This is a genomic window from Streptomyces sp. ACA25 (assembly GCF_028200735.1).
Classification (GTDB): Bacteria; Actinomycetota; Actinomycetes; order Streptomycetales; family Streptomycetaceae; genus Streptomyces.
The window spans coordinates 459,664-574,403 of the sequence record NZ_JAQKPV010000002.1 but is presented as its reverse complement, the minus strand read 5'-3'; the positions used below and the strand labels follow the sequence as shown (position 1 = coordinate 574,403).

Sequence of the window (114,740 nt, the reverse complement as noted above, 5' to 3'; positions counted from 1 at the left end):
AGCCGGACGGGCAGCCGTCCGGACCCGCGGATGTGCCACGCTATGGCGTCATGGGTAACGCACCGTCCGACTCGTTCATCCTCACCCTCTCCTGCCCGGACCGGCTGGGCATCGTGCACGCCGTCTCCAGCTACCTGGTCACGACGGGCTGCAACATCGAGGAGAGCAAGCAGTTCAGCGACCACGACACCGGGCTGTTCTTCATGCGGGTGCGGTTCACCTCGAGAACCCCGGCCGACGTCAAACGGCTGCGGGACGGCTTCGCGGCGGTCGGCGACTCCTTCCGGATGGACTGGCAGCTGCACCCGGCGGACGAGCGGATGCGCATCGTCCTGCTGGTCAGCAAGTTCGGTCACTGCCTCAACGACCTGCTGTTCCGGGCCCGGAGCGGCGCGCTGCCGGTCGACATCGCCGCCGTGGTCTCCAACCACACCGACTTCGCCGAGCTCGCCGCCTCCTTCGGGATCCCCTTCCACCACGTACCGGTGACGCCGGACACCAAGGCGGCGGCCGAGGCCGAGCTGCTGCGGATCGTCCGGCAGGAGAGCGTCGAGCTGGTGGTCCTGGCCCGCTACATGCAGGTGATCTCCGACGACCTGTGCAAGCAGCTGTCCGGGCAGATCATCAACATCCACCACTCGTTCCTGCCGAGCTTCAAGGGTGCCAAGCCCTACCACCAGGCGCACGCCCGTGGCGTGAAGCTGATCGGTGCCACCGCGCACTACGTCACGGCCGAGCTCGACGAAGGGCCGATCATTGAGCAGGAGATCGAGCGGGTCGGTCACGAGCTCTCCCCGCAGCAGCTGGTCGCCGTCGGCCGGGACGTCGAATGCCAGGCACTGGCCCGCGCGGTGAAGTGGCACAGCGAGCGCCGGGTGCTGCTGAACGGGCACCGCACCGTGGTCTTCTCCTGACGGCAGCCGGCCTGCCCGCTGACGGAGCGGGCAGCCGGCGGCACCCCGGGCCCGGCTACAGGCGGGACAGGGCGGCGGTCGCCCGCAGGACGTCCCGGACGACCCGGTGATCACCCTCCTGGCCGGCCGCGGCGTCCTCCGGGGATATCCGGCCGGCGGCGAGCCGGCAGAAATCGGTGTCCTCCAGCGCCACGCGGGCCACCGCGTTCCGGGCCGCGGTGCGGGTGACGGCCGCGGCCGGGGAGTCCAGCGGGATGTACCAGTCGCCGCCGCCCCGGCCCTCCACCTCCACATGCACGGTGCGGCCGCAGTCCCCGGCGGGGATCAGCCGCCCCGGGGAATCCGCCCGGCCGGCCCGGCGCTGCTCGGCCAGCGCACCGGACAGCCGTCGCGCGGTGAGGTCGACGAACAGCCGCAGATGGCGGCCGGCCGGCGGTTCGTAGGGGTAGTCCACCGCCTCCGCGATGTCGCCGGCATGCACCCAGCAGGCGAGCGCCCGGCCGACGAACGCGTCGGACAACGGGCAGGGCTGCCCGTCGTACGGCACCGTGAGCCGGGTCCGGCCACCGGCCTCGGCAGCCGCCCGCACCAGGCTCCAGGACTGGGCCCGCCAGATCCGCCGGGACTCCCGCGGCCCGCCGTCCGTGCCGGCCCCGCTGCTCCGGGCAATGTCCGGCCGGGCGGCGGCCCAGCGGGCCTCGGTGCGGGCCACCGCCGCACGCGGCGCGCCGGCCCCGAGCGGATCCGGCAGCTCCAGCGCCCGGGCCGGCAGGCCGTCCACCGCGAGCAGGTGGTCCAGCACCCCCTCGACGGTGGTCCACCGCTCCGTCGCGGTGTCCGCGATGTACCAGCGCAACCGCACCGGTGCCCGCCACTCCGCCTCCGCCATGTCGTCCAGCAACGCGTCCAGGCGGGCGGTCTCCGCGTCGTAGGGCTCGGCCCAGAAGGGCACCGGCACCCGGGCGGACCGGCGTGACAGGCAGCTCCGCAGCACCCGTGACCGCAGCCCCGGGGCGATGTCGAGGCTGCGGCGCGGCTCCAGCAGATCGGCGGCCTCCCGCAGCCGGCGGCCTTCCGCCGCGCACGGCGGGCAGCCGGCCAGGTGCCGGTCAACGGCGCCCGCCTCCTCCCTGGTGCACGCGGCCAGCGCCCAGGCACCCAGCAGTGCCCGCAGCTCCGGTGGGCATGGTGCGTCCCCGGCGGGCGGCCCTTCGCCGCTCCCCTGCTCGGGGGCGACCCCGTGCGCTGTCACGGCTCGCCCTCCGCTGCGGGGCCGGCCGGGTAGTCCCCTGCGGTCGAGAGCAGCTGCAGACCGAGCCGCAGCCGCGACCTGGCCTCCGCCGCGGTGATGCCGAGCTCCTCGGCCACCTGGTGGCAGTCCCGCTGCTGGAACCGGGCCAGCTCCAGAGCGTCGCGGAGCGGTGCGGGCATCGAGGTCACGATGTAGTCGGCCCGGGCGGCGGTGGAGGCGGCGCGCAACTGCCGGGCCAGCCGCTCCGGTGCACCCCTCGCCCCGTCCCTCCCGCGCAGACACTCCAGCGCCCTCCGGTGGGCCTCGGTGGCCACCCACGACCGCAGCGGCCCCTCGGCCGGGTCGTAGCGTTCCGGGGACTCCCACAGGGAGCAGAAGAGCTCCTGGACGGTGTGCTCGGTGAGGGTCTCGTCCTCCAGAATCCGCTGCGCGATGCTGTGGGCGAGGGTGCTGAACCGGTCGTAGAGCTCGGCGAGCGCCGCGGCCTCGCCGGCCCGCAGCCGCTCCCGCAGGGTGCGGTCCCAGTGGCGCGGCGTCTCGTGCGCCATGGCGGCTCTCGCCTTTTCCGTGCTCCCCGGCATGAGCCAAATGTAGTGCGCCGCGGGGTCCCGGAGGGGCGTTCCCGGGGTGCTTCCCGGCCTTCGCGCAGCTCCCGGTCCGCGTGCCACAGGGTGCACGGGACGGCCGGGGCAGGCGTGCCGGGCCGGAAAGTGGGCAGGCCGGGAGGAGGGCCGGAAGGAGGGCCCGGCATAGAGTGGAGTCGGTGGGCCGTGCCGGTCCGGTATGACCGAGAGGGTAAGGGGCTGCGCTTACGTGTCGTTGAAAGTTCTGGCGGAGCACCGGGGTGAATGGGCGGTGCTGCGGGTCAGCGGAGAGCTCGACCTGGTCACCTCGCCATCGGTGCGCCAGCGCGTCCACGCCGCGGTGGCCGACGGGGACCGGAACCTGGTCCTCGACCTTTCGGACGTGATGTTCTGCGACTCCAGCGGGGTCGGGGTGCTGATCGCGGCGCGGCGGCTGATGCGCTCCTGCGCCGGGCAGCTGCGTCTCATCCTCCCCGCGCAGGGAGCCGAGGACGGCTCGCACGTCAACCGGGTGCTGGCCGCGCTCGGGGTGCGCCGGCTCTTCGACTGCTTCCCCGACGTGGAGGCCGCGGTGGACACCGCGGCCCAGCCGCTGCCTGCTTGACCGCCGTCCGGCCCGCCCGGGATGCCGGGTGTTCGACTGAGCGTGCCGGCTCTCGTACAGCGGCAGCACGCGTACTCCTTTGCGCCGGAATATGCCTGAAGTGCTTGTTGCCCGGCTTCCGGGTCGTCCATGCTGGCCGCACCGCGGGACAGCGGTGTCGTACCCGGGCGAGCCCTGGTGAGAGGCGAAGTTTCCGCCGGTTCGGATGGTGTGAACGGTGCAGTTGCTGCACACACAGTTGGAGGTCGGGCCGGAGCCCATCGAGGTCGGCAGGGCCCGGAAGTGGGTGAGGGCGCAGCTCGACGCGGTGTTTCCCGTGCCGGACGGACGCCGGGCCGAGACCCTGGTGCTGCTCGTCTCCGAGCTGGTGACCAACGCGGTGGTGCACACCGGGCGCCCGGCCGTGCTGCGCCTGGGGCTGGGGCTGCCCGAGCCGGGAGCCGCCGGGACGATGCGGCTGGAGGTGGTCGACGGCAGCAGCCGGCCGCCGCAACGACGCTCCGCGGGCGGTGACGACACGGGCGGACGCGGGCTCGAGCTCGTGGAGCTGCTCGCCGACCGCTGGGGCTGGCACCGGGAAGGGTCCGGCAAACGGGTGTGGTGCGAGATCGACTGGCCGGCGGGCGGTGGCCGGCGGAGCCGGCATCCGTCCCCGGCCGTTTTCTGATCACCGGAGCCCGCGGGAGTCCCCGCCCGCCCGGCGGCGCGGTGTCACGCGACCGGGAGGTCCTTGCCGGGCTGCGCGCCGCCGTCGGCCTCCCCGGACGCCGTGGTGGCGGGGCCGTGGCCGGCCGTCCGGCGGATCTCCTCGGCGATCCTCGCGGCGTCCCGGCCGAGTTCGCGCAGCATCCCGCTGAGGGGGTTGGTGTAGCCGGTGAAGTGCAGCGCGGGGGCGGCCGGATGGGTGTCCCCGCCGTGCACCAGCGGCAGACCCCGGCCGTCCAGCACTCCCAGGTGCCCGACCAGCGGCTCCAGTCCGCGCCGGTAGCCCGTGGCGGCGATCACCACCTCGGGGCTGAGGGTCTCCCCACCGGCGAGGAGTACCTTGTCGCCGTCGAAGGCCTCCACCGCGTGCACCGGTTCGACGAGCCCGCGCCGCACGGCCCGTACCAGGCCGGTGTCCTGCACCGGGATGGCGCCCTCCCGTGCCCGCGAGTAGAGGCCGGTGTCCGGCCGGGGAAGCCCGCGGTCCGTCAGGTCGGGGAGCAGGCGGGCCAGTGGGCGGGCTGCCCGGTCCACCACCCGGACGGGCAGCCGTCGGCAGAGAATCCCGGTGGCCTGCGCGGGCCAGCCGAGCGTGGAGCGGCGCACGATGTGCGGCGGTGTGCGGACCGCCAGCCGCACCCGGCCCGCGCCCTCGGCGGCCAGCTCGGCGGCGATCTCGGCACCGGTGTTGCCGGCGCCGACGACGAGCACGTCCTTCCCGGCGAAAGGGCCGGCGTTGCGGTAGTCCCGGGCGTGCAGCAGCTCGCCGGTCCAGGTCTCCCGGCCGGGCCAGTCCGGCAGGTGCGGGGTGTGGCTGTAGCCGGTGGCCACCACCACGGCCGAGGCCCGCAGCTCCCGGCCTCCGTTCGCCCGCAGCAGCCAGCGGCCCGTCCCCCCGGCAGCTTCGATGCGGGACACCTCCACTCCGGTGGCCAGCTCGATCCGGTAGTACCTGGCGTAGCTCCGCAGGTAGTGGACGTAGTCGTCCCGGCTCACCCAGCGGCCCGCGGAGCGGGGGATGGGCAGCCCGGGCAGTGCCGACCATCGGCGGGTGGTGTGCAGGCGGAGCCGGTCGTAGCGGTCGCGCCAGGCGGCGCCGGCCCCGCTGCCCTTCTCCACGACGATCGTGCGGACACCCCGCTCGGTCAGGGCGGCCGCGGTGGCGAGCCCACCGGGCCCTGCTCCGATGACGTGGACGGGGGCGGGCGTGTCGGAAATGGGCATGCTCATGAGCATACGCATGGGCCCGCTCCCCGGTGGGGGAGCGGGCCCATGCGGAGCTGCGGCGACGATCGCACCGTTCGGTCCGGGTGCGGTGAGGGGCCCAGGAAGCCGGCTGTACCGGGGCCGGGCTGCGGGCCCCGGCGCCGGGGCGCCGGCCGGGCGAGGTCAGCGGAACGGACAGGTGGGGCACCGGGCGGGCCGCACTCCGGTGACAGGAGCCGGGTGGCGGCCGCCCGGCCCGTCACTTCGCGGGCTTCCTGCCGGTGACGCCGAGGTGGACGAACAGCGCCAGGGTGGTCTTGAGGTCGGTTTGCTTGGCGCCGAGCATCTGCAGGGTCTTGGGCTGCGCGGCCACCCCGGAGAGCATGGCGGTCACGGTGCCGGCCACCGCCGCCGGGCTGGTGTCCTTGTCCACCCGCCCCCGGTTCCGCAGGTCGTCCACCGACTCCGTCAGCGGTTTGGCCACGGCGCCCTGGATTTTCGACCGCAGTTTGACGAACCGCCGGTCCCCCTCCGCCGCGCCGAGGTCGATGACCCGCAGGATCGCGTCGTGCTTGCGCCAGAAGCTGAGGAAGCCGTCGACGAGCTCCTCCGCGGTCTGCCGCCCTGCCCGCCCGGCCCAGGAGCGTCCGGCGACCAGCTCGGAGAGCTCGGCGCTCTCCGTGACGGCATCCTCCGCGATCTCCAGAACAGCGGCTTCCACGTCGGGGAAGTACTGGTAGAAGGTCGCCGGTGAGGTGCCCGCCTTGCGGGCGATGTCGATGACCTTGACCTCGCGGTAGGGGGACGAGCCGAGCATTTTCCCTAGGCAGTCGAGCAGCTTCTGCCGCGTTGCCTGACCTCGACGGCCGGCCACCCGGCCGTCGACAGTCGTCACATGTCCTGTCATGCCGTCAGCTTATCGACCGATGATCACCGCGCGATTTGTCCGCATCCGAACGGGGGTGACCCCCGCTCCGACGGCCCCGGGACACGTCCGTAAGGCGGTGGCACCCGGCGTCGGCGAGGTGAACACCCGGCGCCCGCCGCCGTCCGGGTGAGGATGCCCGCGCGGGCGCGCGTCTGCTGCGACACGCCGCTTCCGGTGCCCCTGGATTCGCAACTGTCGCCCCTGCCAGGAAGAATCGGCCCTCGAGGACCGCAGGGGCCCGTCGGCAATGAGATGCTGCACGGGGGTGGCATGCGGAGCACCCTGACGGGGAGGTGGCAGAACACGTGGTGGAGCAGCTGACGCAGCACGATCCGCGACGGATCGGGCCGTTCGAGGTGCTCGGCCGGCTCGGCTCCGGAGGCATGGGGCTGGTCTACCTGGCCCGTTCGGCCTCCGGCCGCCGCGTGGCGATCAAGACCGTGCGCACCGAGCTGGCCGAGGATCAGCTGTTCCGGGTCCGGTTCACCCGTGAGGTGGAGGCCGCGCGGGCGGTCAGCGGCTTCTACACCGCCGCGGTCGTCGACGCCGACCCGCGCGCCGCCGTGCCGTGGCTCGCGACCGCCTATGTGCCCGCCCCCTCCCTGGAGGAGATCGTCAGCGAGTGCGGCCCGGTGCCGCCGCAGGCCGTGCGCTGGCTGGCGGCCGGCATCGCGGAAGCCCTGCAGTCCATTCACGGTGCCGGTCTGGTGCACCGCGACCTGAAGCCGTCGAACGTGCTGGTGGTCGAGGACGGCCCGCGCGTCATCGACTTCGGTATCGCCTCCGGGGTGTCCAACACCCGGCTCACCATGACCAACGTCGCCGTGGGAACCCCGGCCTACATGTCGCCCGAGCAGGCCAGGGACTCCCGCGGGGTCACCGGGGCCAGCGACATCTTCTCGCTCGCCTCCACGCTGGTCTACGCCGCCACCGGGCACGCGCCCTTCCACGGGGCGAATCCGGTGGAGACCGTTTTCATGCTGCTGCGCGACGGCCCGGACCTGGAGGGCCTGCCTGACGAGCTGCGTTCGCTCATCGACGCCTGCATGCGGCCGTCACCGGAGGACCGGCCGTCACCGGCCGATCTGCAGGCCCTGCTCGCTCCGCACCTGTTCGCCTCGGGGGACGACAGCGGGACGGCCTCCGCCTGGCTGCCGCCAGGGGCCGTCGCCCTGATCGAGCGCCGCCGGGGAGGCCGGTCGAGGTATCCCGCCCCGCCCGCCCCGGATTCCGCGTCCCCGCCGCCTCCCCCGCCCGCCTCGCCGGTGCAGCACCCGGAGCGCGCGGCGCTGACCGGTGTCCGTTCCGCGCCGGGTGCGCCGCTGACCGCGCCTCCGCCGGACGATCGGGACGGCACGGTGCGGCTGATCGGTGCCGGGGAGCCGGCCGGTCCCGTCCTGTCCCGCGGCGAGTCGCCGGACCCTCCCGCGACGCCGAGCTGGTCGCGCCCGCCCGGCGGTGCCGTCGTCCCGTGCGTGGCGACGCCCGCCGCTCCGTCCCGCTGGCGGCCGTGGCGGTTCCGGATGGCGAACGACCTGTGGGGCACCCCGGTGGTCCGTGACGGTCTGCTGTACGTCACCTCGTTCGAAGTACACGTCCTCGACGTGGTCAGCGGGCGGCGGCAGTTCAAGACGCGGGAGGTTGCCTGGTCGATGGCGGTGAGCGGTGGGCGGGTGCTCGCCTCCGACGGCCCGAGCCTCTACGCGCTGGACTCCACCGACGGATCGGACCGCTGGCGGCTGGCCACCGACTCCTGGATCTACTCGCTGCGGGCGGAGCGCGGCACCGTCGTCACCGGAAGCCGGGGAGGCGGGGTGCAGGCGTGGGAGGCAGGCAACGGCGAGCAGCTGTGGGAGCTGTCCGGCGCCCAGACCGACTTCGAGGCGCCCGACACCGGCCCCGTCATCCACGACGGCACCGTCTACACCTGGGGGGACGGCGAGCTGTACGCCCTGGAGGCGCGCACCGGTGCCGAGCAGTGGCGCCATACGGTGGGTGACGCCGCGACGACCGGCGGGGTGCCCGTGCGCGTGCTGCCCGCGCAGAACGGCGTGGTGTACGTGAGTGCCGGTTCCCGGGTGCTCGCCCTGGACCTGCGCACCGGCGCGGAGCGCTGGCGCTTCGACGCCCCGGCGGCCGTGCTCTGCCCGCCGACCTACGCCGTGGGGCGCGCAGGCGGCCCCGCGGGCCTCTTCTTCGCCGACTATCTCGGCACCGTCTACGCCCTCGACCCGGGCACCGGGGACCACCGGTGGCGGATCGCCACCGAGGCCCGGCAGTCCGCCGAGCCGGTCGTGGTGGCCGACGGTCTGGTGCATCTGGGGAGCGGCAGCGCCATGTACACGCTGGACGCGGTCAGCGGCACCCCGCGGTGGCGGTTCGGTGCGCAGGACACCATCGTGGGCTCCCCGGTCGTCACCGGAGGCCGGGTGCACTTCGGCTCCGAGGACCACTGCCTCTACACGGTGGGCGCCGTCGGCGGCCGGCTCAGCTGGAAGCTGGAGACAGGCGGAGCGATCACCGGAACCCCGGCTGCCGCCGACGGCATGATCTTCGCCAGCAGCAAGGACCGCTGCGTCTACGCACTCGACGCCGCCCGGGGCACCCGCCAGTAGCGGCGCGCCACCGGGCGAACCGGCCCGGCCGTCCCGTCGCCGTCGACCACCGGGCCGGCTGCGCCGAGGGCGCGGGCAGGCTCAGCGGCCTAAGTGCCGGCTCAGCCGTCTTCCCGGACGACCAGGTCACGGAACCAGGCGATCGGCGGAAGGTTCAGGTCCGCGAGACGGACCCGGTGGCCGTCCTGCCGGGCGTCCGTCTGGGCGAGCACCAGGTCGGTGTGCAGCGCCGCCACCTGCTCCTGGCTCAGCTGCCCCTTGTCGGAGTACCAGTAGGCGACCCCCGTGCACATCGCGAGCAGCGCGAGCCGGGTGACCCGGACATCGGGCACCGACATGGTGTCCGAGGCCGCCCCCTCCACGAGCTGGCGGCCCCACATCTCCTCGTACTCGTCCCGGAGCGACACCACCGACTCCCGGTTCTCCGGACCGAGAGAGCGCAATTCCCGGTCCACGACGACGGTTTCGGTCCGGCGCAGGCCGTGCGCGAGCACATGCATGAGGGTCAGCGCGGCCAGCCTCTCGACCGGCGTGTGGACCTGGGCGAGGACGGTGCGGGCGTCGGCGTTCAGCCGCTCCAGCGACTCCCGCATGAGCCGGACCAGCAGATCTTCCTTGCGGTCCATGTAGTGGTAGATGGTGGCCAGGGAGACCCCCGCCCCGGCGGCGAGATCCCGGATGCCGGTCGCCTGGAAGCCGCGGGTGGCGAACAGCTCCAGGGCGCTGGACCGAAGACGCGCGTACGAGGACATGAGCCCACCCTAAGTCAGTATGCCGAGGTCATGAACGGCGCGGCCGCCCACCACGGTCGCCAGGACGGTGAGGTGCGGAAGGTCGTCGAGGGGTACCCGCGTGGGGTCCCGTTCGAGCACGGTGAAGTCCGCCAGATATCCCTCGCCGAGCATCCCCCGGGACCGTTCCGCGTGCGCGGCGCGGGCCGATCCGTAGGTGTAGCCGCGCAGGGCCGTCTCCACATCGACGCGTTCCTCCGGGGCCAGCACCCGGCCGCCGAGGGTGCGCCGGGTCACCAGGGTGTGCACGTTCGCCAGCGGGGCGCCGGTGACCACCGGACGGTCGGAGCTGCCGGGGACCTCCACACCGCGGTCGGTGAAGCTGCGCACCCGGTAGCACCAGCCGGTGCGCTCCGGCCCGAGGGCGTCGGCCATGCCGTCCCCGGCCTCCCGCACCAGCGAACCCTGCGGCACCGGGATCACCCCGAGCCGGACGATGCGCTCGACCTGCTCCGGAGAGGTGACCGCGCAGTGCTCGATCCGGTGCCGCGGGTCGGACCGGGGGTGCCGCCGCTGCGCTTCGGCGTATGCGGCCAGCACCACGTCCACGGCCCGGTCGCCGATGGCGTGCGTGGCCACCTGCCAGCCTGCCCGGTGCGCGGCGATGATCGTCTCGGTGAGCCGGTCCTCGTCGTCCTGCAGGAAGCCGCGGTTGCCGGGGTCGTCGGCGAAGTCGCAGCACATCGCGGACGTGCGGCCGAGGAGGGAGCCGTCGGAGAACACCTTGACCGCGCCGAGCCGGAGCCGGTCGTCGCCGAAGCCGGTGCGGATGCCCAGGTCGATGCCGGACCGGTACGGATCGTCACGGTGCGCGTCGAGCGGGTGCAGCACATCGGAGGCCACCATGAGGGTGACCCGCTGGAGCAGCAGGTCCTCGTCCCCGGCCTGCTGGTACGCGGCGACTTCGACGCCGCTGTGCCCGATCCAGCCGCCGCCGATGCCTGCCTCCTGCACCGAGGTGATCCCCTCGGCGGCGTAGTCCCGGGCGGCGGCACCGAGAGCGCGGACCAGTTGGCCGGCAGCGAACGGGAAGAGCAGGCCGCGCACCAGCTCCTGGGCGCGTTCCTGGAGCAGACCGGTGGGTGCGCCGGAGGCGTCGCGCACGATGCGTCCCCCGGCCGGGTCCGGGGCGGCGGTGGCCCCGGAGAGGTCGAGAACCCGGGAGTTGACCACGCACATGTGCCCGCTGGTGTGCTTGAGCCACACCGGGTGGTGCGGCGCCGCACGGTCCAGCCGGGCCGCGGTGGGATGCCCGCCGGCCATCCGGTTCTGGTCGTACCCGGCACCGATGATCCACTCGCCGGGCCGCCGCCGGGCCGCCTCCCGGGCCACTTGCGCGTAGACGTCGCCGACATCGCGCACCCGGCCCGGGCCGAGATCGAGCTCGGTCCGGTTCATGCCGTACCAGGCCATGTGGTTGTGGGCGTCGTGGAAGCCGGGCAGCACGCACCGGCCGCCGAGGTCGACTGTGCGGGCCGCGGCCAGACCGGCGACCTCGTCCCCGCCGACCGCCACCAGCCGGTCGCCCAGGGTCGCGAACGCGGTGGCACGGGGGCGTCCGGGATCCATGGTCAGCACGACGGCGTTGCGGTAGACGACGTCGGCCCTCACCGGGCGGCCTCTCCGGCGGACCCGGCTGGGTCCGTTCCGGCCGGGAGTGCGGCGAGCCCGGCGCGCAGCCGCTCGCGGAACTCCGTACTCCAGGGCCGGGGACGGCGCGTCGCCCGGTCGATGTGCACCACGGTGCGGACCCCTTCGGCGAGCACCTGCCCGCCCGCGCCGCCGGTGACGGTGAACCTCAGGGTCAGGCTCGTCCGTCCCAGGCTCTCCACCTGCTGTTCGATCGTCAGCGGACCGGGCCGGTCCAGCGGGCGGCTGAAGGTGACCCGCACGCCGGCCACCACGTGGTGGCGCTCCGGGCGGATCCCGGGATCGGGGTCGTAGCCGTATCCCAGGGAGTCCAGCAGCGCGCTGAAGGCACGCTCGGCGTGCACGAGAAACCGGGAGTGGTGCAGCACGCCGAGCGCGTCGAGCTCGTCCCAGGCGACACCGGTGGTGGTCCGGAAGCAGCCGGGCAGGCTCTCCGGGCGGTCGGTGCGGCGGTCGTCGGGGGTCACCGCTGTCCTCCTTCCCCGGGCGTCGTGGCCCCGGGCGTCGTGGTCCCGGAGGACGTCGTGGTGCCGGTCGTCGCGTCCCAGCACGGGCCGCGGTCGGCCCGCAACTCGCCCTTGGCCACCCGTTCGGACGGGGTGGTGGGCAGTCCGTCCCGCACACACCAGTAGCGGGGAACCTTGAACGGAGCCAGCCGGGCCCGGCAGAAGTCCAGCAGGGCGGTGGGCTCCGGGGGCCCGGAGCCCGCGGGCACGAGGAAGACCTTCACCTCCTCGCCGCGGACCGGGTCCGGTTCGGGCACCACCGCGGCGAGGCGCACCCCCGGGTGGGTTTCGAGGACGGCCTCGACCTCCCGCGCGGACACGTTCTCCCCGGACCGGCGCACCATGTCCTTGGCCCGGCCGAGGTAGAAGATCCGGCCGGAGGCGTCCGCCCGCACCCGGTCCCCGCTGTGCAGACGTCCGGAACGCAGGACCTGCGCGGTGGCCTCGGGCTGCCGCCAGTAACCGTGCATCAGCCCGGTCCCGGAGATCACCAGTTCACCCGGCTCGCCCGGGGGCACGGGCCGGCCGGTGGAGTCCAGGACCTCGGCCCGCTTGCCGGGCTGCGGCCGTCCGATGCATCCGGTGCCGACGGTGTCGTCGTGGTCCTGCGGGGTGACGATGAGATCGGCGCCGGTCTCGGTCATGCCGAACGCCTCGTACCAGGGCACCCCCCAGCGTTCCTCCAGCGCCCGGTGCCGGTCGGTGGGGATGCCGGAGGCCAGCACCGCCCGCACCCGGTGGTCCCGGTCCCGGGCGTCTGCGGGCCGGGCCAGCAGGGCGGCGGGCATCATGCCCAGGCAGTAGAAGACCGTCACCTCGTGTGCGCGGAGGTCGGACCACATCCGGCTTGCGCTGAACCGGTCGGCCACGACCAGCCGGGCGCCCGCGTGCAGCGCGGCGGCGACGTTCCACTGCGGGTCCAGGTAGCTGAACGGCTGGGCGGTGTAGAGCACATCCGTGGCGTCCAGGCGGGGAAAGTTGACCCGCAGGGCGTGCGCGAGGGTGAGCCAGTACCGGTGGCTCAGCATGCACCCCTTGGGCAGCCCGGTCGTGCCGGAGGTGTACTGCAGGTTCACCAGGTCGTCCGGCGCCGCAACGTCGTGCTCGGCCGGTTCGGGCGGGGCCGCGCCGGCCGCACCGTCCTCCGCGGGCGCGCCGGCCGTCAGGTCGTCGGCGAGCAGGATGGTGAGCGGGACGGCCGCCTCGGTGGCGGCGGCCCCGAGCAGGTCCGCGTGCGCGGCGGTGGTGACGGCCAGCCGCGGTTCCGCGTCCCTCAGCAGGTGGGCGGCGTCGGCGCTCCTGGTCTGGGTGTTGACCGGGACGACGACCCGCCCCGACCGGGCCGCGGCCAGCCACACCAGCGGCCACTCGGGCACGTTGGGCAGCATGACCGCCACCCGGTCACCCGGGGAGGTGAGGCCGCGGAGCCGGGCGGCGACCCGGTCGACCGCCGCGTCGATCGCGGTGAACGTCCAGGTCTGCCGGGCGGCGTGCGGGAACACCCAGGCCACCCGGTCGCCGTGGTCCCGGGCCGCCCGGGAGAGCAGGGCGCCGAGGGTCGGCGGGGCGGCGGGCACCGGCGGGCCGCCCGTCACGTGGTCCTCCGTCCGTGACGCGGCACCGCACCGGGGCCGGGGGTGCCGGTCCCGACGACCCGCATGGACAGATCCACCTCCATGGCGAGTGCCTCCTCCAGCCCGGCGCCCAGACCGCGGTCGAGGGACTCCTTGGCGAGGGCGAGGGACACCGGAGGCTTCTCCAGCAGTTTCCCGGCCAGCGCGAGCGCCCGTTGCCGCTGTTCCCCGGCCGGTACGACCTCGTTCACCAGCCCCCATTCGCGGGCCTCCTCGGCGGTGAAGACGGTGCCGGTCATCAGCAGGTACTTGGCGCGCTGCGGTCCGAGGACCGCGGCGAGCAGCTGGGACACCCCGTTGGTGACGGTGAGCCCGACCTCCACCTCGGGGAAGGAGAACCGGGTGTACTCGGCAGCCACGACCAGGTCGCAGGCCAGGGTCCATTCGCAGCCCGCGCCGACGGCCCAGCCGTGGACCGCCGCGATCACCGGCACCGGGCTGCGCTTGATCGTCCGGGTGACGTCCTGCAGGCGTTCCAGCCGCTCCCGGGCGGCCAGCGGGCCCTCCGTCGCGGTGGGTTCCTTGAGGTCGTGGCCGCTGCAGAACGCCCGGCCCGCCCCGGTGAGCACGATGACCCGCGCATCCTCCTCCACGGCCCGTCGCAGAGCCGCGACCAGCTGACGGTTCACCGCGTCGGTGACCGCGTTGAGACGGTCCGGGCGGTGCAGTTCGATCACCGCCACCGGGCCGAGCGTCTCGTACCGCACCAGGTCCTGGCCGGTGTGCCCCGTCTCCGTCACTGTCACCATGCTGTCCGCATCCGTTTCCTCGTCCTGCCTCTGCTTTCGCCCGCCCGTGTGCCCGGTGACCCGCTCAGGCTTCCTCCACCTGGTGGAGGAACGCCCTGCCCCGTTCGCTGGACGGGTGGTCCAGCACCGCGGCCGGCGGTCCTTCCTCGGCGATCCCCCCGTCCGCCATGAGCACCACCCGGTCGGCGACACTGCGGGCGAACCGCATCTCGTGCGTCACCACCATCATGGTCATCCCGGTAGCCGCCAGGTCCCGCATCACCGCGAGCACCTCGCCGACGAGTTCGGGGTCCAGCGCGCTCGTCGGTTCGTCGAAGAGCATCACCTTGGGCCGCATGGCGAGTGCCCGGGCGATGGCCACCCGCTGCCGCTGCCCGCCGGAGAGACTCATCGGGTAGCGGTCGGCGAACTGCGCGAGCCCCACTTGCTCCAGCAGGTCCAGTGCGGAGGCCCTGGCCTCGTCCTTGCTCCGGCGGCTCACCCGGACGGGGGCGGTCCGCACGTTGTCCAGGACCGACATGTGCGGCCAGAGATTGAAGTGCTGGAAGACCATGCCGACCTGCTGGCGCATCCGGTTGAGCGCCTTCTCCTCGTAGTGCAGCGTGCGGCCGTCGACGACGATCTCACCGCTGTCGATGCGTTCGAGCCCGTTGACGCAACGCAGGAGGGTGCTCTTCCCGGCGCCGGAAGGCCCGATCAGGACGACGACCTCGCCGGTGTGCACGGTCAGGTCCACTCCGTGGAGCACGACGTGGTCGCCGAACGTCTTCCGGATCCGCCGCATGCTGACCAGCGGCGCGGGGGCCGGGGCCGGACGGGGATGTGACATGGGGGGACGCCTCTCAGATCGCGTAACGGGTGTGCCGGCGTTCCAGCCGTCGCAGCAGGGCCGTCAGGAGCAGCACCAGGATCAGGTAGTAGACGGCGGAGATCAGGTAGTACGTCAGAGGTGCGTAAGTCGACGCCGCGAGTTTCTGCGCCTGCATGAAGAGGTCGGGGACCGTGATGAAGGAGGCGACGGCGGTGTCCTTCAGCGCGATGATGAACTGGTTGCCCAGTGCGGGCAGAATCGCCCGGAACGCCTGCGGGGCGACCACGATCCGCAGGGCCTGGAAGCGGCTCATGCCGACGGAGCGCGCCGACTCGGTCTGGCCCTTGGGCACCGATTCCACCCCGGACCGGAAGATTTCCGCCATGTAGGCCGCGTTGTGCACGGTGAGCCCGATCACCGCCGACCAGAAGGCGGAGATGTTGACGATGGTGACGAGGCCGTAGTAGATGACGAACAGCTGCGTCACCATCGGGGTCCCGCGGATGACGGCGAGGTAGCTCTGCGCCAGCCACCGCAGGACCCGGAATCGGCTCATCCTCATCCAGGCCACCACCAGCCCGACCGCCAGGGCGAACACCACTGCCAGCACTGCCAGCTGGAGGGTGATGAGCAGCCCTTCGAGCATGAGCGGGGCGGAACTTCTGAAGCTCTCCAGAAAGGACATGGGGGCGGGGTCTCCTCAACAGCCGGGTCGGTGGCCTGGGGTTCCGGTCAGGACGCGTCGTTCGCGCTGATGTCCACGCCGAACCACTTCTCGCTGAGCTCCGTGTAGGTGCCGTCGCTCCTGAGGGCGGCCAGGATCTCGTTCACCTCGGCGGTGAGTGCGGTGTTCTTCTGCTGGCTCGCGATCGCGGCGGGGTCCGGGAACAGCACCTCGCCCACCGGCTTGATGGTGAGCCCGGTCTCCTTGATCTGGTAGAGCCCCAGGAGGTTGGTGGTGATGGCCGCGTCGGTCCGGCCGTTGGCCAGGTCCCGCAGCGCCTCGTTGTCGCTGGTGTAGGTGGTGACGTCCGAGATTCCGGCCTGTTCGTCGGCGAACTCCTCGAAGGTGGTGCCGAGGACCACGCCGACCGAGGCGTTCTCGAGTTCGTCCACCGAGGTGACGGACGAGTCGTCCGAGACGAACAGCTGCGCACCGGCGACGTAGTACTCGTCGGTGAAGTCGACTTCCTTCTTCCGTTCCTCGGTCGGTGACATCGAGCCGATGATCAGGTCGTACCGCTCGGACTTGAGTCCGGCGACGAGGGAGTTGAAGGGGCCGGTGACCGGGTTGGGCTCGAGCCCGAGCCGCTCGGCGATTTCCGCGCCGAGGTCCACGTCGAAGCCGGCGATTTCGCCGGACTCGTCGAAGTAGTTGAACGGCCGGTACTGGCCGCTCATCGCGAAGGTCAGCTTCCCGTCCTCGACCAGCGGGTAGCCCGCCGCGTCGTCGTCCGCGGCTTCCGCCGCCTCCGGTGAGCCGCCGCACGCGGTGGCGGCGAGAGCCGCTGTCAGGCAGCCCGCCAGTGCTGTCACCGCGCGTCGTGTCATGGGTCTCCGCATGGTCGAGTCCTCCTCGCTCCGTCACCAATCAATCGATCGATTGATTGGTTTCGCGGAAACGTACTGAGGGCGGAAACACCTGTCAACCCCTGTCCGAGGAGAAAGAAGCGGGCGCCACAGCAGGCGCCCGGGGGCCGATGGGACGGTGCCGCCCGGGGCGGCACCGCGCGCCGCGGCGGGGGAGCGCGGTGGGGCGCGGCTCAGGCCGCGTCCCGGCGGAACCCCGGGGGCGAGCCCTCCCCGACCGGCCCGGCGGCCGGCCACCGCCCCTCGATCACCGAGCCGCCCGCGGCCTCCGGGGTGGGGGTGCTCGACGGCTCCGCCGCCCGCCGCCCCGTCATCAGCCACGCCCCGCACCACAACAGCAGCCCGCCGCCCACCGCGCTCAGTGCCCCGGCCTCCAGGCCGCCGCGGCCGACCACCAGCTGGTCCGCGAGCTGGTACTGCCGGGCCATCCACAGCCCGCTCACTCCGAGCACCACGCACCCGGCCAGGGCCGCGAGCAGCCGGGAGCGGGACAGTACGGCCAGCAGTGCCAGAATCCCGGCTCCCAGCGTGATCAGGAACAGTCCCCCGAACAGATCAGCCTCCGTGCCGGTGAGGCCGTCGTCGGAGAGCAGCTCCCGGAACGCGATCTCGCGGCCCGGGCGGCCGTCGTACCAGGGCCGGAACGGGCTGAGCACGGCGGTCACGGCCCCGGCGAGGGCTGCCAGGGAGCCGAGCAGGTTGCGTATCATCAGGGGCTCCTCCGCGAGGGGTCCTGCTGCCGACGCTACGTCCGGCGGACCGGAGCCGCATGTCGGACATGGGGCGCATGTGCCCTTATCGGGGTGTCGAGTCGGGTGCTGTACCGCACGCCCGCGCGGGTTCCCGGTGCCGACCGCTGGCCCGCCGCCGCCCGGCGGTACTAGCCTCAGCGCCCATGCCCTTCACCCCGCGGCTCAGCCTGCTCACCGCGCTCACCACCCTGGTCACCCTGGAGTTGCTGCGGCTCTCCGGTCCGGTGCTGGACGCCGTCGCCGTCCGGCAGGGGGTGCCGATGGCGGCCCTGACCGCCGTGCTGGCCTACGGGGCCGCAGCGATGGCCGGGCCGCTCGTCCACCGGTTCGGCATGGGGCAGGCCGTACCCGCGGCCGTGGCCGCCCTCGCGCTGCTCCGGCTGATTGTTCAGCTTCCCGCCGGCCGCGCGGTGCTGACGGTCGGCCTGGCCGCCGCGGTGGCACTGACCGCGCTGCTGCTGGTGGTCCGTCGGACCGTCGCGGCCACCGGGGACGGTCCGGTGCGCGCCGCGCGGGCCGTCGCCCTGGGGGTCGGCGCCGATGTGGCTCTGCGCCTGCCTCTTGACCTGTGGGACCCGGTCTGGCGCGGGGGACCGGTGGGCTGGACCGTGGCCACGGTCCTGGCCGTACTCCTCGGATTCCTGGCCTGGGTGACGTACCGTCAGAACAGCGGCGCCGGCCCGGTGGCCGCGGCACCCGGACGCCGGCTGGCCGTCCTCGGCCCGGCGCTGGCCCTGCTCACGGTGTTCCTCGCCTCGCCGGCGTTCCTCGCCTCGCAGAGCGGGCTGTCCACCGCCGCGGCCGGGCTGTGGATCGCGTCCGGTGTCGTCCTGGGCCTCGCCCTGCCGGTGCTGCCCTCCCCGCCGGGAGCACACCGGGCCGCGGCCGGCGTGCTGGTGGTCGCGCTCGCCCTGATCCTTGCGGTGCCCGGCGTCTCGGCCCCCGCGACGCTCCTCGCGCTGGCAGCACTGCCGGCCGTGCTGGCGGCGGCGCTGGCACCGCGGGCCGCCGGCGAGCGGTCCGGTGCCGGGCGCGGTCCGCTGACGGCCCTGAGCGCGGCGGGGGCGGGCTGCGGCCTCGGATACGTCCTGGTCGTGCTGCCGTACCAGGCGCACTACGAGATGCCGATGCCGGTCCCCAATGTCTACTTCCCGCTGGCCGGTGCGGCCCTGCTGGCCTGGGCCGCCTGGCCGGCCCGGCAGCCGTCCCGCCCGGCCCGGCCGCTGCTCCCGGTGCTTGCGGCGGCCGTCCTGCTCGCCGTGCCGCCGCTCACCGACGCCCTCCGCGGCACCCCGGCCCCGCTGCCCACGGCCACCCCGGGGGACACCTTCCAGCTGCTCTCCTGGAACGTGCACTACGGCGTCGATCACCGCGCCGAGGTGGTTCCTGACGACATCCTGGCCGTCATCAAAGCCTCCGGGGCACATGTCGTCGTCCTCCAGGAGGTGCCGCGGGGCTGGCCGATCAGCGGTGGCACCGACCTGAAGACGTGGCTGGAACAGCGGCTCGATGTCGAGGCGGTCTGGGCCCCGGCCGCCGACCGGCAGTTCGGCAACCTGATCCTCAGCAGTCTGCCGCTCACGGACCCCGAGTCCGTCGTCCTTCCGCAGGCGGGCGGCACGATGAAACGCTCCTACGCCGCGGCGACGGTGGAGCTGGAGAGCGGCCGGACCACCCGGGTCGCCACCACCCACCTGCAGCACGCCGATGCCGAGGCCACCCGTCTGCAGCAGATCGAGGCCCTGCTGCGCGGCGACCGCCGAACCCCGTTCGACGTGCTCACCGGTGACTTCAACGCGGAACCCGGTGATCCGGAGATCGACACCCTGCTGGACGCCGGCTTCCGCAGCGCCCAGGACGAGGCCGGTGACCCGGAGGAGCCCTCCGCGTTCCAGCCCGACCCGGGCGTGCGCATCGACTGGATTTTCGGCGCCGAGGAGGTGGATTTCCAGCGGTTCCGGTTCCTGGACTCCGACGCCTCGGACCACCGCCCGCTGACCGTGACCGTCCAGGTCGGCTGAGGACGCCCCCGTCGGCAGCGGCGCTGTCGCTCGCGGCGGTGCCTCCCGCACCGGAAGAGCGAAGCCGGCCCGGTGGCGCCCCCTCCACGCCACCCGGCCGGGGCCTGCTCGGCGACTCCCCCACGGCCGCCGAACAGGCCTTCCCCCGAGCAAGCCGCCCATCCCCCGCCGGGGCGGCCCGTCCCCCGAGGCCGCTCCGTCCCCCGAAGGAGCGGCCTCGGAAAGACAATGACAGAGCGCCGTAAACGTTCAATAAACGGTGGGACAACCCGGTCGGCTCCGGCGGAGCCGCGCCTCGGCCGGCGCAGCCGCCCGCGCAGCAGCGGAGGGCGGACCCCGGCGGGCCCGCCCTCCGCTTCCGTCGGCCGCTACCGAACGCCGGTGCCGGTGGCGTGGTGGTCCTGCGGCTCGGACGTGGCGTGGTGATCCTGGGGACCGCCCGTGGCGTGGTGGTCCTGCGGCTTGCCCGTGGCGTGGTGGTCCTGGGGACCGCCCGTGGCGTGGTGGTCCGCCACCGCGGCGGCGGAGCCGAGACCGGTCACGGCCACGAGGAAGGTGCCGACGATGAGGATGCGGGTGGTGTGCGCCATGCAGACTCCTTGGTGTCAGACGAACGAGTGTCAGTGGGGAAGGACGCCCGCTGTCGCATCCGGTGGGACTCCGGGGTAGGAGTGGCCGGATAGCGCGGAAGCTTGGCCTGCTTCCGTCAGCCTGCCCCGGCCCGGACAGCGAGAACCGGCCGCGAAGCGCTGCAAGGAGCGTCCGCGGCCGGTACCGGCCGTTTCCGTGGAGCGAGCGACCCGTTCCCGGTCCGCTATTCCGCGCCGCCGCCCGTGGCGTGGTGCTCGTCCGGGTCGGACGGGGCCCCCGTGCCGTCCTTGTCCTTCAGCGGCGTGACCGGAGCAACGGGCTCGCTGGGCGGGACGGGAACTCCGGTGGACTCCTGCGGCTTGATGTCAGTCATCTTCGACTCCTGGTTCAGCAGGGACAGGTGACGGCGGAGCGGACCGGACGGGGAGGCACCCCTCGTGTCCGCGCCGGCACAACCCCCGGCCTCCCGGCCGGTCGGTCATGCGGGAGCAGCCTGACAGAGGTTGATGAATGACCGATAAACGCCGTACGGAATCAGACGCTGGCCGATTCCAGCAGGGCGCGCAGCTCCGCCGCCTCCGGGCTTCCCAGCTCCTCGAAGGTGGTGAGCGCCTGCTGCCAGCACGCCTGGGCCCGGACCTGCTGCGAGGTGCGGTTCAGGGCATGACCGAGGACCGTGAGCACATTGGCCCGGCGCCAGGCACCGCCGATGTCGCGCAACTGACCGAGAGCCTGTTCGGCAAGGACGGCGGCCTCCGGGGCACGCCCCATGGCCAGGTGTGCCTCGGCCAGCCTGAACAGGGTCATGCCCTCCCACAGCCGCTGGCGGTTCTCCCGGAAGATGGCCAGGGCCTCGCCCAGCCGCTGGAGGGCGGCGGTGTGCCGGCCCGCCTCGGTCAGCGCCAGCCCCAGCGCGTACTTGGCGTTCGCCAGACGCAGCGTGATGCCCATCCGCTCGTAGCTGGCGTGGGCCTGGAGCGCCAGCTCGACCGCGGACGCGGTGCGTCCCGTACTGAGGTGCACCCGCGACAGGTTGCAGAGCGAGCTGGCCTCGGCGGGCTGGTTGCCGTCCGCCCGGAACACCGCGATCGCCCGCTCCAGATACGCCTCCGCCTCGCTGTACCGCTTCTGGTACAGCGCGATGATGGCCCGGTCGTTCGGGGCGTAACCGCAGGCGATCGGGTCCTCGGTGACGGCTCCCAGCAGCATGGCCTGCCGGGCTTCCTCATCCGCCTCCACGAAGCGTCCGGAGACACTGTGACCGTGCGTCAGCATGACACGTGCCCGGCCCTCGGCACGGGCATCGCCGGCCTGCTGAGCGGCGGCCAGCACCACCAGTGCGGTCTGCTCGTACTGCCGGGAGAACGCTCCGGACTCGGCCAGGTCCTTGCCCGCGATGAGGATGTCGGCCGCGAGCGGCAGCGTGTCCCCACGGGCCGTCTGCCGCACGCAGGCGAGCAGACACTCGGCTTCCGAGTACAGCCAGTCCAGAGCCGCCTCGCGGCCGGCCGGGTCCAGTCCGGTCCGACGGGTGCGGGCGAGGTGGGCGAGCGTGCGGTCACCGGGGCGTTCCCGGGCGTACACGCCCGCGGTGGTGGCCAGGTAGAAGTCCAGCAGGCGGGAGAGCGCGGCATCGCACTCCTCCGGGGGCTGTTCGTCCCGCTCGGCACAGGCCCGGGCGAACAGCCGGACCAGGTCGTGGAGGCGGTAGCGTCCCGGCGCGGCGGACTCCAGCAGGCTGGTGTCGACCAGCGACTCCAGGATGTCCTCGGCCGTCTCCGGATCCCGGTCGAGCAGCGCGGCGGCGGCGTGCAGGGAGATGTCCGGCCCTTCGGCCAGGCCCAGCAGCCGGAAGGCACGGGCCTGGCCGGCCTCCAACTGCCCGTACCCCAGCTCGAAGGTGGCCTTGACCGCCTGGTCACCCGCCTGGAGCTCGTCCAGCCGGCGACGCTCGTCGCTGAGCTTGCGGGCCAGAACGGAGACCGTCCAGGTGCGCCGGGCGGCCAGGCGGGCCGCGGCGATGCGGATGGCCAGAGGCAGGAAGCCGCAGGCGGCGACCACGTCCATGGCCGCTTTCCGCTCGGAGTTGACCCGCTCGGCCCCGACGATCCGGGTGAAGAGCGTGAGGGCCTCCTCCGGGCTCATCACATCGAGGTCCACCAGGTGCGCACCGGCCAGGTCGACCATCCTGGTGCGGCTGGTGACCAGCGCGGCACAGCCGGGGTTGCCCGGGAGCAGGGGGCGGATCTGTGCGGCGTCCCGGGCGTTGTCCAGCAGAGCGAGTAACCGGCGGCCGTCCAGCAGCGAGCGGTAGAGGCCGGAGCGCTCCGTGAGGCTCTCCGGTATCGCGGAGTCCGGGGTGCCCAGGGCCCGGAGAAAGGTGCCGAGGACGGCGGTCGGCTCGGCCGGGTCCGCCCCCGCGCCCTGGAGATCGACGTACAGCTGGCCGTCCGGGAAGTGCTCGCGGGCGGCGTGCGCGACCTGGACGGCCAGCGTCGTCTTGCCCACGCCACCGATGCCGGCCACCGCGGAAACGGCCATCACCGAACCGCCCGCCTGCGCGAGCTGCCCGCTCAGCTCCGCCACAAATGCCTTCCGGCCGGTGAAGTCGGAAACCGCCGCGGGAAGTTGCGCGGGACGTATCCGGGGGGCGGGCGCGGTGCCGGCCGCCTGCTCCCCGGTGACGGCCAGCGACTCGTCGGCGTTCAGGATCCGCTGGTGCAGACCGGAGAGTTCGGCCCGCGGCTCGACTCCCAGCTCCTCGTCCAGGCGCTGCCGGGTGTCCATGTAGACGGCGAGCGCCTCCGCCTGCCGCCCGCTGCGGTAAAGCGCGAGCATCAGCAGCTCCGGCAGTCGCTCCCGCAGCGGGTGAGTGGTCGTCAGCGAGGTCAGCTCCGAGACCGACTCGGCGTGCAGGCCGATCTTCAGCCCCACCTCCAGACGCTGTTCCCGCAGGTGCAGGCGCTCCTCGGCCAGCCGGGTGCGGTGCTGTTCGGCGGCGGGGCCGGGCACGCCGGCGAGCGCCTCCCCGTCCCAGAGCTCCAGCGCGGCGCTGTACAGCTCGTGGGCCCGGGAGAACTCGCCGGCCGCCGCGCTCTGCTCCGCGCCGGCCGTCAGCTCCGCCAGGCGGTTCAGGTCCAGCGCGTCGCCGGGCCCGAGCCGCAGCGCGTACCCGCCGGATTCGCTGGCCAGCACCTCGGCGCGCGGCCCCAGCGCCTTGCGCAGCCGGAAGGCGTACGTGCGCAGGGTCGGCACCGCCTGCTGCGGGGGCTCCTCCCCCCACAGCGCGTCGACCAGTTCCTGCGCGGTGACCGTCCTGCCGTTCCGCAGAAGCAGCTCCGCCAGCAGCGCTCTCTGCTGCGGGGAACCGCCCGGCAGCAGCTCACCGTCGCACCAGGCCCGCACCGGACCCAGCACCGTGAACCGCAGGGCGGATGTGCGCGGGCTCTCTCCTCGTTCCGAGGACCCCTCACCAACGGCCATGAACTCCCCTGCTTCTGCGCCGCACTCCTGGTTCCACGCACTCGCGCTCCGGACAGTGTGCCTCCTGTACACCTCAAGTGGGAGAGGACCTCCGGTACCGGCCTGCCCAATGTCTCATGTCCGGCGCCGGGACGGTTCCCCGTCCACGGCACTACCCTCTTCCGGCCTCCGGCCGGGTTCCGGCCGGGACCTCGCTCCTATGCTCGACCCATGACGACGAGCAAGCAGGGACCGACGGCCAACGCGATGCGGCGTGCACTGCGCCGGGCCCGCGACGGAGTGGCGCTGGACGCGGCCGAGGCGGAGGTGCTGCTGCGCGCCCGGGGCGCGGATCTCGAGCAGCTGACCGCGGCCGCCTCCCGGGTCCGTGACGCCGGGCTCGAAGCGGCGGGACGCCCGGGGGTCATCACCTACTCCAAGAAAGTGTTCATCCCGCTGACCCGGCTGTGCCGGGACAAGTGCCACTACTGCACGTTCGTCACCGTCCCCGGCAAGCTGCGACGGGACGGTCACGGGATGTACCTGTCCCCCGACGAGGTTCTGGACATCGCCCGGCAGGGCGCGGCCCTGGGGTGCAAGGAAGCGCTGTTCACCCTGGGGGACCGGCCCGAGGAGCGGTGGCCCGAGGCCCGCGAGTGGCTGGACGCGCACGGCTACGACGACACCCTCGCCTATGTGCGCGCGATGTCCGTGCGGGTGCTGGAGGAGACCGGTCTGCTCCCGCACCTGAACCCGGGCGTGCTGTCCTGGACGGACTTCCAGCGGCTCAAGCCGGTCGCCCCGTCGATGGGCATGATGCTGGAGACCACCGCCACCCGGCTCTGGTCCGAGCCCGGCGGCCCGCACCACGGCTCCCCGGACAAGGAGCCCGCGGTGCGGCTGCGGGTGCTGGAGGACGCCGGCCGGTCCAACGTTCCCTTCACCACCGGCGTCCTCATCGGTATCGGCGAGAACACGGCGGAGCGGGCGGACGCTCTCTTCGCACTGCGCCGGATCGCCCGGTCCTACCACGGAATCCAGGAAGTGATCGTGCAGAACTTCCGGGCCAAGCCGGACACCGCGATGCGCGGTATGCCGGACGCGGAACTCGCGGAGCTCGCCGCCACCGTGGCGGTCGCCCGTCTGCTGCTCGGTCCGGCCGCCCGCATCCAGGCCCCGCCGAACCTGGTGGACAGTGAGTACGCGCTGCTGATCCGGGCCGGCATCGACGACTGGGGCGGGGTGTCGCCGCTCACTCCGGACCACGTCAACCCGGAGCGCCCCTGGCCGGAGATCGGGCGGCTCGCGGAACGCACCGCGGAGGCGGGGTTCGCCCTGCGGGAGCGGCTGACCGTGTACCCGGAGTTCATCCGCCGCGGCGAGCCCTGGCTGGACCCCCGGGTGCTGCCGCACGTGCGGGCACTGGCCGACCCCGACACCGGCCTGGCCCGGGAGGACGCGCGCCCGCAGGGCCTGCCGTGGCAGGAGCCCGACGAGCCGCTCACCGCGACGGGGCGCACCGACCTGCACCGGTCCATCGACACCGTCGGCCGGACCTCCGACCGGCGGGACGACTTCGACGAGGTGTACGGCGACTGGGCCGCGCTGCGCGAACAGGCCGCCGCCGGAATGGCGCCGGAACGCATCGACGCGGACGTCCGCGCGGCGCTCTCGGTCGCGGCCTCCGACCCGACCCGGCTCACCGACGCACAGGCCCTCGCGCTGCTGCACGCCGACGGTCCGGCGCTGGACGCCCTGTGCGCGACCGCCGACGCGCTGCGGAAGGAGGTGGCCGGGGACGAGGTCACCGGCATCGTCACCCGCAACATCAACTTCACCAACGTCTGCTACACCGGCTGCCGGTTCTGTGCGTTCGCCCAGCGCCGCACCGACGCCGATGCCTACACCCTCTCGCTGGACCAGGTGGCCGACCGCGCCGCCCAGGCGTGGGACGTCGGGGCCGTCGAGGTGTGCATGCAGGGCGGCATCCACCCGGACCTGCCCGGCACGGCCTACTTCGACATCGCCCGTGCGGTCACCGAGCGCGTCCCCGGCATGCATGTGCACGCGTTCTCCCCCATGGAGGTCGTGAACGGTGCCTCCCGGACCGGGCTGTCCCTCCGGGAGTGGCTGGCCACCGCGAAGGAGGCGGGTCTCGACTCGATCCCCGGTACGGCGGCGGAGATCCTGGACGACGAGGTGCGCTGGGTGCTGACCAAGGGCAAGCTGCCCGCCGCCACCTGGATCGAGGTCGTCACGACCGCGCACGAGCTGGGCCTGCGGTCCTCCTCCACCATGATGTACGGGCATGTGGACCAGCCCCGGCACTGGCTCGGGCACCTGCGGACGCTCGCCCGGATCCAGCAGGGCAATGCGGAGCGCGGCGTCCCGGGCTTCACCGAGTTCGTCACCCTGCCGTTCATCCACACCAACGCCCCCGTCTACCTCGCCGGCATCGCCCGTCCCGGCCCCACCGCCCGGGACAACCGGGCGGTGACGGCGATGGCACGGTTGCTTCTCCACCCGCACATCACCAACATCCAGACCAGCTGGGTCAAGCTGGGCGCCGAAGGGGCCGCGGAGATGCTGCGCTCGGGCGCCAATGACCTGGGCGGCACCCTGATGGAGGAGACGATCTCCCGGATGGCCGGCTCCTCCTACGGTTCCCACCGTTCGGTGGCGGAGCTGCGCGCCATCGCCGAGGCGGCGGGCCGGCCGTTCCGGCTGCGGACCACCACCTACGGTCAGGTGCCCGCCGAGCGCCGGGACACCGCCCTGGCGGCGGACGGGCAGCTGCCCCGGCTGCTGCCCGTGGTGGGAGCGGACGCGCCCGGCTGACCGGGCCGTCCGGATCCGGCCGCGGACCGGGCGTTCTCCGGGTCCGGTCACGGTCCCGGAGCGCGGGCGTCCATTACAGTGCCCTCAGGCCGATGGGTGGGAGTGCGGGCCGTCCGGCACCCCGCCCCCGACTCGATGATCGGAGGGGTGCGGTGACCGCGCCGACCGGTTCCGGAGCCGTCTGGGGGCGGGTGGAGCAGCAGGATTTCCGCAGCCGGGTGCGCGGTTGCCTGCTCGGTGGGGCGATCGGGGACGCCCTCGGCGCGGGCATCGAGTTCGACTCGCTGGCCGCCATACGCGAGCGTCACGGCCCCAAGGGCGTAACGGACTACGTGCCGGCCTACGGGCGGCTGGGGGCGGTCACCGACGACACCCAGATGACCCTGTTCACCGTGGACGGGCTGATCCGGGCCCACGTCCGGCGGGACATCGGCGCCTGGCATCCACCGTCCGACGTGCACGCCGCCTACCGTCGTTGGTACCGCACACAGAAGGAGTGGGGGCCGGACGAGCGCCGCCCGGAGAACGGCTGGCTGGGGGCGCAGGAATGGCTGTACGCCCAGCGGGCTCCCGGCCGGGCCTGCCTCACCGGGCTCGCCGACGCGGTGCTGGGCACGGTGGAGAAGCCGAAGAATCCCGATTCCAAGGGCTGCGGCACGGTCATGCGGTCGGCGCCCTTCGGGCTGCTGGTCGGCTGGGACCCGCAGCTCGTGGTGCAGCTCAGTGTCGAATGCGCGGCACAGACGCACGGGCACCGCACCGGCCAGCTGGCCGCCGGCGCCTTCGCGGCGATCGTGCACGCGCTGGTCCGCGGGGACGGCCTGGACGCCGCGGTGCAGAAGGCCCTGGTGCAGATCGCGAACCTGCCCGGCCATGACGAGACCACCGAGGCGCTGCGGCGAGCGCTGGGCATGGTCCGGCAGGGCCTGCCGAGCGCGGAACTGGTGGAATCGCTCGGGGCCGGCTGGACGGCGGACGAGGCGCTGGCGATCGGCGTGTACTGCGCGCTGGTCGCCGAGGACATGCGGCACGGGCTGTTGCTGGCGGTGAACCACGGTGGCGACTCGGACTCCACCGGCTCCGTCTGCGGCAACCTGCTGGGCGCCCTGCACGGGGAGACCGCGCTTCCCCCGGACTGGCTGGCCGGCCTGGAGGGCCGGGCCACGATCCTGGAGCTGGCCGACGACTTCGCTCTGGAGATGACGCAGGGACCCACGCTGCACGCCCCCGGCAACGCCAGCGACATCTGGCTGGAACGCTACCCCCGGCATTGACAGATCCGCCGGCGGATCCGCGACGGGCAATCCCCTCGCCCTTCCCCGCGGCACCCCGGAGCGTCTCGTCGACCGTCCGGCGAGGGTGGCCGACCGCCCTGCGGGGTGCCGTCAGGAGCCCTCAGCCGCGGTCGAACGCGCCGTGGTGCACCGCGGTCACGAAGGCCGACCACGAGACGCCGGTGAAGCCCAGCCGGCTGCCGGCCCGGACCTTGGAGTCACGGACCGCGAGGGCGTCCGGCCCGGGCGACTTCACCTCCACGCAGGCCCCGTTCCCCGTGGAGTAGGAGGACTTGATCCAGGTGTGGGTCGTACCTTGCTGAATTGCCATGGCTGCTGCGGCTCTTTCCGGGTAGGTGAGGGAGCGCCGACGCTTGCGGCGCGTCGCAGCGACCGTACTAGCCTGGATCGGCACAAGAGGTGAGCTTCCACCCGAACGGATGACTTATCCGTTACTTGCCCATGCGCGCCGTGCAGCAGGTGTATGTTGCCCGGGCCGGGAATTCTGACCGGTCTGCGCCGCTCGGGGGCGGCCGGACACCTCGGCTTCGAGGCGCCCCTCCGGCGATCCGGAACGGGCGCCTCGCGACTCGCCGGCGCGGCACCCACCGCGGACTCGCCCGCGTCGTGCTAACCGCCCGAGTATCCGGCGGTGATGCCGTCGATGAACTCCCGCGTCTGCTCGGGGCTCAGGGCCTGGGCCCGCAGGTGCTCGTACATCACGCTGTAGTTCTGCACGTCGTGCGGCTTCTCCAGGTACAGATCACTGGTGACACCCTCCAGGTAGATCACCGAGGAATCGGTGGTCTCGGGGAACTCCAGGATCGCGTACTGCCCGTTCACCCCCGGATGCGCGCCCGAGGAGAAGGGCATCACCTGAAGGGTGACGTGCGGCAGCCGGGACACCTCCACGAGATGCTTCAACTGCTCCGCCATGGTGGCCGGAGCACCGACGGCACGCCGCAGCGCGGCCTCATCCACCACTGCCCACAGCCGCAGCGGACGGCGGGACTCCAGGATCCGCTGCTGCCGGCGCAGTCGCACCTGGACCCGCCGGTCGACATCCTCGACGGTCACCTCGGGCAGCGCGCCGCGGATGACCGCGGAGGCGTAGGCAGGCGTCTGCAGCAGCCCCGGCACCACCTGGGGCTCGTAGACCCGCAGCGAAGAGGCGTCCATCTCCAGGCCGATGTAGACGCTGTAGGTGGGGGACAGCTCGGCGAAGGCATGCCACCAGCCCTGCTGTCGGGACTCCCGGGCCATCTGCATCAGGGACTCGACGAGCTTCTTGTCGTCGACGTCGTAGACCTCGCACAGATCGCGTACATCGCGCGGGCTTATGCTCCGGCGCCCGTTCTCCAGCCTGCTGATCTTCGACTGGGACACCAGGAGACGGTCCGCCACCTCTTCGGCCGTCATGCCCCGGTCCTCACGGAGCCGGCGCAGCTCCTGACCGAGCCTGCGGCGCCGGACGGTGGGATTGACGTTGCCCGCCACGGACAGTGCACCTCCCTTGATCGGACTGACCAATATGACTACCGGTCAGCAGCCTGCCATCCCGCGCGGTCCCCGCGCTGGGAAATGACAACAGAGGGTGTCCGCACACATGCACGGGGTGTGGCCCTGCCGGGGGTCGGCAGGGCCACCGGCCCGCAGAGGGGACAGCGTGCCGGAACGTCCGGTGCGGCTAATGCGACATGGACGGCCGGGCGCCGGCGTGGACCACCTCCCTGTGCAGCCGCTGCTCGGGAACCTGCTGCGCCGTTCCGCCCGCCTGGGCCGCCTTGCGGCCCCGGGGGCTGGTGGCCGGGCGCCGCTGGGCACCCGCGCCGTTCTGCACGTCCAGCACAGCGTGCGCCACCAGGCCGCCCATCGGGTCGTGCCTGATCAGATCCCGGAGACGGGAGCGGGAGGACCGCCCCTCGTTCCCGGGATAGAGATGCTTTCCGAGACCGACCGCATGGGCCAGGGCAGCGAGCGCCGCGGTACGGGCGTCCGGCGGTGTGCCGGTGCGTATCGCGGTGTCGAGCCGGGCCTTGATCTGCCTGCTGACCGCGGTGTCCATTGCCTGATACCGGGTCGTGGGCAGCACCCCGCACATCTGGCTCTCCACGGCATGGACCATGCCGCAGCGTTCCAGATGCGAGAGATAGGTCTGGCGGAGCCCCAGCCGGGGTCCGCCGATCCAGTGCACGGCGCGCACCGGACTGCCGCGCCTTCGCAGCAGCTCCAGGGCGCAGTCCAGCGTTGGATCTCCGGTCGGCCGTGGCAGCACCACGGCGATGCGGTCCCCGTCAGGGGCTATCCGTCCTGCAAGAGCCAGCTCGACGAGCTGGGCCCCGGCCAGGCCGAGGTCGAGCGACTGCGGCTGTGCTGTGGTGCCCGTTGCCGGGTCCAAAGCGAGCAGCAGTAGCTCCTCCGGAATGGTTCTACGACTCCTGCTCATCCAGGCCTCCCCGCGTGGATGAAAGACAGGGTGACGCCTCTCACAATGTTCTGTCGAGGGTGCGTGGTGGATTTGTGATGCAACCCGTAGATATGTCGTTATCGTCCTCGTGAGTGGACGGTGCGTTTCCGCCACATTGGAGGTGCGGCGCCGCGGTGCACAGGACCAGGCAAACTGATAAGGCGGCGGTGAGCCGCTGGACAGTGGTTGAAGGAGGCAGGGGTGGCGGGCAAGTCCCCGGACATTTCGGAACGGGAACGGGTGCGGGAGGAGTCATCGGAAGGGACGCCGGGGGAGCCGGAAATGGTTCCTGAGGGTGTCGCGGTTCCCGGGGACGAGGCGGGCGGGAGTGCCGCCGGCGAGGGCTCTGACGACGACGCGGACGACGCGGACGGTGCCGGATCGGGGAGGGGGGAGGCGGAACCGCCGGAGGAGCCGGCGGTCCGCCCGGCCCCCGCGGCGGCGGCCGGGCGGGTCGATCAGCCGACCACGGCTCTCAGGCGCTCGGACCTCACGGAAGCCGCGGCGGCTTCCGGGGACCGTGCGACAGCCGTGCTGCGGCTGCCGGAGGGCTCTGAGGCCCCTGAGAGGGCCCGGGAAGGGCACGGTGAGGGGCCGGAGAGGGAAGAGCGGGAAGAGGCGGCAGGCGGAGCGCCTGCGAGGGTGAGGCCCGAGGCGGGCCCCACGGCCGGAACGTCCGGCCCCGACGAGGACGACCCCGGTCCCGGACCTGACGAGCCCGACGCCACGGCCGGCGAGCCCGGGGCGGAGCCCGGGCCCGAGTCCGGCGGGGCGGAGCCCGGGCCCGAGAACGAAGCAGGGCCGGAACCCGCTGCTGAGCCGGAGCCGGAGGGGAAGCCGGTATCGGCCACGGAGCCGGAGCCGGAGGGGAAGCCGGTATCGGCCATGGAGCCGGAGCCGGAGGGGCAGCGGGAGCCGAAGCCGGAATCCGGCCGGGAGGTCGCGCCGCAGGGGGACCGGAAGCCTGCCGCGGAGAAGAAGCCCGGAACCGACGGACGGACGTCCCGGCCGGACCCGCGGCAGGCCAGCACTTACGTGCCCCTGCGGTCCGCCGAGGAACCGGCGCTGCCCGCCCTGCCGTCGAAAGCCCCGTCCCCCCCGCCGAAGCCACCGAAGCCACCGAAGCCGCCGGTGTCACCGGCCCCCGCCCCGGAGCCGGCGGAGGGCCCGGCCTGTGAACCGGCCGGCGGAACGGCGCGTGCTGCGACCCTGGCACCCCCTGCTCCCGAGGGGCCGCCGCCCGTCCCGGACGCGGACCGGCCTCCGCTGGAGCTGCTCGCCGCCCTGACCAACCGGCCACCCCCACCGCCCACCCCACTGCGCAGCCTGCTGCGGCGGGTCAAGATCTGGTCGCCGCTCGTGGTGCTGTTCCTGATCATGGTGGTGGTGGCGCAGGCGCTGCGTCCCCTGCCGGCACCGGAACTCAGCATCACCACCGCGGAGACGTTCACCTTCGAGGGGGAGACTCCAGCCGCCCCGTGGCCCGCCACGGGGCAGGCGGCGCTGGACGTCGACGGCATCGGCACCTTCGGGACCTCGGGCGACGAGGTGCCCGTGCCGATCGCCAGCGTGGCCAAGACCATGACCGCCTACATCCTCCTGCGCGACCACCCGGTGGCGGCGGGGGAGGACGGTGCGGACATCACCGTCGACCAGCAGGCGCAGGACGACTTCAAGCTGAGCGAGACCCGGGGTGACTCCGTGGTGGACGTCCGGGCCGGGGACACCCTCACTCAGCGTGAGGCCCTCCAGGCGATCATGCTGGCCTCGGGCAACAACGTGGCCTGGCTGGTGGCCCGCTGGGACGCCGGGACGGTGGACGCCTTCGTCGACAAGATGAACGAGGCGGCCGAGGAGCTCGGCATGGAGAACACCACCTACACCGACCCCAGCGGGTTCGACGAGAGCACGGTGAGCACGGCGGTCGACCAGGTGAAGCTCGGCAGAGCGGCGATGGAGGACCCGCTGTTCCGGGAGGTGGTGCAGCTCTCCGGCTACACCGACCAGTACGGGAACGTCTACTCGAACCGTAATCACCTGGTGCCGGTGGGCGGGGTCGTCGGGATCAAGACCGGCAGCCGGGGCGTCGCGGGGGGCAACCTGTTGTTCGCGGCCCGGGGAGAGGCCGACGGCTCCGACCAGCTGATCATCGGTGCCGTGCTGAGCCAGCCGCCGCATCCCTCCGACAACTCCATCCTCACCGGAGCGCTCAAGGCGGGGGAAGCGCTGATCAACTTTGCTCAGGGGGAGCTCGAGGCCACGGCGGTGCTCAGCGCGGGCGAGGTGGTCGGCCATGTGGACGACGGTCTGGGCGGACGCACGGCGGTGGTGGTCGCGGAGGACGTGCACGCCGTCGGCTGGGCCGGCCTGGAGGTGCAGATCCGGTTGACCGAGGACGGCGAAGCGGTGCCGGGAACGGCCGAAGCGGGTTCCGTGGTGGGCAGCCTGACGGTCGGTGACGGAGGACGGGCCGACGGAGCTGCCGGGATCGAGGTCCCCGTCAAGCTGCGGGACGACCTGTCCGAGCCCGCCTTCACGGCCCGGCTGCTGCGGGTCGGCTGAGGACGGCTGCCGGGGAGCGTGCGGCGGGTGCGGCGGGGCTCCGTCGCACTCCGCCCACCCGGTGCCGAGGTCTGCCGTGGTGGCTCCCCGCGCGCTACAGTTCACACTCTCGGCAGCCGGAACGGCATGAGGGGACGGCACCTGTGGAGTGTCCTGCCTGCGGTTCGGGCGTGGGGCGAAGGCTGAACAACGGCAACTGGGTGTGCAACGACTGTGGCGCGGTCACCGCAGGATGAAGCGGCGTGGCGGGATCTCGACCCGGCCACGCGGGAACGGCTGGACTTCCTCGACCCCGAGGACTTCACGGTGGGTCCGACCGCGGAGGCGGCGGAACAGTGGAAACGCTTCACGGCGATCCTCGACAAGGCGGAGAACTACCGCCCCCGGCAGTAGCAGCAGGCAAGTGAGCCCCGGCGGCCGGAGGTGCCGCAGGACGGCCGTTCTCCGGCGCCGGGGATCTCCCGGCAGCATGCGGCCGTCACGGTGCCGGGCAGGTGTCCAGCATCTCGACCAGCTGCTCGTGCTCGTCCTCGGTGACCGTCAGGTCGTAGGCATGCTTGGTGCCGGTCCAGGCCAGGCCGTACTCGCACCAGTAGGCCTCGATGGGCTGCCAGTCCCCGGGGTGCTGGTCACCCTTGGACCGGTTGGAACTCGCGCTGACGGCGATGAGCTGGGGGTTGGTCAGGTCATTGGCGAACTCCTTGCGCCGCTCGTCGTCCCAGGCGTCCGCCCCGGAGCGCCAGGCCTCGGCGAGCGGAACGATGTGGTCGATGTCCACATCCGAGGCATCGGTCAGAGTGACGTCGTCGAACGGGCTGTACCACTCGCCGGACTCCGGCTGGCAGCTGTCGTCGACGACCACGTTCGTGCCGTCCCGTTGCAGAACGATCTGGCGGGCCGAGCAGCCGTCCACGGTGCTCCAGTGCGAGAACCGCTCCCGTCCGTACCCGGCCATCGAGCCCGGCTCGGCAACCGTGAGCGAGGCCAGTTGGGTACGGGCCTCCTCCGGCGACGGCAGCCCCGGCAGGACGCTGTCCGATATGGATCCCTGCTCAGCGCCCTGGCTGCTGTCCGTTCCGCCCGGCTGCTCCTGCGTCGCGGCGTCGTCCACCGAGTCGAGAAGATCGTCGATCTCGTCCGTGCAACCGACGAGTGTGCCGCCGATGACCACGGCCAGTACCGCACCGCACAACTGCTGACGCCTCATGGCCCGCCCCTCATTCCCGCTCTGACCTGCCGTGACCTGCCCGGCCCGTCCTGATCGACATGCTGTCCCGACGTGATGGTACGGGTGCCGCCCGGTGCCGGACCGGCCGGATGGCGGAACGAATCGGAGCACACGAGGGCGCAGAGGCGCAGAGGGCGCAGAGGGCGGAGGGGAAGCAGAAGGCGCGGCCGGGGTGCGGGCGCCGACCTTGACGGGGTACGGCCACTTCTCCACCATGCGGGTCACGACGGTCAGGTGCCCGGACTGCCGCCGCACCTGGAACGGCTGGTTCGCGGCTGCCGCACCACCGCCCCGTTCCCCGCCGGGGACGGACACCTGTCCGGTTCACTGCCGCGAACACCCGGTTGAGGCGAGCGGCCGTCAGACCTCCTCCGGCCCGGGAGCCGGCCTGTCCTTCTCCGGTTCCTCCGGTTCCTCCGGTGCCTCTCCGCGCTGCCGGTCCGCGGCGCTCCGGGTCAGCTCCGCGTTGAACTGGGCCCCGGTGAGCAGCGCGAGGTTGGTGACCCAGATCCAGACCAGGAAGACGATGAACCCTGCCAGCGGCCCGTACAGCCGGTTGTACGTGCCCACCTGCGTGGCGTAGAAGGCGAAGCCGGCCGACGCGACCAGCCACAGCCCCACCGCGAGCACTCCGCCCAGCAGCCCGTGCCGTACCGCACGCGCTTCAGCGGGCCCGGTGCGGAACAGGATGAGGACCAGTACCGCGGCCAGGCAGAGCAGCAGCGGCCACTTCGCGGCGTCCCACAGCGCGACGGCCATTCCGTCGGTGCCCAGGGCCCGGCCGAGCGTGCGCATCACGTCCCCGGTCAGTATCACCACGAGCGCACTGGACAGCAGCAGCGACAGCAGCAGCAGGGCCGACAGGATCGTCCTGGGAAGCTTGCGCATCAGCGAGTGCCGGTCCTCCACGCCGTGCATGGCGTGCTGCACGCGCCGGAAGATGCTCAGGTAGCTCACCGAGGACACCAGGGAACCCAGGGTGCCGAGCACGATGAGCAGCCAGGCGGCGGCCGGCCGGCTCGCCATGTCCTCCAGCGCCGACCGCAGCACGGCCCGGGAATCGGCCGGCGCCATGGCTGTGACGTGGTAAATGAACTCCTGGGCGCCGCCGGGGTAGGTCAGACCGGTCACGGACACGGCGACGAGCAGCGCGGGGAAGAGCGCGAGCACCGTGTAGTAGGTGAGGGCGGCGGCCCAGTCGCTGACATCGTCGTTCCACACCGCGACCGGCGTCCGCCGCAGCGCCGCGCGCCAGTCCGCCCCGCGCCGTCCGGCGGTTTCGCTCACCCTGTTTCACCGTGTTCTCGTTCGAAACGCCCGTGCGTGGCACGCGCCGGCCCGGCACCGCTTTCGGTACCGGTCTGCGCGCGGAGCCGGCCCCGGGGTGGAAGTCTCCGGAAGCCGTGAACAGCCGGGGGCTGGGGTGGCGGCACTCGGGCCGCCGACCGTCCGCCCCGGGGCCGTGCGGCCATTGTCCCGCATCCGGCGGGCTCCCGGGACCCTGAGGGGAACGGGTCCGGGGCAGGCCCCGGACCCGCTCCCCAGAAACGGCGAGTCTTCGCACCCGCAATCGCTACGGGAGCGGTCTTACCGGCGTCAGACGCTGACCCGCGCGAACGCCTCGAGGAGTGCTTCGTCGAAGGCGTCGAGGTCGTCCGGCTTACGGCTGGTGACCAGGGTGTTCGAGCCTGCTTCGCACACGTGCACCTGCTCGTCCACCCAGGTGCCGCCCGCGTTCCGGATGTCGGTCCGCAGACTGGGGAACGAGGTGAGAGTACGGCCCCGGACCACGTCCGCCTCCACGAGCAGCCACGGTGCGTGGCAGATCGCCGCGACCGGCTTCCCTGCTTCGAAGAAGCCCCTGGCGAAGGCGACCGCCCGGGCGTTCATCCGCAGGAAGTCCGGGTTGGCCACTCCGCCGGGCAGTACCAGGGCGTCGTAGTCACCGGGCGACACGTCCTGGAGGGTGTCGTCGACCGGGAAGGTGTCGGCCTTGTCGAGGTGATGGAAGCCCTGGATCTCCCCGCTCTCGGTGGAGACCAGCCGGGCACTCCAGCCCTTGCCCGTCACCGCCTGCCAAGGGCTGGTCAGCTCGACCTGCTCCACACCTTCCGGGGCTGCGAGAAAGGCGACCTTCACTGCGCTCACGTCCTTCCGACGGCGGTATTCGTGCTGCTTCCTGTTGCGGGTCTCCCGCTCGCGTGCCGTTATTCACCCTCACCGCTCCCGCCGCCGGTACGGAATACTCCCGTGCCGCGCTCACCCCGTTCCCCACTCCCGGTACCGCATCGGCGTCCAAGCTGACCTCGCCCGTTGCTCCGGTGGGCGCGGCCCGCCGGAGCAGCCTGCCGTGCCTCAGGACTCTCTGGCTTCGCGGGTGGCGCGCGCGTTCTCCTTGCGGACGGCGTCCAGCAGCTCTGTCTTCGTCATCCTGGACCGTCCCTCGACGCCCAGCCGCTTCGCCAGGTCGTAGAGGTGCTGTTTGGTCGCCTGCTCGTCGACCCCCTCGCCGCTGCGTCCGCCCCGGCCCCGAGGACTCTCCGAGCGGGAGTCCGAGGGGCCTCTGCGCCCGCCCTCCTTGCGCTCCCAGTGATCGCCGACCTTCTCGTACGAGTGCTTGAGCGCTCCGTAGGCCACCCGGTGCGAGCGCTCACCCTCCCCGTACTGCTCGACGGCGGAGTCGTGCGCCTTGATCCAGGTGCGCTGTGCGTCCTCGGACGAGCGCTCCAGGGTGGACGGAAGTTCCTCGCGTGCGGGCATGACACCTACCTTCCTGGCGGGTCGGGGAGCGGTTCGGGACCGGGGGTGGGCGGGATCGGCGGGGGCTTCGGGGTCGGGGGGATGGGGCTGGGCTCCGGGTTCGGCGGGTCCTCCGGGCCCGGAGGACGGGTCGCGGAGGAGCAGACCGGGCCGGGACGGGGCCGGGCTGACGTGCTCATCGGACCTCCTGCCTGTGCTGATCGGCTCGCGCGGCTCCGCTCACGGACCTCCCTTGCGGACACGGCAGTGGCCGGGAGCCCGGACGGCGCCTCTCACCGTCCGCGTTCCCCCGGCCCGCACCCCAAAACCGGTGTGCCGCCGCACGGCAGGAGCCCTCCCCGGACCTCCGGGAAGGGCTCCTCGGCCGGCCGCTGCCGCTTGCCCCGGCCGCGCGGCGGTTACTCGAAGTCGAAGTCCCCGCCGCCGTCGTCGGCGCCGTCGTCCCCGCCGTCCTCGTCGTCGTCCCCGAAGCCGCCCATGGCCTGGTTGAGCAGCATGCCGCCGACCAGACCGCCGGCGACTCCCGCGGCGCCGGCGGCGACCGCGCCGCCCATGCCGCCGCCACGGCTCTGCTGACCCTGCTGCATCATGCCGGGCTGCATGCCGGGCTGCATGCCGGGCTGCATGCCCTGCATCGCCTGGGCGGCCTGGAATGCCTGCTGGCGGCCCTCAGCGAGCTGAGCCACCCAGGACTCGACCTCGGCCTGCCAGTCCCGCTCCCCGGCGTCGAGGTCCTCCTGGGTGATCGTCTCGCGCACCTCCAGCCCCGGCACCGCCATCCCGGTGTGCTTGTCGCTCTCCAGCAGGATGTGCAGGCCGTCCGGCGCCGGGGCGAAGGACACCTCGAGTACGCCCATCACCTGTGCGTACTGCGGTGAGGGGGCGAACAGGAACTCCTGGTGGAAGGGCAGCTGCTGGGCGGTGCCGGGCACCGGACCGGGAACGAGGACGGTGGGCTGAAAACCGAAGCCCAGCTGTCCCAGCGCCTGGAGGACGACGTCCTGGGCCGGCAGCGGCGCCACCGCGAGCGGGTCCATGTCCCCGCTGTCCTTCGCCGAGGCGATCACCAGCGCGGTGCGGACCCCGACGCTGATGCCCAGCGGGTGCCCGTTGGCCTCGGTGACCGGGGCTTCCCAGGGCAGCGGGAAGGCGAACGGCAGAGCCCGCTTCTCGCCCTCGCCGAGCGGGAAGCCGCCGCCGACCATGTGCTGGGCGAACGGCACCACGTCCTTCTCACTGCCGCCGCCCCCGGGCTGCGACCCGGGCTGTGCCACCAGCTCCAGCACGATGTGCTCGATATCGAAAGCGGCTTTCCCGCCCTGCAGATGGACCTGCCCGCGCACCATCCCGCCCGGATGCACGGCGCCACTCTCCAGGATCGTGTCCACCGTGGGACCGCCCACTCCGAGAGAACCGAGCAGCTTCTTGAACACCATGCCGGCGTTCACTCCTTCGCACTGTGTCTGGGGGTGCCCCCCGCCCGTGGTACCACCCCGGGCCGGGAACGGCCCGTCCGGCAGGTTCCGGGCGGGCTGGGGTGACAACTACTCACCCAGCACTATCAGTTCCCGGAGAGTGAGCGCGCCACGCGGTGAGGTTTCGGCCAGCCGGGGCGGACTGCTCCGGCGCGGTTGAACCGTCCGCGGCCTTCGCCCGTAGATCCGGTCGCGGCGGGCCGACAGTTCGCCGGAGGACAACCGGAAGGACACGAAATGGCTGCTGGCCAGATCAATATCGACCCCGCGGCGATGGAAGAGGCCGCCACCTGGCTGCGGAACCAGAAGGAAATGATGCAACAGAGCCTGCTGGAGGCCGACCAGAAGATGAGCGATGTGGTCGCTGCCGCCTACAGCACTCCGGGCTCCGAGACCAAGTTCCGGCCCTTCTGGGAGGAGTACCACACCAGCACCCGGTCGGCGATCGAGGGCCTGGAAGGCGTCAGTGAGTTCCTGCGGCAGGTCTCCGAGGCCTTCGTCAGCACCGACGACCAGACTTCCGGCGCCATCGGCTGAGACCGCCCGGTCAACGGACGGGGGCCGGGGGGCCGGTGCCGCCCCGGGCCCCCGTCCGGACACCTGGCAGCTGCGGGCAGAACGGATCGGGAAAGGGTGTGCCGATGACACGTATCCGCATTCCGGGAGAGGAACTCGCGGATGTGCTGGTGAGACTCCAGCAGATACGGGACCGGATCGAGAAGACCGCGAGCCTGTCGTCCGCAGGGTCCGACGAGGACGTGGGGGACCGCCGGCTCCTCGACGCGGTGCACGGATTCGACGGGGCCTGGGGAAAAGGCCACAAACGAGTGCAGGAGAACGTGGACACCTTCCACGAAGCCGTGCAGGGAATTCTCGACGCGTTCGAGGAAACGGACATCGCGACGAGCCAGGCACTCGAGGAGAGTTCCTCCGGCGGAAAGGAGGACTCCGCGTCATGACCAGCCGAACGGAGCACGCCGAACCGGGTGCCGCCCCGACCCGCTACGGTCTGCGGTTCCCGGACACCTGGTGGCACCTCGACCTCGACCCGAACACCAGGGACGCCTCGATCCGCCGCAGGCTCGAGGAGGGCCTCGCCGGGCCGGACACGGACCCGGAGCGGCTGGACACCCTCATCCGGATGGCCCGCCGGTCCGCCCGGGAGGCGCATGACCGCGGGGCCCTCCAGCTCGCGGGCGTGTTCGAGGTGCTGGACAACGACTCGACCCTGACCGCCACCACCATGGTCCTCCGGGTGCCTCTGCCGGAAGGGGAGAGCTCCGACCTGGCGAGTCTGCTGCTGCCCGTCGCCATGCGGAACAGCCGGAACCCGCTGCTGCGCGACATGCCCGGCAGCCGGGCGGAGATCGTCGAACATCCGCAGGTGGGCGCGGTCGGACGGGTCACCTCGCTCGAGGACGTCGACTACTACGGGCAGGCGACGATCCGGACGGCTCTCCTGCAGACCCTCATTCCGGTCCCGGACAGCGACACCGTGCTGGTCATCGCCAGCCAGACCCCCAACGTCGGCCTCATGGAGCCCTTCTTCGAGGTGTTCGACGCCATCGCCCGCACCTTCCGGTTCGCGGCATGAGAAAGCGAGGTTCTTCCCATGGTGCGGCCCGCAGGTGACGAATGGGCGGTTCTGGACCTCTCCGAGGACCCGGCTCCGGGGGAGCCCGAGGTGCTGCGCACGCTCGCCGCCGAATACCGGAGCATCGCGGACGACGCCGAATCCACCTCCTCGGTCATCTCCAGAATCCAGTCGGAGGACCTGGGTGAAGGCAGGACGATGGACAAGCTCCGGGAAATCCTGGACGAGCTGCCGAAACAGATAGGACAGTTGCGCGATTCCTACAGCAGGGCGGCAGAGGCGCTCGAAAGGTACGTTCCGCTGCTGGAGAACCACCAGGACCAGGCGGACCGGGCCCTGGCGCTCGGCCGGGAGGCCCGGGGGCAACTGAACCCGGGGCTGGCGGCGCTGGTGCACGCCGAAGCGGAGGTGGCGGCCCTGGGCAACGCCGATCCGCCGCCACCCGGCGACGAGGACGCACGGGCCGCCGCACGCGCGGCGGTAGCCCGTGCCGACATGCGGCTCAGCACCGTGCAGAGCCAGGTGGACGCCGCCCAGAACGACCTCAGCGTGGCGCAGCGACTGGCCGCCGACGCTGAGCAGTTGCGGAGGACCGACGCGGGCAGCACGGCCCACGAGATCGACACCGCGGCGGGTGAGGCGGTGAAGGAGAAAAGCTTCTGGGAGAAGCTGGGGGCCACCATCCTCGGCTTCGTCATGGGTCTGGCCAGCGCCCTCGCGGGCATCGCGGCCTTCGTCGTCATGTTCATCCCCGGCCTGCAGTTCCTGGCCGTCCCGCTGGCCATCGCCAGTTTCGCGCTGGGGGCGGTGGCCCTGGGCATCACGATCAAACAGGGACTTGTCTCCGGGGACATGGACATCGTCGGTGTGGTGCTGGGCGCTGTCGGCCTGGCACTCGGCGGTTTCGGCCTCATCCACGGGATCAGCGGATTCGCCAAGCTGGGAGCGCTCGCAGGCAAGCTCAGCAAGGCCGGAAAGCTTTCCAAGGTGCCGCCGGCGAAGCCGGGCACGCCCCCGCCGGGGAGCCCCACGCCGGTGTCGCGTCCGCCCAGCCCTGCCCCGCAGCCGTCCACCCCGCAGCCGTCCACCCCGCCGGCGACGCCGGTGCCGGGGAGTTCGGGCCCGCCGAGTCCCGCGCCGTCGAGTCCGCGTCCGTCGGTGTACGAGACCCCGCCGTCGAGCCCGCGTCCGTCGAGCCCGACGCCGTCGGGCCGTCCGCCGGGTTCGCTTCCTGAGCCGCCGGGGCCGGTGACGTCGCGTCCGGTGACGCCGGAGCCGGGGCCGGTGAGTCCCGCGCCGTCGAGTCCGCGTCCGTCGGTGTACGAGACCCCGCCGTCGAGTCCCCGTCCGTCGGTGTACGAGACCGCGCCGTCGAGTCCTGCGCCGTCGGGTTCGGTGCCGTCGAGTCGTCCGCCGAGTCCGGTTTCGGATCCGCCGGGGCCGGTGACGTCGCGTCCGGTGACGCCGGAGCCGGCGCCGTCGAGCCCGGCGCCGTCGAGCCCCGCGCCGTCGAGCCCCGCGCCCCCGAGCCCGGCGCCGGGACCCGGACCGGGCAGCCTGCTGACTCATTTCCGGGCCGACCGGCTCGGTACGGTGAACGACTTCCTGGCCATCGGTGTCGGTGTCTCGGCCGTCGGCGTGGGCGCGCCCGGTCTGGACGCGGCCATCAAGGCGGACAAGACCGGCAACTGACACACCCTGCGGCAGCCGCACCGAAGACCGGGCCGTCGCACCCCACCAGTGGGGCGCCACGGCCCGGCCTCCGCCCCGTCGCACCTCCACGCACAACGGCGCGCCGGGCTCCGCGGGTGTCAGGCCAGCACGGTCTCCGGTACCTGGACCATGCGCAGCGGGCCGTCACCCGCGTGGAAGAACGCCCGGCCCGGGCGCCCGGCACCCAGCCGGCTCCGGGGGATCTTCCCGCCGATGAGCTCACCGTCCCCGACCGCCTGCGGGCTGAGCAGTGCTCCCTGGCGGTTGCGCCGCATCTCCGCGAACCAGCCGGAGAATCCGGCGGACAGCCGTTCGGTCTGACCGGCCAGCAGCAGCCCGCGGCCGTGCTCCGCACCCGTGCGGATGATGCCGCTGAGCACCGGCTCCGCCTTGGTCTGCTGCAGCATGTCCGCGTCGTCAACCACGACCACCACCGGACCCGCCTCTTCCTGGAGCACCTCCTCCAGCTCCTCCCGGGGGATGTCGGCTTCCCCGAAGAGCGCCAGAACACCGGGCCGTCCCGCCAGGCCGCGCAGCGGCGAACGGCGCGGGGCCGCGACCACCAGTGGGGTGCCGGCACCGAGCAGCGACAGAGCCATGGTGAGCAGCACCGTGCTGCGCCCCGACCGGGGCGGGCCGCCGACAACGAACGAAGGCGTCATCGCCAGGTCGACGCCCACCGCGGCGAGTTCGTCACCTCCGACGCCCACCATGGCCCACAGCGGTCCGGGGCGGGTCAGCGGCAGGTGGGCCGCGGCCTCCTCCGGGCTGAGCCGGTCGGGAAGAAGATCCACCCGGAACGGTCGCGCCGACGGCGGAATCCCGGCGTCCTGCTCCGTCCGGCGGGAGGCGATGGACTGCAGCGCCGCCGCCTGTGCCTGTCCGGTGGCGTCCCGGGCCAGCAGGGCGATCTGCACCTCGGCCTTGTCGACGGCCCGCAGCGCCCGCCCGGAAGGGATGTTGTCGGGCACGGAGCGTTGGGGCACACCGATCATGGAGTACTCGGACTTCTCGTTCATCCGCAGCACGAGCTTGTTCTCCGTGGTGGAGCTGATCCGGGTGGAGAACACCGAGCGGTCGCCGGCCAGCACGACGTGAATGCCGACGCTCGCCCCTTCGCGGAGCAGCGTCAGCAGACCGGTGAGCAGCGCACCGCCGTCGTAGTCGGACAGGGTCTTCTCGAAGGTCTCCCAGCGGTCGAGGAGGACCATCAGGTGGGCCGGCCGTTCCTGCGGCGGCAGGGCGGAGCGCAGCTCCGGCAGGTCCGCGTACCCGCGGGCGGCCAGCAGCTCCTGCCGTCGGCTCAGCTCCGCGGTGAGCCGGGAGAGCAGCCGGGCCAGCCGGTCGGGCTGGGTGCGCTGGACCACCGCGCCGCAGTGCGGCAGGGCGGTGAGCGCCAGCAGGGCGCCGTTGCCGCAGTCGATGCCGTACAGGTGCAGATCGGCGCTGGAGTGGGCCCGGGCCAGCGCGCCGGCGATGGTGCGCAGGGTCTGGGACCGCCCGGCCCTGGGGGAGCCCGCGATGTGCAGGTGGCCGAGGGTGGCCAGGTCCAGGGTGAGCGGGTGCTGGGCCTGCTCGGCGGGAAGGTCTGCCAGCCCGATGGGGACGGGCGGCAGATCGTAGCCGTCGCCGGCCGGTCCGGCGGGCACGGAGTCCAGGGCCAGGGCGGTGGGCAGGGCGGGGAGCCAGGGGCTGTGCTGGGGGGCGATGGCCAGCCGCTGTTCGGCCCCGCGGACCGCCTGCACGAGGTCGGCGAGGTCGGTGACGGTGTCCTCGGGCTCGCGGGACACCGAGCGGGGAGGCTGCGGCAGTGGGCGGCCGAGCTGCTGCCAGTTGAGCGGGAGGATCCGCGGGGCCGGGGCGCCGGAGGCGGTGGCCCCAGGCCGGCGTCCTCCTACCCGTCCGGCCTGGAACGGGATCAGGGAGGTCTGGCCCAGCCGCACGTAGGCGCGCCCCGGGGTGTTCTTGGAGATCGCCGCCGCCTCGGGCGAGGTCAGTACGTCCTGGCTCTCGGTCCGGTCGGTCACCCGCAGGGCGATCCGCAGGTTGGTGTTGGCGCGGATCTCGGGCGAGACGACGCCTCCGGGGCGCTGGGTGGCCAGGATCAGGTGGATGCCGAGGGAGCGCCCGCGCTGGGCGATGTTGACGAGGCCTTTGACGAAGTCCGGCAGGTCGCGGACCATCGAGGCGAACTCGTCGATCACGATGAGCAGGCGGGGCATCGGGGTGCGGTGCGGCTCGCGGTGGAGAAGGTCGACGTAGTCCTCGATGTCCTTGGCCCCGGCCCCGGCGAGGATGTGTTCGCGTCGCTTGAGCTCCGCGGTCAGCGAGGTGAGGGCCCGTTCGACGAGGTGGGCGTCGAGGTCGGTGACCATGCCGACGGTGTGCGGCAGTTGCACGCAGTCCTTGAAGGCCGAGCCGCCCTTGTAGTCCACCAGGACGAAGGTCATGGCGTCCGGCCGGTTGCCCACCGCCAGTGCGGCCACCAGCGTCTGGAGCAGCTCGGACTTGCCCGAGCCGGTGGTGCCGGCGACCAGGCCGTGCGGGCCGTCGCGGGTCAGGTCGACGGCGAACGGGCCGTCCAGCGAGACGCCGAGGACCGCGGAGGTGGTGCGACCGCCGGCCTGCCAGCGGGCGGCCACGGCCTCCGCGGTCGGCGGATCGAGAGCGAGCACGTCGAGCAGCCGGGCGGCGGGCGGGAGCACCGATGCCTCTTCCTCGGCGCCGCCGGTGTCCCGCAGGGGCCCGAGGGCCCGGGCCACGGAGCGGCACCAGCCGGTGGACACGGCATCGGGGCGCACTCCGCTGAGCGTCGCCGAGCGGGACCGGGCGACCCGCAGGACGCCGCCCGGTTCCTCGGCGACGACGGCCAGGCACTCCTCGGGCAGCAGCCGTTCCTCGGCGTCCAGGCACACGGCGTGCACGCCCACCGCGGGCCCGTCCCTGAGGATCTGCACCACGCCGGGCAGTGAACGCAGCCGCCGGGCACCGTCCAGCACGACCAGCACGTCGGGCTCCTGGCCGGCCTGCCGGGTGCGGGCGGCGGGGTCGCGTGCGGCGATGAGGGCTGTGAGCTCGGCCACCCGGCGGGCCGCGGTTTCCGCGTCGGTGCCCACCGACAGCACCGTGTCCTGTCCGGCCCGGGGCCGGAGGTGCGGGAGCCAGCGGACCCAGGCCCACTCCTTCTCCTCGCCGGGGCCGGTCAGGACGTGGATGCTCAGGTCCTTCGGGCTGTGCAGCACGGCGGCCTGGGCGACGGTCCAGCGGGCCACGGACCGGGCGGCCGGCCCGCGGCCTGCGATGCCCAGCACCTTGTGCGTGCGCAGGTTGACGGTGACCGGGACGTCGTAGGCGTCCCGGGGGATCTGGCGCTTGTGCTCGTCCTCGGTGGGGTCGATGAGCACCACGTCGGACGGCTGGTCCGCGCTTCCCACCCGCAGTTCGAGGAAGTCGGCGTCGGAGGTGCGGCGTTCCCAGAGCCTGCGGCGCGGCCCGACAGCCGTCAGCAGAACGGTCGCCGGGTCGGGGAAACCGGCCCGGCGGGCAGTGCGTTCCGCGACCAGCGCCTGCTCCGCGTCCGCCTCGATGCGTTCCTTCTTCTCCTTGTGCTTGGCGAGCTTCGTGGCGTAGGAGACCCGGCCGAATTTGCGGTTCATCACATAGTTGCCGATCACGGCCACCGGGGAGAGCAGCCCGAACAGCAGGAAGGTGAGCCGGCCGAAGATCAGGACGCCGGCGGCGGCCATCACCAGCGGCAGGATGGCGGCGATGTACGGCAGTGGCCTCTTCTCCGGTTCCTGGGGCGGGGCCGGCAGGGAGAACCGGGTCTCCGGCTTGGGCGGGAGCAGCCGCGGTGGACGGTTGTAGTCCAGGCCGTTGCCGTCCTCCGAGGGCTGCACGGCAGCGTCCGGCTGCTCCGGGCGGACCAGTTCGAACAGGGAGCCGCCGACGGACAGCTGGGCGGAAAGGGGCCACGGCTGCTCGTCGGTGATCTCCTCGCGGTCCAGGTGCAGGGGGGACCCGATGCCCTGGGGGCGGACGGTGCAGCGGCCTCCGGGGAGGATGCGGAGAGCGGCCCCGGGGCCGTCGGGCGAGCCACGGCCGATTCGGGCGGTACCGTCGGGGCCCAGGGCGATGTGGTGGTCCCCGAGGTCCAGCCGGTGCACCGCGCCGGCTCCTGGCCCGCCGACCACCCGGACCTCGATGAGACCGCCGGGCTCGACCGCCGGCCGGTCCACGGGACGGCCGAGACCGACCAGGGCGGCCTCCCGCAGCGGGGACTCCCGCAGGGTCAGGGCGGGGTCCACAGGGCTGCCGTGCACGTGGAGGGTGTCGTCGGCGCGGGTCTCCGGGGCGCCGCTGCCCCCCAGCTCTGCGAGAGCCCGGCCGATGGTGCCGACCGGGGTGTCCGGTTCGGCTTCCATGTGCACGTCGAGCGCGTCTCCGACGCGGTCGACCACGGTGAATATCAGTCGCACGAGGGTTCTCCCGGTGGCGGATCTGGGCGGGCGGACTGCCGGACACCGCCCGGGTGGTGGACACCCGGGGTACGTACCGGGGTGCGTTCCGGTTCACTGCCGCGGCGAATGGGTGAACCGTCCAGCCCTGGCTTCCGTACAGCCGGTGACGCCCGTCCTCCGCGGGTGTCACCCGTCCTCTGCGGGCGGCCGCCGGGCCCCCGCGATGTCCCGAGGTGGCCGCATGATCGTGTCCGTTGTCCTGGCTGTCGTCCTTGCGCTGGCGCTGGCCGCCGCGGTGGCCGCGCTCATCGTGAGCGAGCGGCGCGCCGCCGCTCCGGAGCGCCGCCGCCCGGTGGTGACCAGTGCCGTCACCGGCCCGGAGGCGCTGAAGACGGTGGACGCAGGGCTGCGCGCGCTTGCGGCCGAATGCGTCCGCACCGGTCGTGACCTGCCGGACATCTATGCCGTCACCTGTTCCGAGACGCACCTCACCCTGCGGCTGGCCACGCCCGACACCGAGGCCCCACGGCCGTGGATGGCGGACGAGCAGGGAGAGGAGTGGTCACTGGCCAAGGTGGACATGCGGCCCGGGACGGTCCTGGACGAGGCGTCACCGTATCCGCTGACCGTCACCGCCGGACTGGGCGGAGGCGACCGGATACTGATCGATCTGGCACGGGCCGGTGCGCCGATCGCCGTGACCGGCGGAACCGCCGACGTCCGTAAGCTGACGGCGGCGTTCGTCACCGAGCTCCTCACCGGCCCCGTCGGGCGTGAGGCCGAGGTGACGCTGGTGGGCTCCGCCGCCTCCACCGAGGTCCGGAACGCCATCGGGGTGCGGTCACCGAGGCTGCACACGGCCGCGACCCTGCGGGAGGCGGTGGCCCGCGGGTCCGATGACGCGATGGTCGCGTCCGGGGACGAGTCGCCCGGCACGCAGGTCTTCCAGATGATCCAGGGCCGCGCAGCGGCGGACGGCAGCCCGGGGGTGCCCGGTCTGTTCGTTGTCGACGCCGAGCAGTACCACGAGGAGAAGGCGTCCCCGGGCCTCCCCGCACCGGGCCGGGGCCCGGCCGGTGCCCTCCTGGTGATCGGTGACCTGACCGACGCCGCGTGGCGCTTCGACGTCCGGTCCGACGGCTCGCTGGACACCGGCGCACTGGGCCTGGCGGTCGAGGCGCATGCGGCCCGCCCTCCCGCCCGTCACTGACCCGGCGGCGCGGGCGCCCCCGCCCCCCTGAGCGGTCACGGCGGAGGGCCGCCGCCCCGGGCGGGGCCGGGGACCCGGAGCAGCCGTCGGCCCCCGGCGGTTTCCACCTCGAAAGCCATGATGCGTTCGAGGCGGACCGAGCTGCCCCCGTGCACTCGCAGCCCTTCCGGGGAGCGGGAAGGGCCGGGGCCGTCCGCCGGTACCGACCACCCGGCGGCCGTCTCGCGGACTCCGTTGTCGCCGAGCACGCGCAGCCGTCCGGTCTGCGGGCCGGTCAACCCGCGCAGTTCCAGCACCAGGGCGCAGCCCCAGCCCGTCCGGTGAGCGGTCACCATCGCGCCGGTGCCCGGGGGCGCTCCGGTGACGGCGGCCCAGGCACGGAAGGTGGCCGCTCCGGTGCGGAGCGGACCCGAACGGAGGGTGCTCAGCATTCCCGCGAGCTCCCCGAACTCCGCCCGCGCCGCGCGGCAGGCGCCGCACCGCAGCAGATGCCGTTCCACCTGATCCCGGTCCTCCGCGCCGAGCGCGCCGAGGGCGTGCACGGCGAGGTCGCTACGTGCCTGCTGACAATCCACGGTCGTCTCCCGCGCGGTTCTGCCCCCCGGCCCACTGCCCGCAGTAACGAGCGGCCGGCGCCGTCGGTTCAGCCCGGCCGGACGGGAGGTGAACCGATCAGGCCCGGCGTCCGTCTACCGCGTCACATGCCCGCCTTCAGCTTCGCAGGGAGAAACTCGTGCGCAGGAGACCGCTCATCGCTCTGATCGCCGGACTGGCCCTCGCGCTGGCTCTGGTGCTCGTCAACCTGGCCACCGGGACGGTGGGCGGTTCCGGGTCCGAGGCGGCCCCGGAGGACGGCGCGCCGACCGGCGAAGCGGCTCCGGCCACGGGGGAGGAGCCCGCTGTTGCGGACGAGGAGGAGGACGAGGACGAGCCGGAGGACCCGCAACCGACGGAAGAGGTCGCGGAGTACGCGGAACACCCGGACGGGTCCGTCCGCTACGCGGCCCGTACCGATGAGAGCGAGACCGTGATCGCCATCGTCGTGTGGGACGACTGGGCGGTGGCCTATCTGTGTGACGGCCTGGCGTTCGAGACCTGGCTGACCGGCGTCGTCGTCGAGGAGGAGGAGGATATTCTGCTCACCGACAGGGACGAGACCATCCAGCTGGAGGGCTGGTACGAGGACGGTGCTCTGCAAGGCGTCGTCAGCAACGACGGAAAGCACGTCTGGACGTTCACCGCTCCGGTCGTCGAGGAGCCCGCAGGGCTCTACCTGGCGCTTTCCGACCAGGGCCCGGAGGTCCGGGCCGGCTGGGTCGTGCTCCCGGACGAGAGCCAGACCGGTGTCGCACAGGTCGATGGACGGCCCTTTCCGGCACCGGGGTTCGATGTCGAGGACGGCACCCTCACGGTGGACGGCACCGAGATTCCGATCCTGCCGCTGGAGTACCACGACTTCTGACCGGCCGATCCGTCCGGGGCCCGGGGCCCGGGGCGGTGGCCGCGGTGCAGGCCGCGGCCCCGGCCCGCGGCACCGGTCAGCTGACCGTGCCGCGCGCCCGCAGCGCGGCACGCAGCGCCCGCATGGCGTAATGAGTGCGCGACTTGACCGTCCCCTCGGCGACCCCCAGCGTCTCGGCCGTCTGGGCCACGCTGTGCCCCAGGTAGTACACGTGGACCAGGACTTCGCGGTGGGGCGGTGTGAGGTCCTCCATCGCCTCGGCCACCACCCGGGCGGTGAGCGTGCGCTCCACCGTGTCCGGGACGATCGGTTCCACCGAGCTGGGGTCACTGATCTCCGGCGGGCGGGCACGGCGGGCCCGGTGGCCGTCGATCACCACATTGCGCAGCACGGTGAACAGCCACGGCCGCAGGGACTCCGCACTCGGGTCCAGCGCCTCGGAGTGCCGCCAGGCGCGCAGGGCCACCTCCTGCAGGACGTCCTCGGCCCGGTGCCAGTCGCCGTTGAGCAGTTGCAGCGCGAAGCGGAGCAAGGCACCCCGGTGCTGCTGATAGAGAGCGTTCATAAAATCTTCACCCGGTGTGCGCAAAGGGACGCAGTGGCCGGGCCGGCGCTGACCGGGAATTGCCGCGGCATCGGCTGCCGTCTCACGGGTCATGGGGGCGGTGTTCATCCGGTGGCATCGTCAATCTGGCGGGCGCGGAGGAACCGCATACGAATACCTCTGGTCTTCATCATTTATGGGAGCTGGCTGTGTATCAGCCTGGTATCCCGTTCTGCTCACTTGCCAGATCATTCGGTGCTCAATAGTGCTCAATGCGCTGCCGGGCGGGGCGGATGCATGGCGGGTGGGCGCCGCTTCCCGGCGGCCGTCAGGGGCGACCGACGCCCGCCGAGAGCTCCGCCGCAGCCGCGGCCGGGCAGGTGTGCATGCGCTTTCTGCTGAGCCCCGTGGACCTTGTGGCGCTTCCCGCCGGCGGCGCCCGCTTGATGCCCGCTTCCCGCCGCGGCCGGACCCCGCAGGCCGGCGGCTGTGTGTCCCGGGCGGTGGTTCTGTGAGAAAAGAGGCACGGGCCGGGCGGCCTTCCGCACCTCCCGCCTGCCTTATGGTGGGGACATGCGATGTGTTGCCGAACAGCAGTACTTCGACCCGGGTAACACGGCCCGCTCGGGCTGCAATAACCCCGACGGGCGACCCTGGTGAACCCGGAGATCCGGGCCGGAACCAGCCGGCTGCACGGCGTTTCCGAGTTGCCCGAGTTACGTCTGGGAGAACGGCTGAATGCTGCCCGGGGTCGGGCGTTCGTCGGTCGGGCCGAAGAACTGGCCGCGTTCCGGGAGGCGCTGCACGACGCCACGAATTGCTTCGCCGTGCATTACTTTCACGGTCCCGGTGGGATCGGCAAGTCCATGTTGCTGCGGCGATTCTCCGACGAAGCACGTGCCGCCGGCCGCCCGGTGGTCGAGGTCGACGGACGGATTCTCGCTCCGACCCCTTCCCCGTCCCCGACCGTGTTCGAGCGGGAGGCTCAGCGGGCTCTGACCGAGGAGTCGGCGGTGCTGCTGATCGATACCTTCGATCAGTGCCAAGGGCTGGAGACCTGGCTGTGGGAGTCTTTTCTGCCGCGGCTGCCGGCAGGCGTGCTGGTGGTCATCGCCGGACGGTGGGCTCCGGACGCCGCTTTGATCTCCGACCCCGGGTGGTCCCAGGCCCTGCGGGTGGTCGCTCTGCGGGATCTGGCCCCGACGGACGCGGCCGCGCTGCTGGAGGCCCGTGGGGTGCGGCCGGAATTCCACGAGCCGGTGCGGCAGTTCGCGGGCGGCCACCCACTGGCGCTCTCACTGGCGGCAGCGGTCGCCGTGCGGGAGCAGGAGGTGGCCACCTCGTGGACCCCGCCCAGGGACGTGGTCGAGACGCTGCTGGCCCAGGTCCTCGGGGAGGTGCCGTCCACGGCGCACCGGCATGCCCTGGAGGTCTGTGCGCACGCGCACATGACCAGTGAGGAGCTGCTGCGGGCGGTCCTGCCCGGTGACGTGGGCCCGCTGTTCGGCTGGCTCCGCCGGCTGCCGTTCGTGGAGTCCGGACGGTACGGGGTCCACCCCCACGACGTGGTGCGCGAGGCCCTTGAAGCGGACCTGAAGTGGCGGGATCCCCAGGGCTTCGCGGCGATGCACCGCCGGCTCCGCGCCCATCTGGCGGAGCGGATCCGGGACGTCGCCGGGCCGCAGGTGCGCTGTGCGATGGGTGCCCTCATGTACCTGTACCGCGAGGACCGGGTCATGTCCGACCTGGCCTGGCACGGGCTCGGGGACATCCACGAGGAGGCCCTCCGCCCCGCCGACACGGCAGCAGCGGTGCGGCTGACCACCGAGGTGATGGGCGAGGACGCGGCGGCAAAGGTCGGCTTCTGGATCGACCGGCAGCCGGAGGCGTTCCGGATGTTCCGCCGGACCGACACCGGTGAGTCGGTGGCGCTGTCGGGCTGGCTGCGGCTGACCGAGCCGGCACCGGAGGAACTGGCGGCCGATCCGGTGGTGGCAGCCGTCTGGGAACACAGCCGTTCCGTCGCTCCGCTGCGGGCGGGCGAGCATCTCGGAGTCGCCCGCTTCTGGGTGCCCGCGGCCCCGCACCCCGACGCGTCGCCCGCCCTGGACCTCTTCCACTGGCGGGCCATGGCCGACATCTACCGTTCCGACCGGCTCGCCTGGTCCTACGTGGTCACCAGCGGCTCGGACTTCTGGGGCCGCCGGATGCGGCATCGGGGCATGGAGCACGTGGAGTTCGCCGGACAGGAACCGGACGAGGACTGTGCGCTGTTCGCCCACGACTGGCGGGCGGCACCGGTGGACTCCTGGCTGGACCGGGCGGACGCCCTGCTGTTCTCCTGGAAAGAGGCCGACCCGGCTGCCGCGCCCCGGACGGTCGCGCGTGCCGTGCTGTCCAGGGCCGAGTTCGACACCGCGGTGCGCCAGGCACTGCTCTCCTTGCGCAGCGCCGAACGGCTGTCGGCGAGTCCGCTCACCCGGAGCCGACTGGTCGCCGACCGGCCCGCCGATCCGGCCGCGGCCCTGCGGGAGGTGCTGACCCGGGCGATTGACGACCTGCGGAACGAGCCGCGCGGGGTGAAGCTGTACCGGGCTCTCGCCGCGGCCTTCCTGCAGGGCTCCGCCACCCAGTGGGCCGCCGCTGAACGTCTGGGCATCCCGTTCAGCACCTACCGACGTCACCTCACCCGGGGGATCGAGCGGATCTGCGAGACGCTCTGGCAGCGGGAGTTCTACAGCCCTCCCCCTCTTCGCGCGGTGCCCGGCCCCGACCCCTGCTGAGCGGCGCTCCTACACGCTGCCCTTGCGCTCCACCACCAGGATCCGCGCCTCCGGGGCGGGCCGGGCGACGTGCTCGTCCCCTGCCTCGGCGTGGCAGATCCGGCCCGGGGTGAGCCGTTCGACGCGCTCCTCGCCGTCCTGCCGGTAGTGCATGTCCACTGCGCCATCGAGGACGACGAACACTTCGGGGCCGTCATTGACGTGCCAGATGTAGGGCTGGTCGGTCCAGTGCAGCCGGACGGTCGCGCTGTCGATCTCCGTGAGGTCCAGGGCTCCCCAGGGCCGGTCGGCGGTGAAGCCACCGGCATCAATGAATCGCATGCGGTGACCCTATCGCCGCGCCGGTCGGCGTGGCCGGTCACTCCGGCGGAGTACCGAGCGTGCGGGTGTCAGTGCCGAGTGTGACGCTGAGTACCTCAGCGATCTGTGAAGGGACTCGTAGTGATCACCACTGATTTTCTGCCCGGCTCTCCGTGCTGGCTCGACCTGGGCGCCCCCGACATCGATGCCGCGACCGCGTTCTACGGCGCGGTCCTCGGCTGGGAGTTCGAGTCCTTCGGTCCCGAGGCCGGCGGCTTCGGGGTGTTCCGGCTGGACGGTAAGACCGTCGGTGCGGTCGGTCCGCTGACCGAGGAGGGAGCCCGTTCGGCATGGATGCTCTATTTCCGGACTCCGGATGCCGAGGCGACGGCCCAGCAGGCGGAGCGGGCGGGCGGCACCGTGCGGGTCGGTGCCACCGACATGGATGAGTGGGGGCGGATGGCGCAGCTCACCGATCCGCAGGGCGGGCAGTTCGCCGTCTTCGAGCTGCCCACGGGGGAAGGACTGGAGGCGGTGGACCAGCCCGGCAGTCTGTGCTGGACCGAGCTCTACACCACCGACGCGGACGCCGCGAAGAAGTTCTACGGCTCGCTCCTCGGCTGGGAGACGGAAGAGATGCCACTCCCGGGCGATGCGGGAACGTACTCCCTGGTCACCCCCGCCGGCGCGGGACAGGAGCGTATGCACGGAGGCATCATGCAGCTCCCGGCCGAGCATCTCGCCCAGGCAGGTGGCCGCCCGTACTGGCACCCGGTGTTTGCCGTCACGGACTGTGACGCTTCTGTCGCCGCGGTCACCGAGCACGGCGGCACTGTGCAGATGGGACCGGAGGACGCGGAGGGAGTCGGCCGGCTCGCCGTCTGCGTCGACCCCGCGGGCGCGGACTTCGTCCTTCTCACCCCCTCCGAGATGGACTGACCCCCCGCTGCCGGCCGGGAGAGCTGCGGGAGGACCCGGGGGAGCCGCCTGCGTCCCGTCCGGAAGCGGGGCGGAGTGCCTGCCGGTGTGAAGATGGCCGAAAAGTATGCCTATGGGATTACAGTGGGGTGAATGGCGTGTAAACGCGCGCCGCGGTCAGAACACAGGTGCCCCATGAGCGACCCCTGGAACGGCGATGCCCGGATACAGGTCCGGGCGCACGACCGGTTCGTCCGGACCGGCCACGAGCCGACCGAGGCGGAGGTGCGCAGCGCGATCCGTGCCTCGTGGCTCCGTTCCGCGAGCCTGGGGGTGAACCAGAAGCGGCTGGTGGTCCCCGCCAGCTCCGACCTGGACCCGGGTCTCCGGTTGCTGCGGGCGGCCGGGCCCGCACTGGAGCAACTGCGGCACGAGCTGGGCGACGCTCCGGTGACGGTGCTGCTGACCGATGCCGAGGCCCGTATCGTCGACCGGCGCGACGGCCCGTGCGACTCGGCGGGAAACCTCGCGGCGAAGGAGCTGGAACCCCTGGTGGTCGGAGCGAGCTGCGCCGAACGCCACCTCGGAACCAACAGCATCAGCATGTGTCTCGGCACCCGGGCCCCGTTCGTGGTCATCGGGGAGGAGCACTTCTTCCACCGGCTGCAGGTACTTGCCTGTATAGGCGCGCCCGTGCACGATCCGGTGAGCGGCACCGTGCAGGGAGTGGTCAACCTGTCCATGATGCGTGAGGCCGCCCACCCCCGCATGGCCGCACTGGTGTACCGCGCCGTCCGCCGCATCGAGGACCGGCTGCTGGAGCTGACCACCTCCCGGGAGAAGGCGCTGGCGGCAGCGTTCCTTGCCTCACGTGACCGGGCCGGCAGCGTGCTGCTGCACCCGACGGACGCCCGGGCCGGCCCCGGCCGCGCTGCTGAAGCGCTGTTGGACGAGGTCTCGTCGGAGGAGCAGCGCATGCTCCTCCACGAGGCCAGCCGGATGATCGCCTCGGAGGGCACCACCTGGCAGGAGGTGCCCCTCAGCCACGGGAAGAGCGCGCTGCTGCACCGCCGTCCCGTGCGGGACGGGGAAGCCGACGGAGCGGCGGTCGAGGTCAGCCTGCGTACCGACGGCGGATCCGCGCTCGTCACCGCCCGCCCGCCCCGGCACCGTGAGCACGCCGGCGGAGCCGTTCCGGCGGCCCGGCCCGCCCCCTCCGCCTCCGTGGACCGTCCGGACGAGCACGCGAGCAGCGTCGATCAGTGGTTGCTGATGGTCGGGGAACCCGGGGTGGGCAGGCTCGCCGTCGCCGCCCGCGAGCGGCTGTCCCTGCTCAACGAGGCCGGTGCCCGTATCGGCACCACCCTCGATGTCCGGCGCACCGCGCAGGAGCTCACCGAGGTCGCTGTGCCACGACTCGCCGACCTCGCGGTCGTTGAACTGCTGAGCGAGGTGGCCGGAGGAGAGGAGCCGCGGCCGGGCCCCGTGCCGGCTGCCCCCACCCTCGAACGCCAGGCGCTGACGGCCCGCCCCGGTCTCCCCGGGCAGGCCACGGGCGAGGCCGGCGAGGTGTTCCGCTGCCCGCCCGAGACCGCCCACGCCCGGGCCATGCACCACGACCGGTCCATCCGCGAGCCGGTGGTCGGCGCCGGCGCCGGCGCGAAGCTCCTCCCCGGTGAGGCCCCCTGGCCCGAGCCCGCCCCCAGCCTCGGTGAGGGAGAGCACTCCCTCATGACCGTGCCGTTGCGTTCCCGGGGCTCCCTCATGGGAGTGGTCGGCTTCTACCGGTCGGGGCGGGCCGACCCCTTCGAGGAGGACGATCTGCTCCTCGCCGAAGAACTGGCCGTGCGGACCGCGACCTGCCTGGACAACGCCCGGCGCTACGCCCGCGAACGCAACGCCTCCCTCACCCTCCAGCACAGCCTGCTGCCCCGCGAACTGCCCGAGCTCTCCGCGGTCGAGGTCGCCTCCCGCTACTTCCCGGCGGACGAGGGGACCGACGTCGGCGGCGACTGGTACGACGTCATCCCGCTTTCCGGTTCCCGCGTGGCGCTCGTCGTCGGAGACGTGGTCGGCCACGGCATGCACGCTGCCGCCGCCATGGGCCGGCTGCGCACCGCCGTGCACACCCTCGCCGACCTCGATCTGCCGCCCGAGGAGGTGCTCGCCCACCTGGACGACCTGGTCAACCGTTCCTCGTCCGGGGATGACTGCGAAGACCCGGCCTGCGGGGCGACCTGCCTTTACGCGGTCTACGACCCGGTGTCGCGGATCTGCACAGCGGCGCGGGCCGGCCACCCGCCGCCCGCGCTGGCCGAGCCCGACGGAACGGTCCGGCTGCTCGACCTTCCCGTGGGGCTGCCGCTGGGCCTCGGCGGCCTCCTGCCCTATGCGGCAGCCGAATTCCGCATACCGGAGGGCAGCACCCTGGCCCTCTACTCCGATGGGCTGACCGCCCACCGTGGACAGGCGACGCCGGCGGACGAGGACCGTCTCGACGTGCTCCTGGATCACCTCGGGAGCACCGGCCCGACGCTGGAACACCTCTGCGACAAGATCACCAGCACGCTGTTCACCGAGGCTTTCGACCGCCCCCACGACGACATGGCGCTGCTGCTCGCCCGCACCCGGGCCCTGCCGGACGACAGCATCACCGAGTGGTACCTGCCCTGCCGACCGGAGGCGGTGCGTCAGGCCCGCGAACTGACGGGGAGGCAACTGCACAAGTGGGACCTCTCCGAGCTGGCGTGCGGTACCGAACTCCTGGTCAGCGAGCTGGTCACCAACGCCGTCCGCTACGGCGGCGGCGACCGCGTCCACCTCCGCCTGATCCGGGACAGGTCCCTGATCTGCGAAGTCTCCGACCACAGCAACTCCTCGCCCCGCATCCGGCGGGCCGGCACCACCGAGGAGGGCGGCCGGGGACTGTTCCTCGTCGCCCAGTACTCCCGGGCCTGGGGCACCCGGTACACCGAGCAGGGCAAGACGGTCTGGGCCGAGCAGCCCCTGCGCACCGGCCCCGCCCTCAGCCGTCCCACCGACCCCGACGAGGAGTCCCTGCTCGCCCTCTACGAAGACCTCTGACCGTGCACCCGGGCCACGGGGGTCCCGGTGGATCATTGCGATGACCCCGGATGGCGCGATGGCCCGGACGGCAGGACGCTGGAAGCCTGGAGGTGGCCACCATGAGTGGATCGCGCAGCGCCGGCGGCGGCACACCGATGAGCGGGAACGGTGGACGGAGACCGCAGGAGCCGGACATCGCCGCTGAGCTCCTCGACGCCTTCGCCGCCGTCCTGCGGGGAGAGCTTCTGCGACCCGGTGACGCCGGGTACGACCCCGCCCGGGAACTCTGGAACGGCATGATCGACAGGCATCCGGCCCTGGTGGCGCGGTGCCACGGGGACGCGGACGTCGTGGCCGCGGTGCACTTCGCCCGCGACCACGGACTGCCGCTGGCCGTCCGCGGCGGCGGGCACGGCGTCGCGGGCCAGGCACTGTGCGACGGCGGTCTGGTCGCCGACCTCTCGGAGATGACCAGGGTGGAAGTGGACCCCGAAGGGCTCACCGTGCGGGCGCAGGGCGGCTGCACCCTGGGTGACGTCGACCGGGAGACCCAGCGGCACGGGCTCGCGACCCCGCTGGGCGTCGTGTCCGCCACCGGGATCGCCGGCCTGACCTTGTCCGGCGGAATCGGCTGGCTCCGGCGGAAGTACGGACTGAGCTGCGACAACCTGGTGTCCGTGCAGATGGTCACCGCCGAAGGCCGGCTGATCGCCGTCGATGAGGACACGCACGCGGATCTGTTCTGGGCCGTCCGGGGCGGTGGCGGCAACTTCGGCGTCGCCACCGTGCTGGAGTACCGCCTGCACCCCGTGGGCCCGCAGGTCCACTTCTGCCACGTCTACTACCCCGCGGACCGGGCCCGGGACGTGCTGAGGGCCTGCGAGCGCCATGTGGCCGAGATGCCTGGCCAGGCCGCTCCCATCGGCGTGCTCGGCCGGATTCCGGCGGTCGGGGACTTCCCGCCGGAAACACACGGACAGCTCTTCGTCGCGGTGCTCGCCCTGTTTCCCGGCGATCCGGAGGAAGGCGAACGGGCCCTGCGCCCGCTCCGCGAGGTCGCCGAGCCCTTCGCCGACCTCAGCGGCACCATGCCCTACACGGATGCCCAGCAGGTCCTGGACGAGGACTTCCCGAACGGCCGCCGCTACTACTGGAAGTCGGTCAACGCACCGGAGCTCGGCGACGAGCTGATCGAGCACCTGGTGGTCCGCGCCGCCGCCTCCCCGTCCCCCGACTCCACCATCGACGTCTGGTTCCAGGGCGACGCGATGGCCCGCGTCGGGGAGCAGGACACCGCCTTCGCCAACCGCGGGATGCCGTATCTGTTCGGCATCGAGGGAAACTGGGACGAGGAGAACGACACGGCCGCGAACGTGGCCTGGGTCCGTGACACCTTCTCCGACCTCAGCTCCTACTCCTCCGGTGGCGTGTACCTCAACTTCCCCGGCTTCCTGGAGGAGGGCGAGCGACTCCTGCACGAGGGCTACGGCCCCAACCTCGAACGTCTCGCCGCCGTCAAGGCCGCCCACGACCCCGGCAACCTCTTCCACCACAACGCCAACATCCGCCCCAGCACCTGACGTGACCCGGCCCATCCCCGCTGTGCCGAGCGCGGCGGTCAGCAGACTCGCGGTCGTCGACCGGCGCGGAAGCGTCCCGTCGCTGGGGAACCGGGCCCGTCCTGTTCTACGAAGCTGCGAAGAACCGCCGACCTTATGTCTGCCAGGCGGCGACGATGTCCGTCGGCCCCCAGATCAGGCTGATGGCCGTGGCGTCGAGGTGTGCGTCGGTGCCGGACAGGGAAGCCACGATCAGACCTGTCGCTCCCGGGTCGTAGCCGGGCAACGGTGTGGTGCTGTGCCGGAGGGCGGACAGGTCATGCTGGTCGAACGGGGACGCGAGCCACTTGATCGATCCGGCGACGAACAGACGGTGAGCAACCGGGGAGCAGTCCGCGCCGATCAGGTCGATCTCCGGGCTGAACTGCCGGTTCCACCAGCCGCCCACAGCCTCGGCCTCCGGCCACGGCAGTGCTCCGGCCAGTGCGGAGATTTCCAGGGACTCCCGGACCAGCGGCTCGACGGCCCGGCCACGCCACGTGGTCCAGCGCCTCTGCACCAGATGGAAGGCGGCTTCGGGACGGCCGCGTCGCGTGAGTTCCTGCGCGGAGCGCAGGGCCGCGAGGTAGAGGCGCAGGTTGCTGTCCGCCACTCGGTAGCGCGCGGGCTTGCCCGGCCTGGTCGACAGCGGTGTGTCCACCGCCAGTACCCGCTTCTCCTCGGTGAGGCGCCGCAACAGTGGCGAAAGCGCCCCGGACGGCATCGCTCCGCTGCGGCTCCCCGCCGCAGCGGCAATGTTGGCGTGCGTGCGTTCTCCGCTGCCGACAGCCTCCAGTACCCGGCGCGCCTGGTCGGGTGCCGGGAACTCGGCGAGCAGGGCGGCTTCCGGAACGCTGAAGAGCGGAGACGCCGGGTCGGTGCACTCGGCCTCGACGAAAGGCAGTGCCGGCGGGGTCCGCGGTCCCCGAGCGCCCGGGCGCCCCGGCCGGGGTGGCCGAGCGCCCGGGCCGGGGTCAGGGCTGAGGGCGGTGCAGGAGGGTGACGAGCACGTCGTGCAGCACCTCGTGGTCCCGGGGGTCGTACAGGCGGTAGGGGCCGCCTTCCGGGGTGTACCACTCGTCGGCTCCCGCGTAGCGGATCCGCAGTACCAGGGTGCCGTCCTCCTCGGCGCGGGTGTGGAGCTCGAGCTCGCCGGTGACCACACCGACCTCTTTGGTCATCACGCCGCCGCGGGGCGGGCGGAAGACGGTGTTGCGTTCACTGATGTCGCTGGCATTACTCATGCCGGACATCTCAGCACGTATTGAGCATGGTTTGAAGCGCCGACTTCTCCGCCGGGTCGACCGCCAGGTTCCACTGGTACTTCGCCCGTATCCACATCCGGCTGTAGGTGCAGTGGAAGGCCGCGCGCGGTTTCCAGTCGGCCGGGTCCTGGTCGCCCTTGGAGCGGTTCGAGCTCGCGCTCACCGCTATCAGCTGCGGCCAGTACAGGTCGTTGGCGAATTCCCGGCGGCGGTCGGTGGACCAGGAGCTGGCCCCGGAGCGCCAGGCCTCGGCGAGCGGCACGTGGTGGTCGATGTCGACCTGGGACGCGCTGGTGAGGGTGACGCCGTCGAACTGGCTGAACCAGGTGCCGGACGTCGGCTGGCAGTTGCCGTCGACCACGACGTTGCGACCGTCCCGCTTCAGGACGGTCTGCCGGGCGGAGCAGCCGTTGATGGTGCGCCAGTGCGGGAAGAGGGAGCGGGAGTAGCCGGCCATGGAGGTCTCGGCGGCCACCCGCAGGGAGTTGAGTTCGGTCTGGGCGACCGCGGCCGAGGGGATGCGCGGAGGTGCGGCGGACGCGGGTGGGCCGAGCAGTGCGAACAGCAGGGCCGCGGCGAGCGCGGTGACCAGGACGCTGAGGCGTCGGCCGCGGGGCAGGAAGGACGGGCGGAACATCAGGTACCTCCCGGAAGGGTGTGGGGGTTACCTGACGGATTGTTGACGGCCAAAGTAACGCGTTCATGTCAAGTTCTACGCGAGTTGATTAACATCCTGGACATGAACACGCCACGAGGGCCGCTCCCGGGGGGAGCGGCCCTCGTGCAGGGCTGTGGCACATGTGTCCGGTGGGGACAATGCCGCCGGACTACCGGTCGCCGGCCCGCGTGAACCAGTCACCTGCCTCGGACCCGCTCAGCAGGAAGAGCGCGACCACCGCCGCCAGTGTCACCAGCAGTCCGAGCGGGAAGGTGAGGATTCCGACGAGGATCCCCAGCCCGGACCAGGCGATGCCGCCCAGCCGGTAGACCTTCCCGCCGGTACGGAAGCGGGCCGCCAGGACGATGCCGACCGCGCCGAACACCGTGTACAGCGTGGCGACAGCGCCCACCGTGGACGCGGGAACCCCCGCGATCTCGGCGGCCGAGTCGGGATCCCCGATCACACTGATCAGCGTCAGCAGGCCCAGCAGGCCCACCACTCCGCCGCCGGCGAACAGCAGCGAGCGCGCCAGAGCGACTTTCCCCGGCAAGGGCTGCCGGTCCTTGGGCGGATGCGGATCGGCCACGGTGTCTCCAGACGTACCGGACGGGTGGGACGGGTCGGACGGACCCGCCCTCGCGGGTGCGTCAGTTCTTCCTTACCACGACACTACCGACGATCTTGTCGGCGAAGGTCTGCTTCTTGGCGTCCCACAGCGGCCACAGGTAGCCGAGGAGGCACGGCAGGGAGTTGACGACGTCCAGCAGCATCCGGACGAGGGCCATGCCGAATCCGAGCGGCTTGCCGGTGGTCTCCTTCAGAACCTGGATGCCGACCGCCTTCCGGCCCGGGGTCTGCCCGGTCGTGCCCACCAAGTAGCCGAGGAACACCCAGGCGGCCAGCATGATCAGCGAGCCGACGTAGTACAGCCCGCCGGGGGCCTCGCCCGGCTCCAGGCCGGCCGAGTCGATGATCATCAGGATGACCGGCACGGAGTAGAAGATCAGAAAGTCGATGATGCGAGCCACGAACCGCCCGCCCCAGCCGGCGTACGCGTGCGGGACGGCCGCCTGGCCCTGCCCGTAGTTGCCGTAGCCCTGCCCGGGTATCTGACCGGGGAACGGCGGCGGGCCGCCCGGCTGACCGTAGGGCGCCTGCTGGCCGTAGCCGGGCTGCTGGCCGTAAGGCTGCTGGCCCTGAGGCGTCTGGTCCGGGCCGGGCGGAGGGGGATAGCTCATGTGCGAGTCCTTCTCAACTGCGAGGATGGTGCGGAAACTGAGGCAGCGGAGAGAGCGACATGAACCTCTGGTTCCCCCCGTGCGGCTCGCTGGTCATTTGATCGCCTGCCCGAGTCGCCTGTCCAGCCGGATTCGGTGACTGTGGCGAAGATGCAACATGATTCCCGGCCGGATTGGTGGAGAGCCGCGGCCATCCGCGAAGATGGCCCCATGAGCGCCCAGATTCTCGACGGCAAGGCGGCCGCTGCCGCGATCAAGTCCGACCTCACGTCCCGCACCGAGGACCTCCGGGCCCGTGGCATCACCCCGGGCCTGGGCACGGTGCTGGTGGGGGACGACGCAGGCAGCCAGAAGTACGTGGCCGGAAAACACCGCGACTGCGCCGCGGTCGGCATCGCTTCCCTCCGCCGGGAGCTTCCCGCTACCGCGAGCCAGGAGGAGGTCGAGGCGGTGGTGCGGGAGCTGAACGAGGACCCGGCCTGCACCGGGTACATCGTGCAACTGCCGCTGCCCAAGGGCATCCACACCAACCGGGTACTGGAGCTGATGGACCCGGAGAAGGACGCCGACGGGCTGCACCCGGTGAGCCTGGGCCGGCTGGTGCTCAACGAGGCCGGACCGTTGCCCTGCACCCCCTTCGGGATCATCCATCTGCTGCGCCGCCACGGGGTGGAGATCAACGGGGCGCACGTCGTGGTGGTCGGCCGCGGCACCACGGTCGGGCGCACACTGCCCCTGCTGCTGACCCGCCGCAGTGAGAACGCCACGGTGACCCAGTGCCACACCGGCACCCGCGGGCTCGCCGACCACCTGCGCCGGGCCGACATCGTGGTGGCCGCCGCCGGGGTACCGCACCTGATCAAGGCGGAGGACGTCAAGCCGGGCGCCGCCGTGCTCGACGTCGGCGTCAGCCGGGACGAGCACGGGAAGATCCAGGGCGATGTCCACCCGGGAGTCGCCGAGGTGGCCGGCTGGCTGTCCCCCAACCCCGGCGGGGTCGGGCCGATGACCCGCGCGATGCTGCTGCGGAACGTGGTGGAGGCAGCCGAGCGGGCCGCGGGCGCCGGCCGTGACTGAGCGGAAATCACGACGCTTCCCCGAGATCACCCGGGACACCGCCCGCCCCGAGGGCGGGCGCCGGGTGACCGACGGCAGTACGCCGGCGCCGATCCGGCAGTGGCCGCTGCTGGCGGTGCTGGCCCTTGCCTTCGCCGGCCTGATGGTCATCCTCGGGGATTTCCGGATCGGACTGCTCCTCTTCGGCGGGGCGCTGCTGCTCGGGGCGGCGCTGCGGGTCTGGTTGCCGGCTGTCGGCATGCTGGCCGTCCGGTCGAGGTTCACCGACGTGCTGACCTACGGACTGCTGGGCACCCTCATCGTGCTGCTTGCACTGATGGCGCAGCCCCGGCCGTGGCTGTCCCTCCCCTGGATGAGTGACCTGCTGCGCTTCTCCGCCGGGTGACCCCGAGGCCGGCCCCCCGCCGGTGGGTGGTGACGCCCGTCCGGTGACGCCCCGCCCGGCGGGCCGTACCCCCGAAGGGCTGCACCCCGGAGGAGACCGCTTCCGGCGGGTGAACCGACGGCCGCGCCCCCCCGTCCCGATCGCTTCTCCCGTGGCAACGTGCAGGAAGCCGCAAGAAGAGGCATGAGGGACCGGCCGTCCGGGCAGGCGCGTCCGCGTCCGGACCCGCAGGCCGGGCTCACCCAGCAGCGAAGGGGAATCGCGTATGGCACCCGACAGACAGCCGGCCACGCCGGGCGGCGCGCAGCAGCAGACCCTGCCGCGACCCCAGCCCCGGTTCTCCTCGATCGCGCCGCGGGTCTTCTGGCCCTCCGCGCTGCTGATCCTGGTGTTCGTGGTGTGGGCCGTCGCCTGGCCGGAGGAGGCGGCGAACGTCGTCGAACGGGTGGACGCCGAAATCATCGGCGGGCTCGGCTGGTTCTACATGATCACGGTGTCACTCTTCGTCATCTTCGTGATCTGGCTGGGCGTGAGCCGGTTCGGCGACATCAAGCTCGGCAAGGCGCACGACACCCCCGACTTCAGCACCCACTCCTGGCTGGCGATGCTGTTCGCCGCGGGCATGGGCATCGGGCTCATGTTCTGGGGCGTGGCCGAGCCGCTGAGCTTCTACGCCGAGCCGAAACCGGGGACGCTGCCGGCCGATGCCGAGCTGGGGGAGTTCGCCGCCGAGCGATCCGACTTCGCGATGTCCCACACCTTCATGCACTGGGGGCTCCACCCCTGGGCCATCTACGTGGTGGTCGGCCTGGCCATCGCTTACGCGGTGCACCGCAGGGGCCGTCCGGTCTCCATCCGCTGGGCGCTCGAGCCCCTCTTCGGCGACCGCGTCAAGGGAGCGGTCGGCGATGTCATCGACGTGATCGCCCTCATCGGCACGGTGTTCGGGGTGGCGACCTCACTGGGCTTCGGGGTGCTGCAGATCTCCGCCGGCATGGACGCTCTCGGCTGGGTCGACGACCCGGGCACCGCGGTGCAGGTGGCGCTGATCATCGGGATCACGCTGCTGGCTCTGGTGTCGGTGCTGACCGGTCTCGCCCGGGGCATCAAGTGGCTCTCCAACGTGAACATGGGCCTGGCCGGCGGGCTGCTGCTGTTCGTGCTCGTGGCGGGTCCGACGCTCGTCCTCCTCACCGGCTTCGTCGACAACATCGGCTTCTATCTGCAGAACCTGGCAGGGATGAGCTTCGACACCGGAGCCTCGCAGGGGTCCGAGGGCCGCAGCTGGGTCGACGGCTGGACGGTCTTCTACTGGGGCTGGTGGATTTCCTGGGCACCGTTCGTCGGTATCTTCATCGCCCGCATCTCCAAGGGCCGCACGGTCCGTCAGTTCGTCGCCGGGGTCCTGCTGGTGCCGGTCACGGTGACTTTCGTGTGGTTCTCCGTGCTGGGCGGCGCGGCCATCAGCGAGGTCCGCGGCGACCCGGAGAGCGGCGACCTGGTCAACCCCGAAGGGCTGACCGACCCGGAGGTGGCGGCGGTCGACACCGACCGGGCGTTGTTCCAACTGCTGGACCTGCTCCCAGCGGGCACCTTCGTCGCCGCGGTCGCGGTGCTGCTCGTCGTGCTGTTCTTCGTGACGTCCTCGGACTCCGGCTCCTACGTGGTGGACATGCTCGCCTCGGGCGGCGACCCGGACCCGCCGAGCTGGAGCCGGGCGTTCTGGGCCTCGGTGGAGGGCGCGGTGGCCATCGCGCTCCTGGTGGCAGTCACCGGGACGGACGCCCTGGGCACCTTGCGGACCACCGCGATCATCATCGCCCTGCCGTTCACCCTGGTCATGATCGCCATGTGCTTCGCCACCCTGAAGCAGTTCCGGGAGGAACGCGCCGCCCATCTCGCGGCGCTGGCGCAGCGCCAGGAGGACGAGCTGGTCGGCTATGCCGTCGCGGCCTTCGAGGAGTCGCAGAACGGCACCGGCTCCGGGACGGGCAACGAGGAAGGAGGGGCCGCGGACACCGGCCGGCCGCACCCCTGAGTGCCGGGCCGCTGACGGGCGGGGTGTCCCGGCCCGCCCGTCAGCCCCGGCCCCCTCCGTCGGGGAGCCAGTCGGCCAGCCGGTCCGGGTTCTCGTGCACCCACTGCTCGGCCGCCCCCGCGGGGGTCATTCGTTCCGCGGCGATGAGCCGGGCGACCTCGTTCTGCTCCTCGGTCGTCCACCGGAACTTCGTGAGGAACTCCGCGGCCACGCCGCCGTCCCGGGCGAACCCGGCGTTCAGATACTTCTGCAGCGGAATGTCCGGGTAGCCGCAGGCGACCTGTTCCGGATCGTCCTGGCAGCCCTTGGTGTGCGGCGGCAGTTGCACCTCCACCAGATCGGTCTCCGCGTTCAGCCAGTGCGGCTGCCACCAGTAGGTGAGCAGGGGTGTGCCCTGCCGGTCGGCCTCCCGGACGGCCTCGATCAGGGCGTCCTCGCTCCCTGCCGGGACGGCCCGGTAGTCCAGCCCCAGCTGGTCGATGAGTGCCTCGTCGTGGGTGGTGTCATCCGGGTGGCCGAGCAGCAGCCGGCCCCGGTCCCCGCTCTCCGGGGTCCGGAAATCCTCGGCGAAGTCATTGAGGTTCTCCCAGTGCAGTACCTCGGGGTTCCGCTCGGCGAAGTGCCGGGGCACGAACCAGCCGATATGGCCGACCACCCCCAGCTCCCCGGCCGCGACGACGGCCCCGTACTTCCCGACGTACAGCTCCTCCTTGTCGGGCACCCCGCCCCAGTCCTCGAGCACGGCGTGCGCCGAGCCGTCGGCGAGCGCGTCCCAGGCCATCGGCTGCTTCAGCTGCCACAGCCGCACCGGAACGTTGAGCTCGTGCTCCAGGATGTGGGCGGCCACCGCCGCGTTGGCCTGTCCTCCCGTCCAGCCGGGCTGCACGATCACCACGGTGTCGTACTGCCCGCCGGTGTCGTCGGAGCTGCAGGCGCCGAGGGCGGCAGCACCCAGGGCACCGACCGCGGCCATCAGCAGCGCCCGGCCCGGGTTGCTCAGCTCCATCGAGGCGTTCCCCCACTCACGGCATCGGCGTTCCGATCACCACAGTAGTCACCCGGAAGGGCCCCGGAAAGCGGTCGCTCTCCGGGGCCCTGCGGGTTTCCTGTGCCCCGTTCCGGGGGACCGCTCCAGGGTGCGGTCCGGGTGCGGTCCGGGTGCGGTGTCTCCCGGGCGGCGGGGTCAGCCCTGCTCGGGCAGCCAGGCGGCAACCTTCTCGGGGTTCGCGTTGACCCACTGCTCGGCCGCGTCCTCCTGGTCCATGCCCTCGCCCTGGATCAGTGCCGCGACCTCGTTCTGGTCCTCGGTGTCCCAGGAGAAGTTCTTCAGGAACTCTGCGGCCACTCCGCCGTTCTCGGCGAAGTCGGCGTTGAGGAACTTCGGCAGGTCGACGTCCGGGTAGGCGCAGGCGACCTTCGACAGGTCCTCGTAGCACTCCTCGCTGTACGGCGGGAGCTGCACCTCGACGAGCTCGACCTCGGCGTTCAGCCAGTGCGGCTCCCACCAGTAGGTCAGCAGCGGCGTACCGTCCCGGTGCGCTCGCTGGATCGCGGTGATCTGGGCGTCCTCGCTCCCGCCCTCGACGACCTCGAAGTCCAGCCCCAGCTCCTCCACGATCGCCTTGTCGTAGCTGGTGAAGCCCGGGTCGCCGTTGAGGAGCTGACCCTTGCTGCCGGACTCGGCGGTGGAGAAGTCGGCGGCGAAGTCGTTCAGGTTCTCCCAGTCGAGAACCTCCGGGTTCTCGTCGGCGTACGCCTTGGGCACGAACCAGCCGATGTGGCCGACGACCCCGAGTTCGCCGCCCGGGACGACGGAACCCTTCTCCTCGATGTACAGCTCTTCCTTCTCCGGCGCGCCGCCCCAGTCCTCCAGGATGGCGTGCACCGAGCCGTCGTCCAGGCCGTCCCAGGCGAGCGTCTCGTCGATCTGCTGCACCGTGACGTCGATGTCCAGCTCGTGCTCCAGGACGTAGGCGGCGACCGCCACGTTGGCCGCGGCGCCGACCCAGTTCGGCTGCGCGATGGTGACCTGGTCGTATCCGGATCCGTCCGCTCCGCCGTCCGAGGAGCTGCCGGTGTCGGCCGCGCCGCAGGCGCTGAGGGTGAACAGGCCCAGGACGCCGGCGCCGGCGACCAGGGAGTGACGTATCCGCAGGGTTCTTCTCATGGTGAGCTCTTTCTTGCTGGAAGGGCCGGCGATAACCGCCGGGAGGGGAAGTACTCGGGTGTCGGGGGTGGGTGTCGGGGTCGGGTGTCGGGTGGTTCGGGTCAGGGGGTGCGGACGGCGGCGGGCTGGGTCATCCGGTCGAGCATCAGGCCGAGGCAGACGATGGCAACCCCCGCGGGCAGCCCGACGCCGAGGTCGCCGCGCTGGAGTCCGTACACCACGTCGAAGCCGAGCGCGCCGCCGCCGACGAGCCCGCCGACCACCACCACGGCGAGCACCAGGACCACGCCCTGGTTGACGGCCAGCAGCAGTTGCGGCCGGGCCAGCGGCAGCTGCACCTGGCGGAGCTGCTGCCAGGTGCTCGCCCCCAGCGAGCGGGAGGCTTCGAGCACGGTCGCGTCGACCTGCCGGACGCCCTGCGTGGTGATGCGGATGACCGCCGGCAGGGCGTAGATCACGGCCGCCATGATCGCCGCGATGCGGCCGATGCCGAACAGCGCGACGACCGGAATGAGGTAGATGAACTGCGGCATGGTCTGCATGACGTCCAGGAATGGCCGGAGCGCCCGTTCCGCCCACTCCTTGCGGGCCGCCAGGATGCCGGTCACCAGGCCCAGCAGGAGCGTCACCAGCAGGGCGGCGAGGACCTGCGACAGGGTGTTCAGCGAGGCGTCCCACAGGCCCAGCAGGCCGATCACGGCCAGCGAGAGCACGGCGGTCAGCGCACTGCGCCAGCGGCCCGCGAGATAGGCCAGCACGCCGGTGATCAGCAGCAGCGCCCACCACGGGGTGGCCTGCAGGCCGTCCCGCATGGGGTTGAGCACCCAGCGGGTGAAGTTCTCCGCCCAGATCAGGGTGCCGCCGAGCACCGGCACCCCGGAGCCCACGGTGTCGACCAGCCAGTCGACGAAGTTGTTCACGGGCTGGGCGATCGACACGCTCCAGCTCTCCGGCCAGCCCTGCCCGCCGAGGGCGAAGCGGCCCAGCAGCCAGGCGGCCAGGGTGACACCGGCGGCCCCGGCCACCGCGCCCGCCCCCCGCGACCAGGCCGGACCGCGGCCCTCGCCGGGGCTCTCCAGCCGGTCACCGGCCGCCGAGGTGGTGCGGTCGAGCCAGACCGCGATGAGCACGATGCCGATGCCCGCGGTCAGGGCGTTGCCGATGTTCTGGGTGGTGAGCGCCCGGAACACCCGGTCGCCCAGGCCGCCCGCCCCGATGATGGAGGCGATGACGACCATCGACAGCGCCATCATGATGGTCTGGTTCAGCCCCAGCAGCATCTGCCGGCGTGCCAGCGGGAGCCGTGCGGTGACCAGCCGCTGCCACGGGCTCGCCCCCAGCGAGGCGGACGCCTCCAGCGCGCCGGGGTCGGCACCGCGCAGACCGAGCGCGGTCAGCCGGGCCATCGGCGGGGTGGCGTAGATGATGGTCGCGAACAGCGCGGGCGCCGTCCCGATGCCGAAGAAGAGGACGAACGGCAGCAGGTAGGCGAAGGCGGGCAGCACCTGCATGGTGTCGAACACCGGCCGCAGGATCCGCTCCGCCCGGTCGGACAGCCCGGCGGCCAGCCCCAGCAGCAGCCCGGCGACCGCCGCGATGCCCACCGCGACCACCATGAGCGCGAGGGTGAGCATCGCCGGCTGCCACATGCCGAGCAGGCCGATGACGGCGAACGTGCCCAGCGCCGTCCCGGCGACCCGGACGGCCCGCCGTCCGGTACCGCCTCCGGCAGCCGCCCAGGCGCCCAGCACCGCCCCGGAGGTGACACCCGTCCAGCCCAGGCCGTCGAGCAGGGCGAAGACGGTGTCCACCGCGCTGTTCACGTGGTTGCTCAGGTGGAGCAGGAAGTAGAGGAACAGCGGGTGCGAGTCCCGGTTGAGGATCAGCCAGCGGTTCAGCTCGTCCAGCGGGCTCTTGGCGTCGACGGCCCAGGCTTCCGGCCAGCCGGCCGAGGACACCAGCAGCCCGCTGATCACCGCGGTGAGCAGCGCCGCGGCTACCAGGTACAGCCGGTTCGCGGCCGGGGCGGGCGACCACCGGGGACGGCGCGGACCGCCCGTCCGGGCAATCGGGGTTCCGGTGGCCGGCGGCTTCTGCGGCGGGCCGGCCGCAGGGCCGGCCGTGGCCGTGGCCGGGGCGCTCATGCCGGGGCCGCCTCGGTGCTCACCGGGGCGGCCTCCGTCACCGGGACCCCTGCCACGACCGCGAGCAGCGTGGTGTGGTCGACCACCCCCAGGCAGCGCCCGCCGTCCATGACGCGCGCGGGCCGGCCGGTCCGCGCGACGATCTCGATGGCCTGGGCGACCAGGGTGTCGGGGGCCAGTTCGGCCCCCGACGCGGCCTCGCCGGGAGCGGCCGGGCGGATCGCGCTCCGCACCGGGATGACCTGCTCGCGGGGCACGTCCCGGACGAAGTCCTTGACGTAGTCGTCGGCGGGGGAGGCGACGATCTGCTCGGGGGTGCCGAGCTGCACGATCTCGCCGTCCCGCATCAGCGCGATGCGGTCGCCCACCCGCAGCGCCTCGGAGAGGTCATGGGTGATGAAGACCATGGTGCAGCCCTCCTCGCGCTGCAGCCGGATCACTTCTTCCTGCATGTCCCGCCGGATCAGCGGGTCCAGGGCGCTGAACGGCTCGTCGAAGAGCAGCACCTCCGGGTCGGCGGCGAGCGCCCGGGCCAGCCCGACGCGCTGCTGCTGGCCACCGGAGAGCTGCCGGGGGTGCCGGTCCTCCAGGCCGGCCAGGCCGACCTTCGCGGCCATCTCCCTGGCGCGGGCCCGGCGTTCGGTCCGGGAGATGCCCTGGATCTGCAGGCCGTAGGCGATGTTGTCCAGCACGGTGCGGTGCGGGAGCAGGCCGAAGTGCTGGAAAACCATGGAGGCACGCTTGCGGCGCAGCTCCCGCAGCCGGTCCTTGTTCATGGCGCGGACGTCCTCGCCGTCCATGTGCAGGACGCCGGCCGTGGGTTCGATCAGCCGGGTGAGGCAGCGCACCAGGGTGGACTTCCCGGACCCCGACAGGCCCATGACCACGAAGCACTCGCCGGGGCGGACGTCGAAGGACACATCCCGGACGGCGGGCGTGCAGCCGGTGCGGTCCCGGATCTCGGTGGCGCTGAGTCCGGCCAGCGCGGGGTCGCCGGGGATCCGGCCGGCCCGGGGACCGAAGACCTTCCACAGGTTGCGGACGGAGAAGACGGCCGCCGGATCCGGCTCGGTCCGCGCGCGGCGGACCAGCTCGGCGGCCTTCTCGCCGACCATCAGCACGCCGACCATGGGATTGACGGCCGGCATGGTCGGGAAGACGGAGGCGTCGGCGATGCGGATGCCGTCGAGGCCGCGGACCCGCAGCTCGGGGTCGACAACGGCGAGCGCGTCGTCGGCGGCCCCCATGCGGCAGGTTCCGGCCGGGTGGTAGACGGTGTGCGCGGCCTTCCGGGCGTACTCGCTGAGCTCCTCGTCGCCGGTGATCGAAGGACCCGGGCAGACCTCCCGGCCGAGCCACTTCGCCAGCGGTTCGGCGGCGGCGACCTTCCGGGCCACCCGGATGCCGTCCACCAGGGTCCGGGCGTCGTAGTCCTCCTCATCGGTGAAGTACCGGAAGTCCAGCGCGGGTTTGACTTCGGGGTCGGCGCTGGTGAGGTGGAGCCGGCCGCGGCTGCGGGGCTTGGGGATGTTCGGAGTCATCGACACTCCGTGCGCGGGCTTCTCGTAGCCCAGCCGCTCCGGGTTGTCGGTGAACGGGATCTGGTAGAAGTGGAACATCAGGTCCGGGACGGGCGAGGAGGGGTCCCGGCGGACGAACAGGCCGGCGTCGGAGTCCATCGCGGAGTTCTCGGGTATCGGCCCGTCGGTCTCCCAGACGATCACCGATTCGGGATGGTCCAGCAGGTTCTCACCCACGCCGGGCAGCTCGTGCGTGACGGGGATGCCCAGCTCCTCCAGGTCCGCCCGGGGCCCGATGCCGGAGTGCAGCAGCAGCCGGGGAGTGTCCACGGCACCGGCGCACACCAGTACCTCCCGGCCCGCCCGGACCAGCAGCTCCTCACCCTCGGCGGTGCGCACCTGTACCCCGGTGACCCGGGTGCCGTCGAGCACCAGGCGGAACGCCCAGGTTTCCAGCATGAGGTGCAGGTTGGGGCGGTCGCCGGCCTCCAGGTGCGGGTGCAGGTAGGCCACCGAGGCGGAGGAGCGCGTGTTGGTCTCCGGGTGGTAGGCGAGGTCGAAGAAGCCTGCCCCCTCGGTGAACGGCGCCCGGTTGAACCCTTCGATGTGCGGGACGTCCAGGGCTTCGCGGGCCGCGTCGACGAAGTCGCGGGCGATGGCGTTCCGGTCCTGCTCGGCGACCGGCACGATGTGGTTCCGCAGCCTGTCGAAGTAGGGGTCCATCGCGGTGGCGTTCCAGCCCGCGGCACCGGCCTCCTCCCACTCGTCCCAGTCGGCGGGGAGCGGCTTGAAGGAGATCAGCGTGTTGTGCGAGGAGCAGCCGCCGAGCACCCGGGCGCGGCTGTGCCGGATGTGGGAGTTGCCGCGCGGCTGCTCGGTGACGGGGTAGTCGTAGTCGAGTTCGCCGCCGAGCAGACCGAGCCAGCGGCGCAGGGTCAGCACCTCGGGCCGGTCCATGTCGGAGGGGCCGCCCTCGATGAGGGCGACGGTGACGTCGGGGTCCTCGGCGAGCCGGGCGGCCACGACCGAGCCGGCGGTGCCGCCGCCGATCACGACGTAGTCGTACGTGGGTGAGGGGTCGGTGTGCATCGGGTTGTCTCCTCGCGGACCTGGAGCCTGGGGGCCGGTGGCTGGCCCGCGCGTCGTCCCGGGGGCCGGGTACGGGCGCGGGACGGGCGGTCAGCCGGTGAACCACCGCACAGCGGCGGGGCGCAGGTTCTCGTAGATGTGCTTGGGCTCGCGGTACTCGTCGAGCCCGGCGGGGCCCAGCTCGCGGCCGATCCCCGATTTCCCGAAACCGCCCCACTCGGCCTGCGGAAGATAGGGATGGTAGTCGTTGATCCACACCGTGCCGTGCCGCAGCCGGCCGGCCACCCGGCGGGCCCGCTCCGGATCGGCGGTGAACACCGCGCCGGCCAAGCCGTACTCGGTGTCGTTGGCGAGCTCGACGGCCTCGTCCTCGGTGCGGAAGGTCTCCACCGTCAGCAGCGGAGCGAACAGCTCCTCGCGGATGACGCGCATGCCGCGGTGGCAGTGGTCGAGCACGGTGGGGGAGTAGAAGTACCCACCGGCGGGCCGTACCGGGTCCGGCGCCGGGCGGCTCCCACCGCAGCGGAGCGTGGCACCCTCGGCGAGGGCGGAGGCGACGAATTCCTCGGTGCGGTCGAGCTGCCGCTGGGAGACGAGCGGGCCGCACTCGACACCCGGCTCGGTGCCCCGGCCCAGGCGGATGCGCGCGGCGCGGGCGGCGAGCTCGGTGACGAAGCGGTCACGGACGGCATCCTCGATGAGGAGCCTGCTGCCGGCCGAGCAGACCTGGCCGCTGTGCGCGAAGGCGGCGTTGAGAGCCTGGTCGACGGCGGTGTCGAAGCTCTCCGCGGTGGAGCAGGCGTCCGCGAACACTACATTCGGGTTCTTGCCGCCGAGCTCCAGGGCCACCTTCTTGACGGTGGGCGCCGCCGCGGCAGCGACCCGGGTGCCGCTGAGCAGCCCGCCGGTGAAGGAGACCAGGTCCACCCCGGGGTGCTCGGCGAGCCGGGCCCCGACCGGGTCGCCGGCCCCGGTCACCAGGTTTCCGGCCCCGGCCGGCAGGCCCGCCTCGTCCAGCAGCCGCAGGAGCTCGATCGTGGACAGCGGGGTGATCTCGCTGGGCTTGAGCACGAAGGTGTTGCCCGCGGCGAGTGCCGGGGCAACCTTCCAGCTCGCCTGGAGCAGGGGGTAGTTCCAGGGGGTGATCATGGCGCACACGCCGACCGGCTCGTGGACCACCGTGCTGCGGACGTCCGCGCTGCCCGTGTCGACGGTGCGGCCGCCGGCTTCCCCGGTCACCAGGCCGGCGAAGTACCGGAAGGCCGCGGTGACGTCGTCGACATCGATCCGGCCCTCCGCCACGGTCTTGCCGGTGTCCCGGGACTCCAGCAGCGCGATCCGCTCCCGGTCGCGCTGCAGCAGGTCGCCCACCCGGTGCAGCAACGCCGCGCGCTCGGCGACGGGGGTACCGGGCCACGGGCCGTGGTCGAAGGCACGGCGGGCAGCCGCGACCGCCGCATCGGCGTCGGCGGTGTCCGCCTCGGCGACCACGGCGAACGGCCGGGCGTCGGCGGGGTCGAGGACCTCCCGGGTGCCTCCTGTCGCTGCGGGACGCCACTGCCCGGATATGAAGAGGCTCTCGATGACCGGCACGCGTGTTCTGCCTTTCCTTGCTGCGCCCCGCCGCCCTCGCCCGGCCCCGGACCTCCGCGAGCGGTGGCAGGAGCCGTCCCTGCCGGGCGGGGCCGCTGATGGCTGTTCGTGGCCGGCCATCGCTGAACGTGGCCGAAAGTCACCGGCAATGCTCCGGTACCGTCGAGCCCTGCCCTTGGGACGGAAACCTATGTCTTCCCTTCGGAAGAAGTGGCCTTCGTCACGGACGCAGGGTGATGGGTCCGGTGGTGCGGGGGGTACGGCGGTGGCCCCCGACCCCTGGAACCCAAGGGGAGATCGGGGGCCATCGCCGTGCGGGTGCGCGGCCGCGGGGCCGCGGCGGAGGTCAGATCAGGCCGAGCCCGCGGACCGCCTCGCGCTCCTCGGTGAGCTCCCGCACCGAGGCGTCGATCCGGGTCCGGGAGAAGTCGTTGACCTCCAGGCCCTGGACGATCTCGTAACGGCCGCCGGAGCAGGTGACGGGGAAGGAGGAGATGAGGCCCTCGGGGACCCCGTAGGAGCCGTCGGAGGGGATGCCCATCGAGGTCCAGTCGTCGGCCGGGGTGCCGTTGACCCAGGTGTGGACGTGGTCGAGGGCGGCGTTGGCCGCGGAGGCCGCGGAGGAGGCCCCGCGCGCCTCGATGATGGCGGCCCCGCGCTTGGCGACGGTCGGGATGAACTCCTCGGCCAGCCACTTCTCGTCGTTGACCGTCTCCGCGGCGTTCTTCCCCCCGATCTCGGCGTGGAAGATGTCCGGGTACTGGGTGGCGGAGTGGTTGCCCCAGATGGTGAGCTTCGTGATGTCGGACACCTGCGCGCCGGTCTTCTTCGCCAGCTGCGACAGCGCCCGGTTGTGGTCGAGGCGGGTCATCGCGGTGAACCGCTCGGCCGGCACGTCGGGGGCGGCGGCCTGGGCGATCAGCGCGTTGGTGTTGGCGGGGTTGCCCACCACCAGCACCTTGACGTCATCCGAGGCGTGGTCGTTGATGGCCTTGCCCTGCGGCTTGAAGATTCCGCCGTTCGCCTCGAGGAGGTCACCGCGTTCCATGCCCTTGGCACGGGGGCGGGCGCCGACGAGCAGGGCCACACTGGTGCCGTCGAAGGCGACGGTGGGGTCATCGGTGATGTCGATGCCGCGCAGCAGCGGGAAGGCGCAGTCGTCGAGCTCCATGGCGGTGCCCTCGGCGGCCTGCAGCGCGGGGGCGATCTCCAGCAGCCGCAGCTTGACCGGTACGTCCGGGCCCAGCAGGTGACCGGAGGCGATCCGGAACAGCAGCGCGTAGCCGATCTGGCCGGCGGCGCCGGTGACAGTGACGGTGACGGGGGTGCGAGTCATACGGGGTCTCCGGAAGTCAGACGGTGGCGGCCAGGTCCCTCGCGTGTGCCGAACGGTCCGAGTTCTCTCTACGTCAAGAGACCCGTGGTCAGACTAGCGGACGGGCCCCGGCCGACCGCACCCCCGGTGCGGTCCGTGCGCCGCGGCGGTCAGATGCCGAAGCACTCGGGCTCCCCGGTGACCCCGGGGATGAGGCACGCCTCAATGGTTTCCGGCCCGCCCGCCACCATCGGGGTGTAGACGTAGCCCTCGGCGTCGTAGCGGTCCCGGATCACCGCTTCCTGGCTGCCGTGCGCCGCGGACCGGATCTCGATCCGGTCACCGATCCGTGCGAGCCAGACCCGGGTCCAGGATGCCCCGCAGTCCGCGCTGTACCGGATCTCCATCCGCGCGCCGGCCGGGAACGCGTGCTGGGTGACAGTGCTGAACTCGCTGCCGGCCGTGGTGCAGCCCTGCGACTCCGGGTCCTTTCCGGTGCACTCGGCTCCGCGGCAGCCGGTCACCGCCGTGTCGTCCCCTGGTGCGCCCGCGCCGGACAGGGCGGACACGGCCAGCAGCACCGCGCCCACCACCAGCACGGCGGCCGCAGGCCACGCCCACCGCTGACCGGGCAGGGCCCGCCACCGGGCGGTCCGCTTCCCGGTCTGCCCGGCCTGTGCCGGCAGCTCCCGGCCGGCCGGTGCGGCTCCCGGCCCGCCGCCGCGTCCGCTGCGGGCGGCCTCGGCCAGCTCCCACAGCGCCAGCAGCCGGCCGGGCGGCTCCCCGGCCAGCGCGCAGAGCTCCAGCACCAGTTCGCGCGGCGGCAGCGCACTGCCGTTGAGGTAGCGGTGCCAGGAGGACTTGCTGGCCGTGGTGCGCTCGGCCAGCGACTTCAGGCTCAGGCCGGTGCGCTCCCGCAGTTCCCCCAGCCGCTCGGTGAACTGCACGTGTTCCAGCGGCGGTCGTCCGGTCATCGGCGCAGCACCTCCCAGGTGTGCGGGCCGATGATTCCGTCGATCACCAGGCCCCCGTCCGCTTCCTGAAACCGCTTGACCGCCCGTTCGGTCAGCGCGTCGTAGACCCCGTCGACGGTTCCCACCGTGAAGCCGTGGTGCTCCAGCAGGCACTGGGCCTCCACCACCTCCCAGCCGGTGACGACCTGATACAGCACTGCGTCCTGCGTCTCGCTGTGCCCGGCGTACCGCTGCCCGGCCTGGCTGTGCACCGAGCAGCCGTACGTGCGGCCCGCTTCGAGAACGAAGCTGTCACCCTCCGTGCTGTCCCGGCCGGTCCAGAGCAGCAGGGCCGCCACCCCGCCGGTGAGCGCCAGCAGGGCGCCGAGCAGCGGAGCGGTACGCCGGAACCGCGGGCCCGGCCCGGAGGGTGCGGACTCCGCCACGGCTGCCCGGGGAGAGAGGTCCCCGGCCGGCTCCTCCGGCTCACCGGGCTGCTCCGTCCGGACCCGGTGTGCCTCCCCCTCCGCCGGGGCTGCCTCCGCCGCCGGGGTGCCGTCCGGCGCCTGCGTCCGCCCGGCGGCTGCCAGCGCCTGGAGAGCCAGCAGTCGCTCCGGGTCGACCCCGCCGAGCGCCGCCAGCTCCCGCACGGCCGGGGCGGGCGCGAGCTTCTTGCCGTTCAGATACCGTTCCCAGGAGGAGCTGCTGTAGCCGGTGCGCCGGCCCAGTGCCGCCAGGCTGAGCCCGCTGTGATCCTTCAGGGTCCTGAGCTGCACGACAAGTCGGCGTTCCTGAGGGCCGAGCGCGCCGGGGAGTTCCTTCCATGACGCCATGACCGTGTCGTTCCCTTCCCCAAGTACCGTTCCGCTGCGGGCGACCGGGTTCTGACTCCGTGTCACAGCGTCTCACAGCGGCTCGCTGAGACGGCACGGTGCCCTGCGTCCCAGCTGGTCGGAGCCCGGGACGTCCCGGGGAACCCTCACCGGGCGCGAAAGAGTGGCCGATCCCACCCGGTTGACGCAGGCTGTGCCGTGTCCCTCCACCGTGGGGCCGCGCTCGGACGGCGCGTCGGCTCACGACGGTGGCGCACGTCCGAGAACGGGGAGTCCCATGTACACATCCGACCATCCGGTGCCGTCGGGATCGACGGCCGCGCGGGCCCGGCGGCCCGTTCACCGTCCGCACGGCGGCGGGCCGCCGCGTCCGCGTCACCACCCCCGGTTCCCGGGGGCAGCCGCCGCACGGTGCGGCGGTGCGGTTGCGGCCCTCTCCCGGGTGCCGCGCACGGCAGGGGAGTCCGGCGGTTCCCGTTCCGTGGGCGACGAGGTCCCCGGCTCGCAGTTCTGGTCGTGGATGCGGCGCTGACCGGACCGCGCGCCGGTCGGGTCACTCCGGGCGGGCTTCAGCAGGGCAGGCGGGCGCCGGCCGTCCGGTCCGGTGCGGGGCCCGGCCGGACGGCCCGCGGCTTCCGGCGGCTCAGCCGGCGAGGACCGCGCGGAACTGCTCCAGGCCCCAGTCCAGGTCCTCCTTGCTGATCACCAGCGGCGGGGCGATGCGGATCGTCGAGCCGTGGGTGTCCTTCACCAGGACGCCCCGCTTCATCAGCTCCCGGGAGAGGTCCGCCCCGGTACCGTGCGAGGGGTCGATGTCGACGCCCGCCCACAGCCCGCGGCCGCGGACCCCCGTCACCGCTCCGCCGCCGGTGAGCACGGCGAGTGAGCTGTGCAGGTGCTCGCCGAGCTCGGCCGCGCGCTGCTGGTACTCGCCCTCCCGCAGCATCGCGATCACCTCGAGCCCGACCGCACAGGCCAGCGGGTTGCCGCCGAAGGTGGAACCGTGCTCGCCGGGCCGGTGGACCCCGAGCACCTCGGCGGAGGAGACCACCGCGGAGACCGGGACCACGCCGCCGCCGAGCGCCTTGCCCAGGATGTACACGTCCGGGACCACGTCCTCGTGCTCGCAGGCGAACGTCCGGCCGGTGCGGCCCAGACCGGACTGGATCTCGTCCGCCATGAAGAGGACGTTCCGGGCCCGGGTCAGTTCCCGCACGCCCGGAAGATAGCCGGCGGGAGGGACGAGGACACCGGCCTCGCCCTGGATGGGCTCCAGCAGGACGGCGACCGTGTGCTCGTCGACGGCTGCCTCCAGTGCGGCGAGGTCGCCGTAGGGAACGATCTCGAAGCCCGGGGTGTACGGTCCGTGATCGCGCCGGGCGTCCTCGTCCGTGGAGAAGCTGATGATCGTGGTGGTCCGGCCGTGGAAGTTGTCGCCGGCGACGATGATCTTCGCCCGGTCCCGGGGTACCCCCTTCACCCGGTAGCCCCACTTGCGGGCCGTCTTGACCGCGGTCTCCACGGCCTCCGCGCCGGTGTTCATGGGCAGCACCATCTCCATGCCGCACAGCTCCGCCAGCTCGGTGCAGAACGCGGCGAAGTGCTCGTGGTGAAAGGCCCGGGAGGTGAGGGTGAGCCGGCTGAGCTGGGCCCGCGCCTCGGCGATCAGCCGAGGGTGACCGTGCCCGAAGTTCAGGGCCGAGTACCCGGCGAGGAAGTCCAGGTAGCGGCGGCCCTCGACGTCCGTCATCCAGGCTCCCCGGGCGGAGGCGATCACCACCGGCAGGGGATGGTAATTGTGTGCGCTGCGGGCCTCGGCGGCGGCGATCAGCTCTGCGGACGACTTGCTCGAAGCCTTCATGCGGAGCCCTCCATTCTTCCGGGCGAAACGGGCGGGGGTGCCGCCCCTTTCTATCGTCGGCTGTCCGCTATGGGAAGAAACCCGGCGGGGGACGTTCGCTGGCCGGACGGCGTGCCGGGGTCCGGGCGTGTGCGACGGGCTCTGCTGCCTCGCGCCCCCGTGGTGCCCACGCTGGGCCGTGCACCTTCGGTCCGGGCACCGCACGCACCTGAGAGAATGACGCCATGGCCACTGATCGTCTCCGTGTGTTCTCCGGCATCCAGCCCACCGCCGGCTCGTTCCACCTGGGCAACTACCTCGGCGCGGTGCGCCAGTGGGTGGCGCTGCAGGACAGCCATGACGCCTTCTACGGGATCGTCGACCTGCACGCGATCACCGTCCCGCAGGACCCCGCCGAGCTGCGGGAGTCCACCCGGCTCGCCGCCGCCCAGCTGCTCGCCGCCGGGCTCGACCCCGAGCGCTGCACCCTGTTCGTGCAGAGCCACGTCCCGGAGCACACCCAGCTGGCCTGGGTCATGAACTGCCTCACCGGGTTCGGCGAGGCCGGCCGGATGACCCAGTTCAAGGACAAGTCCGCCCGGCAGGGCGCCGAGGGCACCACCGTCGGCCTCTTCACCTACCCGGTCCTCCAGGTCGCCGACATCCTCCTCTACCACGCCGACCGGGTGCCCGTCGGAGAGGACCAGCGGCAGCACATCGAGCTGACGCGGGACGTCGCCCTGCGGTTCAACTCGCGCTTCGGCGACACCTTCACCGTGCCCGCGGCCTCCATCTTCAAGGAGACCGCGAAGATCTACGACCTCCAGGACCCGACGGCCAAGATGAGCAAGTCGGCGGCCTCGCCCAAGGGCACCATCAGCCTGCTGGACGAGCCCAAGGTCTCCGCGAAGAAGGTCCGGAGCGCGGTGACCGACACCGACACGGTGATCCGCTTCGACCCGGAGAAGAAGCCGGGGGTCAGCAACCTGCTCACCATCCATTCCGCGCTGACCGGCACCGGCATCACTGAGCTGGAGGACAAGTTCGCCGGCCTGCTGTACGGCGCGCTGAAGACCGAGCTGGCCGGTGTGGTCGCCGACTGGGCGGCGCCGTTCCGGGACCGGACCCTGGGATACCTGGCCGATCCGGCGGAGCTGGACCGGCTCCTGGCGAAGGGAGCGGAGAAGGCCCGCGAGGTCGCGGCGCCGACCCTGGCCACGGTCTACGACAAGGTCGGGTTCCTGCCGCCGCGCAGCTGACCACGACCGGCGGAACAAGGGTCTTCCGTCCCCCTCAAGGGGGCCGGGAGTCGCTCGCATCAGCTGCGCGGAACCGGCACACTGGCACGGGACGGTGCAGCGGGACAGTCGGAAGGAGAGGGTGTGGGGACCGTCACGCTCGGCGTGTCGCTCGCGGTCCCGGAGCCGCACGGCAGCCTGTTGCAGGAGTGCCGCGTCGGATTCGGGGACGCCGCAGCCGCCGGAATTCCCACGCACGTCACCCTGCTGCCGCCCACGGTGGTCGACGCGGGGCAACGCCCGGCCATCGAGGAGCACCTGGCGGGCGTTGCCGCCGCGGGGCGTCCGTTCCCGATGCGGCTCTACGGCACGGGCACCTTCCGCCCGCTGTCGCCGGTGGTCTTCGTGCAGGTCGTCGAGGGTGGCTCGGCCTGCGGCTGGCTGCAGGAGAGGGTGCGCGACACCGCCGGGCCACTGCCCCGGGAGCTGCACTTCCCCTACCACCCGCATGTCACCGTCGCGCACGGCATCACCGAGGACGCCATGGACCTCGCGGAGAAGACCCTCGCCGAGTACGAGGCCTCCTGGACGGCCCGGGGGTTCGCGCTGTACGAGCAGGGGCCGGACGCGCAGTGGCGGCTCCAGCGGGAGTTCCGCTTTCCCTCGGCCGCCCTGTCACGGCAGCACGCGACCCTGGGGGGCCAGGCCGCGTAGGCGGGGCCGCACGGGCGCCGGGCACCGGCCGGTGAGCAGTCCGGCGTGGCGGCTCGCCGGGGATGACCGGGGGAGCTGAGGTGTACCCGTGGACGAGAAGCTGAAAGCGAAGCTGTCGCGGCTTCCGCTGGCCGGGCCGGCCGCGGCGTGGTTCTTCCGCAGCCGGCTCTGGCGGGTGTACGAGCACCTCGACGCGCGGCAGTGGACCAGACTGGCCGCCGCCATCACCTTCACCAGCTTCCTGGCGCTGTTCCCGGTGCTGGCCCTGGGCGCCGCCATCGGTGCCGCCCTGCTCACCGAGGTGCAGCTCGCCGATGTCGAGGAGTGGCTGGCCGACCAGGTGCCCGGCATTTCCGACCAGCTCGATCTCCAGACCCTCTTCGACAACGCCGGGGCCATCGGCACGGTCGCTCTCCTGTTGCTGCTGCCCACCGGCGCCAGCTGGATCGACTCGCTGCGCGGCTGCCTCCGCACGGTCTGGGACCTTCCGGAACCGGAGGAGAACGCGGTCCTCCGCAAGGCCAAGGACGTGGGGGTGCTGGCCGGGCTGGGCGGTGTGGCGCTGCTCTCCCTCGCCGCGTCGGCACTGGCGGTCAGCATGGTCCGGCTGGCTGCCGACCGGGTGGACCGGGGCGGCGGGCCGGCCGGCCCGCTCCTGCAGGTGGCCGTCCATGTGCTGGCGGTCGCGGTCACTTTCCTGCTGCTGCTGTACCTGCTGGTGTGGCTGCCGGGCGTCCGGCCGCCCAGGACCGCGGTGATCGCCGCCTGCCTGATGGGTGCGGTCGGGTTCGAACTGCTGAAGGTGCTGCTCAGCGGGTACCTGACGGAGATCGCGGCGCGCAGCCTGTACGGCGCGTTCGGGGTCCCGATCGCCCTGCTCGTCTGGATCAATCTGATCGCGAAGCTGCTGCTGTTCTGCTGCGCCTGGACCGCGACGGCCGTCAGCGCCGAGGCGCGCCCCCCGGGGGACGCCCCGGAAGGGGATGGCGGCGGTGGAACACCCACATCACCACCGCGAGCAGAGCCATCCCGGCCGCAGCGACCGTGAGCACGGGGACGCCGGGCAGCTCCGGGCGGCTGTGGACGACCGCCCGGTCCGTCGCGGTCTCCTCGGCCTCCCCGCCCTGCGAGGGCTGGGGCCCGAGAGCCGCCTCGGCTTCCGCGACCTCGCTCAGCGACGGCACGAGTTCGCCCACCGGCTCGACCGACCCGGCCGCCTCGAATCCCCAGTCGAACAGTGCGGCGGTCTCGCGGTACACCTGGAGTCCGTCACCGTCCGGGTTCATGCAGGTGACCAGCAGCTTACGGCCGTCGCGCTCGGCGATTCCGGTGAAGGTGTAGCCGGCCTGGGAGGTGTAGCCGTTCTTGATCCCGGCGAGGCCCGGGTAGGGAGCCAGTCCGCGGGCGCCGGTCAGCAGCCGGTTGGTGGACTGAATCTCGAACCTCGGCCGCTTCTTGCCCTCCCCGGCGCCGGGAAAGGAGTAGCGGGCGGTGGCGGCGTAGCGGCGGAAGTCCGGGTTCTGCATGCCGGAGCGGGCGATCAGGGTCAGGTCGTAGGCCGAGGAGCGCTGGCCGGCACCGTCGTAGCCGTCCGGGTTGACCACCAGGGTGTTGTACGCCTGCAGCTCCCGCGCCCGGTCGTTCATCTCCCGCACGGTCTTTTCCCGGCCGCCGTTCATCGCCGTCAGCGCGTGCACCGCGTCGTTCCCGGAGGCCAGAAAGGCGCCGTACCAGAGGTCGTCCACCGTGTACGTCTGGTGGTCCTTGATGCCGACCGCGCTGCTGCCCCGGCCCATCTCGCTGAAGTGCGCCGGATCCGCCTCGTACACGTCGTCCGGATCGAACTTCGGCAGCAGGAGGTCGGCGAACAGCATCTTCAGGGTGCTGGCGGGAGCCAGCGGCCAGTGCGCGTGGTGGGCCGCCAGCACCTCACCGGTCTCGGCGTCCGCCACGATCCACGCCCGTGCGGAGAGCTCCGGCAGAGCCGGCGGCTCCGGTGCCCCCGTGCGCGGCAGCATCTGCGGCCCGGGCCTGCCCAGCAGGTCCCCGCCGAGGGTCGACATCTCTGCCGGAGGCCGCTCCTCCGGCTTGCTCTCCTGCGCGGCGGCGCCGGGAACAGGGCCGAGCGCGGCCCACAGCACGGCGCCGGCCAGGCTCAGCAGAGCGCCGCGGGACCGGCCGGGGGTGCGGGGAACTGACCGCTGGTGACTCGCCACGCCGTGAACCTACCTGCCCGGGCGCGGGTTGGCGGAGAGGGGCGAACGGGGACGGCGGAAAGTCTTGCCCGGCGGGCCGCATTCCGGTCACCAGGAGCCGCAACGGCCTCCCGCCGCGCGGGTCTGCCCGGACGTGTCGAATACTGGACACCATGGCATCGTTCACGTTCGGGGTCCGTTCATGAGGCTCGGCCCGGTTTCCTCCTGGTTCCTGCTCGGGTTCGGGGTGTGGAGCTGGGTGATCTGGATCACCTTCATCCGCAACCTCGCCCGGGACGCCAGTGGCCTCGCCTTTGACGGGGCCGGGGATCCGACGGCCTACTTCTGGGTGCATCTGTCCCTGGCTGTGACGTCGATTCTGCTCGGCACCGTGATCGGCCTCATCGGTCTGCGCAGCCTGCGCGTCCTCCACCGGGAATCGGATCACTCAAGGAGCCCGGCATGAGCGCCCTCATCCTGTTCATAGGTGTGGTCATCACCGTCCTGACCACCGCTCACTGGTATCTCTGGCGGCGGCTGGTACGGGACGTCTCCGCGCCCGGGAGCACCTTCCGCCGCATCGGCACGGTGCTCGCGTTCCTGCTCCCGGCGCTGATGGTGGCCGCGCAGGTCTCCGGCGTGGCCGGTGTCCCGTTCTCCCTCCAGCAGGTCCTTGCCTGGCCGGGGTTCTACTGGGCGGTGGCGCTGCTGTACCTGACCCTGGCCCTGCTGGCCGGGGAACCCGTCCGCCTGCTGTGGCTGCGGCGTCGCCGGGCGCAGCCGTCCCCGGATCAGCCGGCCGAGCCGGCCGCCGTCAAGGAGACCGCTTCCGTCGGCCGGGTGGCCCGGCCGGGCGGCCCGCCGGCCGGCCCCGGACCGGACCGGCAGGCCGCGCCGGAAGCGGACCGGGCGGACGGGTCGGCGGCTGCCGGCCCGGAGCCGTCGGGGCACAGCCGGCGCCTGTTCGTCGCCCGCACGGTGGCCATCGGCGCGACCACGGCAGCAACCGGGGTGCTGGGCTACGGCACCTACAGGGCCCGCAACCTCACCACCCGGCACGTCACCGTCCCACTGGCCCACCTGCCGAGGTCCGCGCACGGCTACCGGATCGCCGTCGTCGCCGACATCCACCTGGGGCCGGTCCTGGGACAGGCGCACTGCCGGCGGGTGGTGGACGCGGTGAACCGCACCCAGCCCGACCTGATCACGGTCGTCGGTGACCTGGTGGACGCGGATGTGGACGACCTGCGGGCCGCGGCGGCCCCGCTCGCGGAGCTGTCCGCCCGGGAGGGCACGTTCTTCGTCACCGGGAACCACGAGTACTACGTCGGCGCCGACCAGTGGACAGCCCACGTCCGCGAGCTGGGCATGGAGCCGCTGGAGAACGCCCGCCGGGAGCTGAGCTTTTTCGATCTCGCCGGGGTCAACGATGTGGCGGGCGAGGACTACGGAGCCGGCCCGGACTTCGAGGCGGCGCTGGGAGACCGGGACCCGCAGCGGACCTCCGTGCTGATGGCGCATCAGCCGGTGCTGATCCACGACGCGGTGGACCACGGTGTGGACCTGCAGTTGTCCGGGCACACGCACGGAGGCCAGCTGTGGCCCGTCAACTACCTTGCCGGCCTGGCCAACCCGACACTGGAAGGACTGGAGAAGTACGGGGACACCCAGCTGTACGTCACCCGCGGAGCGGGAGCCTGGGGGCCGCCGGTGCGGGTCGGTGCCGATCCGGACATCACCGTGGTTGAGCTTGCCTCCGGCCGGGCCTGACGAGTGAATCCCGGAGATTTCGCGTTGCGCTCTTCTCGCGGTCAACTATTCCGGTCAGGCTGGTGTCCTGCATAACGAGCAGGCAACGTCCGGCAGGGTGACCGCGCCGCATTTCACGGGAAGGGGAGTGTGAGGCATGGCCGACTCGCTCGCACGCAGTACGGACGACGAGGTTCCCCCCGGAGGTCCGGTTGCCGGGGACGCCGGCGTGGAGCCGTTGATCATCCGCGGCATCGTCCGGGACTCTCTCGGCGTGGCACTGCCGCGGGCGGTGGTGACCCTGGCCGGGGACGGAGGCCGGCAGTACGACAGGACGCGCAGCGCACTGGACGGAGGGTTCGAGGTGACCGCACCCGACTCCGGGGATTACCAGCTCGCGGCCTTCTCTCCGCAGCTCGGAAGCCAGAGCGTGGACGTGACGCTGGACGGACGCCCGGTGGAGGTGGAATTCCGGATCACCGTGCCGGGCGCGGTAGCCGACTGAATACGGCTCGTGTTGTGGCCGGTCCGTTGTCTCCCTGCTGCTGCGCTGCTTATCCGGCTGTGATTGGCTGAGCCCCGCGGTTGGGTCTGTATGACGAAAGGCGCGGCGGGAGTGCGAGGGATCGGGGCCAAAGGGGCCATAGGCATCGGGTTGGCCATAGTGCTGGCCATCGGTGTGATCGGAAGCTGGATGGTGCTCCGGTCCGGCGGAGACGAGAAACAAGCGATCGTGGTGGGCGTCACCGACACCCCGGACGCTCTGGACCCGGCGTACAGCTACGTCGCGGGCTCCTGGGATCTTTACAGCAACGTCTACCAGGGCCTGCTGACGCTGTCGAACGCCTCCGACCAGCCGGTGCTGGACGCCGCCGAGGTCTGTGAGTTCACCGACAACGCCCAGCAGGTCTACCGCTGCACGCTGCGGGAAGGGCTGACGTTCAGTTCCGGCCGGCCGGTCACACCGGAGGACGTGCAGTTCTCCCTGGAACGCACCCAGGCGATGGCGCAGCGCGCCGCGGACGAGGCCGAGGACGACTCCATCCCGGAGGACGAGAAGTTCACCTACAGCGGCCCGGTCAGCCTGCTGGCCTCCCTGGAGGCGGTGCGGGTCGAGGGCAAGGACATCATCTTCGAGCTCAGCGAACCGGACGTCACGTTCCCGTTCGTCCTCGCCGGTGGTGCCGGGTCCATTGTGGACCGGGAGGTGTACGAACTGCTCGAGCCGCGCGAGGACGGCGAGGTGGTCGGTTCGGGGCCGTACCTGCTGACCGACTTCGCGTTCCCCGACGAGGACACCCCGGGCTACGCCGAGCTGGAGCCGAACCCCGAGTATCAGGGTGCGGTGCAGGTGTCCGACTACCCGATCACTCTCCGGTACTACCCGGGTCCCGAGGCTCTGCAGGAAGCCTGGGAGAGCGGGGAGATCGAGGTGAACGGCGGTCAGATGGCCCCGGCCGAGCTGTCCGCGATCAACCCCCACGACCCGGCCCTGCGGTACTCCGAGACGACCGGCTCCACCATCCGCATGCTGGTGAACAGCGGTCCCAGCCCTTCCCCGGCCTCCGACGAGACCGTGCGCCAGTCCATTGCGGCGCTCCTGGACCGCTCGGCGCTGGCCCGGCAGGTGCACCGGCACACCGTGGAGCCCGCCTACTCACTCATCCCGGTCGGGTTCACCGGCCATGGCACGCCCTACTACGACCGCTACGCCGGCGTGGACCCCGATGAGGTGCGGAGCGAGCTCACCGAGGCGGGACATGCGGTACCGGTGGAACTGCGCGTCGGTTACGGCGTCGGCGGCGGCAACGCCGAAGAGGCGGCCTTCGTGAAGGAGATGCTCGAGGCGGACGGCCTGTTCGAGATCGAGCTCCAGGAGTTCCCGGGCGTCGGCGGGGCACTGGCCGCCAGCGCCGAGGGCACGCTCGACTCCTTCTTCGTGGGCTGGCGGCCGGACTTCTCGGACGCGGACACCTACACGGCACCACTGCTCACCGAGGATTCGGTGCTGGCACACGGCTTCAGCGACCCCCGGATCGACCGCCTCATCTCGGAGACCCGGAGCCAGGTGCAGCGGGGCAGCACGATGGACGACTTCCGGGAGATCCACGAGATCGCCGCGGACGCCGCCGTGGTCATCCCGCTCTGGCAGAACCGCAACATCATGGTCAGCGACCGGGAGATCACCGGCCTGCCGTACCTGCGTGACGCCGGCGGCATCTTCCGTCTCTGGGAGCTCGCCCGCCTCTGATCCGCACCGGCAGGAGCACGACGGAGCCGCCCACCGCACCGCGGCGGGCGGCTCCGTCGTGCGGCGAGCCGTTCAGAGCACCTTGCCGGGGTTCAGCAGATTCAGCGGGTCGAAGGTGCGCTTGATGCCGCGCTGCAACTCCAGGCCGAGCGGACCCAGCTCCCGGGCCAGCCACTCCTTCTTCAGCACCCCGACCCCGTGCTCACCGCTGATCGTTCCGCCGAGTTCCAGCCCGAGCGCCATGATCGCGTCGAAGGAGAGCTTCGCCCGGCGGGCCTCGTCCGGGTCGGAGGCGTCGAAGCACACCGTCGGATGGGTGTTGCCGTCCCCGGCGTGCGCGCAGACCCCGATCGTCAGCCCGTGCTGCCCGGCGATGGCGGCGACGCCGTCCAGCAGCTCGGCCAGCCTGCTGCGGGGCACGCACACGTCGTCGATCATGGTGGTGCCCTTCACCGCCTCCAGCGCGACGAGAGCCGACCGGCGCGCGGCCAGCAGCAGCTCCGACTCGGCGGCGTCCTCCGCGGGCACCACCTCGGTGGCGCCCGCCGCGGCGCACAGCTCCCCGACCGCTGCCAGGTCGGCCGCCGGATCCGCGGTGTCGAAGGCGGCCAGCAGCAGTGCCTCGGTGCTCTCCGGCAGGCCCATCCGCGTCAGCTCGTTGACCGCGGCGATCGTTGTCCGGTCCATCAGCTCCAGCAGCGCGGGGGTGTGCCCGGCCGCCATGATGCGGCACACCGCGTCCCCGGCCGCCGCCGCGGAGCCGAATTCGGCCGCCAGCACCAGCTGCGGGGGAGGGGTGGGGCGCAGCGCCAGCACCGCCTTCACCACGATGCCCAGGGTGCCCTCGGAGCCGACGAACAGCCGGGTCAGGTCGTAACCCGCCACCCCCTTGGCGGTGCGGCGGCCGGTGCGCAGCAGCTGCCCGTCGGCGAGCACGACCTCCAGCTCCAGCACGTACTCGGCGGTCACGCCGTACTTGACGCAGCACAGCCCGCCCGAGGCCGTGCCGATGTTCCCGCCGATCGTGCACTCCTCCCAGCTGGAGGGGTCGGGCGGGTAACTCAGCCCGTGGGCCAGCACCGCCTTGCTCAGATCCGCGTTGACCACCCCGGGCTCCACCACGGCAATGCGGTTCACCGGATCGATCTCCAGGATGCGGTCCATCCGGAGGAGGGACAGCACGATGCAGCCGTCGACGGCGTTCGCCCCGCCGGACAACCCGGTCCGCGCGCCCTGCGGAACCACCGGCACGCGCAGCTCCGTGGCCGTCCGCAGCACGTGCTGGACCTGCTCCACGGTGCTCGGCAGCACCACCGCGGCAGGCACGCCGGCCGGGCAGAAGCTCGCCATGTCGTGGGCGTAGGAGGTGGTGATGTCCGGGTCGGTCAGGACGGCGTCGGCCGGCAGCCCTGCCTGCAGCCGGGCAACAAGAGTGCTCATGGGAAGAGCTTGTCACCTCTTCCGGCGATTTCCCATGGCGACGTCCTTCCCCGGTATGTGACGCTGCCGGAATGGACAGCTACTCCCGCCAGCTCATCACCCACGCCGACCACCCGATCGCCGCCCCGCTGAGCGAGGACTCCGTCCGGAATCTCCTCGACCGCGTGGTGACCGGCCAGGCGGAGAGCATCCTGGACCTCGGCTGCGGGGAGGCGGCCTGGCTGCTGCGGGCCATGGCCGCAGAGCCGGAGCTGCGCGCGGTGGGCGTCGACCTGTCCGAGGAGAATCTCACCCGGGCGGAGGAGGAGGCCGATCGGCACGGCGCCCGCGAGCGCCTGGAGCTGCTCCGCATGGACGCCCGCGAGTACCGCTCCGAGCAGCCGTTCGACGTGGTGCTCTCGATCGGCGCCACCCACGCCTTCGGCGGACTGCTGCCCACGCTCGCCGCCGCCCGCTCCCACCTGGCACCCGGTGGCACGCTCCTGCTCGGCGACTGCTTCTGGGAGCGGGAGCCGGATCCCGCGGTGCTGGACGTCCTGGGCGTCGGAGGGGACGAGTGGACGGGGCTCGCGGACACCGTGGACCGGATCATCGCCGACGGCTGGGTCCCGGTGCACGGCCACACCAGCACGCTGGAGGAGTGGGACGAGTACGAGTGGTCCTGGACCGGGTCGCTGTCCCGCTGGGCGCTGGAGCACCCCGAGCACCCGGACAGCGCCGAAGCTGCTGAACTCGCCGCCGAGCACCGCTCCCAGTGGTTGCGGAGCACCCGGGGGACGGTCGGATTCGTCACCGTCGCCCTGCGACCGGCGCCGCCGGCGGTCCGCTGAGAAACGGCACAGGGCCCCGCTCCCGGACGACGGGAAGCGGGGCCCTGTACAGGCTCAGCGGATCAGAACCGGCGCCGGATCAGCGCCTGCTTGACCTCCTGGATCGCCTTGGTGACCTCGATGCCGCGCGGGCAGGCGTCCGTGCAGTTGAACGTGGTGCGGCAGCGCCACACCCCGTCCCGGTCGTTGAGGATCTCGAGCCGCTGCTCGCCGCCCTCGTCCCGTGAGTCGAAGATGAACCGGTGCGCGTTGACGATGGCCGCCGGGCCGAAGTACTGGCCGTCGTTCCAGAACACCGGGCAGGAGGAGGTGCACGCGGCGCACAGGATGCACTTGGTCGTGTCGTCGAACCGCTCCCGGTCCTCGGCGCTCTGCCGCCGCTCGCGGGTCGGCTCGTTGCCGGAGGTGATGAGGAACGGCATCACGTCGCGGTACGCCTGGAAGAAGGGCTCCATGTCGACCACGAGGTCCTTGAGCACCGTCAGGCCCTTGATGGGCTCGACCAGGATCGGCTTCTCCGGGCTCAGGTCCTTGATGAGCGTCTTGCACGCCAGCCGGTTGCGGCCGTTGATGCGCATCGCGTCGGACCCGCAGATTCCGTGGGCACAGGAGCGCCGGAAGGTCAGCGTCCCGTCCTCCTCCCACTTGATCTGGTGGAGGGCGTCGAGCACCCGCTCCTTGGGGTCGATGGAGATCTCGAAGTCCTGCCAGGTGACCTCGTCGGAGATCTCCGGGTTGAACCGGCGGATCCGGAAGGTGGTCCGGATCCGGTGGTCGGTCTGCGTTCCGGTGCCGGCGCTGTCCGCCGGCGCGGTTGCGGTAGCCATCAGTACTTACGCTCCATCGGCTGGTAGCGGGTCTGCACGACCGGCTTGTAGTCCAGCCGGATCGACTGGTTGCCGTCGGCGTCCACCTCGCGGTACGCCATGGTGTGGCGCATGAAGTTGACGTCGTCGCGCTCGGGGTGGTCCTCGCGGTAGTGACCGCCGCGGGACTCCTTGCGGGCCAGCGCCGACACCGCCAGCACCTCGGCGAGGTCCAGCAGGTTGCCCAGCTCCAGGGCCTCCAGCAGGTCGGTGTTGAACCGCTTTCCCTTGTCCTGGACCGAGACGTTGAGGTAGCGCCGGCGGAGGTCGCCGATCTCCTCGACGGCTTCCTTCAGGGTCTGCTCGGTGCGGAACACCATGGCGTTGCGGTCCATGGTCTCCTGCAGCGCCCGGCGGATGTCGGTGACCCGCTCGGTGCCGGTGGAGCTCCGCATCCGCTCGACCTCCGTCACCACGAAGCTCTCCGGCTCCTCCGGGAGGTCCACGAAGTCGGCGGTCGCCGCGTACTCCGCGGCGGCAATGCCCGCCCGGCGGCCGAACACGTTGATGTCCAGCAGCGAGTTGGTGCCGAGCCGGTTCGCCCCGTGCACGGACACGCACGCCACCTCACCCGCCGCGTACAGGCCGGGGATGACGTCCGTGTTGTTGGCGAGAACCTCGCCCCGGACGTTGGTCGGGATGCCGCCCATCGCGTAGTGCGCGGTGGGCTGGATCGGGATCGGGTCCGTGTAGGGCTCGATGCCCAGGTAGGTACGGGCGAACTCGGTGATGTCCGGCAGCTTGGCGTCCAGCTGCTCCGGCGGCAGGTGGGTGAGGTCCAGGTAGACGTGGTCGGCGTCGGGTCCGCAGCCGCGGCCCTCCCGGATCTCGGTGTAGATCGAGCGGGAGACCATGTCGCGCGGCGCGAGGTCCTTGATGGTCGGCGCGTAACGCTCCATGAAGCGCTCGCCGTCCTTGTTGCGGAGGATGCCGCCCTCGCCGCGCGCGCCCTCGGTGAGGAGGATGCCCATCTTCCAGATACCGGTCGGATGGAACTGGAAGAACTCCATGTCCTCCAGCGGGATGCCCCGCCGGAACGCGGCGGCCTGGCCGTCACCGGTGAGGGTGTGCGCGTTGGAGGACACCTTGTAGAACTTGCCGTTACCGCCGGAGGCGAAGACCACGGCCTTGGCCTGGAAGACGTGCAGTTCCCCGGAGGCCAGCTCCAGGGCGACGACGCCCGCGGCCTTCCGGACCCCGTCGACCTCGTTCAGCAGCACGTCCAGGACGTAGAACTCGTTGTAGAACTCCACACCCTCCTTGACGCAGTTCTGGTAGAGGGTCTGGAGGATCATGTGACCTGTGCGGTCGGCGGCGTAACAGGACCGGCGCACCGGTGCCTCGCCGTGGTTGCGGGTGTGGCCGCCGAAGCGGCGCTGGTCGATGGTCCCGTCCGGGGTCCGGTTGAAGGGCAGGCCCATCTTCTCCAGGTCCAGAACGGAGTCGATGGCCTCCTTCGCCAGGATCTCGGCCGCGTCCTGGTCGACCAGGAAGTCGCCGCCCTTGACCGTGTCGAAGGTGTGCCACTCCCAGTTGTCGTCCTCGACATTCGCGAGGGCGGCGGCCATGCCGCCCTGGGCGGCGCCGGTGTGGGAGCGGGTCGGATACAGCTTCGTCAGAACGGCGGTGCGGCTGCGCTTGGTGGCCTCGATGGCCGCGCGCATCCCGGCGCCGCCGGCACCGACGATGACGGTGTCGTACTTATGGATCTGCATGTCTCGTCAGCCCCGGAGCGTCAGCGGATGTTCGGGTCGAAGGTGAAGATCACCAGCGTGCCCAGCAGGATGGTGAACACCGTCGCGGTGTACAGGAGCATCTTCAGCCAGAAGCGGGTACGGTCCCGCTCGGCGTAGTCGTTGATGATCGTCCGCAGACCGTTGCCACCGTGCAGCATGGCGAGCCACAGCATGATGAGGTCCCATGCCTGCCAGAACGGCGAGGCCCAGCGGCCGGCCACGAAGGCGAAGCTGATCTTCTGGACGCCGCCGTCGAGGACGAGCTGGATCAGCAGGTGGCCGAGGACCAGCACCACGAGCAGGATCCCGGACAGCCGCATGAACAGCCAGCCGTACATCTCGAAGTTGGTGCGGCCGGCCTTGGGGGTCCGGCTGGTGCGGGCCCGCGGCGGCTCGATCAACGGAGCCGGGTTGTCCACGTCGAAGACGGGTGCGGTGTCGGTCGCTCCGGTGGTCCTGGTGGTGTCAGACATCGGTCATCAGCTCCCGAACAGCTCGTGGAAGGCGTGCCCCAGGACTGGGTACGCGGCTCCGGCCATCAGCAGACCCCACAGAGCCATCACCGTCCACAGCATCTGCTTCTGGTAGCGGGCCCCCTTGCTCCAGAAGTCGACCGCGATGACACGCAGTCCGTTCAGAGCATGGAAGAGGACGGCGGCGACCAGGCCGTACTCCATGAAGGCGACGATCGGCGTCTTGTACACCGCGATGGTGTCGTCGTACGCCTCGGGCGAGACACGCACAAGTGCGGTGTCGAGTACATGGACGAACAGGAAGAAAAAAACGAGGACACCGGTGACGCGATGAGCCACCCATGACCACATGCCTTCCCGGCCGCGGTACAGCGTTCCTGCCGGCACGGAAAAACCCTCCGGGAGCGGATTGGGGCCCCCGGACAGCTCCTGCGCTCAGCCTGGCCGACGGGCCCGGCCGGGTACGGTCCACCGGCCGGGGTCATCGTATCGGCGGATGGCTGGTTCCTGCCGCCGGGGGGCTCAGGTGTGAGCAAAGAGGCACGGACGGGCTAGACGGCGCCGGGAACACCCCGTTCTGTCCGGTGATGCCCGTGCGGCCCGCCGCCCTCCGGGCCATCCGGTCCGGTGCCGGGGAGGCACCGGAAAGCAGCGGGTCCCTCACTCGGTCAGCCCCCGGGGGCCGGCACCGCCCGGGGGGAAGGCGGGTCGTACGGAGCGAAACGGGGACGGAGGCCGGGCACCCGGCCGGGAACCGAGCCGGCCAGCCGGGCGAGCCTGCCCCGGGCCAGCAGCCGGAGCTCCTCCGCCGCGCAGCCACGCTCGGTGTGCCGGTCGTGGCCCAGCCGCCGGTGGATCGCCGTCAGCGTGCAGTCCAGCCGCTCCTGCGCGGGCAGTCCGTCCAGACACAGCACGAAGGGATGGCCGAAGCGGTTCTCGTAGTCCGCATGGCCCGCGCGCAGCGCGGTGTGCGCGGCCTGCGCCCCCGGGCGCGGCGGTGATCTGTCCGGCAGCGGGGGGCGGGGGCCCCGGGCCTCGGCGGTCAGGGCCTCGTCGAGGTCGGATTCCGACATGTCGTGGCAGGCCGCGTCACCCGCCGTGAGCAGGTCCGCGACGTCCCGGTACGGCCGCTGCGCGGTCATCCGGGAGGCCCAGCGGCGGCTGCCGCAACAGGTCAGGAAAACGGCCTCGGCCACCGGGGCCGCCATGTCGTTGAGGTGGTCCAGTGGTGCCGGGGTACCGCGCTGGAGGGGGCGCATGGTCTCCTCGGAAGGGCTGGAAAGTCCGGAAGGGCTGGAAGGGCTGGAGGTCAGGAGCGGCGTCGCTCCGGCCGGAACCCCGGGTATGCGAGCAGCCGGGGCCACCACCCCCCACAGGAGAGACCCCGGCTGTCGCAGGAACGGACTCCGCGGAGATCCGGTCCTCGACCACTACTGCGTACGGGACTGGATTTCTGTTACCGGCCGCCCGTGGCGCGGGGGTGGCGTGGACTCGGCCGCTCGTGTCGCGTAGCGTGCAGGCACCAGAGACTCACAGTTACCAGCTCTGTGTTAAGGGGTGCGGCCATGGCCGCGAAAAGGGGCGGGTTAGGGCTGCAGGGAGCGGACAGCGAGCTCACTGCAGCCGTAAGAGCGGCACAGAAGGGGGAGGAAGCGGCGTTCGTCCTGCTGTTCCGGAGATTGCATCCCGGGCTGCTGCGCTACGTGCGGTCGATCGTCGCCGATCCGGACGCCGAGGACGTGGCGGCGGAAACCTGGCTCCACATAGCGCGGGACCTGGACGGATTCCACGGGGACGCCGACCGGTTCCGGGGCTGGACCACCAGGATCGCCCGCAACCGGGCGCTCGACCACGTGCGGGCGCGCAGCCGCCGCCCGGTGGAGCTGACCGGGGACAGCACCCTCCTGGAGCTGGTGGCCGACACGCGGGACACCGCCGAGGAGGCCATCGCCGCGGTCGGCACGGCCAGGGCCGTCGCACTGGTCTCCATGCTCCCGGCCGAACAGGCCGACGCCGTGATGCTGCGCACGCTGCTCGGCCTCGACGCCCGGCGCGCGGCACTGGTGCTCGGCTGCCGTCCGGGCGCGGTCCGCACCGCGACGCACCGCGGGCTGCGCCGGCTCGCGCGGATGCTGGAGGACCAGCCGGAGCCGGGCGGCCTCGCGGGCTGCCTCAGCGCATCCGCGCTGCGGACCCCGGAGCCGAGCGTGACCTGACGGTAACGGAATCGCCGCGGGGGACGCTGTACGAAGCAGGCCGACTGGTCATCGGCCGCCGGGCGCCCGAGGTCCCCCCGTACCGGCGGGGCGCCCACCGGCACGGGCGGGGCCCGTCCCCCTGGCCCTGTCCGTGCCACTCACCGCCGGGGCCGCGATGCCGCCCACCGGGTGCTGTGAGCCATCTCCCAGCCCTGGCCTCTCCCACGTGACGGAAAGTGGTCGCTACAGTCCGTGGCTAAGGCGGCATCCACGTGGGAGGCACAAGCATGGCGCGCGAGTCCGAATCCGGTAAGCCGATCGAGCCGGTGTACGGCCCCGGTGCTCTCCAGGGGTGGGATCCGGCCGAAAAGCTGGGGGAGCCGGGCGCCTACCCCTACACCCGCGGCGTGTACCCGTCGATGTACACCGGCCGGCCCTGGACGATGCGGCAGTACGCGGGCTTCGGCACCGCCGCGGAGTCCAACGCCCGTTACAAGCAGCTGATCGCCAACGGCACGATGGGCCTGTCCGTCGCGTTCGACCTGCCGACGCAGATGGGTCACGACTCGGATGCCGAGATCGCCCACGGCGAGGTCGGAAAGGTCGGGGTCGCCATCGACTCCGTCGACGACATGCAGGTGTTGTTCGACGGCATCCCGCTGGATCAGGTGTCCACCTCGATGACCATCAACGCCCCGGCCGCGCTGCTGCTGCTGCTCTACCAGATCGTGGGTGAGGAGCAGGGTGTCTCCCCGCAGAAGCTGACCGGCACCATCCAGAACGACGTGCTCAAGGAGTACATCGCCCGGGGCACGTACATCTTTCCGCCCAAGCCCTCGCTCCGGCTGATCGCGGACATCTTCCAGTACTGCCGGGCCGAGATCCCGAAGTGGAACACCATCTCGATCTCCGGCTACCACATGGCCGAGGCCGGCGCGACGCCCGCGCAGGAGATCGCGTTCACTCTGGCCGACGGGATCGAGTACGTCCGGACCGCGGTGGCCGCCGGCATGGAGGTCGACGACTTCGCCCCGCGGCTGTCGTTCTTCTTCGTCGCCCGCACCACGATTCTGGAGGAGGTCGCCAAGTTCCGTGCGGCCCGCCGGATCTGGGCCCGGGTGATGAAGGAGGAATTCGGCGCGAAGAACCCCAAGTCGCTGATGCTGCGCTTCCACACCCAGACCGCCGGCGTCCAGCTCACCGCCCAGCAGCCCGAGGTGAACCTGGTGCGGGTGGCCGTACAGGGACTGGGCGCGGTGCTCGGCGGCACCCAGTCGCTGCACACCAACTCCTACGACGAGGCCATCGCGCTGCCCACCGACAAGTCCGCGCGGCTGGCGCTGCGGACCCAGCAGGTGCTGGCCTACGAGACGGACATCACCGCCACCGTCGACCCGTTCGCCGGCTCGTACGTGGTGGAGTCCCTCACCGACGACGTGGAGGCGCAGGCGCTCGACCTGATGCGGCAGATCGAGGACCGCGGTGGCGCCGTCGAAGCGATCGAGCAGGGCTTCCAGAAGACCGAGATCGAGCGCAGCGCCTACCGGGTCACCCAGGAGACCGAGTCCGGCGACCGGGTCGTGGTGGGTGTCAACCGCTATCAGCTCGAGGAGGAGGAGCCGTACGAGCCGATGCGGGTGGACCCGGCCATCGAGGCCCAGCAGGCCGAGCGGCTGGCGAAGCTGCGCGCGGGCCGGGACCAGGCAGCCGTGGACGCGGCCCTGGCCGAGCTGCGCACCGCCGCTCAGGGCGACAGCGAGAACGTCCTGTACCCGATGCGCAAGGCGCTGAAGGCCCGCGCCACCGTCGGTGAGGTCTGCAACCTCCTGCGCGAGGTGTGGGGCGCCTACGTCCCCTCGGAGAACTTCTGACCGGAGCTGAGCTCCGCTGCCTCCGCCGCCGCGGGCCGCGGGGGCAGCCGCAGGGCTCGTGCCTCCCGTCCGCCGGGGCGGCCCGGAAACGCTCCGCCGCCTGTCGGCCTCGGGCCCAGGCGGTGAAGCGAGCCTGAACGACAGGTGAACTCCGCTTCTCAGCAGGCTGGTTGGCCGTTCGGTGCGGTCCTGTTCACGGTTTGTTGGTATCGCGTTGGTCCGGTCCTTCACCGGGCTGCCCAGTATCGGCTCCGTGCCCGAAACCCCGACAGGTCCGCTGCGCGTGGCCGTGATCGCCGACTCCGACACCCGGTGGAAATGGGGCGCGCTCACCGCGCGCCGGATCGCCCCCGGCTCGGTCGTCCACGGCTTCCTGCTGCGGGGCCGCGCCACCCCCACCGCCCGCCAGCTCGCGGAGACCGGGGCCGCTCCCGACGTCCTCCGCGAGACCACGCTGGCCGGGTTCACGGCCGGCCTGGCGGACCGGCCGTCCGGGCCGGAGGCACCGGGGGAGCCGGGCTCGGACGGCACCGGCCGGCCGGCCTTCGACGTGGTCGTGCTGGCCTGCGTGGGCGGCACCATCCAGGCACTGCTCCACCGCCTCGGCCGCACCTGGCCGGCCACCGGCCGGCGCCCCGTCATCGTGACCGGCTACGTCGGCGTGGTCTACGAAAAGCTCACCGACGGACTGCTCCTGAGGCACGGCGCCGACCTCGTCCTGGCCAACAGCCGCCACGACGCGGAACGCTTCCGGACGGTCTACGCCGGAGCCGGCACGGACAGCGCCGCAGTCGCTGAATGCGCGCTGCCGTTCCTGGACAGCGCATCCGTTGCCCACGACCCCGGCGCGGTGGCCCGCGGTGAGCGCCCGTTCCGCGTCGTCTTCGCGGTCCAGCCCTCCGTTCCCGGCAGCCGGGCGGAGCGCGAGTACCTGCTGGACCGCGTCCTGGCGCACGCCCGGCGGCACCCGGACCGCGAGGTCGTGCTCAAGCTGCGCAGCCGGCCCGGCGAGCACACCACGCACGTCGAGGAGCTGCCCTATCAGCGCCTCGTCGCCAGGACCAAGGGTGACCGGCCCGCCAACTTCCGTCTCTCCTACGGCAACATGGGGGAGATCCTGGACGGTACCGATCTGCTGGTGACGGTCAGCTCCACCGCTGCCCTGGAAGCGCTGCACCGCTCCGTCCCCACCGCGGTCCTGACCGACCTCGGCATCCGTGAGCCCCTGGGGAACCACTACTTCCTCGGCTCCGGCTGCTTCGCCTCCTGGGACCAGCTGGACGCCGGCCACCTGCCCGTCCCGGACCCCCGGTGGCTCACCGACCACGGGGTCAGCACCGCCGGGGACCGGGCGTTCGCCGCCGCAGGTGAACGGCTCGCCGCCCTGCTGGACCGGGCCGCCACCACCGGGTTGCCGCCCCTCGCCCCCTTCTACTCTCCCCGCACCGCCCCCGGCTATCTCCCCGGCGTCCTGGCCCGCCACGGCCTGGACAGCAAGGGCGAGCCGCTGACCGCGGGCACCGGCCGGGGAGCGGCTCCGCGGCTCCGCGCAGCCGTCCGCCGTCTCGTCCGCCGCGCGGCCCGCGGTGCCTACCGCACCGCCGTCCAGCGGGTGGCCCCGCCGATCCGCCGCTGGGGGCAGCTGTGACCCGCGCCGCCGGGTCCTCCGCCGGGACCGCCGCCGAGGACCGCTCCGAGAACGAGGAACCACCGATGAGCACCGTACTGGCCGTGATCCCCGCCCGCGGCGGCTCCAAGGGGGTGCCCGGCAAGAACCTCGCGCCGGTCGGCGACCTCCCCCTGGTCGTCCGGGCCGTCCGGGAATGCCTGGCCGCCCGGCTGGTCACCGACGTGGTCGTCTCCACCGACGACCCCGGCATCGCAGTCGCCGCCCGGGCCGCCGGAGCCGCCGTCGTCGCACGGCCCGGCACGCTCTCGGGCGACACCGCCACCAGCGAGAGCGCGGTGCTGCACGCCCTCGACGCATACGACAACGGGCATCGCGACCGGACCGGCCGCGCCGATGTCGTGCTGCTCGTGCAGTGCACCAGCCCCTTCCTCACCCGCGAGGAGATCGACGGCGTGGCAGCCGCGGTCCTCGGAGGCGCCGACACCGCCCTCACCGCCGCGCCGTTCCACGGCTTCCTCTGGCGGGAGACCCCGGACACCGGAGCTGAGGGCGTCAACCACGAGCGGGCGCACCGGCCGCGGCGCCAGGACCGCCCCGAGGACCTGCTGGAGACCGGTGCCGCCTACGCCATGCGGGCCGACGGCTTCCGGACCGCCCGGCACCGCTTCTTCGGCCGCACCGAACTGGTGCGCACCGACCCCGCCCGGGTCCTGGAGGTCGACGATCCGCACGATCTCGCACGGGCCCGCGCGCTCGCCCCGCTGCTCGACCCCGCGCCGCCCGGCGCCACCGCGCCGCCGCCCCCCGGGCGCCGGCCGGCCCGCGGCGACATCGACGCGGTCGTACTCGACTTCGACGGCACCCAGACCGATGACCGGGTGCTCGTCGACTCCACCGGACGGGAACTCGTCGCCGTGCACCGCGGCGACGGGCTCGGGATCGCCGCGCTGCGCCGCGCCGGCCTGCCCCTGCTGATCCTGTCCACGGAGGAGAACCCGGTGGTCGCCGCCCGGGCGCGCAAGCTGCGCATCCCGGTTCTGCACGGCATCGACCGGAAGGACCTCGCACTCAAGCAGTGGTGCGAGGAGCACAGCATCGCGCCGGAACGCGTCCTGTACGCGGGCAACGACGTCAACGACCTCCCGTGCTTCGACCTCGTCGGCTGGCCCGTCGCGGTCGCGAACGCGCACGACGTCGTACAGGCCGCCGCGTGTGCCGTCACCTCCGTACCCGGAGGAGCCGGCGCGATCCGCGAGATCGCCTCGTGGATTCTCGGAAAGGAACTGACCTCACCATGACCGCATCTGCCGACACGGCCTCCACCCGCCTCCGCCGGCTCGGCGACCGCACCGCCGGCCCCGGCCGTCCGGTCTACATCACCGGCGAGATCGGCATCAACCACAACGGGGACCTCGAGAACGCCTTCGCGCTCATCGACGCCGCCGTCGAAGCCGGCTGCGACGCGGTGAAGTTCCAGAAGCGCACACCCGAAATCTGCACCCCGCGCGACCAGTGGGACATCGAGCGCGACACCCCCTGGGGGCGGATGACCTACATCGACTACCGCCACCGCGTGGAGTTCGACGAGGAGGGCTACCGCGCCATCGACGCCTACTGCGCGAAGCGCGGCATCGACTGGTTCGCCTCCCCGTGGGACACCGAGGCTGTCGCCTTCCTGGAGAAGTTCGACGTGCCCGCCCACAAAGTGGCCTCCGCCTCCCTCACCGACGACGAGCTGCTGCGTGCCCTGCGGGCCACCGGCCGCACTGTCATCCTGTCCACCGGCATGTCCACCCCGCAGCAGATCCGGCACGCCGTGGAGGTCCTGGGCAGTGAGAACATCCTGCTCTGCCACGCCACCAGCACCTACCCCGCCAAGGCGGAGGAGCTCAACCTGCGCATGATCCACACCTTGCAGGCGGAGTACCCCAACGTGCCCATCGGCTACTCCGGCCACGAGACCGGCCTGCAGACCACCCTGGCCGCGGTCGCCCTCGGCGCGGTCTTCGTCGAGCGGCACATCACTCTCGACCGTGCACTGTGGGGATCCGACCAGGCCGCCTCGGTCGAACCGCAGGGCCTGTCCCGGCTGGTCCGTGACATCCGCACCATCGAGGAGTCCCTCGGGGACGGCGTGAAGAGGGTCTACGACAGCGAGCTGGCCCCGATGAAGAAGCTGCGCCGGGTCCCGGGGGTCGTTGCGGAGCAGGTCGCCGGCCGCGCACCCGTGACGGTCTGACGGGGGTACGGGCGGTGACCAGCGGCGCCCGGCGGCGGCAGGTTCGCGGCACGGCCGGCACGCTCGCGCTCGTGGAGAGCCCGGTCCAGCTGCTGAACGTCCTGGAATGGGCCCACACGCAGCCGGCCGTGCCCGAGCCCGGGGACACCGGAGCCGTCACCGTCGTGGTGCTGCCGCCCCGGGACCCCGCCTCCCGCGGGCAGCTCCAGCGCATGACGCGGCTCGCCCGCGCGGAGGGACACGAGGTGCTCTGGCGCGAGGCCCGCGGTGCGGTGGCCGCGGCCCGTACCACCGCCCGGCTCGCCCGCCGGCTGCGCCGGGCCCACCGCCTGGTCATCGGGGACCCGTTCTCCCGCTGCCTCCAACTGCTGCTGGCCACCGCCGGGCCGCGGCGGGTGGTGGTGGTCGACGACGGCACGGCCACCATGGAGTTCCTCGGCCGCGTCGGACGCGGAGCTCCCCTGGTGCGCTGGCACCGGGCCGCTCCGCGCGGTCCACGGGCTGCCCTGTTCGCCCCGGTGGCGCGGCGGGCGGTGCGCCGGCTCAGCCCGTCCGCGGGCCGGAGCGTGGAGGTGTTCACCGCGATGCCCGTGGAAGGCCCGGCCGGGATGCGCGTCACCGCGAACGCCTTCGGCTGGACACGGGCCCGCTTCGGCCCGCCCCGGCTGTCGGCCGGCGCCGACCTGGTGGGCACCTCACTGGTGGAGACCGGGGTGATCCGAGAGGACCGGTACCTGGCGGCCGTCACCGAACTGGCCCGGCGTGACGGTGCCACCCGCTACTTCGCCCACCGCAGGGAGGGGGCGGCCAAGCTGCGCAGGATCGCGGAGGAGGCGGGCCTGGAGGTCGTCCGGCCGGAGCTGCCGCTGGAGCTGGTGGCCCGCCGCGGCCCGGTCGCGGCCCGCCTGCTGAGCTTTCCGTCGACGGTGGTGCACACACTGCCGCTGGTCCTGGGCGACACCCCGGCGGTGATCGCGGTGTGTGACATCCCCGAGGACTGGTTCACGGACCGGGCCTCCCCCCGGGCCGGCGGCTTCCTCGCCGCCGTCAGCAGCACGGCCCGCGGCGCGCACGTGCTGAGGTCGCCGCCGGACCCGCAGTGACGTGCGGTACACGCGGAGGTGAGCAAGATCTCATTCCGTGGACCGTTCGAGTGAGCCGAGAGTAATACCCCCTAATCTTGAGAGGTATGCGAGTCGCCCAAGATTTTTTGTCACCCGGGCGGGTGAACTTGACGTGATCACGGATAACTGGGATCCGAAGGAAGTTACCCTCGGTCACGTGAGCCACCTGCTGTCGCCCGATGCCGCCTCCGTCGCCGAAGCCCCCGAGCTGCCCGGAGGGGTGCCGGACGCCCTGCTGGGCGAGCTCATCGCCTTCCGCCGGGACCTCCACATGCACCCTGAGCTGGGCGGACAGGAATTCCGGACGACCGCGGCGATCAAGGATCGGCTGGAGCGGGAAGGGCTCGCCCCGCGCGTGCTCGACACCGGCACCGGGCTGGTCTGCGACGTGCTGCCGTCCGGTGACCGGAGCAGCGGAGGCGCCATGCTCGCGCTGCGGGCGGACATCGACGCGCTGCCGATCCCGGACACCAAGACCGTCCCCTACCGGTCCACCGTGCCGGGCCGGGCCCACGCCTGCGGTCACGACGTGCACACCGCTGTCGTTCTCGGCGCCGGCATCGTTCTGGCCCGGCTGGCCCGGGAGGGCCGGCTGCCCCGGCCGGTGCGGCTGATCTTCCAGCCCGCCGAGGAAGTGCTGCCGGGCGGCGCCACCGACGCGATCGCCTCCGGTGCGCTCGAGGGCGTCGGCCGCATTCTCGCCGTGCACTGCGACCCCAAGGTCGAGACGGGGCGGATCGGGCTGCGCCTCGGCCCCATCACCTCGGCCTGCGACCGCCTCGAAGTCACCCTGGCCGGCCCCGGGGGGCACACTGCCCGCCCTCACCTCACCACCGACCTCGTCACCGCCGCGGCGCGGCTGGTCACCGAGGTCCCCGCGCTCCTGGCCCGGCGCGTCGACACCCGGTCAGGGCTCGCGGTGACCTGGGGACGCCTGGAGACCGGCCACGCGCCGAACGTCATCCCGCAGGTCGCCCACCTGTCGGGCACCATGCGCTGTCTCGATCTCGATGCCTGGCGCACCGCCCCGGACCTCGTGCACGCGGCCGTCGACGAGGTGGCCACGATGTTCCGGGCCAAGTCGGAGATCCGGTACATCCGCGGGGTGCCCCCGGTCGTCAACGAGCCGGAGTCCACGGCGCTGCTCGCCGACGCGATGGTCTCGCGCCGCGGGGCGGACTCCGTCGAGGACACCGAGCAGAGCCTGGGCGGTGAGGACTTCTCCTGGTACCTGGAGCGGGTGCCCGGGGCGATGGCCCGGCTGGGGGTCCGGCCCCCGGGGGATGCCTCCGCCGCACCGCGCGACATCCACCAGGGCGACTTCGACGTGGACGAGCGCGCCATCAGGGTGGGCGCGGAGCTGTTCACGGCAGCCGCGCTGGCGGACCCGGCGTCGCGGGTGTCCACGGTCTGAACGAGGGTCTCCGCTCGCGGTTCCGGCCTTTGTCCGGCCCGCGGGCGGAGCGTCGCGCGGGCTCGTCCGCCCACCGGTCCGCCGCCCCCGCGCAGCGGGTTCCGGGAGTGGGTGTTGCGGAGGGATTACCTGAACGACGATCTGATAACAGCCACGTTTTCAGACATCTACGCGCGTTACTATCTTCGCGAAACCAGCGCCTCTCAGGCGCTTCGAGCGAAGGGACCGTCCTCGTGCGGCGCGTATCCAAACTTGTAGCAACGGTCGCCGCCACGGCGGCCTTCGCTCTGACCGCGAGTGCGTGCGGTGAGAGCTCGACGGAGGCCGGCTCCGGTGACGGGGACAAGGGCGCAGGCATCGCCTTTGACGTCGGCGGGCGGGACGACCAGTCCTTCAACGAGGCCGCCGCCCGGGGCGCCGACCGGGCACTGGAGGAGCTCGGGGTCGAGCGCGACTTCCAGACGGCGCGGAACGACGAGACCGACGCCGACCGTGAGCAGCGGCTCTCCGAGCTCGCCCAGGAGGGCTACAACCCGGTCATCGGAGTCGGCTTCCTGTACGGCAACGCTGTCGAGCGGGTCGCCGCCGATTACCCGGACACCACCTTCGGCGTGGTCGACTCGGTCTCCGACGGCGACAACGTCTACAGCATGATCTTCGCCGAGCACGAGGGGTCCTACCTCGCCGGCGTCGCCGCGGCCCTGAAGTCCGAGACCGGCAAGGTCGGCTTCATCGGTGGCGTGAACATCCCCCTGATCCAGAAGTTCGAGGCGGGCTTCACCCAGGGTGTCAACGACACCGACGCCGATGTGTCGGTCGACGTGCAGTACCTGTACGCCGACGACGACCGTGGTTTCACCGATGTCGCCAAGGCCAAGGAGCAGGCCAACGGCATGCTCGGCCGCGACATCGACGTGATCTACACGGCGGCCGGCCTCGCGGGCAACGGCTCCATCGAGGAGGTTGCCGCACACGGCAACGCCTGGGCGATCGGTGTGGACTCCGACCAGCACCAGCAGGACGGTCTGGCCGAGTACCAGGACTCCATCCTCACCTCGGTGGTCAAGGGCGTGGACGTGGCCGTCTTCGACCTGATCAAGAGCGTGCACGAGGGGGAGCCGCTGAGCGGTCTGGGCGAGTACTCGCTCGCGGACGACGGTGTGTCGCTGGCCACCTCGGGTGGCTTCATCGACGACATCCAGGAGCAGATCGACGAGGCCAGGCAGCGCATCGCGGACGGTGAGACCGAGGTCCGCGACAGCCCCTGATCGCCTCGCACCACCCGGGCCCGGTGAGGAGCACGCTCCTCACCGGGCCCGGCAGCAGAACGCTACGCGCGTAGTACGGTCCCTGCGCGATACCGTCAGCTGTCCCCATCGGCCGTGCTCCTTATGCCCCGAGGAGAGTGCGTCATCGCAGCCCCAGAAAGCCCCGCGGACGGCGGCCTGCCGGCCGTCGAGCTGCGCGGCATCACCAAGCGTTTCCCCGGCGTCGTGGCGAACCACGACATCGACATCACCGTGCGCCGCGGCACCGTGCACGCACTCATCGGTGAGAACGGCGCCGGCAAGTCCACCCTGATGAAGATCCTCTACGGCATGCAGAAGCCGGACGAGGGGACGATCACGGTGGACGGCGACTCCGTGGTCTTCGGTTCGCCCGCCGATGCCATCGCCCGCGGCATCGGCATGGTGCATCAGCACTTCATGCTGGCCGACAACCTCACGGTCCAGGAGAACATCGTCCTGGGCGCGGAGAAGCTCCACGGCATCGGGGCAGCGGCCCGCCGGGAGATCATGCGGATCTCCGACGCGTACGGCCTGAACGCGCGGCCGGACGTGCTGGTCGAGGAGATCGGCGTCGCCGACCGGCAGCGGGTGGAGATCCTCAAGGTCCTCTACCGGGGGGCGCACACGCTCATCCTGGACGAGCCGACGGCCGTGCTGGTGCCGCACGAGGTGGACGCGCTCTTCGCGAACCTGCGGGAGCTGAAGGCCGAAGGGCTGACCGTCCTCTTCATCTCGCACAAGCTGGGCGAGGTGCTGTCCGTCGCGGACGAGATCACCGTCATCCGGCGGGGCACGACGGTGGCCTCGGTGGTCCCGGGGAACACCACGCCCAGGCAGCTCGCCGAGCTCATGGTCGGCAGCGAGCTGCCGGTGCCCGAGACCCGCGAGTCCACGGTCACGGACGTCCCACTGCTGACGGTCGCCGGGCTCTGCCTGTCCGGTACGGACGCCGAGGGGGTCGTCCGCGAGGTGCTGGCCGACATCGACTTCACGATCCACAAGGGCGAGGTGCTGGGCATCGCCGGGGTCGAGGGCAACGGCCAGTCCGAGCTGGTCGAAGCGATCATGGGGATGCGGACGCCGGACGAAGGCCGGATCGAGCTGGACGGCACCGACATTTCCCGGGCCCCCACCCGCCGGCGCCGGGAGAGCGGCATCGGGTACATCCCGGAGGACCGGCACCGGCACGGGCTGCTGCTGACCGCACCGCTGTGGGAGAACCGCATGCTCGGCCACATCACGCAGCGGCCCAACAGCCGCGGGCCGTGGCTGACCGCGAAGGACGCCCGCCGGGACACCGAGCGGATAGTCAGCGAGTACGACGTCCGGACCCCCGGGATCGACGTCACCGCCGCCAGCCTGTCCGGCGGCAACCAGCAGAAACTGATCGTCGGCCGGGAGATGAGCCACCACCCCAAGGTGCTGGTCGCCGCCCACCCCACCCGAGGGGTGGATGTCGGCGCCCAGGCCCAGATCTGGGACCAGATCCGCCACGCCCGCCGGGAAGGGCTCGCGGTGCTGCTGATCTCGGCGGACCTGGACGAACTGATCGGACTCTCCGACAGCCTGCGCGTCATGTACCGGGGCCGGCTCGTCACCGACGCCGATCCCGCCACCGTCACACCGGAGGAGTTGGGTACCGCGATGACCGGTGCGACCGGCGGGCAGAAGGGTGACGCCGCGTGAAGCTCGACAAGGAGAAGCTGGTCCTGGGGCTCGCCGCTCCGGCGCTGGCCCTCGCGACCTCCTTCGTGATCATCTCGCTCGTCATGCTGACGACCGGGCAGAACCCGTTCCACGCCTTCGCGGTGATGTTCGACTACGGCATCAAGAGCGACAGCCAGGTCTGGATCATCAACAAGGCGATCCCCTACTACCTGTCCGCGGTTGCCGTCGCCATCGGCTTCCGGATGAACCTCTTCAACATCGGTGTGGACGGGCAGTACCAGGTCGCCGCGTTCTTCGCCGCGGTGGTGGGCGGCGCCATGACCCTGACCGGTCTGGTGCAGATACCGCTGATCCTGCTGACCGGCATGGTGGTCGGCGCGCTGTGGGCGGGCATCGCGGGCTACCTGAAAGCCAGCCGCGGGGTCAGCGAGGTGATCACCACGATCATGCTGAACGCCATCGGCGGCGCCCTCATCGGCTACTTCCTGCACGAGGGCCGGCTCGCCGAGCGCACCCAGAACATCGTGCACACGCCGCACATCCCGGACTCCGGCATGTTCTTCCGGATACCCACGGAGGCCGGCACGATCTACGGCACGATCACGCTCGCGATCGCGGCCGGCATCGCCTACTGGTTCTTCCTCAACCGCACCCGCTTCGGCTACGACCTGCGGGCCGTCGGGCAGTCCGACACCGCGGCCCAGGCCAGCGGCGTCAGCGTCAAGCGCACGGTGATCACCGCCATGCTGCTGTCCGGAGCGGTGGCCGGGCTCGTCGGCATGCCGACCCTGCTCAACGACTCGGGCAACTTCGGCAACAACTTCCCCGCGGGCATCGGCTTCATGGGGATCGCCATCGCGCTGCTCGGCCGCAACAACGCGGTGGGCATGGCCTTCGCCGCCCTGCTCTGGGGCTTCCTGGAGCGCACCGGCGGCCGGCTGAACTTCGAGGGCTACAACCAGGAGATCGTGGGTGTCATGCAGGGCATCATCGTGCTCTCCGTGGTGATCGCCTACGAACTGGTGCGCCGCTGGGGCATGCGGCGCCAGCAGCACATGGTCGGAGCGCAGCTCGCCGCTGCCGCCCGCAGCAACAAGACCGCGGAGGTGGCCTCGTGACCACGACTCTTACCACCCTCGCCCAGCGCCTGCGGCCCGAGGAGCGGAAGAACGGCAAGGGCCGCCGGAAGCTCGGTCTGCCGGCGATCCTGCTGCTGGTCGCGGCAGGCCTGGTGCTGCTGTCCGTGGTCCGGATGATCACCGACACCGGGAGCCTCACCGAAACCCGGCAGTGGGCCAGCGCCCTGGGCCTCGCGGTGCCGATCGGCCTCGCGGGCCTCGGTGGCCTCTGGGCGGAGCGGGCCGGGGTCATCAACATCGGCCTCGAGGGCATGATGATGCTCGGGCTGTTCGCCGCCGGCTGGGCCGGCTGGCAGTACGGTCCCTGGGCTGCGGTGGTCGCCGGGATAGTGGGCGGCGTTCTCGGCGGGCTGGTGCACGCGGTGGCCACCGTCACCTTCGGGGTGGACCACATCGTCTCCGGTGTCGCCATCAACATCCTGGCGCTCGGCGTGGTGCAGTTCCTCGCCAAGCAGTGGTTCGCCGAGGGCCCGGCGTCCGCGGCCGGCGGCAACGACAAGCAGTCCCCGCGGATGGACGCGATGGACAACTTCTCGGTGCCCCTGCTGTCCGACTGGCTCGCCACCCTCTCCGCCCAGGACTGGTTCCTGGTCTCGGACGCCGCGGGCATCGCCGGTGCGGCGGTGACCAATGTGTCCTGGCTGACGCTGCTGGCGGTGCTGCTGTTCGTCGGCACCTACTTCGTGCTGTGGCGCACGCCCTTCGGGCTGCGGCTGAGGTCCTGCGGCGAGAACCCGACGGCCACCGAGTCGCTCGGCGTCAACGTCTACCTCTACAAGTACCTGGCACTGGCGATCTCGGGCGGCCTGGCCGGGCTCGGCGGGGCCTACCTCGCCGTCTTCATCCGGATGTACCAGGACGGCCAGACCGGCGGCCGCGGCTACCTGGGCCTGGCCACCATGATCTTCGGCAACTGGCGGCCCGGCGGGGTCGCACTGGGCGCCGGGCTGTTCGGCTTCATGGACGCCCTGCAGATCCGCGGCGGCGGCCCGACGGTGCACGCCATGCTGCTGCTCTTCGCCGTCGCCCTGGCGGCGGTCGCGGTGTGGCAGTTCGTCCGGGCCAAGCGGGCGGCGGCCGTCATCAACGGCTCGCTCGCGGTCCTGCTCTACCTCTGGTACGCCTCCACCGACACGATGCCGCTGGAGCTCGTCACCGCCAGCCCGTACATCACCACGCTGGTTGTGCTCGCGCTGTTCTCCCAGCGATTGCGGGTGCCGAGAGCGATCGGGAAGCCGTATCGGAGAGGGCAGGGAACATGACGGCCCCCGAACCGGACTGGGAGGCCCTGCGGACGGCGGCCCGGGAGGTCATGTCGCGGGCGTACGCCCCCTACTCGCGTTACCCGGTGGGCGCCGCCGCCCGGGTGGACGACGGGCGGCTGGTCACCGGCTGCAACGTGGAGAACGCCTCCTACGGGCTGGGGCTGTGCGCGGAGTGCGGCCTGGTGTCCGCGCTGCACGCCGGCGGCGGCGGCCGGCTCACCCACTTCACCTGCTGCGACGGGCAGGGCGAGACCATCACCCCGTGCGGCCGCTGCCGCCAGCTCCTCCTCGAGCACGGAGGACCACAGCTGCTGCTCGACACCCCCGAAGGCATCCGCACCCTGGCCGAGCTGCTTCCGCAGGCGTTCGGGGCCCACGGCGGCCCGCGGCACCCGAACTGAGGACCACACCCATGGACGTCATCTCCGTCATCCGTACCAAGCGCGACCGGGGGCGGCTCGGGCCGGAGCAGATCGACTGGGTGATCGACGCCTACACCCGGGGTGAGGTCGCCGACGAGCAGATGTCGGCACTGGCCATGGCCATCCTGCTCAACGGCATGGACCGGGCCGAGATCGCCCGCTGGACCGCAGCCATGATCGCCTCCGGTGAGCGGATGGACTTCTCCGCGCTGCGGCGCCCGACGACGGACAAGCATTCGACGGGCGGCGTCGGCGACAAGATCACGCTGCCGCTCGCCCCGCTCGTCGCGGCCTGTGGCGCGGCCGTGCCGCAGCTCTCCGGCCGCGGGCTGGGTCACACCGGCGGCACCCTCGACAAGCTGGAGTCCGTCCCCGGCTGGCGGGCCCGGCTCTCGCGCGAGGAAATGCTGGCCGTTCTCGACGACGCGGGAGCCGTCATCTGCGCCGCCGGCGACGGGCTGGCCCCGGCCGACCGCAAGCTGTACGCCCTGCGGGACGTCACCGGCACCGTGGAGTCCATCCCGCTGATCGCCAGCTCCATCATGAGCAAGAAGATCGCCGAGGGCACCGGGGCACTGGTGCTGGACGTCAAGGTCGGCTCCGGCGCCTTCATGAAGAACCTGACGGACGCCCGGGAGCTGGCAGCCACCATGGTGGGCCTGGGCGCCGACCACGGGGTGCGGACCGTGGCACTGCTCACCGGCATGTCCACCCCGCTCGGCCGCACGGCCGGCAACGCCCTGGAAGTCCGGGAATCCGTGGAGGTGCTGGCCGGGGGAGGGCCGGATGATGTCGTCGAGCTGACTCTGGCGCTGGCCCGGGAGATGCTGGACGCAGCCGGCCTGCGCGACGCCGATCCCGAGCGGGCCCTGGCGGACGGTACCGCCATGGACCACTGGCGGCGCATGATCACCGCGCAGGGCGGCGACCCGGACGCGGCCCTCCCGGTGGCCCGCGAGCGGCATGTGGTGCCGGCCCCGGCGTCCGGGGTGCTCAGCGACCTGGACGCCTACGCGGTCGGGCTCGCCGCCTGGCGGCTCGGCGCGGGCCGGGCCCGCAAGGAGGACCCGGTGCAGGCGGGGGCCGGGGTCGAGCTGCACGCCAAGCCCGGTGACCCGGTCACGGCAGGTGCTCCACTGCTGACGCTGCACACCGACACCCCGGAGCGGTTCGCCGGTGCGCTGGCCGCGCTGGAGGGCGACGCGGTGCGGATCGGCCCGGCCGGCGAAGCGGTCCCGGTCGCTCCTCTGGTGCTGGGCCGCGTCTCCTGACGCCGGTCCGGCGGCGACCGGCGGGGCACGTCGCACGAAGGTCACTTCTCGGGCATCCTGTGCAGTGGATCCGTTGAACTGATCTTTCCTGGAGCCGTGTAGCCTGAAGAACGGTTTCGGCGGAACGACACGGCGGGAGGTGGTGCTGCGATGCGCAGCGAGCCTCCCAGTCATCTGTGGCGCCGCGCGGAGGATCCCGGGGCGGGCCGTACCTGACCAGGGCGGCCCGGCGGAGGGACACGCGTGCGCGCAGATGTCCCTGTCCGTGATCTGACTCTGCTCGTGGGGGTAGTTCCGTCATGACCCACCTTCCCGGCCTGCTCGAGGAGCACGACCTCGCAGGCGCCCTGGAATGGCTGGAGACCCAGCCCCCGTACTCCATCGCCGACGAGATCGCGCGGATGGACGCCGTCAACGCCGTCGTCTCCTTCCGCCTGCTCGACAAGGACCGGGCGATCGAGGTCTTCGAGGAGCTCGATCCCGTCGACCAGCAGCAGATCCTCGAAGGACTGCGCGACCTGGCGTTCCGTGAGCTGGTCGAAGGGATGGACCCGGACGACCGCGCCAGGATGCTCAAGGAGGCGCCGGCCAAGGTCGCCAAGCGGGTGCTGGCCGGGCTGAGCGCCCACGAGCGGCAGATGACGGCCGCGTTGCTGGGCTACCCCGAGGGGTCCGTCGGGCGCTACATGACGCCGGAAACCGTCGCCCTGCAGCAGCATCTGACGGTTGCCCAGGCGCTGGAGGTCGTACGGCTGCGTGGAGCCCAGGCGGAGACCATCTACACCCTCCCCGTGGTGGACACCGGACGCCGGCTGACCGGGGTGGTGGAGCTGCGGGAGCTGGTGCTCAGCGAGCCCGACATCATGGTGGCCGAGCTGGTCATAACGGAGACCCCGCGGGCGCGGGCCACCGACCCGGCCGAGGGCGCGGCGCGGCTGATGCGCGAGACGAACGTCCTGAACCTCCCCGTCGTCGACAGCGAGGACCGGCTGGTCGGCCTGCTGACCATCGACGACGCGGTGGAGGTCATCGAGGCGGCCGACACCGAGGACGTCGCCCGGCAGTCCGGCGCCGAGCCGCTGGAGCGGCACTACATGTCGGCCAGCGTCTTCCAGCTCTCCCGCGCGCGGGTGCTGTGGCTGATGCTGCTGCTGGTCGCCGCGACCCTCACCGTCAGTGTCACGCAGGCCTTCGAGGACGAGCTGGAGACGGTGACGCAACTGGCGCTGTTCATCCCGCTGCTCATCGGGACCGGGGGCAACGCGGGCGCCCAGGCGGCCACCGCGGCGGTGCGTGCGCTGGCGGTCGGCGAGGTGCGGACGTCCGATCTGCTCCGGGTGATCTGGCGGGAGTGCCGGACCGGGCTGTTGCTCGGCTGCATGCTCGCGCTGGTCGGGCTGCTGGTCGGATCGGCCTTCGTCGGTCTGGACATCGCTGTGGTGGTCGCCGTCACGCTGGTGCTGATCTGCGCCTGGGCGGCCACGGTCGGTGGCACGATGCCGCTGCTGGCCAAGAAGCTGAAGATCGACCCGGCCGTGGTCTCCGCGCCGATGGTCACCACCCTGGTGGACGCCACCGGTCTGATCATCTACTTCAGCACCGCCAAGATCGTCCTCGGCATCTGAGGAGCCCCGGGCGGGTGTCCGACCCTCAGACGGACCCGAGGCGCCGCTCGATGAAGGCTTTGCGGGTGGCGTAGAGGGTGATCCCGGCGGCCGTGGCGAGGGCGCTCAGCGCCAGAGCGACGGTGCCCTCCCACTGCGCGCGGTGGTAGACCAGGGCGCCCAGGGTGCCGCCCACGCTCGCGCCCAGGTAGTACGTGACCTGGTACAGCGCGGAGGCCTGGGCCCGGTCCGTGGTGGCGGCACGCCCGACCGCCGAGGAGGCGACGGCGTGACCGAAGAAGAAGCCGGCGGTGATGAGCACCAGTCCGAGCAGGATCACGGCGAGATGGTCGGCGAGGCTCAGCAGCAGCCCGCCGGTGACCGCGCCGATGCCGAGGTGGAGGGCACCGCGCCGGCCGAGGCGTTCCACCAGTGGGCCCGTCATCGAGGAGGAGCCGGTGCCGACCAGATAGATGACGAAAACGGAGCCGATCAGCCCGGCGGAGAGGTTGAAGGGGTCCTCCACCAGCCGGAAGCCGATCGCTGTGTACACCGCGCTGAAGGCGGCCATCAGCAGCAGTCCGATGACGCAGAGCCGCCGCAGCAGCGGATTCGACAGGTGGCCGCCCACCGAGCGCAGCGCCGCCCGGGGCCGGAGCGTGCCGGGTACGAAGTTTCTGGGCTGCGGCAGCAGCAGCCGGTACGCGACCGCGCCGGCCACCGACAGGACGGCGACGGCTGCGAGCGCCGCTCGCCAGCCCCAGCCCTCGGCGACCCACCCGGTCAGCAGCCGCCCGCTCATGCCGCCCACGCTGTTGCCCGCGATGAACAGGCCCACGGCGCCGACCATGGCCCGCTTGTCCAGCTCCTCGGAGAGGTACGCCACCGCGGAGGCCGGGATGCCGGCCAGCGCCGCCCCCTGGGCGGCGCGCAGCGCGATCAGGGTGCCCAGCCCGGGGGCGAACGGAATCAGCAGGGCGAGCGTGACGGCCACCGCGAGGGAGCCGGTCATCACCTGCCGCCGGCCGAAGCGCTCGGACAGCACACTCAGCGGGAGCACCGCCACGGCCAGTGCGACGGTGGCCGCGGAGATGGTCCAGCTCGCCTGGTCCGGGCGGACGGTGAAGGCCGCCGCGAGGTCGGGCAGCAGGGCCTGGGTGGAGAACAGCAGGGCGAAGGTGGCCACGCCCAGGGCGAACAGGGCGAGGTTGATGCGCAGGACCGGGGGCCGGGGCGAGCTCGGGGTGCCGCTCCGGAGAGAGGGGGGAGCGGCGGGTGCGGGCGGGGCGGGGGTCCCCGGCGCGAGGGGGGTCCCGGTAGCTGCGTAGGGCATGCAACGAACGTAAGAGGGCCGGTCTGATCCGTCCAATGCATGAATCTGGAAAGATCGTTCCAGCAGCGCATAAAGGAAGGTCAGGTGGGCGGTGTCCTCCGCACACAACGCAAAAGACATCTCTGTCACATCCGGAGGCCCTACCGGTGCGGCCTCCCCGGCCTCCCCGGAGCTGGACCCGGGATCCTGGGCCGGGCTGCTGACGCCGCGGCTCGCCCAGTTCGCCGCCGTCGCCCGGCACGAGCACATCACCCGGGCCGCCCGGGAGCTGGGGGTTCCGCAGTCCACGCTGAGCCGGGCCATGGCCCGGCTGGAGGCCGATCTCGGCGTGGCGCTGCTCGCCCGGCACGGCCGGGCGGTCTCCCTGACCCCGGCCGGCCGTACCTTCGCCCGGTCGGTGGAGCAGGCGCTCGGTGAGGTCGAGCGGGCCGCCGAAGCGGTCCTGGCGGACACCGATCCGGCCGCGGGCCGGGTCGCGTTCGGCTTCCTGCGCACCATGGGTCCGGAAACCGTACCCGGGCTGATCCGGGAGTTCCGCGCGGACCATCCCCGGGTGCGCTTCTCCCTGGTGCAGGGCTACGGGGAACACATGGTCGAGCGGCTGCGCCGGGGCGAGCTCGACCTGTGTCTGATCTCGCCGATCCCCGAGGCCCCGGACCTCGTCGCCCGACGGCTCGACGAACAGCGGCTGTATCTCGTCGTACCGCAGGACCACCGGCTGGCTGCCCGCAAGCGGGTGCGGCTCGCGGAGGCCGCCGACGAGGCGTTCGTCACGCTGGAGCCGGGCTACGGCATGCGGCGGCTGACCGAGGAGTTGTGCCGGCGGGCCGGCTTCGCCCCGAAGGTCGCGTTCGAGGGCGACGAGACGGAGTCGCTGCGCGGCCTGGTCGCGGCCGGGCTGGGGGTGTCGCTGCTTCCCCCGCCCACCGTGCCGCGGCCGGGGGTGCGTGAGCTCACGGTCATCGCGCCCCGGGCCGTCCGGGAGATCGGTGTGGTCTGGATGGCGGGCCGTCCCGACCCCCGGCCGGTGGCGGAATTCAAGCGGTTCCTGCTGGGGCGCCGCGGAAGGCTGCTGGCCGACGAGCGCTGAGCGCGGGGCGTGACCGATGGGCCGGCACGCACGACCGGGGTGCCCGCAGCCTGCCCCACGCCCGGATCTACGCGCGTAGGCGTTACAGTCGGGGCATGAGCCAGAGCCGGCGTCCGACGCCCCCCGCCCTCACCCCGGACCAGATCCTGCGCGCGCCCAAGGTGCTGCTGCACGACCACCTCGACGGTGGCCTGCGACCGGAGACCGTCGTCGATCTCGCCCGGCAGCAGGGGTACGGCCGGCTGCCGGAGACCGACCCGGAGAAGCTCGGCAGCTGGTTCCGGGAAGCGGCGGACTCCGGCTCCCTGGAGCGCTACCTGGAGACCTTCGCGCACACCACCGCCGTCATGCAGACCCGGGAGGCGCTCGTCCGGGTCGCGGCCGAGTGCGTGCAGGACCTGGCCGCCGACGGCGTGGTGTACGCGGAGATCCGCTATGCCCCCGAGCAGCACCTGACGGCAGGGCTGACTCTCGAAGAGGTGGTCGAGGCGGTGACCGAAGGGTTCCGGGAGGGTGAACGGCGGGCCGCCGCGGACGGCCGGCGGATCCGGGTCGTGTCCCTGCTCACCGCCATGCGGCATGCGGCCCGGGCCCTGGAGATCGCCGAGCTCGCCAACCGCTACCGGAACGAGTCGGTGGCCGGCTTCGACATCGCCGGCGCCGAGGCGGGCTATCCGCCCACCCGGCATCTGGACGCCTTCGAGTACCTGAAGCGGGAGAACAACCACTTCACCATCCACGCCGGTGAGGCGTTCGGCCTGCCGTCGATCTGGCAGGCCCTCCAGTGGTGCGGTGCCGACCGGCTGGGGCACGGCGTGCGGATCATCGACGACATCGAGGTGTCGGAGGACGGCCGGGTGCGGCTCGGCCGGCTGGCCGCGTACGTCCGGGACAAGCGCGTGCCGCTGGAGATGTGCCCCAGCTCCAACCTCCAGACGGGGGCCGCGGTCTCCTACGCGGAGCATCCCATCGGCCTGCTCCGTGAGCTGCGGTTCCGGGTCACGGTGAACACGGACAACCGCCTCATGAGCGGGACCAGCATGAGCCGCGAATTCGGCCATCTGGTGGACGCGTTCGGTTACGGTCTCGATGATCTCCAGTGGTTCACCGTCAATGCCATGAAGTCCGCGTTCATTCCTTTCGATGAACGTCTGACGATGATCAACGAAGTCATCAAGCCCGGATACGCCGCCCTGCGGTCGGAATGGCTGTTCCGGGTGGAGGCTCCGGAGCCGGGCTGACCTGCGGCAAGGAGGCGGTGCGGGGCAGCCGGGGCGGCTGCCCCGCCGTCGGCGGTCCGAAGAGTTACGGGTAATGCGCCAGTTTCTTCCGCTTTGCCGGTCGTCTTCACCCCCGGCTACGCTGCGGGCCGCTGCACGAACCCCCCACTTGAGGACGTCGTTTCTGATGAACCAGACCACCGTGAAGTCTCTCGGTTCCCTCGCGCTCGGTGCCGCAGTCGCCGTCGTGGCCGCCGGTACCGCTTCCGCCGCTCCCGCCCCGGTCACGCAGCCCGTCTCCGACGTGCTGCGGTCCGTGCCCGCGGATGCCCTGCCCGCCGGCAGTACCGAGGCCCTCGCCGCGGGCAGTTACGCGATGCGCGGTGCCGGGCTGCCGACGGTGAGCCTCATGAAGTCGGGCCCGTCGGCGGCCCCCGCCGCGGAAGCCGGGGCGACCCGTGGTGCCGCCCCCCTGCTGGGTGGCCTGCCCGTCTGACGGCGGCTCCGCGCCGCCCGGCCTCCCCGAAGGCGCGGACCGCCCGTCCGCCGTGTGCGGACGGCCGCCGGGAGACCGGCGGCGGGAGGGCCGGGCCCCGGAGTCCCCGGGCGCCCGGCCCTCCCGCACGCCCGGTGCGTGGCGGTTCACCAGCCGCGGCGCTCCCCGTCGTTCGGCAGCAGGAACCACAACAGCAGGTAGAGCAGGAACTGCGGGCCCGGCAGCAGGCAGGACACCACG

98 protein-coding genes and 1 pseudogene (1 of these 99 running past the window's edge) are annotated in these 114,740 nt (G+C 72.2%); 47 read left to right on the top strand and 52 right to left on the bottom strand.

Annotated elements, in window-relative coordinates; genetic code table 11:
* Positions 1-50: 50 nt before the first annotated feature.
* Positions 51-914, top strand: coding sequence for a formyltetrahydrofolate deformylase (purU, locus tag PJ985_RS06135; RefSeq protein WP_271682506.1), 864 nt, complete (start codon positions 51-53; stop codon positions 912-914).
* A gap of 55 nt (positions 915-969) precedes the next feature.
* On the opposite strand, the gene PJ985_RS06130 is transcribed toward purU, so the two are convergent.
* Entirely contained in the window at positions 970-2,166 is a 1,197-nt protein-coding gene (locus PJ985_RS06130) for a zf-HC2 domain-containing protein (protein WP_271682505.1), read from the bottom strand.
* On the bottom strand, positions 2,163-2,747 hold the full coding sequence (locus tag PJ985_RS06125) for an RNA polymerase sigma factor (RefSeq protein ID WP_333909833.1): 585 nt from the start codon (positions 2,745-2,747) through the stop codon (positions 2,163-2,165). The genes PJ985_RS06130 and PJ985_RS06125 overlap by 4 nt, the downstream gene beginning before the upstream one ends.
* A gap of 232 nt (positions 2,748-2,979) precedes the next feature.
* Here PJ985_RS06125 and PJ985_RS06120 point away from each other — a divergent pair, with 232 nt between their 5' ends.
* Both PJ985_RS06120 and PJ985_RS06115 read left to right on the top strand, forming a co-directional pair.
* Complete coding sequence (locus PJ985_RS06120; protein ID WP_271682504.1) at positions 2,980-3,354, top strand: STAS domain-containing protein; 375 nt, start codon at positions 2,980-2,982, stop codon at positions 3,352-3,354.
* 217 nt (positions 3,355-3,571) lie between these two features.
* Positions 3,572-4,021 carry an ATP-binding protein gene (locus PJ985_RS06115; RefSeq protein ID WP_271682503.1) on the top strand — a complete coding sequence of 150 codons (450 nt, stop codon included), beginning with the start codon at positions 3,572-3,574 and terminating at the stop codon, positions 4,019-4,021.
* A 44-nt stretch (positions 4,022-4,065) separates the two neighbouring features.
* On the opposite strand, the gene PJ985_RS06110 is transcribed toward PJ985_RS06115, so the two are convergent.
* Complete coding sequence (locus tag PJ985_RS06110) at positions 4,066-5,283, bottom strand: flavin-containing monooxygenase (protein WP_271682502.1); 1,218 nt, start codon at positions 5,281-5,283, stop codon at positions 4,066-4,068.
* Between the two features lie 241 nt (positions 5,284-5,524).
* Complete coding sequence (locus PJ985_RS06105) at positions 5,525-6,172, bottom strand: TetR family transcriptional regulator (RefSeq protein ID WP_271682501.1); 648 nt, start codon at positions 6,170-6,172, stop codon at positions 5,525-5,527.
* Between the two features lie 326 nt (positions 6,173-6,498).
* Here PJ985_RS06105 and PJ985_RS06100 point away from each other — a divergent pair, with 326 nt between their 5' ends.
* A complete protein-coding gene (locus PJ985_RS06100; protein ID WP_271682544.1) occupies positions 6,499-8,808 on the top strand; it encodes a serine/threonine-protein kinase in 2,310 nt (769 codons plus the stop codon).
* Between the two features lie 101 nt (positions 8,809-8,909).
* Here the strand turns inward: PJ985_RS06100 and PJ985_RS06095 are convergent, their stop codons facing one another.
* The 9 genes from PJ985_RS06095 to PJ985_RS06055 all read right to left on the bottom strand — a co-directional run bounded on the left by PJ985_RS06095 (position 8,910) and on the right by PJ985_RS06055 (position 17,249).
* Entirely contained in the window at positions 8,910-9,560 is a 651-nt protein-coding gene (locus PJ985_RS06095) for a TetR/AcrR family transcriptional regulator (RefSeq protein ID WP_271682500.1), read from the bottom strand.
* 9 nt (positions 9,561-9,569) lie between these two features.
* Positions 9,570-11,210: an amidohydrolase gene (locus PJ985_RS06090; RefSeq protein WP_271682499.1), complete on the bottom strand. Its 1,641-nt coding sequence runs from the start codon at positions 11,208-11,210 to the stop codon at positions 9,570-9,572.
* Positions 11,207-11,716 (bottom strand): acyl-CoA thioesterase, encoded by a 510-nt coding sequence (locus PJ985_RS06085; RefSeq protein ID WP_271682498.1) that lies wholly within the window; start codon positions 11,714-11,716, stop codon positions 11,207-11,209. Before PJ985_RS06085 ends, PJ985_RS06090 begins: the two co-directional genes overlap by 4 nt.
* Positions 11,713-13,350 carry an AMP-binding protein gene (locus PJ985_RS06080; RefSeq protein WP_271682497.1) on the bottom strand — a complete coding sequence of 546 codons (1,638 nt, stop codon included), beginning with the start codon at positions 13,348-13,350 and terminating at the stop codon, positions 11,713-11,715. Before PJ985_RS06080 ends, PJ985_RS06085 begins: the two co-directional genes overlap by 4 nt.
* Complete coding sequence (locus PJ985_RS06075; protein ID WP_271682496.1) at positions 13,347-14,138, bottom strand: enoyl-CoA hydratase/isomerase family protein; 792 nt, start codon at positions 14,136-14,138, stop codon at positions 13,347-13,349. Before PJ985_RS06075 ends, PJ985_RS06080 begins: the two co-directional genes overlap by 4 nt.
* A gap of 64 nt (positions 14,139-14,202) precedes the next feature.
* Positions 14,203-14,967: an amino acid ABC transporter ATP-binding protein gene (locus PJ985_RS06070; RefSeq protein WP_271682495.1), complete on the bottom strand. Its 765-nt coding sequence runs from the start codon at positions 14,965-14,967 to the stop codon at positions 14,203-14,205.
* A 13-nt stretch (positions 14,968-14,980) separates the two neighbouring features.
* Positions 14,981-15,634 (bottom strand): amino acid ABC transporter permease, encoded by a 654-nt coding sequence (locus tag PJ985_RS06065; protein WP_271682494.1) that lies wholly within the window; start codon positions 15,632-15,634, stop codon positions 14,981-14,983.
* Between the two features lie 47 nt (positions 15,635-15,681).
* Positions 15,682-16,500, bottom strand: coding sequence for a transporter substrate-binding domain-containing protein (locus PJ985_RS06060; protein WP_271682493.1), 819 nt, complete (start codon positions 16,498-16,500; stop codon positions 15,682-15,684).
* Between the two features lie 212 nt (positions 16,501-16,712).
* On the bottom strand, positions 16,713-17,249 hold the full coding sequence (locus tag PJ985_RS06055; RefSeq protein ID WP_271682492.1) for a hypothetical protein: 537 nt from the start codon (positions 17,247-17,249) through the stop codon (positions 16,713-16,715).
* A 185-nt stretch (positions 17,250-17,434) separates the two neighbouring features.
* On the opposite strand from PJ985_RS06055, the gene PJ985_RS06050 reads away from it, so the two are divergent.
* Positions 17,435-19,312, top strand: a complete 1,878-nt coding sequence (locus PJ985_RS06050) for an endonuclease/exonuclease/phosphatase family protein (RefSeq protein ID WP_271682491.1) — start codon at positions 17,435-17,437, stop codon at positions 19,310-19,312.
* Between the two features lie 368 nt (positions 19,313-19,680).
* Here the strand turns inward: PJ985_RS06050 and PJ985_RS06045 are convergent, their stop codons facing one another.
* From PJ985_RS06045 to PJ985_RS06035, 3 genes are all read right to left on the bottom strand, one after another.
* Entirely contained in the window at positions 19,681-19,902 is a 222-nt protein-coding gene (locus PJ985_RS06045; protein WP_271682490.1) for a hypothetical protein, read from the bottom strand.
* 224 nt (positions 19,903-20,126) lie between these two features.
* Positions 20,127-20,276 carry a hypothetical protein gene (locus PJ985_RS06040; protein WP_271682489.1) on the bottom strand — a complete coding sequence of 50 codons (150 nt, stop codon included), beginning with the start codon at positions 20,274-20,276 and terminating at the stop codon, positions 20,127-20,129.
* Between the two features lie 161 nt (positions 20,277-20,437).
* On the bottom strand, positions 20,438-23,386 hold the full coding sequence (locus PJ985_RS06035; protein WP_271682488.1) for an AfsR/SARP family transcriptional regulator: 2,949 nt from the start codon (positions 23,384-23,386) through the stop codon (positions 20,438-20,440).
* Positions 23,387-23,596: 210 nt separating this feature from the next.
* On the opposite strand from PJ985_RS06035, the gene PJ985_RS06030 reads away from it, so the two are divergent.
* Together PJ985_RS06030 and PJ985_RS06025 are read left to right on the top strand one after the other, a co-directional pair.
* Positions 23,597-26,203 (top strand): bifunctional FO biosynthesis protein CofGH, encoded by a 2,607-nt coding sequence (locus PJ985_RS06030; protein WP_271682487.1) that lies wholly within the window; start codon positions 23,597-23,599, stop codon positions 26,201-26,203.
* Between the two features lie 152 nt (positions 26,204-26,355).
* Positions 26,356-27,477, top strand: coding sequence for an ADP-ribosylglycohydrolase family protein (locus PJ985_RS06025; protein WP_271682486.1), 1,122 nt, complete (start codon positions 26,356-26,358; stop codon positions 27,475-27,477).
* A gap of 121 nt (positions 27,478-27,598) precedes the next feature.
* Here PJ985_RS06025 and PJ985_RS06020 read toward each other — a convergent pair whose 3' ends face one another.
* The 3 genes from PJ985_RS06020 to PJ985_RS06010 all read right to left on the bottom strand — a co-directional run bounded on the left by PJ985_RS06020 (position 27,599) and on the right by PJ985_RS06010 (position 29,923).
* The gene (locus PJ985_RS06020) at positions 27,599-27,808 is read right to left on the bottom strand and encodes a DUF397 domain-containing protein (protein WP_271682485.1); all 210 of its coding nucleotides are present in this window, start codon (positions 27,806-27,808) and stop codon (positions 27,599-27,601) included.
* Positions 27,809-28,107: 299 nt separating this feature from the next.
* A complete protein-coding gene (locus tag PJ985_RS06015; RefSeq protein ID WP_271682484.1) occupies positions 28,108-28,974 on the bottom strand; it encodes a helix-turn-helix domain-containing protein in 867 nt (288 codons plus the stop codon).
* Positions 28,975-29,164: 190 nt separating this feature from the next.
* Positions 29,165-29,923, bottom strand: coding sequence for a GOLPH3/VPS74 family protein (locus PJ985_RS06010; RefSeq protein ID WP_271682483.1), 759 nt, complete (start codon positions 29,921-29,923; stop codon positions 29,165-29,167).
* A gap of 663 nt (positions 29,924-30,586) precedes the next feature.
* On the opposite strand from PJ985_RS06010, the gene PJ985_RS06005 reads away from it, so the two are divergent.
* Both PJ985_RS06005 and PJ985_RS06000 read left to right on the top strand, forming a co-directional pair.
* A complete protein-coding gene (locus PJ985_RS06005; RefSeq protein ID WP_271682482.1) occupies positions 30,587-32,506 on the top strand; it encodes a D-alanyl-D-alanine carboxypeptidase in 1,920 nt (639 codons plus the stop codon).
* Between the two features lie 213 nt (positions 32,507-32,719).
* Positions 32,720-32,899 carry a hypothetical protein gene (locus tag PJ985_RS06000; protein WP_271682481.1) on the top strand — a complete coding sequence of 60 codons (180 nt, stop codon included), beginning with the start codon at positions 32,720-32,722 and terminating at the stop codon, positions 32,897-32,899.
* A gap of 85 nt (positions 32,900-32,984) precedes the next feature.
* On the opposite strand, the gene PJ985_RS05995 is transcribed toward PJ985_RS06000, so the two are convergent.
* From PJ985_RS05995 to PJ985_RS05975, 5 genes are all read right to left on the bottom strand, one after another.
* A complete protein-coding gene (locus PJ985_RS05995) occupies positions 32,985-33,713 on the bottom strand; it encodes an HNH endonuclease family protein (protein ID WP_271682480.1) in 729 nt (242 codons plus the stop codon).
* A 381-nt stretch (positions 33,714-34,094) separates the two neighbouring features.
* Positions 34,095-35,021 (bottom strand): YihY/virulence factor BrkB family protein, encoded by a 927-nt coding sequence (locus PJ985_RS05990; RefSeq protein WP_271682479.1) that lies wholly within the window; start codon positions 35,019-35,021, stop codon positions 34,095-34,097.
* Positions 35,022-35,330: 309 nt separating this feature from the next.
* Positions 35,331-35,873 (bottom strand): type 1 glutamine amidotransferase domain-containing protein, encoded by a 543-nt coding sequence (locus tag PJ985_RS05985; protein ID WP_271682543.1) that lies wholly within the window; start codon positions 35,871-35,873, stop codon positions 35,331-35,333.
* A gap of 216 nt (positions 35,874-36,089) precedes the next feature.
* Positions 36,090-36,494 (bottom strand): ChaB family protein, encoded by a 405-nt coding sequence (locus tag PJ985_RS05980; protein WP_271682478.1) that lies wholly within the window; start codon positions 36,492-36,494, stop codon positions 36,090-36,092.
* Between the two features lie 398 nt (positions 36,495-36,892).
* Complete coding sequence (locus PJ985_RS05975; RefSeq protein ID WP_271682477.1) at positions 36,893-37,930, bottom strand: sporulation protein; 1,038 nt, start codon at positions 37,928-37,930, stop codon at positions 36,893-36,895.
* A 276-nt stretch (positions 37,931-38,206) separates the two neighbouring features.
* On the opposite strand from PJ985_RS05975, the gene PJ985_RS05970 reads away from it, so the two are divergent.
* The 4 genes from PJ985_RS05970 (at position 38,207) to PJ985_RS05955 (ending at position 41,255) form a co-directional block, all read left to right on the top strand.
* A complete protein-coding gene (locus PJ985_RS05970) occupies positions 38,207-38,506 on the top strand; it encodes a WXG100 family type VII secretion target (RefSeq protein WP_271682476.1) in 300 nt (99 codons plus the stop codon).
* A gap of 104 nt (positions 38,507-38,610) precedes the next feature.
* Positions 38,611-38,928, top strand: a complete 318-nt coding sequence (locus PJ985_RS05965; protein WP_271682475.1) for a hypothetical protein — start codon at positions 38,611-38,613, stop codon at positions 38,926-38,928.
* The gene (locus tag PJ985_RS05960; RefSeq protein WP_271682474.1) at positions 38,925-39,563 is read left to right on the top strand and encodes a hypothetical protein; all 639 of its coding nucleotides are present in this window, start codon (positions 38,925-38,927) and stop codon (positions 39,561-39,563) included. Before PJ985_RS05965 ends, PJ985_RS05960 begins: the two co-directional genes overlap by 4 nt.
* Before the next feature lie 18 nt (positions 39,564-39,581).
* Entirely contained in the window at positions 39,582-41,255 is a 1,674-nt protein-coding gene (locus tag PJ985_RS05955) for a hypothetical protein (protein ID WP_271682473.1), read from the top strand.
* 119 nt (positions 41,256-41,374) lie between these two features.
* On the opposite strand, the gene PJ985_RS05950 is transcribed toward PJ985_RS05955, so the two are convergent.
* On the bottom strand, positions 41,375-45,754 hold the full coding sequence (locus PJ985_RS05950) for an FtsK/SpoIIIE domain-containing protein (RefSeq protein ID WP_271682472.1): 4,380 nt from the start codon (positions 45,752-45,754) through the stop codon (positions 41,375-41,377).
* A 223-nt stretch (positions 45,755-45,977) separates the two neighbouring features.
* Between PJ985_RS05950 and PJ985_RS05945 the strand changes: the two genes are divergently transcribed.
* Positions 45,978-46,946 (top strand): hypothetical protein, encoded by a 969-nt coding sequence (locus PJ985_RS05945; RefSeq protein ID WP_271682471.1) that lies wholly within the window; start codon positions 45,978-45,980, stop codon positions 46,944-46,946.
* Positions 46,947-46,981: 35 nt separating this feature from the next.
* Here PJ985_RS05945 and PJ985_RS05940 read toward each other — a convergent pair whose 3' ends face one another.
* The gene (locus PJ985_RS05940) at positions 46,982-47,521 is read right to left on the bottom strand and encodes a zf-HC2 domain-containing protein (protein WP_271682470.1); all 540 of its coding nucleotides are present in this window, start codon (positions 47,519-47,521) and stop codon (positions 46,982-46,984) included.
* A gap of 158 nt (positions 47,522-47,679) precedes the next feature.
* Here PJ985_RS05940 and PJ985_RS05935 point away from each other — a divergent pair, with 158 nt between their 5' ends.
* Positions 47,680-48,408: a hypothetical protein gene (locus PJ985_RS05935; RefSeq protein ID WP_271682469.1), complete on the top strand. Its 729-nt coding sequence runs from the start codon at positions 47,680-47,682 to the stop codon at positions 48,406-48,408.
* A gap of 76 nt (positions 48,409-48,484) precedes the next feature.
* Here PJ985_RS05935 and PJ985_RS05930 read toward each other — a convergent pair whose 3' ends face one another.
* The gene (locus tag PJ985_RS05930; protein ID WP_271682542.1) at positions 48,485-49,066 is read right to left on the bottom strand and encodes a sigma-70 family RNA polymerase sigma factor; all 582 of its coding nucleotides are present in this window, start codon (positions 49,064-49,066) and stop codon (positions 48,485-48,487) included.
* 542 nt (positions 49,067-49,608) lie between these two features.
* Between PJ985_RS05930 and PJ985_RS05925 the strand changes: the two genes are divergently transcribed.
* On the top strand, positions 49,609-51,735 hold the full coding sequence (locus PJ985_RS05925) for an ATP-binding protein (protein ID WP_271682468.1): 2,127 nt from the start codon (positions 49,609-49,611) through the stop codon (positions 51,733-51,735).
* A gap of 9 nt (positions 51,736-51,744) precedes the next feature.
* Here PJ985_RS05925 and PJ985_RS05920 read toward each other — a convergent pair whose 3' ends face one another.
* A complete protein-coding gene (locus tag PJ985_RS05920; protein WP_271682467.1) occupies positions 51,745-52,056 on the bottom strand; it encodes a hypothetical protein in 312 nt (103 codons plus the stop codon).
* Between the two features lie 120 nt (positions 52,057-52,176).
* On the opposite strand from PJ985_RS05920, the gene PJ985_RS05915 reads away from it, so the two are divergent.
* From PJ985_RS05915 to PJ985_RS05905, 3 genes are all read left to right on the top strand, one after another.
* Complete coding sequence (locus PJ985_RS05915; protein ID WP_271682466.1) at positions 52,177-52,974, top strand: VOC family protein; 798 nt, start codon at positions 52,177-52,179, stop codon at positions 52,972-52,974.
* A gap of 174 nt (positions 52,975-53,148) precedes the next feature.
* Complete coding sequence (locus PJ985_RS05910; RefSeq protein ID WP_271682465.1) at positions 53,149-56,037, top strand: SpoIIE family protein phosphatase; 2,889 nt, start codon at positions 53,149-53,151, stop codon at positions 56,035-56,037.
* Between the two features lie 101 nt (positions 56,038-56,138).
* Positions 56,139-57,599, top strand: coding sequence for an FAD-binding oxidoreductase (locus tag PJ985_RS05905; RefSeq protein WP_271682464.1), 1,461 nt, complete (start codon positions 56,139-56,141; stop codon positions 57,597-57,599).
* Positions 57,600-57,732: 133 nt separating this feature from the next.
* On the opposite strand, the gene PJ985_RS05900 is transcribed toward PJ985_RS05905, so the two are convergent.
* From PJ985_RS05900 to PJ985_RS05880, 5 genes are all read right to left on the bottom strand, one after another.
* Positions 57,733-58,341, bottom strand: a complete 609-nt coding sequence (locus PJ985_RS05900) for a DUF234 domain-containing protein (protein ID WP_271682463.1) — start codon at positions 58,339-58,341, stop codon at positions 57,733-57,735.
* A 250-nt stretch (positions 58,342-58,591) separates the two neighbouring features.
* Positions 58,592-58,861: a hypothetical protein gene (locus PJ985_RS05895; protein WP_271682462.1), complete on the bottom strand. Its 270-nt coding sequence runs from the start codon at positions 58,859-58,861 to the stop codon at positions 58,592-58,594.
* 10 nt (positions 58,862-58,871) lie between these two features.
* Positions 58,872-59,519: an HNH endonuclease family protein gene (locus PJ985_RS05890; protein WP_271682461.1), complete on the bottom strand. Its 648-nt coding sequence runs from the start codon at positions 59,517-59,519 to the stop codon at positions 58,872-58,874.
* Between the two features lie 190 nt (positions 59,520-59,709).
* On the bottom strand, positions 59,710-60,129 hold the full coding sequence (locus PJ985_RS05885) for a hypothetical protein (RefSeq protein WP_271682460.1): 420 nt from the start codon (positions 60,127-60,129) through the stop codon (positions 59,710-59,712).
* Between the two features lie 61 nt (positions 60,130-60,190).
* Positions 60,191-60,781 (bottom strand): RDD family protein, encoded by a 591-nt coding sequence (locus tag PJ985_RS05880; protein WP_271682459.1) that lies wholly within the window; start codon positions 60,779-60,781, stop codon positions 60,191-60,193.
* A gap of 210 nt (positions 60,782-60,991) precedes the next feature.
* Here PJ985_RS05880 and PJ985_RS05875 point away from each other — a divergent pair, with 210 nt between their 5' ends.
* The 3 genes from PJ985_RS05875 (at position 60,992) to PJ985_RS05865 (ending at position 64,281) form a co-directional block, all read left to right on the top strand.
* Positions 60,992-61,858 carry a bifunctional methylenetetrahydrofolate dehydrogenase/methenyltetrahydrofolate cyclohydrolase gene (locus PJ985_RS05875; protein WP_271682458.1) on the top strand — a complete coding sequence of 289 codons (867 nt, stop codon included), beginning with the start codon at positions 60,992-60,994 and terminating at the stop codon, positions 61,856-61,858.
* Entirely contained in the window at positions 61,851-62,243 is a 393-nt protein-coding gene (locus tag PJ985_RS05870) for a DUF3017 domain-containing protein (RefSeq protein WP_271682457.1), read from the top strand. The genes PJ985_RS05875 and PJ985_RS05870 overlap by 8 nt, the downstream gene beginning before the upstream one ends.
* Before the next feature lie 265 nt (positions 62,244-62,508).
* Positions 62,509-64,281 (top strand): BCCT family transporter, encoded by a 1,773-nt coding sequence (locus tag PJ985_RS05865; protein ID WP_271682456.1) that lies wholly within the window; start codon positions 62,509-62,511, stop codon positions 64,279-64,281.
* A gap of 40 nt (positions 64,282-64,321) precedes the next feature.
* Here PJ985_RS05865 and PJ985_RS05860 read toward each other — a convergent pair whose 3' ends face one another.
* From PJ985_RS05860 to rocD, 10 genes and pseudogenes are all read right to left on the bottom strand, one after another.
* Complete coding sequence (locus PJ985_RS05860) at positions 64,322-65,287, bottom strand: glycine betaine ABC transporter substrate-binding protein (RefSeq protein ID WP_271682455.1); 966 nt, start codon at positions 65,285-65,287, stop codon at positions 64,322-64,324.
* A 177-nt stretch (positions 65,288-65,464) separates the two neighbouring features.
* Positions 65,465-66,448, bottom strand: coding sequence for a glycine betaine ABC transporter substrate-binding protein (locus tag PJ985_RS05855; RefSeq protein WP_271682454.1), 984 nt, complete (start codon positions 66,446-66,448; stop codon positions 65,465-65,467).
* 101 nt (positions 66,449-66,549) lie between these two features.
* Entirely contained in the window at positions 66,550-68,592 is a 2,043-nt protein-coding gene (locus PJ985_RS05850) for an ABC transporter permease (protein WP_271682453.1), read from the bottom strand.
* The gene (locus PJ985_RS05845; RefSeq protein WP_443033424.1) at positions 68,589-69,683 is read right to left on the bottom strand and encodes a quaternary amine ABC transporter ATP-binding protein; all 1,095 of its coding nucleotides are present in this window, start codon (positions 69,681-69,683) and stop codon (positions 68,589-68,591) included. Before PJ985_RS05845 ends, PJ985_RS05850 begins: the two co-directional genes overlap by 4 nt.
* Positions 69,666-71,201, bottom strand: a pseudogene (locus PJ985_RS05840) (GMC family oxidoreductase); the annotation flags it as partial. The gene PJ985_RS05845 and the pseudogene PJ985_RS05840, both read right to left, overlap by 18 nt.
* Positions 71,202-71,291: 90 nt before the next feature.
* A complete protein-coding gene (locus PJ985_RS05835; RefSeq protein WP_271682452.1) occupies positions 71,292-72,794 on the bottom strand; it encodes an aldehyde dehydrogenase family protein in 1,503 nt (500 codons plus the stop codon).
* 346 nt (positions 72,795-73,140) lie between these two features.
* On the bottom strand, positions 73,141-74,130 hold the full coding sequence (locus PJ985_RS05830) for a malate dehydrogenase (RefSeq protein WP_271682451.1): 990 nt from the start codon (positions 74,128-74,130) through the stop codon (positions 73,141-73,143).
* Positions 74,131-74,279: 149 nt separating this feature from the next.
* Positions 74,280-75,083, bottom strand: a complete 804-nt coding sequence (locus PJ985_RS05825) for a DUF2690 domain-containing protein (RefSeq protein ID WP_271682450.1) — start codon at positions 75,081-75,083, stop codon at positions 74,280-74,282.
* Positions 75,080-75,895, bottom strand: coding sequence for a peptidoglycan-binding protein (locus tag PJ985_RS05820; RefSeq protein ID WP_271682449.1), 816 nt, complete (start codon positions 75,893-75,895; stop codon positions 75,080-75,082). Before PJ985_RS05820 ends, PJ985_RS05825 begins: the two co-directional genes overlap by 4 nt.
* A 643-nt stretch (positions 75,896-76,538) precedes the next feature.
* Complete coding sequence (gene rocD / locus PJ985_RS05815; RefSeq protein WP_271682448.1) at positions 76,539-77,756, bottom strand: ornithine--oxo-acid transaminase; 1,218 nt, start codon at positions 77,754-77,756, stop codon at positions 76,539-76,541.
* Between the two features lie 224 nt (positions 77,757-77,980).
* Here rocD and trpS point away from each other — a divergent pair, with 224 nt between their 5' ends.
* From trpS to PJ985_RS05800, 3 genes are all read left to right on the top strand, one after another.
* On the top strand, positions 77,981-78,994 hold the full coding sequence (gene trpS, locus PJ985_RS05810) for a tryptophan--tRNA ligase (RefSeq protein WP_271682447.1): 1,014 nt from the start codon (positions 77,981-77,983) through the stop codon (positions 78,992-78,994).
* Between the two features lie 123 nt (positions 78,995-79,117).
* Positions 79,118-79,687: a 2'-5' RNA ligase family protein gene (locus PJ985_RS05805; RefSeq protein ID WP_271682446.1), complete on the top strand. Its 570-nt coding sequence runs from the start codon at positions 79,118-79,120 to the stop codon at positions 79,685-79,687.
* An 88-nt stretch (positions 79,688-79,775) separates the two neighbouring features.
* Positions 79,776-80,735, top strand: a complete 960-nt coding sequence (locus PJ985_RS05800) for a YihY/virulence factor BrkB family protein (RefSeq protein ID WP_271682445.1) — start codon at positions 79,776-79,778, stop codon at positions 80,733-80,735.
* Here the strand turns inward: PJ985_RS05800 and PJ985_RS05795 are convergent.
* Complete coding sequence (locus PJ985_RS05795; RefSeq protein ID WP_271682444.1) at positions 80,629-81,903, bottom strand: D-alanyl-D-alanine carboxypeptidase family protein; 1,275 nt, start codon at positions 81,901-81,903, stop codon at positions 80,629-80,631. The two genes, PJ985_RS05800 and PJ985_RS05795, sit on opposite strands and share 107 nt — an antisense overlap.
* Positions 81,904-82,084: 181 nt before the next feature.
* Here PJ985_RS05795 and PJ985_RS05790 point away from each other — a divergent pair, with 181 nt between their 5' ends.
* From PJ985_RS05790 to PJ985_RS05775, 4 genes are all read left to right on the top strand, one after another.
* Positions 82,085-82,348: an SCO4848 family membrane protein gene (locus PJ985_RS05790; protein WP_271682443.1), complete on the top strand. Its 264-nt coding sequence runs from the start codon at positions 82,085-82,087 to the stop codon at positions 82,346-82,348.
* Positions 82,345-83,652, top strand: coding sequence for a metallophosphoesterase (locus PJ985_RS05785; protein WP_271682442.1), 1,308 nt, complete (start codon positions 82,345-82,347; stop codon positions 83,650-83,652). Before PJ985_RS05790 ends, PJ985_RS05785 begins: the two co-directional genes overlap by 4 nt.
* A 136-nt stretch (positions 83,653-83,788) precedes the next feature.
* Positions 83,789-84,136 (top strand): carboxypeptidase-like regulatory domain-containing protein, encoded by a 348-nt coding sequence (locus tag PJ985_RS05780; RefSeq protein WP_271682441.1) that lies wholly within the window; start codon positions 83,789-83,791, stop codon positions 84,134-84,136.
* 111 nt (positions 84,137-84,247) lie between these two features.
* The gene (locus PJ985_RS05775) at positions 84,248-85,882 is read left to right on the top strand and encodes an ABC transporter substrate-binding protein (RefSeq protein ID WP_271682440.1); all 1,635 of its coding nucleotides are present in this window, start codon (positions 84,248-84,250) and stop codon (positions 85,880-85,882) included.
* A 72-nt stretch (positions 85,883-85,954) separates the two neighbouring features.
* Here the strand turns inward: PJ985_RS05775 and PJ985_RS05770 are convergent, their stop codons facing one another.
* Positions 85,955-87,322, bottom strand: a complete 1,368-nt coding sequence (locus PJ985_RS05770; protein ID WP_271682439.1) for an FAD-binding oxidoreductase — start codon at positions 87,320-87,322, stop codon at positions 85,955-85,957.
* A 71-nt stretch (positions 87,323-87,393) separates the two neighbouring features.
* Here PJ985_RS05770 and PJ985_RS05765 point away from each other — a divergent pair, with 71 nt between their 5' ends.
* A complete protein-coding gene (locus PJ985_RS05765; protein ID WP_271682438.1) occupies positions 87,394-88,152 on the top strand; it encodes an SAM-dependent methyltransferase in 759 nt (252 codons plus the stop codon).
* A gap of 62 nt (positions 88,153-88,214) precedes the next feature.
* Here the strand turns inward: PJ985_RS05765 and PJ985_RS05760 are convergent, their stop codons facing one another.
* The 5 genes from PJ985_RS05760 to PJ985_RS05740 all read right to left on the bottom strand — a co-directional run bounded on the left by PJ985_RS05760 (position 88,215) and on the right by PJ985_RS05740 (position 92,486).
* Positions 88,215-88,979 (bottom strand): succinate dehydrogenase iron-sulfur subunit, encoded by a 765-nt coding sequence (locus tag PJ985_RS05760; RefSeq protein WP_271682437.1) that lies wholly within the window; start codon positions 88,977-88,979, stop codon positions 88,215-88,217.
* Positions 88,979-90,733, bottom strand: a complete 1,755-nt coding sequence (gene sdhA, locus PJ985_RS05755; protein ID WP_271682436.1) for a succinate dehydrogenase flavoprotein subunit — start codon at positions 90,731-90,733, stop codon at positions 88,979-88,981. Before sdhA ends, PJ985_RS05760 begins: the two co-directional genes overlap by 1 nt.
* A gap of 20 nt (positions 90,734-90,753) precedes the next feature.
* Positions 90,754-91,227 (bottom strand): succinate dehydrogenase hydrophobic membrane anchor subunit, encoded by a 474-nt coding sequence (locus PJ985_RS05750; RefSeq protein ID WP_271682435.1) that lies wholly within the window; start codon positions 91,225-91,227, stop codon positions 90,754-90,756.
* 6 nt (positions 91,228-91,233) lie between these two features.
* Positions 91,234-91,614, bottom strand: a complete 381-nt coding sequence (gene sdhC, locus PJ985_RS05745) for a succinate dehydrogenase, cytochrome b556 subunit (RefSeq protein WP_271682434.1) — start codon at positions 91,612-91,614, stop codon at positions 91,234-91,236.
* 281 nt (positions 91,615-91,895) lie between these two features.
* Positions 91,896-92,486 carry a 2-oxo-4-hydroxy-4-carboxy-5-ureidoimidazoline decarboxylase gene (locus PJ985_RS05740; RefSeq protein WP_271682433.1) on the bottom strand — a complete coding sequence of 197 codons (591 nt, stop codon included), beginning with the start codon at positions 92,484-92,486 and terminating at the stop codon, positions 91,896-91,898.
* Positions 92,487-92,792: 306 nt separating this feature from the next.
* On the opposite strand from PJ985_RS05740, the gene PJ985_RS05735 reads away from it, so the two are divergent.
* The 14 genes from PJ985_RS05735 (at position 92,793) to mgtE (ending at position 110,382) form a co-directional block, all read left to right on the top strand.
* The gene (locus PJ985_RS05735) at positions 92,793-93,443 is read left to right on the top strand and encodes an RNA polymerase sigma factor (protein ID WP_271682432.1); all 651 of its coding nucleotides are present in this window, start codon (positions 92,793-92,795) and stop codon (positions 93,441-93,443) included.
* A 269-nt stretch (positions 93,444-93,712) separates the two neighbouring features.
* Positions 93,713-95,296, top strand: a complete 1,584-nt coding sequence (locus PJ985_RS05730) for an acyl-CoA mutase large subunit family protein (RefSeq protein WP_271682431.1) — start codon at positions 93,713-93,715, stop codon at positions 95,294-95,296.
* Between the two features lie 253 nt (positions 95,297-95,549).
* Positions 95,550-96,944 carry a DUF6716 putative glycosyltransferase gene (locus PJ985_RS05725; protein ID WP_271682430.1) on the top strand — a complete coding sequence of 465 codons (1,395 nt, stop codon included), beginning with the start codon at positions 95,550-95,552 and terminating at the stop codon, positions 96,942-96,944.
* A 65-nt stretch (positions 96,945-97,009) separates the two neighbouring features.
* A complete protein-coding gene (locus PJ985_RS05720; RefSeq protein ID WP_271682429.1) occupies positions 97,010-98,224 on the top strand; it encodes an acylneuraminate cytidylyltransferase in 1,215 nt (404 codons plus the stop codon).
* Positions 98,221-99,165, top strand: a complete 945-nt coding sequence (locus tag PJ985_RS05715) for an N-acetylneuraminate synthase family protein (protein ID WP_271682428.1) — start codon at positions 98,221-98,223, stop codon at positions 99,163-99,165. Before PJ985_RS05720 ends, PJ985_RS05715 begins: the two co-directional genes overlap by 4 nt.
* Positions 99,166-99,179: 14 nt before the next feature.
* Positions 99,180-100,268 carry a hypothetical protein gene (locus tag PJ985_RS05710; RefSeq protein ID WP_271682427.1) on the top strand — a complete coding sequence of 363 codons (1,089 nt, stop codon included), beginning with the start codon at positions 99,180-99,182 and terminating at the stop codon, positions 100,266-100,268.
* 178 nt (positions 100,269-100,446) lie between these two features.
* Positions 100,447-101,703, top strand: a complete 1,257-nt coding sequence (locus PJ985_RS05705) for an amidohydrolase (protein WP_271682426.1) — start codon at positions 100,447-100,449, stop codon at positions 101,701-101,703.
* Between the two features lie 233 nt (positions 101,704-101,936).
* Positions 101,937-102,971 (top strand): BMP family lipoprotein, encoded by a 1,035-nt coding sequence (locus PJ985_RS05700; protein WP_271682425.1) that lies wholly within the window; start codon positions 101,937-101,939, stop codon positions 102,969-102,971.
* Positions 102,972-103,094: 123 nt separating this feature from the next.
* Positions 103,095-104,678, top strand: coding sequence for an ABC transporter ATP-binding protein (locus PJ985_RS05695; protein ID WP_271682424.1), 1,584 nt, complete (start codon positions 103,095-103,097; stop codon positions 104,676-104,678).
* The gene (locus PJ985_RS05690; protein ID WP_271682423.1) at positions 104,675-105,778 is read left to right on the top strand and encodes an ABC transporter permease; all 1,104 of its coding nucleotides are present in this window, start codon (positions 104,675-104,677) and stop codon (positions 105,776-105,778) included. The genes PJ985_RS05695 and PJ985_RS05690 overlap by 4 nt, the downstream gene beginning before the upstream one ends.
* Entirely contained in the window at positions 105,775-107,061 is a 1,287-nt protein-coding gene (locus PJ985_RS05685; RefSeq protein ID WP_443033414.1) for an ABC transporter permease, read from the top strand. Before PJ985_RS05690 ends, PJ985_RS05685 begins: the two co-directional genes overlap by 4 nt.
* Complete coding sequence (locus PJ985_RS05680; protein ID WP_271682422.1) at positions 107,058-107,465, top strand: cytidine deaminase; 408 nt, start codon at positions 107,058-107,060, stop codon at positions 107,463-107,465. The genes PJ985_RS05685 and PJ985_RS05680 overlap by 4 nt, the downstream gene beginning before the upstream one ends.
* Before the next feature lie 11 nt (positions 107,466-107,476).
* Positions 107,477-108,757 carry a thymidine phosphorylase gene (locus tag PJ985_RS05675; protein ID WP_271682421.1) on the top strand — a complete coding sequence of 427 codons (1,281 nt, stop codon included), beginning with the start codon at positions 107,477-107,479 and terminating at the stop codon, positions 108,755-108,757.
* A gap of 299 nt (positions 108,758-109,056) precedes the next feature.
* The gene (mgtE, locus tag PJ985_RS05670) at positions 109,057-110,382 is read left to right on the top strand and encodes a magnesium transporter (RefSeq protein WP_271682420.1); all 1,326 of its coding nucleotides are present in this window, start codon (positions 109,057-109,059) and stop codon (positions 110,380-110,382) included.
* A 25-nt stretch (positions 110,383-110,407) separates the two neighbouring features.
* On the opposite strand, the gene PJ985_RS05665 is transcribed toward mgtE, so the two are convergent.
* Positions 110,408-111,694 carry an MFS transporter gene (locus PJ985_RS05665; protein WP_271682419.1) on the bottom strand — a complete coding sequence of 429 codons (1,287 nt, stop codon included), beginning with the start codon at positions 111,692-111,694 and terminating at the stop codon, positions 110,408-110,410.
* Between the two features lie 118 nt (positions 111,695-111,812).
* On the opposite strand from PJ985_RS05665, the gene PJ985_RS05660 reads away from it, so the two are divergent.
* From PJ985_RS05660 to PJ985_RS05650, 3 genes are all read left to right on the top strand, one after another.
* Complete coding sequence (locus tag PJ985_RS05660) at positions 111,813-112,784, top strand: LysR family transcriptional regulator (RefSeq protein WP_443033423.1); 972 nt, start codon at positions 111,813-111,815, stop codon at positions 112,782-112,784.
* Between the two features lie 95 nt (positions 112,785-112,879).
* The gene (locus tag PJ985_RS05655) at positions 112,880-114,025 is read left to right on the top strand and encodes an adenosine deaminase (protein ID WP_271682417.1); all 1,146 of its coding nucleotides are present in this window, start codon (positions 112,880-112,882) and stop codon (positions 114,023-114,025) included.
* Between the two features lie 166 nt (positions 114,026-114,191).
* Positions 114,192-114,500, top strand: a complete 309-nt coding sequence (locus tag PJ985_RS05650; RefSeq protein ID WP_271682416.1) for an ATP-binding protein — start codon at positions 114,192-114,194, stop codon at positions 114,498-114,500.
* Positions 114,501-114,646: 146 nt separating this feature from the next.
* Here PJ985_RS05650 and PJ985_RS05645 read toward each other — a convergent pair whose 3' ends face one another.
* Positions 114,647-114,740, bottom strand: the final stretch of a protein-coding gene (locus tag PJ985_RS05645; RefSeq protein WP_271682415.1) for a PspC domain-containing protein. 104 nt of this gene lie beyond the right edge of the window; 94 of the gene's 198 nt are visible here — the last part of the coding sequence; the start codon falls outside the window, past its right edge; its stop codon occupies positions 114,647-114,649.

Coding starts and splice junctions, on each gene's coding strand:
- purU (WP_271682506.1), top strand. CDS start 51: ATGGGTAACGCACCGTCCGACTCGTTCATCCTCACCCTCTCCTGCCCG.
- PJ985_RS06125 (WP_333909833.1), bottom strand. CDS start 2,747: ATGCCGGGGAGCACGGAAAAGGCGAGAGCCGCCATGGCGCACGAGACG.
- PJ985_RS06110 (WP_271682502.1), bottom strand. CDS start 5,283: ATGCCCATTTCCGACACGCCCGCCCCCGTCCACGTCATCGGAGCAGGG.
- PJ985_RS06105 (WP_271682501.1), bottom strand. CDS start 6,172: ATGACAGGACATGTGACGACTGTCGACGGCCGGGTGGCCGGCCGTCGA.
- PJ985_RS06095 (WP_271682500.1), bottom strand. CDS start 9,560: ATGTCCTCGTACGCGCGTCTTCGGTCCAGCGCCCTGGAGCTGTTCGCC.
- PJ985_RS06075 (WP_271682496.1), bottom strand. CDS start 14,138: ATGGTGACAGTGACGGAGACGGGGCACACCGGCCAGGACCTGGTGCGG.
- PJ985_RS06070 (WP_271682495.1), bottom strand. CDS start 14,967: ATGTCACATCCCCGTCCGGCCCCGGCCCCCGCGCCGCTGGTCAGCATG.
- PJ985_RS06065 (WP_271682494.1), bottom strand. CDS start 15,634: ATGTCCTTTCTGGAGAGCTTCAGAAGTTCCGCCCCGCTCATGCTCGAA.
- PJ985_RS06060 (WP_271682493.1), bottom strand. CDS start 16,500: ATGACACGACGCGCGGTGACAGCACTGGCGGGCTGCCTGACAGCGGCT.
- PJ985_RS06055 (WP_271682492.1), bottom strand. CDS start 17,249: ATGATACGCAACCTGCTCGGCTCCCTGGCAGCCCTCGCCGGGGCCGTG.
- PJ985_RS06050 (WP_271682491.1), top strand. CDS start 17,435: ATGCCCTTCACCCCGCGGCTCAGCCTGCTCACCGCGCTCACCACCCTG.
- PJ985_RS06045 (WP_271682490.1), bottom strand. CDS start 19,902: ATGGCGCACACCACCCGCATCCTCATCGTCGGCACCTTCCTCGTGGCC.
- PJ985_RS06040 (WP_271682489.1), bottom strand. CDS start 20,276: ATGACTGACATCAAGCCGCAGGAGTCCACCGGAGTTCCCGTCCCGCCC.
- PJ985_RS06035 (WP_271682488.1), bottom strand. CDS start 23,386: ATGGCCGTTGGTGAGGGGTCCTCGGAACGAGGAGAGAGCCCGCGCACA.
- PJ985_RS06030 (WP_271682487.1), top strand. CDS start 23,597: ATGACGACGAGCAAGCAGGGACCGACGGCCAACGCGATGCGGCGTGCA.
- PJ985_RS06020 (WP_271682485.1), bottom strand. CDS start 27,808: ATGGCAATTCAGCAAGGTACGACCCACACCTGGATCAAGTCCTCCTAC.
- PJ985_RS06010 (WP_271682483.1), bottom strand. CDS start 29,923: ATGAGCAGGAGTCGTAGAACCATTCCGGAGGAGCTACTGCTGCTCGCT.
- PJ985_RS05995 (WP_271682480.1), bottom strand. CDS start 33,713: ATGAGGCGTCAGCAGTTGTGCGGTGCGGTACTGGCCGTGGTCATCGGC.
- PJ985_RS05980 (WP_271682478.1), bottom strand. CDS start 36,494: ATGCCCGCACGCGAGGAACTTCCGTCCACCCTGGAGCGCTCGTCCGAG.
- PJ985_RS05975 (WP_271682477.1), bottom strand. CDS start 37,930: ATGGTGTTCAAGAAGCTGCTCGGTTCTCTCGGAGTGGGCGGTCCCACG.
- PJ985_RS05970 (WP_271682476.1), top strand. CDS start 38,207: ATGGCTGCTGGCCAGATCAATATCGACCCCGCGGCGATGGAAGAGGCC.
- PJ985_RS05965 (WP_271682475.1), top strand. CDS start 38,611: ATGACACGTATCCGCATTCCGGGAGAGGAACTCGCGGATGTGCTGGTG.
- PJ985_RS05960 (WP_271682474.1), top strand. CDS start 38,925: ATGACCAGCCGAACGGAGCACGCCGAACCGGGTGCCGCCCCGACCCGC.
- PJ985_RS05955 (WP_271682473.1), top strand. CDS start 39,582: ATGGTGCGGCCCGCAGGTGACGAATGGGCGGTTCTGGACCTCTCCGAG.
- PJ985_RS05945 (WP_271682471.1), top strand. CDS start 45,978: ATGATCGTGTCCGTTGTCCTGGCTGTCGTCCTTGCGCTGGCGCTGGCC.
- PJ985_RS05930 (WP_271682542.1), bottom strand. CDS start 49,066: ATGACCCGTGAGACGGCAGCCGATGCCGCGGCAATTCCCGGTCAGCGC.
- PJ985_RS05920 (WP_271682467.1), bottom strand. CDS start 52,056: ATGCGATTCATTGATGCCGGTGGCTTCACCGCCGACCGGCCCTGGGGA.
- PJ985_RS05910 (WP_271682465.1), top strand. CDS start 53,149: ATGAGCGACCCCTGGAACGGCGATGCCCGGATACAGGTCCGGGCGCAC.
- PJ985_RS05905 (WP_271682464.1), top strand. CDS start 56,139: ATGAGTGGATCGCGCAGCGCCGGCGGCGGCACACCGATGAGCGGGAAC.
- PJ985_RS05900 (WP_271682463.1), bottom strand. CDS start 58,341: ATGCCGTCCGGGGCGCTTTCGCCACTGTTGCGGCGCCTCACCGAGGAG.
- PJ985_RS05895 (WP_271682462.1), bottom strand. CDS start 58,861: ATGAGTAATGCCAGCGACATCAGTGAACGCAACACCGTCTTCCGCCCG.
- PJ985_RS05890 (WP_271682461.1), bottom strand. CDS start 59,519: ATGTTCCGCCCGTCCTTCCTGCCCCGCGGCCGACGCCTCAGCGTCCTG.
- PJ985_RS05880 (WP_271682459.1), bottom strand. CDS start 60,781: ATGAGCTATCCCCCTCCGCCCGGCCCGGACCAGACGCCTCAGGGCCAG.
- PJ985_RS05875 (WP_271682458.1), top strand. CDS start 60,992: ATGAGCGCCCAGATTCTCGACGGCAAGGCGGCCGCTGCCGCGATCAAG.
- PJ985_RS05865 (WP_271682456.1), top strand. CDS start 62,509: ATGGCACCCGACAGACAGCCGGCCACGCCGGGCGGCGCGCAGCAGCAG.
- PJ985_RS05860 (WP_271682455.1), bottom strand. CDS start 65,287: ATGGAGCTGAGCAACCCGGGCCGGGCGCTGCTGATGGCCGCGGTCGGT.
- PJ985_RS05855 (WP_271682454.1), bottom strand. CDS start 66,448: ATGAGAAGAACCCTGCGGATACGTCACTCCCTGGTCGCCGGCGCCGGC.
- PJ985_RS05850 (WP_271682453.1), bottom strand. CDS start 68,592: ATGAGCGCCCCGGCCACGGCCACGGCCGGCCCTGCGGCCGGCCCGCCG.
- PJ985_RS05830 (WP_271682451.1), bottom strand. CDS start 74,130: ATGACTCGCACCCCCGTCACCGTCACTGTCACCGGCGCCGCCGGCCAG.
- PJ985_RS05825 (WP_271682450.1), bottom strand. CDS start 75,083: ATGACCGGACGACCGCCGCTGGAACACGTGCAGTTCACCGAGCGGCTG.
- PJ985_RS05820 (WP_271682449.1), bottom strand. CDS start 75,895: ATGGCGTCATGGAAGGAACTCCCCGGCGCGCTCGGCCCTCAGGAACGC.
- rocD (WP_271682448.1), bottom strand. CDS start 77,756: ATGAAGGCTTCGAGCAAGTCGTCCGCAGAGCTGATCGCCGCCGCCGAG.
- trpS (WP_271682447.1), top strand. CDS start 77,981: ATGGCCACTGATCGTCTCCGTGTGTTCTCCGGCATCCAGCCCACCGCC.
- PJ985_RS05790 (WP_271682443.1), top strand. CDS start 82,085: ATGAGGCTCGGCCCGGTTTCCTCCTGGTTCCTGCTCGGGTTCGGGGTG.
- PJ985_RS05785 (WP_271682442.1), top strand. CDS start 82,345: ATGAGCGCCCTCATCCTGTTCATAGGTGTGGTCATCACCGTCCTGACC.
- PJ985_RS05780 (WP_271682441.1), top strand. CDS start 83,789: ATGGCCGACTCGCTCGCACGCAGTACGGACGACGAGGTTCCCCCCGGA.
- PJ985_RS05770 (WP_271682439.1), bottom strand. CDS start 87,322: ATGAGCACTCTTGTTGCCCGGCTGCAGGCAGGGCTGCCGGCCGACGCC.
- PJ985_RS05765 (WP_271682438.1), top strand. CDS start 87,394: ATGGACAGCTACTCCCGCCAGCTCATCACCCACGCCGACCACCCGATC.
- PJ985_RS05760 (WP_271682437.1), bottom strand. CDS start 88,979: ATGGCTACCGCAACCGCGCCGGCGGACAGCGCCGGCACCGGAACGCAG.
- sdhA (WP_271682436.1), bottom strand. CDS start 90,733: ATGCAGATCCATAAGTACGACACCGTCATCGTCGGTGCCGGCGGCGCC.
- PJ985_RS05750 (WP_271682435.1), bottom strand. CDS start 91,227: ATGTCTGACACCACCAGGACCACCGGAGCGACCGACACCGCACCCGTC.
- PJ985_RS05740 (WP_271682433.1), bottom strand. CDS start 92,486: ATGCGCCCCCTCCAGCGCGGTACCCCGGCACCACTGGACCACCTCAAC.
- PJ985_RS05735 (WP_271682432.1), top strand. CDS start 92,793: ATGGCCGCGAAAAGGGGCGGGTTAGGGCTGCAGGGAGCGGACAGCGAG.
- PJ985_RS05730 (WP_271682431.1), top strand. CDS start 93,713: ATGGCGCGCGAGTCCGAATCCGGTAAGCCGATCGAGCCGGTGTACGGC.
- PJ985_RS05720 (WP_271682429.1), top strand. CDS start 97,010: ATGAGCACCGTACTGGCCGTGATCCCCGCCCGCGGCGGCTCCAAGGGG.
- PJ985_RS05715 (WP_271682428.1), top strand. CDS start 98,221: ATGACCGCATCTGCCGACACGGCCTCCACCCGCCTCCGCCGGCTCGGC.
- PJ985_RS05695 (WP_271682424.1), top strand. CDS start 103,095: ATGCCCCGAGGAGAGTGCGTCATCGCAGCCCCAGAAAGCCCCGCGGAC.
- PJ985_RS05680 (WP_271682422.1), top strand. CDS start 107,058: ATGACGGCCCCCGAACCGGACTGGGAGGCCCTGCGGACGGCGGCCCGG.
- PJ985_RS05675 (WP_271682421.1), top strand. CDS start 107,477: ATGGACGTCATCTCCGTCATCCGTACCAAGCGCGACCGGGGGCGGCTC.
- mgtE (WP_271682420.1), top strand. CDS start 109,057: ATGACCCACCTTCCCGGCCTGCTCGAGGAGCACGACCTCGCAGGCGCC.
- PJ985_RS05665 (WP_271682419.1), bottom strand. CDS start 111,694: ATGCCCTACGCAGCTACCGGGACCCCCCTCGCGCCGGGGACCCCCGCC.
- PJ985_RS05655 (WP_271682417.1), top strand. CDS start 112,880: ATGAGCCAGAGCCGGCGTCCGACGCCCCCCGCCCTCACCCCGGACCAG.
- PJ985_RS05650 (WP_271682416.1), top strand. CDS start 114,192: ATGAACCAGACCACCGTGAAGTCTCTCGGTTCCCTCGCGCTCGGTGCC.